Here is a 115,058-nt window from a genome sequence, read left to right on the forward strand (position 1 = left end):
CCTTGCCGGTGGTGGCGTCGAACTGACTGCCGTGGCAGGGGCACATCAGTGTCGTGCCCTCCAGCTTGTTGATCGCGCATCCCGCGTGGGTGCAGATGGTGCTGAACGCCTTCAGTGAGCCGTCACCGCCCTTGCTGACGACCACGTTGTGGTCCCGGAACAGCTTGGCGCCGCCCTTGGGGATCTCGCTCTCGGCACCGAGGTCGACCGGTGCCGTCGGGGTCGCGGGCGCCGCGGCACCGCCGCCTTCCGGCCCGCAGGCGGCGAGCCCGAGCCCGGCGACGGGAGTGACGGCCGCCGTCCGCAGGATCGTACGGCGGCGCGCGGAGGGACGGCCTGGCATGGGGACTCCCCTGGTCGGAGGGCTGTGCACGGCCGACGATACCGACCGCGCCCGCTCGGGCGGGCGGCGGGGCGGGCGGTGGAGCGGCCTGGCAGGGCGGGGTGCTGGCCCGGACGGGTACGAGGGGGACGCGTCGAAGAAGGGACGGACAGGGGCGGGTGATGGCGGCGTAAACGCTTGCGCAAGCGTTTACGCGGGTCCGGTGATGCGGTACGGTCCCGGCCACGGGCTGCCGGCAGGCCGCTCGGAGAGGGGACACGATGCCGACCATGGCCGATGTCGCACGGAGCGCCGGGGTCTCCGTGGCGACCGTCTCGCACGTGCTGAACGGCACCCGGCCCGTGCTGCCGCACACCCGCCAGGCGGTGCTCGACGCCGTGGAACAGCTCGGCTACACGCCCAACGGTCTCGCCCGCTCCCTGGTCACCGCACGGACCCGGTCCATCGGGCTCGCGGTGTCCGCCATCAGCAACCCGTACTTCACGGAGATCCTCCAGGGCGTCGAGGCCGGCGCCCTGGAACACGGCTACAGCCTGCTCATCGCCGACCCGCACGACGACCCGGCACACGAGCGCAAGGTGGCCCAGCTCCTGCACGAGCGCCGCGTGGACGGCATGATCGTCGCCGCCTCCGCCCGCCCCCACGACCTGGTCGCCTACCTCACGCGGCACGCCGTACCCACCGTGTTCCTGGACCGCCTGGTCCGCACCGGGCCGGAGACCGCAAGCGGCGACGCGCCACGCTTCGACCAGGTCTGCGCCGACAGCGCCGAACCGACCGCACGGCTCGTCGGGCACCTCGCCGGTCTCGGCCACCGCCGGATCGGCCTGGTCGCGGGCCTGCCCGGACTGAGCACGACCCGGGAACGGATGACCGGCTACCGCCACGGCCTGGCCGCCGCCGGACTCCCCCACGACGAACGGCTCGTGGTACACGGCGACTCCGCCGCGGAGGGCGCGCAACGCGCCACCGCCGCCCTGCTCGCCCTCGCCGTACCGCCCACGGCACTGGTCACGGCCAACAACGCGATGACCATCGGCGCCCTGCGGGCGCTGCGTGAGCTGGGCCTGTCCGTGCCCTCGGACATCGCGCTGTGCTGCTTCGACGACTTCGACTGGGCCGACCTGTTCTCTCCCCGGCTGACGGCGATCGCCCAGCCCGGCAGGGAGCTGGGCGCCCGGTCGGTCCAACTGCTCCTCGACCGCCTGGCCGCGCCCGACCGGCCCGCCCGCACGGTGCGTCTGCCGTGCACGTTCGTCCACCGCACGTCCTGCGGTTGCCCCGCACAGCCCGAGGAAGGAACCGACTCGTGATCGTCGTCGCCGGTGAGGCCCTGATCGACCTGGTACCGCAGGGCGCGGGTGCCCTCGCCGACCTCAAGCCGGCGCTCGGCGGCGGCCCCTACAACACGGCCGTCGCCCTCGGCCGCCTCGGCTCCCCCACCGCTTTCTGCTCCCGTGCCTCGGACGACGCCTTCGGTGAGGCCCTGCTGGACGGGCTGCGCAAGGCCGGGGTGGACGTCTCGGGCGTGCAGCGCGGCAGCGAGCCGACGACGCTGGCGGTCGCGACGGTCGGCACGGACGGCTCGGCCACGTACTCGTTCTACGTCGACGGCACCGCCGACCGTCTGTTCACCGCCCCCGCCGCGCTGCCCGCCGGAACGCGCGCGGTCTCCTTCGGCACCTGTTCGCTCGTCCTGGAACCGGGCGCGAGTGCCTACGAGAGGCTGATGCGGGCCGCGGCCGTCGCAGGCGTGTTCACGGCGCTGGATCCGAACATCCGGGCCGGGCTGATCCCGGACCCGGACGCCTACCGGGCGCGTTTCCGTGGCTGGCTGCCCTCGGTGTCGCTGCTGAAACTGTCCGAGGAGGACGCCCGGTGGCTGGGCGGTACACCACGCGAGTGGCTGGCCGCCGGGCCCGCGGCCGTCGTCATCACCCATGGCGGCGACGGGCTCACCGTGCACACCCGTGACGGCGGGGAGCATTCGGTTCCGGGCGAGAAGGTGACGGTCGTCGACACGATCGGGGCCGGCGACACCGTGAACGCGGCTCTGCTGCACGGCCTGGCCGTGCGTGACGCGCTGTCCCCGCAGGGACTCGCGGGGCTCGGCGCGGCCGGCTGGACCGCGTTGCTGCGGTTCGCGGCCCGCGCGGCGGCGATCACCTGCTCGCGCGCGGGCGCGGAACCGCCGTACGCGTCGGAAATGGGCGAGGTCTAGGCGGTCCGGCGGTCCGGCGGCACACGGGCCGGGAGCGCGGGCGGGCCGGGGGCCGCGATGCTCAGCGGTCCGGCGGCACGGGCAGCCGGTGCATGGTGGGCGGAGCGGGAGTACGGGCAGGCGCCTCGCGGGTGGTCCCGCGGGGCGCCTGCTGGGGTGGCCGGGTGCGGCGGCCGGGTGGCGGCTGTGGTGGCCGCGTGCGTCTCAGGCCTTGCGGGCCCGCGTGGTCTTCTTCGCGGGCGCGGCCTTCTTGCTCGCCGCGCCACCGGCCGCCGTCCTTGCGGTGGCCGTCTTCCGGGCCGTCGACGCGGCTGCCACCGCCTTCTTGGCGGCGGCCCGGCGCGGGGCCTTCACCGCCTTCACCGGCTCCGCGTCGCTGATCCGGTCCGCGCCCAGGATCTCCCGCAGGAACTTGCCGGTGTGGCTGGCCGGGACCCCCGCCACCTGCTCGGGCGTGCCCTCGGCGACGACGAGACCCCCGCCGGCGCCTCCCTCCGGACCCATGTCGACGACCCAGTCGGCGGTCTTGATCACGTCGAGGTTGTGCTCGATGACGATGACCGTGTTGCCCTTGTCGACCAGGCCGGAAAGGACCTTCAGCAGTTTGCTGATGTCCTCGAAGTGGAGTCCGGTCGTCGGCTCGTCCAGGACGTAGACCGTGCGGCCGGTGGAGCGGCGCTGCAGCTCGCTGGCGAGCTTGACGCGCTGTGCCTCACCGCCGGACAGCGTGGTGGCGGACTGGCCGAGCCGGACGTAGCCGAGGCCGACGTCCTTGAGGGTCCTGAGGTGCCGGGCGATCGCCGGAACCGCCTCGAAGAAGTCGGTCGCCTCCTCGATCGGCATGTTCAGCACATCGGCGATGGACTTGCCCTTGTAGTGGACCTCCAGGGTCTCCCGGTTGTAACGGGCGCCGTGGCAGACCTCGCACGGGACGTAGACGTCCGGGAGGAAGTTCATCTCGATCTTGATCGTGCCGTCGCCCGCGCAGTTCTCGCAGCGGCCGCCCTTGACGTTGAAGGAGAAGCGGCCGGGCAGGTACCCGCGGACCTTGGCCTCGGTGGTCTCGGCGAAGAGCTTGCGGATGTGGTCGAAGACACCGGTGTACGTCGCCGGGTTGGACCGCGGGGTGCGGCCGATGGGCGACTGGTCCACGTGCACGACCTTGTCGACGAGGTCGTCGCCGTCGACGCGCGTGTGCCGTCCGGGGACGTTGCGCGCGCCGTTCAGTTCGCGGGCCAGGTGGGTGTAGAGGATGTCGTTGACCAGGGTCGACTTTCCGGAACCGGAGACGCCGGTGACGGCGGTGAAGACGCCCAGCGGGAAGGACACGTCGATGTCCTGGAGGTTGTTCTCCCGGGCGCCGTGCACCGTGAGCTGCCGGGCGGGGTCGAGCGGTCGCCGGATGTCGGGCAGCGGGATCGACTTCTTGCCCGCCAGGTACTGACCGGTCTGCGACTCGGCGTTGGCGAGCAGCTCCTTCAGGGAGCCGCTGTGCACGACCTTGCCGCCGTGCTCGCCCGCACCGGGACCGATGTCCACGATCCAGTCGGCGACCTTGATGGTGTCCTCGTCGTGCTCGACGACGATGAGCGTGTTGCCCATGTCGCGCAGCCGGACCAGGGTCTCGATCAGCCGGTGGTTGTCGCGCTGGTGCAGGCCGATGGAGGGCTCGTCGAGGACGTAGAGGACGCCGACGAGGCCGGAGCCGATCTGGGTGGCCAGGCGGATGCGCTGGGCCTCGCCGCCGGAAAGCGTACCGGCGGCGCGGTTCAGCGACAGGTAGTCCAGGCCGACGTCGACCAGGAAGCGCAGTCGCTCGTTGACCTCCTTCAGGACGCGCTCGGCGATCTTCTTGTCGCGGGCGTCGAGCTTCAGTCCGCGCAGGAAGTCCGCGCAGTCGCTGATCGACATCGCGGAGATCTCGGCGATCGACTTGCCCATGAGCGTGACCGCGAGGACGACCGGCTTGAGGCGCGTGCCGTCACAGGTGGGGCAGGGCACCTCGCGCATGTACCCCTCGAAGCGCTCGCGGCTGGCGTCGCTCTCGGCCTCGCTGTGCCGGCGCTTGACGAAGGGCACAGCGCCCTCGAAGGGAGTGGTGTACACGCGCTCGCGTCCGTACCGGTTGCGGTAGCGGACCTCGATCTGGGTCTTGTGGCCGTACAGCAGGGCCTTCTTGGCGCGCTGCGGCAGCCCGGCGAAGGGGATGTCGGTGCGGAAGCCCAGCGCGTCGGCGAGGGCGCCGATCAGGCGGCCGAAGTAGTCCTTGGTGTGCCCGTGCGACCAGGGGTGGATGGCGCCCTCGTCGAGGGACTTGTCCTCGTCGGGGACGATCAGCTCCGGGTCGACCTCCATGCGCGTGCCGATGCCGGTGCACTCGGGGCAGGCGCCGAAGGGCGAGTTGAAGGAGAAGGAGCGGGGCTCCATCTCCTCGAAGGACAGGTCGTCGTACGGGCAGTACAGGTGCTCGGAGTACATGCGCTCGCGCTCGGGGTCGTCCTCGGGGAGGTCGACGAAGTCGAGCACGACCATGCCGCCGGAGAGGCCGAGCGCGGTCTCCACGGAGTCGGTCAGCCGGCGCTTGGCGGAGTCCTTGACCGTGAGGCGGTCGACGACCACCTCGATGGTGTGCTTCTCCTGCTTCTTCAGCGTGGGCGGGCTGGAGAGCTGGACGGTCTCGCCGTCCACACGCGCGCGGGAGTAGCCCTTGGTCTGGAGGTCGGCGAACAGGTCGACGAACTCGCCCTTGCGTTCGCGCACCAGCGGCGAGAGCACCTGGAAGCGGCTGCCTTCCGGCAGCTCCAGGACCCTGTCGACGATGGCCTGCGGCGACTGCCGGGAGATCGGACGGCCGCACTCGGGGCAGTGCGGCTTGCCGATGCGGGCGAACAGCAGGCGCAGGTAGTCGTAGACCTCGGTGATGGTGCCGACCGTGGAGCGCGGGTTGCGCGAGGTCGACTTCTGGTCGATGGAGACCGCCGGGGAGAGGCCCTCGATGAAGTCGACGTCCGGCTTGTCCATCTGACCGAGGAACTGGCGGGCGTACGAGGAGAGCGACTCCACGTAGCGCCGCTGGCCCTCGGCGAAGATCGTGTCGAAGGCGAGGGAGGACTTGCCCGAACCGGACAGGCCCGTGAAGACGATGAGCGAGTCACGAGGCAGGTCGAGCGACACGTTCTTCAGGTTGTGCTCGCGCGCGCCACGGACGATGAGACGGTCGGCCACGCCGGTCCGCACCTTTCTTGAGAGAAGTGACAGGGGCGGGGCCCCCGTGCTTCTTCAGACTAGGGGGAGCCACTGACAACGCCGGGTGGGATTCCCGGATCCGCCCGGATAGTCAACAATCCCCGGCTCTCCAGCATGCCCGACGCCGCCGACGACGATATCGCACGCGCATTCGATTTTCCGTCGTGGTCGGCCGCCTTCACCCGAAGGTGTGGCGCCGCTAAGGTCGGGCGCATGATGGATCACGCGCGTGACCTGGCGTCTGTACAGGAAGCCACCGAACGACTGCTCAGCGCGGCCGGCAGACTGGACAACGCGGCTGTGACCGACCAGTCACGGCTGCCCGGCTGGACCCGCGGCCATGTCCTCGCCCACCTCTCCCGCAACGCGGACGCGCTCGTCAACGTTCTCGAAGGCCGTCCCATGTACGTCTCCGCCGAGGTGCGGGACGCGGACATCGAGCACGACGCCCCGCGCCGGCTCGACGCGCACCTCGCCGACCTGCGCGAGAGCGCGGCCCGCTTCCGCGCGGCGGGTGAGGCACCGGCCGACTGGTCGCGGACCGTCGAGTTGCGCAACGGGGTCACCGACACCGCCTCCCGGGTGCCGTTCCGCCGCTGGGCGGAGGTCGAACTGCACCACGTCGACCTCGGCATCGGCTACGAGCTGGAGGACCTGCCGCAGGAGTTCACGGAGCGGGAGACCGCTTTCCTCGCCCGGCGGTTCACCGGCCGCTCCGACGTGCCGGCGACCCGGCTGACGGACGGCACGCGCGCGTGGAGCACGGGCCGGGAGCAGGACGAGCCGACGGTCACCGTCACGGGAACCCCGGCGGACCTGCTCGGCTGGCTCGCCGGGCGGCGCGACGGGGCCGCGCTCGCGGTGACGGGCGGCGCCCTGCCGGTACTGCCGCCGCTGTAACGGCCGGCGAACCGTGGCCCGGCCCGGGCGGCCGTGGTGGGCAGGGTGAGCCGCCACGGCTGCTCGCAGGCGTCCGAGCGCTGCCCGCGGTTCGCGGCGGGCGCGGCTGCCTCCGCCTGCGGCGGTCCACCGCCGCTCGCGGCTATAGGCTGACGGCCATGACGTACAGCGGAGAGGTGACGGTCGGCGGCCCGGCGGACGTGCACGAGCTGAAAGACCTGATGATCACCAAGATCGCGGTCGGCCGGATGGACAACAACGCCTATCTGCTGCGTTGCCGGGCCACGGACGAGCAGTTGCTGATCGACGCGGCCAACGACGCGCACACGCTGCTCGGCATGATCGGTGACGACGGCATCGCCTCCGTCGTCACCACCCACCGGCACGCGGACCACTGGCAGGCACTGGCCGACGTGGTGGCGGCCACGCGCGCGCGTACGTACGCGGGGCGGGACGACGCCGAGGGCATCCCCGTGCCGACCGACGTCCTCGTGCAGGACGGGGACACGATCAGCGTGGGGCACGTGCGGCTCACCGCCCGCCACATCGTCGGACACACCCCGGGCTCCATCGCACTGGTCTACGACGACCCGCACGGGCATCCGCACGTGTTCACCGGCGACTGCCTCTTTCCCGGCGGTGTGGGCAACACCTTCAAGAATCCGAAGGCGTTCGCGAGCCTGATCCACGACGTCGAGACGAAGATCTTCGCACCGCTGCCGGACGAGACCTGGGTGTACCCGGGGCACGGCAACGACACCACCCTGGGCGCCGAACGCCCGCACCTGCCCGAATGGCACGCGCGCGGGTGGTGACCCCCGCTTCCGCGAGGGATTCGCACCCCGTGTGAACCCTTCGCCCACACCGGAGGCGCGCGTGCGCTCCCGGAACCGGCCTGCCGGGCGGTCCACTGGGACCAGCCCCGCTCAGGAAGACGGCTCCTGCGCGGCACGGGCCGCCGGTCCTCGTCCCGCCCCGACCGGCGGCCCCGGCACGTCGTCGACGGCACCGGGGGCGCGGGGGGCCGGGCCTTACGCCTGAGCCTCGTCCCCGGCGGCCCCGGCGGCCCCGGCGGCCCCAGCGGCCAGCGTCGCCACCCGCTCCACCGCGAACGCGTAGCCCTGTACTCCGCAGCCGGCGATGACGCCGTCGGCGCGCAGGGAGACATAGGAGTGGTGCCGGAAGGACTCGCGCCGGTGGACGTTGGAGATGTGGATCTCCACGACCGGCATCCCGTCGCAGGCGTTGAGCGCGTCCAGGATCGCCACTGAGGTGTGCGAGTAGGCGGCCGGGTTGATCACGATGCCGCAGTGGTGCGACCGCGCCTCGTGGATCCAGTCGACCAGTTCCCCCTCGTGGTTGGACTGCCGGAAGTCCACCGTGCCGCCGCGCGCGGCCGCCGTCTTCGCGCACAGGGTCTCCACGTCCGCGAGCGTGTCGGAGCCGTAGATCTCCGGCTGCCGTCGGCCGAGCAGGTTCAGGTTGGGGCCGTTGAGGATCATGATCGGGGCGTTGGCCAGAGTGCGGGGCACGGTTCCTCCGGGTCCGTCGGTGCGCGGCGATCGACTGCGACCGCCGCGGCCCCCGGTCTATCACGGGGAACCGGTCGCACGGCCCCGGGCAGGCCCCTCCTGGTCGATGCCCGAACAGGTCCCTAGGGGTTGATGGCCAGCTCCAGGTAGGCCGCGAAGATCACCAGGTGGACGCCGCCCTGGAGCGGTGTGGCCCGGCCCGGCACCACAGTCAGCGAGCTGACCACCACCGTGAGCAGGAGCAGCAGCATGTGGGTGGAGCTGAGACCGAGCACCAGGGGCCCGGAGAGCCATACGGAGGCCAGGGCGACGGCCGGGATGGTCAGGCCGATGCTGGCCATCGCGGAGCCCAGGGCGAGGTTGAGGCTGGTCTGCACCCGGTCGCGGCGGGCGGAGCGGAGGGCGGCGATGGTCTCGGGCAGCAGCACCAGCAATGCGATGATCACGCCGACGACCGCGTGGTGCAGCCCTGCGGACGCCACTCCGGACTCGATGGTCGGCGAGACGCCCTTCGCCAGTCCGACCACGCCGATCAGGGCGAGGCCCAGCAGGCCGAGGCTGGTCCAGGCCATGCGGGCGGTGGGCCGCTCGGCGTGGTCGTCGGCGGTGATCACCTCGCCCTGCCGGGTGATGGGCAGGAAGTAGTCGCGGTGCCGGACCGTCTGGGTGGCCACGAACAGGCCGTACAGGATCAGTGAGGACAGGGCGGCGAAGGTGAGCTGCACGCCGGAGAACTCCGGTCCCGGCTTGCTGGTGGTGAACGTCGGCAGGACCAGGCTGAGGGTGGCCAGGGTGGCCACGGTGGCGAGCGCCGCGCCGGTGCCCTCGGCGTTGAAGACGGCGGTGCCGTGCCGGAGCGAGCCGACGAGCAGGCAGACCCCGACCACGCCGTTGCAGGTGATCATGACGGCTGCGAACACCGTGTCCCTGGCCAGGGTCGCGCTCTTGTCACCGCCGTCCAGCATGAGGGTCACGATGAGCGCGACCTCGATGACGGTGACGGCGATGGCCAGGACCAGGGAGCCGAAGGGTTCGCCGACCCGGTGGGCGACCACCTCGGCGTGGTGCACCGCGGCGAGCACCGCACCGGCGAGCACCACCGTCACCAGCACGACCACGGCTGCGGGCAGGCTCCGTCCCCAGGTGAGGACCAGCAGGACGACCGCGAGCACCGGTACCGCCGTCGTCCACGCCCTGGCGAGTCCCCTGAGCCGCGTGATCATGCTGCGATCGTCGCAGAGGCCCGGTGGGTTCGCATTCCGGTGGGTGGGCGGGGCGGTGGCTCCCGCAGTCCCCGCCCCGTCCGGATGGGGGGTCCCGTGGCCGGTCGCGTGCCGCGAGCCCGTTGCCGTGTGACGGTCAGGCATCGACGCGGTCCTTGTGCTCGGTGTCGCCCTGCCCTTCTCGCACCTCCTCCGTCGCGGCCCGGCCCCTGGTCGCCATCAGGCTGGTGACGGTGGTGATGATCAGGACCGCGCAGATCACGCCGAGGGAGACGGGGATGCTGATCTCCGGGACGTGCACACCGGCCTCGTGCAGTGCGTGCAGCACGAGCTTGACGCCGATGAATCCGAGGATGACCGACAGGCCGTAGGAGAGGTGGACCAGCTTCTTCAGCAGGCCGCCTATCAGGAAGTACAGCTGCCTGAGCCCCATCAGCGCGAAGGCGTTGGCGGTGAAGACGATGTACGGGTCCTGGGTGAGGCCGAAGATCGCGGGGATGGAGTCGAGGGCGAACAGCACGTCGGTGGTGCCGATGGCCAGCATGACGACCAGCATCGGCGTCATCACGCGCTTGCCGTTGTCCCGGATCCACAGCTTGGTGCCGTGGTAGCGGTCGGCCACGCCGAAGCGGCGCTCGGCGGCCTTGAGCAGCTTGTTCTCCTCGAACTCCTCGTCCTCGCCGCCGGATCGGGCCTCCTTGATCAACTTCCAGGCGGTCCAGATGAGGAACGCGCCGAAGAGGAAGAACACCCACGAGAAGCCGGCGAGGATGGCTGCGCCGGCGGCGATGAAGGCGGCCCGCAGTACCAGGGCTATGAGGACGCCGACGAGCAGCACCCGCTGCTGGTACTGCGACGGCACGGCGAACTTCGCCATGATCAGGACGAAGACGAAGAGGTTGTCGACGCTCAGCGACTTCTCGGTGATGAAGCCCGCGAAGAACTCGCCGGCCGGCTGCCCGCCACCGAAGAGGAACAGCCCGAGCCCGAAGAGGCAGGCCAGGGTGATCCAGACGATGGTCCAGACACCGGCTTCCTTGACGGACACGTCATGGGGTTTGCGGCCGATGAAGAAGTCGACCGCGATCAGCGCGGCCAGGCCGACGACGGTCAGGGTCCACAGGGTGATCGAAACTTCCACTGCGCCTCCGCAGGTGCGTCACGGGCAGATGAGTCAGCGTCGTCGCTGCCGGAGGTCTCTTCCACCCGGGACGGGCCGGCGCCCCGGGATCTGGTCCGATCCGTATTGACGGGTACGCCGCAGCAGACAGGGAGTACTCCCCTCCGTACGGAAAACAGTACCCGAATCACCAAGGAAAGGTAAAGCGCATGGCAAAGAAAAGATCAAGATGCCTGCTCAAAGGCTCTTTACCTGTGCTTGACGTATGCCTGCTCGGCGGTCACGTCACCGGTTCCAGTCCCGGCGGGCCGTGGCGACCCGCGTGAGAACCCGCTGGAGCACCTGACTGCCCGGAGGCACCAGCGGTGGCTCGTACGTCCAGGCGTGTCCGACCCACGGGTCCGCGAGATGGTCGTCGGGGACCGGGGTGAGGCGCATCAGCGAACGCCACAGGGGATCGAGCAGCGGACCGTAGGCGGCGGCGTCCTCGCGGTCCGCGACCACCATCAGGTGGACCCCGACCGCCGGGCCCTCGTCCGCGAGATAACGCAGCTGCGTCACGGCCCGGTCGTCGAAACCGTGCGGGAAGTCGTTGACGATCAGCAGTTGTTCCGCCGTGTCGAGGCCCGGCGGGAGCGAGTCGGGGGCGCCGGCCCGCACCGCCATCTGCACCAGGTCGACCCGCTGGGTGAGCTCCCCCAGGACGTCCGTGACGCCCGCGGCGCCGGTCGCGGGCGGCGTGGCGAGCACGCCCGCGCCGACCAGGGGCGCGAGTGTCCCTGCCGCCGTACCCGCCGGGTCGATGACGTGCACACCGAACTCGCCGGCCGGGTAGACGGCGAGCAGCCGGGCCGCGTGCGCCACGGCCGCCTCCATCGCCAGGCGCCGCGCCTCTCCCTCGTCGGTGAGCGCACCGCCGGGCCCGCGGGAGCGGCCGCTGTCGATCCACAGGCCGCGCTCCAGCGGCAGCCGGACCAGCATGGGGATGCGCAGGGAGGGCGCCTCGGGCAGACGCAGGTCGCCGAGGCGTACGGCCATCGGGATCTCCATCGGTACGCGGTACCCGTGCCAGACCGGGTTGTCCCAGCCCGCGTACGCGGTCGGCAGCGCGGGCTCGACCACCTCGGACTCGACGGTGAGCTGGGCGAGGTCGCGGTCGAGGGCGGCCCTGGCCTGGTCGACCAGCTCGGCGTGCCGGACGCGTGCCGTCTCCCGTGCGGCGTCGCCCTGGCCGCCGATGCGGCTGCGCGGGTCGGACAGCGCCTGGTCCAGCTCCTTGTCCCGGCGCGCGTCGGCGAAGTCGACGGCGCTGCGGTAGGCGGCCGCGGTGCGGGCCAGGTCCTCGAACATGCCCCAGACCTGGTTGTAGAGCCGTTCCTCCATGGACCACCCGGTCGCGTCGCCCGCGACGGGCTGCGCCGGCCGTCCCGGTGCGGCCGGGGGCGCGGTGGGCGCCGGTGGAGGCGGGGCCGTCGCCTGCCGGCGGGGGTGGCTGTAGTCGATGGGGCCGCCCGTGGGGGCCGTCGGCCGGGGGTCCGCCGGGGGCTCGTGTGTTGAGCCCCCGCCCGTCCGTGGCGGCGGGGCGCCGTCCGGGGACGGCGACTGCAGGGGGGCGCCGGAGGTATGGCCGCCGCAGGAGGGCGCGGGTGCGGGATCGGTGGCGGCCGGGGAGGCCGCTGGGGCGCCCTGGCCCGCGTCCGCGGCCGGTGCGGTGGTCTGCCGGGAGCGGCTGCCGTCCGCGGTGCGCGGCGGAGGGGCCGCCACCGAGCGGGCCAGGCCCCCGGCCACCGCCTTCTCGACGGTGGCCGCCAGTTGGCGCGCCTGGCCGACTCCCTGGTCGGCGAGGAGTTCGGCGAGGCCACCGGAGTAGCCCTGCCCGACGGCGCGGACCTTCCAGGCGTCCTGCCGGCGGTAGAGCTCCAGGGCGATCACGGCCGTCTCGGCGTCCAGGCCGGTGAGGGTGAAGCTGACGAGTTCGGCGCCGTCCAGGCCGGTGACGGCCGCGAAGGGGGCGGCGACCGCCCCGAACCGCGCCGGTCCCTGGCCGCCGCCGGGCAGGGTGAGAAGCACGTTGACGCGGTGCACCGCCTCCGGCACCGCGTCCAGGTCGACAGCGAGCCGGTGGTCGGCGGCGGCCTGCCGGGAGACCTCCAGGCCGGGCAGCACGGGGGCGCCGGGGTGGGCCACCCCGGCGCCCCCGCGGACCGTGCCGTTCTCGTCGGCGGCGGTGACCAGCGCCACCACCGGCGTTCCGGCCGAGACCCTGATCTCCAGGCGGGTCTCGGAGAGCGGGTGGTTCTGCCCCCGCACCAGCTCGGCCGTCATCGCCTTCTCCCCCTGTGCCGTGCCCCGCTCGTGCCGACGCTCGCCCTGCCGACCTACAGGTGCGGCAGGAGCGCCGGCATCAGGTCCTGGAACGTACGGCCGTTGGCCGGGACGCCGAGGGCCGTCATCGTCCAGCCGGTGCCTGCCCGGTGCACCTTCGCCATGATCTGGGCGGTGTAGTTGCCGCCGCCCGCGAGGGTGTAGCGGGCCAGTTCCTGGCCGTTGGTCTCGTCCACCAGGCGGCAGAAGGCGTTCTGCACTTCCTGGAAGGTCTGGCCCGTGAAGGAGTTCACGGTGAAGATGATCTGGTCGATGTGGACCGGGACGCGCTGCAGGTCGACGAGGATCGCCTCGTCGTCGCCGCCCTGGCCGACGCCGCCGACGAGGTTGTCGCCGGTGTGGCGCACGGAACCGTCGTCGCTCACCAGGTGGCGGAAGAAGACGACGTCGACCGGCTGCTTGTCGGCGAAGAGCACGGCGGAGGCGTCGAGGTCGATCTCGCGCGTACGGGATCCGAACAGGCCGCGGCGGGGAGCCGCCTGCCAGCCGAGACCCATACGGACCGCGCTCAGGCTGCCCCCGTCGTTCTTCTGCAGACTGATGGCCTGACCCTTGGTCAAGTTGACGGTCACGGCTGCTTCCCCTCTCGGACTGCTCCCCTGTTGCCGCGGATTCGCGCGGTTGATCAGAACCCTACGCAGAGACGCTGACATCACCGCACGCCGGTCCGTACTTTGTGTCGGTCTTGCAACACAGCGCGCACGCGGATGCCCCCAGGCGCTCCCTTTGGGCATCCGCCTTCCCTCGGCTCCCTCGGGCGAGCGCGCGCCCCTGGGATCAGGCCAGACCGGCCTCACGCATCTGGCGCAGTTCCTTCTTCATCTCGGAGACCTCGTCGCGCAGCCGGGCCGCCACCTCGAACTGCAGCTCGGCGGCGGCGGCGCGCATCCGGTCGGTCATCTGCTCGATCTGTTCGGCGAGCTGGGCCGCGGGACGGTCGGTGGGCACCGTCTCCTTCGCCTTGCCCTTGGCGGACTTCCCCGCCTTGGCGCCCTTGGCGGCCTGGTCGCCGAGCGCCGGGACGGGGGCCTTGGCGCCCTTGCCGTCCTTGCCCTTGCGATAGCCGGTGCCGAGCAGCTGCTCGGTGTCGACCTCCTCGCGGGCGATCTGCGCGACGATGTCGTTGATCTTCTTGCGCAGCGGCTGGGGGTCGATGCCGTTGGCCTTGTTGTAGGCGATCTGCTTCTCCCGGCGGCGGTTGGTCTCGTCGATGGCCTTCGCCATCGCCGGGGTGATCTTGTCGGCGTACATGTGGACCTGGCCGGAGACGTTGCGCGCCGCGCGGCCGATGGTCTGGATGAGCGAGGTGCCGGAGCGCAGGAACCCCTCCTTGTCGGCGTCGAGGATCGCCACCAGGGAGACCTCGGGCAGGTCCAGGCCCTCGCGCAGCAGGTTGATGCCGACCAGGACGTCGTACTCCCCGGAGCGCAGCTCGCGCAGCAGCTCGATGCGGCGCAGGGTGTCGACGTCGCTGTGCAGGTAGCGCACCTGGATGCCCAGTTCCAGGAAGTAGTCCGTGAGGTCCTCGGCCATCTTCTTGGTGAGCGTGGTGACCAGGACGCGCTCGTCCTTCTCGGTGCGCTTGCGGATCTCGTGCACCAGGTCGTCGATCTGGCCCTCGGTGGGCTTGACGACGACCTCGGGGTCGACGAGGCCGGTGGGGCGGATGATCTGCTCGACCTGGCCGTCCGAGCGCGACAGCTCGTACTGCCCGGGGGTCGCCGACAGGTACACCGTCTGGCCGATGCGTTCCTGGAACTCCTCCCACTTCAGCGGGCGGTTGTCCAGGGCGGAGGGCAGCCGGAAGCCGTGCTCGACCAGGGTCCGCTTGCGGGAGGCGTCGCCCTCGTACATCGCGCCGATCTGGGGCACGGTCACGTGCGACTCGTCGATGACGAGGAGGAAGTCGTCGGGAAAGTAGTCCAGCAGGGTGTTGGGCGGGGTGCCCGGCGCGCGGTCGTCGAAGTGCATCGAGTAGTTCTCCACGCCGGAGCAGGTGCCGATCTGGCGGAGCATCTCGATGTCGTAGGTGGTGCGCATCCGCAGCCGCTGCGCCTCCAGCAGCTTGCCCTGCTTCTCCAGCTCGGCCAGGCGCTCCTTGAGTTCCTCCTCGATGCCCCGGACGGCGCGCTCCATGCGCTCGGGTCCGGCGACGTAGTGCGAGGCGGGGAAGACGTAGAGCTGCTGGTCGTCGCTGATGATCTCGCCGGTGAGCGGGTGCAGGGTGGACAGCGCCTCGATCTCGTCGCCGAACATCTCGATGCGGACGGCCAGCTCCTCGTAGACCGGGAAGATCTCGATGGTGTCGCCGCGGACCCGGAAGGTGCCCCGGGTGAAGGCCATGTCGTTGCGGGTGTACTGGATGTCGACGAAGCGGCGCAGCATCTCGTCGCGGTCCATCTCCTCGCCGACCCTGAGGGGGACCATGCGGTCGACGTACTCCTGGGGCGTGCCGAGGCCGTAGATGCAGGAGACGGAGGCGACCACGACGACGTCGCGGCGGGTGAGCAGCGAGTTGGTCGCGGAGTGCCGCAGCCGCTCCACCTCCTCGTTGATCGAGGAGTCCTTCTCGATGTAGGTGTCCGACTGCGGGACGTAGGCCTCGGGCTGGTAGTAGTCGTAGTACGAGACGAAGTATTCGACGGCGTTGTTGGGGAGCAGCTCGCGGAACTCGTTCGCCAGCTGCGCGGCCAGCGTCTTGTTGGGGGCCATCACGAGCGTCGGCCGCTGGAGCTTCTCGATCATCCAGGCGGTGGTGGCGGACTTGCCGGTGCCGGTGGCGCCGAGCAGGACGACGTCCTTCTCGCCCGCCTCGACGCGCCGGGCTAGCTCGGCGATGGCCTGCGGCTGGTCGCCGCTGGGCTGGTAGGGGCTGACGACCTCGAAGGGCGCCACCGTGCGTTCGATCTGGGAAACGGGCCGCATGCCATCCACCGTACGACCCGCCACTGACAACGGGACGGGATCAGCGGTTCTGCGGGGTGCGCGCGGGGCGCCCGGCCGGGACGCGGCGGGCGTCGGCGGCGGGGTGCCGGACCGTGTGGCCGACGAGTTCGCGGGCCGGGACGCCCGGCTTGTGCTCGACGGGCACCCAGTCCGTCCTGCCCATGATCATCAGCGGATCGCGCATCACGACGATCCCGGCCAGGAGCAGGAAGGCGAGCGGGCCGATCAGCATGGGGGCGAGCAGTGCGGCCGGCGACTCGCCGGGGACCGGGTCGCCACCCGTGCCGTGCAGGTGCACGCTGAGCGCGGCCATGCCGGTGTAGTGCATGCCGCTGACGGCGAGGCCCATGACGAGGCTCGCGCCGACGCTCCAGAGGAATCCCCTGACCCGCCCGGCCGCCCACAGGGCCGCGGTCGCCGCGACGACCGCTATGACGACCGAGGCGGCGACGGTGAGGGTGTTGTACTCGAAGGTGCCGTCGAACTGCATCCCGGCCATGCCCAGGTAGTGCATGGAGGCGACGCCCAGGCCGGTGACCGTGCCTCCGGTGAACAGCGCCGAGCCGGTCGCACCCTTGTAGCCGACGATGAAGATCCCGACGCCCACCATGACGATGGCGAGGGCGAGGCTCGCGTACGTCGTCGGCCTGTCGTAGTGGATCGGCGCCCCGTGGACGGTGAATCCCATCATCGCCACGAAGTGCATGGTCCAGATGCCCGAGCCGATGGCCGCCGAGCCGAGGGCGAGCCAGCCGGGGCGCCAGGAGTGGGCGACGAGCAGGGCGCGAGTGGTGCAGCGCAGGCCGAGCGCCCCGCCCAGGCAGGCCATGAGATAGGCCACCAGGGGGGTGACGATCCCGTAGCTGAATCCGTCGACCGTGCCGTGCATGCGCGGTTGCCCTTCCGCCCTGTTGAGTCCCGGAATGTGGTGAAGTCGCCCCCGCCCCGTGACCGCCCCCGCGGCCAGGGTTGACGCAGAGAGTATGACTCCCGCCGGAATGACCGAACGATTTTCCGGCAAAGAAGCACGACCCTTCCCCAGATGTGCGCCACCGGTGAGCGCGTCTCGGCGGCTCACCCGTCCCTCCCTCGATCGCGTGGCGAGTCGTCGACATCCCCTAGCGGTGACTATCTGCTGCCACTCTTGCACTGTCCGTCATCATGTGATGCGAGGAGTCCGCATGCACGCGCGCGCAGTCGCCGCCGCGACCACCGTCCTGCTGGGAGCCATGGTGTCGTCGCCCACCGCCGAGGTCCTGGCGGCCGGCGGTCATGAGCGGCCGCTGATCGTCGGCCACCGGGGCGCGGCCGCCTACGCCCCGGAGAACACGCTGGCCTCTGTCGACAAGGCGGCCGCGCTCGGTTTCCGCTGGGTGGAGAACGACGTACAGCGCGCCAGGGACGGCGAACTCGTGGTCCTCCACGACGACAGTCTCCGGCGCACCACGAACGTGGAGCAGGTCTTCCCGGGCCGGGCGCCGTGGAAGGTGAAGGACTTCACCGCCGCCGAGATCTCCCGACTGGACGCGGGCAGCTGGTTCTCCCCCGCGTACGCGGGCACGCGTGTGCCGACGCTGAAGCAGTACCTGCGCAGGGTCGAGCAGCGCCACGAGAAGCTGCTCCTGGAGGTCAAGAACCCGGAGCTGTACCCCGGGGTCGAGCGCCAGATCCTGAAGCTGCTCGGCAACGAGGGCTGGCTCGACCGCCGGCATCTGACGGACCGGCTGATCGTGCAGAGCTTCAGCGCCGACAGCGTGCGCACCGTGCACCAGCTGGACCCGGCCGTCACAACCGCCTTCCTCGGCCGGCCCGCGACAGCGGACCTGCGCCGGTTCGCGGGGTTCGCCGACCTGATCAACCCCTCCTGGACCACGCTGACCCCGGAGTACGTGTCCCGCGTCCACGCGGTCCCCGGGCCGCACGGCAGACCGCTGCGGGTGTTCACCTGGACGGTCGACGACGCTCCGCGCGCCCGGACCGTCTCCGGTTACGGCGTCGACGGCATCATCTCCGACAAGCCGGACGTGGTGCGCGCCTCCCTGGACGCCCCCTGAGCCGCTGCCGACCCCTCGCGGAATCCGGCGTCAGGGACGAACGCGCAGGTCGGCGGGCGTTGTCAGTGGCGGGTCGTACGGTGGTCGGCATGGACAACCACGAGCAGGACGAGCGCAGCGGACAGCAGGTCGTGTGGGCCGTGGTCGCCAGCGGCATCGGCCCCCTGCTGCTGGCGGCGACCGGCGATGGCCTGGTCAACGTCGTGTTCCACGCCACGGACGCGGTCCGCGACCGGGCCCTGGCCCGGCTCGCGTCACGTCTGGGCACCGCGCCCGTCGAGGCGCCCTGTTCCCCACTGCTCGCCGAGGCGATACGCCAGCTGGACGCCTACTTCGCGGGCGAGCGGCGGGACTTCGAACTGCCCCTGGACTGGTCCATGCTCTCCGGGAACACCGGCTTCAACGGGCAGGCACTGCGCGCACTGGCGGCGGGTGTGCCGTACGGGACGGTCGTCGGGTACGGCGAGCTGGCCGGGCGGGTCGGCCAGCCCGGCGCGGCCCAGGCGGTGGGCGTCGCGATGGGCTCCAACCCGCTGCCGGTCGTGGTGCCGTGTCACCGGGTCGTCGAGAGAGACGGAGGCATGGGCGGCTTCGGCGGCGGTCTGGAGACCAAGCGTGCGCTGCTCGCGCTGGAGGGCGTGCTGCCCGAGCCGCTGTTCTGAGGCGGCCCGGGCAGGGCCCCGGTGGGCTCAGTCGTAGTGCCTGGCCTCGAAGACGTTGCCGTCCGGGTCACGGAAGTAGAAGCTGCGCGGCGCCTTTCCGCGGGCGCCGTAGGAGTCGTGGGAGATGCCCGACACCGGTACGTCGCCCTCCTCCAGGCGGGTGCGCAGGGCGTCGAAGGCGTCGGCGGGCAGGGACAGGCAGACGTGGTTCACGGGGTGGCCCGCGCTGCCGGCCGCGCCGGGAAGCATGTTCATGCCGGGGATGAGGTCCAGCGGCGCGAGGTCGAAGATCGTCTCCTCGTTGAGGCGTACGGAGGGGAAGGACGCCTCGCCCGCGGTGAACTCCGCGACGCGCAGCGGCTCCAGACCGACCGCCTTCTCGTAGAAGTCGGCCGCCGCGAGCGGATCGCGCACCCAGAGGACGACGTGGTCGAGACGTGTGGTGTTGTCCGTCATGGGTCCCAGGCTGGTGCCGCACGGTTCCGGCCGCAAGGGTTTGACCGGGGCCGGGGCCCGCCAGAGATGAGGGGAGAGCGGCAGACGGGAGGCAGGCACGTGCTGGTGGTGTCCGAAGAGGTACGGGAGGCGCTCGCCGGGCGGCGCCCCGTGGTGGCCCTGGAGTCGACGATCATCGCCCACGGGCTGCCCCGCCCGCGCAATCTCCAGGTGGCGCTGGAGCTGGAGGAGGTGGTGCGGCAGGAGGGGGCCGTACCGGCGACGATCGCCGTGCTGAACGGGCGGCCCCATGTCGGCCTGGACAAGGAACAGCTGGAGCGGGTCGCGAACGAGGAGGGGATGCGCAAGCTGGGCCACCGCGACCTGCCCCTGGCCGTGGCCGCGGGGGCGAGCGGGGCGACCACGGTCTCGGCGACCGCGCTGCTGGCCGCGTTGGCGGGCGTCCGCGTCTTCGCGACGGGTGGTCTCGGCGGTGTGCACCGGCAGTGGACGGTGACGCAGGACGAGTCCGCCGACCTGGGTCTGCTCGCACGCACCCGGATCACCGTCGTGTGCGCCGGGGTGAAGTCGATCCTGGACGTCCCGGCGACGCTGCAGCGCCTGGAGACCCTGGGCGTCTCCGTGGCGGGCTACGGCACCGATCGCTTCCCCGGCTTCTACCTGTCCGACTCGGGACATCCGGTGGACTGGACGCTGCGCACGCCCGAGGAGGTGGCCGAGGTCATGCGGGCGCAGAAAGTGCTGCGGGCGCCCGAGTCCGCGCTGGTCGTCGCCAACCCGGTCCCCCGCGAGGAACAGCTGGACCCCGCGCTGCACGCGCGCGTGCTCGCCGACGCGCTGAGCGCCTGCGAGGAGGAGGGCATCACGGGGCAGGCGGTCACACCGTTCCTGCTCGACTTCCTCGTACGGCACACGGACGGCGCCTCGCTCCGGGCCAACCTCGCGGCCGTGCGCGGCAACGTCCGGCTGGCCGGACGCATCGCCGCCGCCTGGACCCGGGGGTGACGACGGAGCGGGCGGCGACGGCGGACGAGGACACGGAGCGCGGGGCGGGGGGCGGCCTTCGCGAGGGCGGGAGCGGCGCGGGCGGTGCGTTGCTGGTGGCCGGGGACGTGGTGACGGACGTCGTCGCACGGCACCGGGGGCCGCTCGCACCGGGCACCGACACGGCCGCGGCGATCCGGCTGGTGCCGGGCGGCGCGGGGGCGAACGTGGCCTGCTGGGCGGCCCACCAGGGGTGCCCGGAGGTGCGGTTGCTCGGGCGGGTGGGGGCGGACACGGCCGCATGGCACGAGCGGGAGCTGACCGCTTCGGGAGTGCGCCCCCGGCTGGTCGTGGACCCCGACGCGCCGACCGGCGCGGTGGTCTGCCTGGTCGACGAGGCGGCAGCGGCCGAGCGTACGTTCCTCACGGACAGCGGGGCGTCCCTGCGGCTGGAGCCCGGGGACTGGTCGGACCGGCTGCTCGACGGAGTGGCCCGGCTGCACCTGTCGGGCTACCTGCTGTTCTCCGGGGCGGGGCGGGCGTTCGTGGCGGTGGCCGTCGCGGCGGCACGCGCGCGTGGTGTGCCGGTGAGCCTGGACCCGGCCTCGGCGGGTTTCCTCGCCGTGCTGGGCGTGGACCGGTTCCTCGCGCTCGCCGAAGGGGTGGACGTCCTGCTGCCCAGCCGCGACGAGGCGTGCCTGCTGACGGGGCTGCCCGATCCGGCGGACGCCGCGGCCAAGTTGAGCCGGCAGTTCGCGCTGGTGGTGGCCAAGCTCGGCCGGGACGGGGCACTGGTGGCCCGTTCGGGCACCGTGTGCGCCCGCGTGCGGGCCCGGCCCGCGGTGCCTGTCGACACCACGGGCGCCGGCGACGCGTTCACCGGCGCGTTCCTCACTGCGCTGCTCACCGGCGCCGGGGCCGAGACCGCCGCGGCGGACGGCTGCCGCGCGGGAGCGGTGGCGGTGACGCACGTGGGCGGGAGACCTCCGCGGTGCTCCTCCTGAGGCAGTCCTCTTGAGGCGGTGCCCCTGAGGCGGCGTCCTTGAGGCGGTGCGTCAGGGGCACCGTCCCTGAGGCGGCGTCCCTGAGGCCGTCTCCTCAGGGCGGTCCTCTTGCGGCGGTTTCCTCGCGAGGCGCCGGGGCGGGGCCGCGCCCGGGACTACTCCTTGTGTCCCCAGGCCGAGAACATCGGGGCCGTGGCCAGGTCCATGGTGCCGGTGGCCACGTTGGCCAGGTGCCGGTCGATCTCATCGTCGGTGGCCAGCCCGGCGGCGACGAGCCGGCCACGGATCTGCCGGACCGTGGCGGACTCCAGAGCCGCGCAGGCCTCCGAGGCGACCGGGAAGTAGGCGTCGGCCTCGACGTGACGCAGCCCGGCCTCGCGCAGCAGACGCGGGATCGTACGCCCGTACGACAGATCGGCGCCCCGGTCGGCGAGCAGCCGACGGAACCCGCGTCGCAACCGGTTCGCCAGTTCCTCGGCAGGGCTGTGCTCGTCCGGGCAGAGCAGCGGCTGCAACGCGGGGTCGGCATCCTCCAGCAGCAGCCGCCCGCCGGGGCGCAGGGCCGCGACCATGGACCGCAGCGCCTTTGCCCGGTCGGGCACATGGACCAGGACGAGCCTGGCGTGCACCAGGTCGAAGCCCTCTCCCGGCGGTTCCTCGGCTCCGACGTCGTGCACCCGCACCTCGACCGGTCCCCCGCCGGCCGCGGCGAGCCGGGTGGTGTCGATGTCCGTCGCGACGACCCGCCCGGTGGCGCCGACCCGGCCGGCCAGCCAGGAGACGACGGACGTCCCACCCGCCCCGACTTCCCAGCACCGCCACCCGCGGTCCACGCCGAGCGCGTCCAGGTGCCGGAAGGTCGTGGGATCGAAGAGGTGGGCGAAGGCGTCGAACCGCTCCCCCGCCTCGGTCTGCCGGTTGTCGAGGAGATATCCGTCGCCCTGTGTCATACCCCCGATCATGCCGCTGCGCCGCCGGACGCACGGCGGCGACGCCCGACGAGGGGCCGGAGGAGGCCGGAGGTAGCCCGAGGAAGCCGGAGGAAGAGGAAAGGGAACGGGCGAAGCAGGGGGCAGACGACGTCAGCCGTTCCAGGCCGGACGGCGCGGGTCGTCGGCGCGGACCAGCACGTCCGCCGTGGCCGCCGGGTCGCTCTCCGCCTCGTAGCGCTCGAAGGCGGGCAGCGTCCAGTGGTCCGCCTCCGGGGTGCGGCGGCGCAGGGCGGCCGGGGAGAGGAGGACATGGACGCTCAGGTCGAACGGGAACCAGTGCCGCAGCAGCAGGGGGCCGTGCAGCAACAGCAGGCCGCGGGACGGGAGCCGGACACGGGGGCTGCGGGTGGCCCGGTCGGTGCCCGGGTCCCACAGATCGGGCAGGATCCGGCCGTCCCCGCCGGGTTCGAGCGGACCGAAGACCTCGCGCCAGAGGGCGCTCGTGTCCAGCCAGCCGTCGTAGTACGACTCCACGTCCCGGTGGCCGTGTTCGAGCCGGAGGGAGGCCGGGCGGAGGAAACCCTCGGTGCCGACGACCAGGGACGGCCTGCCGCGGACGCGCAGCGTCTCGCCGACGCGTTCGGCCAGGTCGCCCGGGCGGGCGGCGGGGGCGCCGTCGAAGGCGACGCGTGGCCAGGCGCCGCCGTCGCCGGGTTCCAGGGCGAGCATTCGTTCGACCAGGAGGTCGCCGAGCCGTTCCCAGGTGATCGCTTCGAGTCGCACAGGGTCATGATGCGCCAGGCGGACGGGCGGGTGGCCGGGGGCCGGTACGGGAATGAACCTTCCATGCCCCCGCTGCCGCCCGGTCCCTCCCCGTCTTCGTCGCCGGCCCCGCCTCGGCAGGGCCTGGTCGTCGTCCAGCCCGTGCGGAGGAAGCACTGCGCCGCCTGTCGCCGCGGGCCGCTGTCCTTGCTCGTCCTGGAGGACGGACGGCCACGCTGTCTGGACTGCGCCGACCTCGGTCACCTGGTGTTGCTGCCACGCGGTGACACGGCGCTGACCCGCAGGTCGCGCGAGGAGAGCACGCTGTCGGCGGTGGTGGTGCGCTTCGCCCGGCGCCGCGGCCGGTACGAGCGGCAGGGAATCCTCGTGGAGGAGGCGGCTCTCGCCCGGGCCGAGGAGCGGTGTCTGGCGGACGCCGAGGCGCGGCGTCGGCGGCGGGCCAGGGACGCGCGGCGCAGGGCGGCGGAGGACGTGCGGTTCACGGAGGCGTTCGCGGCGGAGATCCGGCGGCTGTTTCCCGGGTGCCCGGCCGACCGTGCCCGGGCCGTCGCTGCGCACGCTTCGGCGCGGGGCAGCGGACGGGTCGGGCGCAGCGCGGCGGGGCGGGCGCTGTCCGAGGGCGCGGTGGTCTGCGCGGTGCGGGCGTCGGTACGGCATCTGGACACGCCGTACGACCTGCTGCTGATGGACAAGGTGGCACGGCCCGAGGCGCGGCGGCGGACGGCGGACGCCGTGGAGTCGGTGCTGTGGGCGTGGCGGGACGAGGAGGCAGGGACGCCGCGCGCGGCCTGAGGGCTGGGCTGCCTCACGACGAGGAGGCGGAGCGGGTCTCCCGGTGGGCAGGCTCGGCCGGGAGCGGCGCTGCGGCCGAGGCCGGTGCTGTCGCGCACTCTGCGCGGGGGGCCGGGGCGACGTATCGTGGCCGGGAGAGTGCCGCCCGTGGCCGGATGAGTGCCGCCCGATCACTAGGGGGACGGCCATGGCCGATCCCAAGGGTTTCATGAACACGCCCCGCCGGGAGTGGCCCCGCAGGCCGGTCCGGGAACGGGTCGGCGACTGGGACGAGGTCTACGTTCCGGGCGCGCTGCTGCCGATCATCGGCCCGCAGGCCGACCGGTGCATGGACTGCGGAGTCCCGTTCTGCCATGACGCCTGCCCGCTGGGCAATCTGATCCCCGAGTGGAACGACCTGGTCGCCCGAGCGGACTGGCGGGCGGCGAGCGACCGGCTGCACGCCACCAACAACTTCCCCGAGTTCACAGGGCGGTTGTGTCCGGCGCCCTGCGAGGCGGGGTGCGTGCTTGCGATCAACCAGCCGGCCGTCACCATCAAGAACGTCGAGTGCGCCATCGCCGACCGCGCCTGGGAGGAAGGTTTCACCCCGCCGCGCCCGCCGGACCGGCTGTCGGGGCGCACCGTGGCGGTGATCGGCTCGGGACCGGCCGGACTCGCCGCGGCCCAGCAACTGACCCGCGCGGGGCACACGGTCGCCGTGTACGAGAAGGACGACCGGCTCGGCGGTCTGATGCGGTACGGCATCCCGGCGTTCAAGATGGAGAAGCGTCATCTGGAGCGCCGGCTGGAGCAGATGCGGGCCGAGGGGACCAGGTTCCGCACGTCCACGGCGGTGGGGCGGGACGTAGGGGCGGCGCGGCTGCGTTCGCGCTACGACGCGGTGGTGATCGCCACGGGAGCCACGGCCTGGCGTGAACTCGACGTACCGGGGCGCGCGTTGACCGGGGTGCAACAGGCGATGGAGTACCTGCCGCTGGCCAACCGGGTGTGCGAGGGTGACCTGGAGGTCTCCCCGATGTCCGCCGCGGGCCGGCATGTGGTCATCGTGGGCGGGGGCGACACGGGCGCCGACTGCCTGGGCACGGCGGTGCGGGAGGGCGCCGCCTCCGTCACCCAGCTGGACATCTACGCCCAGCCCGGCGCGGAGCGCGACGAGGACCGCGAGCCGTGGCCGACGTACCCGAAGGTGTACCGGCTCTCGGCCGCGCACGAGGAGGCCGGGACCCTGCGGACGGCGCCCGCCGCGGACGCCGACGCACGCCTGTTCGCAGCGTCGACGCTCCGCTTCACCGGCGACGAGCAGGGGCACGTGCGTGAGCTGCACCTGTCCGAAGTGGATGAGCGGCGCCGCCCGTTGCCGGGCACCGAGCGGAGCCTGCCCGCCGATCTCGTGCTGCTGGCGCTCGGTTTCTCCGGCCCCGACCGGACGGACGGCCTCATCGACGAGCTGGGGCTCGAACTCGCCCCCCGCGGCACGCTCGTACGGGGCCCCGACTTCGCGACCGATGTCCCCGGTGTGTTCGCGGCCGGGGACGCGGCGCGCGGGCAGTCGCTGATCGTGTGGGCTGTCGCGGAGGGGCGGGCGGTGGCGGCGGCGGTCGACCGCTACCTGACGGGCAGTTCACGGCTGCCCGCGCCTATCGGGCCGTACGACCGTCCGATGGCGGTGTAGGGGGTCGAGGTCGTGGAAGTCGAGGTGGCAGAAGCCGTGGAAGCTGTCGAAGCCGCCGAGGCTGTCAAAGTCGTCGCAGTCTGAAACGATCAAGTTCGTACCAAAATTAATAAGTTGAGCAAGAAAAACAGCGAAGGCCGGTCGGGCGGACGCCGGTCAGGAGAGCAGGAAGTCGGCCTCCCCCGCCTTGGCGCCCTCGATGAAGGCGGTCATCTCGTCGGTGGTGTAGATGAGGGCAGGGCCGTCCGGGTCGGTCGACTGACGCACCGCGATCCGGCCGTCGGCCAGCTTCATCGCCTCCAGGCAGTTGCCTCCGTTGCCGCCGCTCCACGGCTTGTGCCAGCCCTCGCTGCCCAGCTCCCTGGCGGGCATGCCGTTGTAGATCCGCTCGCCGCGGATCCGCCGGCCGCGACGGCTCGACGCGGGCTGGGACGTGATGCGATCCATTCACAGCTCCTTGCGGAGATCCCGGAGGATCTCCTTCGTGCGATGTGCTGTGGCGGCCTGCGCCGCCATGCGGTCCATGACCTCCAGGTGGGTCGCCACCTCGCTGCGCGCGTCCAGGTAGACGGCACCGGTCAGGTACTCGCTGTAGACCATGTCCGGCAGTTCGGGCATGGCGAACCGGAACAGCACGAAGGGCCCGTACGTGCCGGGGTGCGGCCCCGAGGCGAACGAGGCGACCTGCAGCGTCACGTTGGACAGCTTCGTGGCGTCGAGCAATCTGTCGAGCTGGGCACGCATCACCTTCGGACCGCCGACCGGGCGGCGCAGCGCGGTCTCGTCCAGGACGACCCAGAACCGGGGCGCGTCGGGACGGGTGAGCAGGTCCTGGCGTTGCATGCGGAGCGCGACGTGGCGCTCGATGTCCTCGGGGCTGGTCTGGCCTATGGCGCCCGAGGTGAGCACTCCGCGCGCGTAGTCCTCGGTCTGCAGGAGCCCGGGTACGAAGTGGGGCTCGTAGGAGCGGATCAGCGCGGCGGCGCCCTCCAGGCTGACGTACATCGAGAACCAGCCCGGCAGGATGTCGTGGAACCGCTGCCACCAGCCGGGCCGGTTGGCGTCCTCGGCCAGTTGCACGAAGGCCTCGGCCTCGTCGTCCGGGATGCCGTACGCCTTCAACAGCAGTTGCAGGTACGGGATCTTGAGGGCGACCTCGGCCATCTCCATCCTGCGGACGGTGGCGGGGGCAACGCGGAGGATGCGGGCCGCTTCCTCGCGCTTGAGTCCCGCACGTTCCCGCAGGTCGAGCAGGCGCCGGCCGAGCACGACCTGCCCGACGGTCGGCGCGGACCGCGGTTCGCTCACACTCCACCTCCACCTGAGACGCCCAAGGGTGCCGACGGGTCCGCGGGTCGGCGGCGCAACCGCGGAGCCCTGAAGAATCCCGACAGGCCTGCGGCGCCATTCGAAGATTCATTCGAAGACCCGACGGATCCTCGGCCGATCTCAACTGGCGCCGCGCGACATGCTGTTGCGAGCAGTGTGCCACGGCCCCTCACCGCGTCACACAGCACTCTGCATTTTTCATAGTGACACTTGCCAAGTGTTCACGGCGGGGAGATAGTGGCAAGCGTGATTCCGTCCCCGCCCTTAGGAACAGACGCCGCCGCGGGCCTCCTCGCCCCCGGCGCCGCCACGGGAGCGGGCCCCACCGGGGCCGTTGCCGAGCGCCGGTTCCGTTTCGAACTGGCCGCACATCCGGGTTCCCCCGCACAGGCCAGAAGACTGACCAGAGGCCGGCTGACCGGCTGGTCGGTGTGCGAGGACACCTGCGACACCGCGGCTCTGGTCGTCTCCGAGCTGGTCACCAACGCCATCGTGCACACCGCGAGCAACCAGATCGTCTGCGAGCTGCTCGACAGTGACGACCTGGTGCGCATATCCGTGCGTGACGAGGGCTGCGCCCCGGGTGAACCGCACCCGTCGCCGCAGCGACCGGAGGAGGAGCACGGCAGGGGCCTGCTCCTCGTCGAGGCGATGTGTCGCGCCTGGGGCGCGCAGGAACAGGGCCCCGGGCTGGTGGTGTGGGCCGAGCTGCCCCGCGCGGCCGACCCGGCGGACGCGGGCAGCGCCACGCCCGGCACGCAGGGTGTCCCGGAGGCGGGACCCGGCGCGGCCTCGGACCCGTACGGGGTACGGGGCGACCTCGGCTGGGGGGCGCGCCCCAAGCCGGCGCCTGCCCGCCATCCGGGCCGCGAGGACGATCCACGGGCGGCGCGGGAGGCTCAGGCGCCGCACGAGGTCCCCGAGGCGCGACAGGCTCACGCACCCCATCAGGTCCCCGAGGCGCGGGAGGTGCCGGTGCACGACGTGCCGGAGGCGCAGGCGGTACATGAGGTGCACGAGGTGCGGACAGGAGCGCATGCGCCCCGCCTGCCGCAGTCACCTCACCTCCCGCACGTGCCCCACCCCCACAGCCACAGCGGGCACCAGCCGTCGTACGGTCCTCAGGCACCCCATGGTCCGCACGGGCCGCATGCCGCTCAGACACCCCACTCCCCGCACACACCGCAGGGAACCCGACCGCAGGAACCTCATGGAACGGGGGCCGTATGGCTGTGAGCGGCGCTTCCGGCTCCGGTCAGGCACTCGATCTGGACACGCTCGTACGCCTGGGGCGCACGGCGCGCACGACCGGCGCACCCGACGGTCCGAATCGGTCCGGTGCGCCACTGCGGCTGGTCCTCCCCGAGGGCATGACCGTCCCTCTGGGCTGTGACGCGGTGGCGGTGCCCGCCCGTTTCGGTTCCCAGCTGATGCCCCGGCTGCCGCGTGTGGGCTGCGTCTACGCCGACGGGACGCACTGGTGGTGGATCGTGCCGGCGGACTCCGACTACGCGCTGCGCTGGCCCACCCCCGCGCACTACGCGACCGGCGCGGTCCTCCCCGACACCGCCCGTGACCAGCCCCCGGCCCTCATCCACCGGCCGGACGGGCCGGTCCCCTACACGCCGCCGATCCCGCTGTACCTGGCGCTGTGCCGGGTGACGGGCGCGACTCCGGCCTGGTCCCGCCCCGTCAGCGCCTGAGCGCGCGCCGGCGGACGTCCGGAGCCTCCACGCGTGCCGTCCGCGCGACTCCACGTCCCGCGCCCCACAGGCGCGCGGCGCACGCAGCGTGCGCGCCGGACTCGGGGCACGCGCTCCACGGCGCACGCGCGGGCTCAGGCGGTCACGTCACCGCCGCCCTCTGCGCCCCGGACGATCACCAGGAACGTGTCCGTCGCGAGGTCCATCACGACCTCGGCGGGCAGGCCCTCCAGACGTCGCGCATACGCGAACTCCTCCGCCGGCCACGATCCGCGCGGACCACCGGCGGGAAAGCGCTCGAGCACCGTTCGCCCGTTCACCCTGCACCTCCCAGTAAAGCTGTACTCGTAGAGTTAAACGCCAAGCATGGGGCGAACGGCTCGCGCAGTGATGGTACTGAGACGCAGTCGACACGAGTTCAATGCCTGAAGTGCGTCTCACCTCACACTTTCGGCGCAGTCGATCACCTTCCGCGTCACCTCGCGCACCGTTCGTGTTCACCCGTTGGTGTCTTCCTCCACGGTGCCCACCGCGCCACCGAGGACGCGCTGCGCCGCCGCGACGGCCCGGGTCAGCGCCGCGGGCGACGCGGTCAGGCCGCCGAGGATGCCGTCGACGCCGCTCAGACCCGCGCGGGCGACCAGCCCCTTGTCGTTGGTGGTCCACTCCCCGCGCGCGGCCAGCACCGCATGCGCCGTCTGCGTCGCGGCGAGGGCGATGGCACCGGCGGTCTGGACGAGCGAGCCCTTGGCCGCGTGTCCGTCCTTCGCGTAGGCGAGGGTGGCGGCGGCCAGGCCGTACCAGTGTCCGGGCGCGGTCCGGCGCAGCTTCTCCGGGTACGCCGTCGGCTGCCGCACCCGGCCGCGCAGCACCCTGTTGACCGCGAGTTCCGCCACCACGAGGTAGCTCGGGATCCCGGCGAGGTGGAAGAGCAGCGGCTCCACCCTGAACCGGCCCTCCTCGGCCTCGGCCCACTCGTGCTCCACGACGTCCAGGTCGCGGTAGTGGACGTCGACGCGGCGGCCGTCGACGGTCAGCCAGGCGCCGCCGTTGAAGACACCGCCGCCCCAGCCGCCGATCTCGGACACTTCGCCCGGCCAGCCGACCGCCCGCAGGTCGGCGGGGTCGAACCGCCCCCGGTAGTAGACCGCGAGGTCCCAGTCGCTGTCGGGCCGGTGGGTGCCCTGGGCGCGGGAGCCCCCGAGGGCCACGGCCCGGACACCGGGGAGAGCGGCGAGGCGGTCCGCGGTGGTGTCGAGGAAGACCTCGTCCGAATGCTCCATGTGCACCTTGTTCTCCGTTCCCCGTCCTCTATTCCCGGCTCCCGCTTGCTCCCCCGGCGCCCGCTCTTCTCGCGGCCCGGGAAATTCGGATGCGGCCGTATGTCCCGGGCGCGCATCATCGACGGGCCGTCCGTCGTCCACCGGCCGTCAACCGGCCGCCCGAGGAGTCCCGTTGATCCAACGTGTCACAGCCCCCCGCCTCTTTCCGCCGCCCCGGTACTCCCACGCCTCCGTCGTCGAGGCGGGCACCAGGCTGGCCTTCCTCGCCGGGTCCGTGCCCTTGGACGCCGCGGGCGAACTCGTCGGTGCGGGCGACCCGGTGCGCCAGGCCGAGCAGGTGATCACCAATCTCACCGAGCAACTCCGCGAGGTGGGCAGCGACCTGGCGCACGTGCTGGTGACCGAGGTGTACGTCGTCAGCGACGATCCCGCGGTGCTCTCGGCCGTCTGGGACGTCGTCGAGGCCTCCGGACTCAGTACGGGACCCCACTCGTCGACGCTGCTCGGTGTCTCCTGCCTCGGATACACGGGGCAGTTGGTGGAGATCACGGCGACGGCCGTCGTCCCGGAGGCGGACACGGGCGGAAGGCGGGCCCAGGCGCAGGGAGAGGGGGGGCGCGCATGAGCACGACCGACTCCGTGGTGCTCCGCCGGGCCGGGGACCACGATGCCCGGGCCGCCGCCGATGTCTGGCTGCGGTCCTTCGCCGCCGCACTGCCGACGGTCGTCCGCCCGCACTCCGACGACGAGGTGCGGGCGTACTTCCGGGACGTGGTGGTGCCCGCGCAGGAGACCTGGGTGGCCGACGACCGGGGCGGGGCCGGCGTCGTCGGCGTCATGGTGCTCGCCGGCGAGGAGTTGTCCCAGCTCTACCTCGCTCCCGAATGGCTGGGGCGGGGACTGGGCGACCGGTTCGTCGCCCTGGCCAAGGAGCGTGTCCCGCGGGGACTGACGCTGTGGACCTTCCAGGTCAACGAGCCCGCCCACCGCTTCTACGAGCGGCACGGCTTCGTCCCCGCCGAGTACACCGACGGCAGCCGGAACGAGGAACGGGAGCCGGACGTGCGGTACGTCTGGCTCCCGTGAGACCGGTCCGGCACTGTCAGCCACGGGCGCCGTACGCGTCCGTCGCCGCCACCCGCTCGTCGTCGCCGCGCCGCGCCGGTCCCACGGGCGCCGTCGTCGCCCGGTTGCTGTCGCCGACGTCGAGCATGCCGTGGTCGCAGGCTTCGATCTCCGGATGCAGTGGCACCGGCGCACCCTATCGGCCGTGCCGGAGCCCGCTCGCCTCCTTTTCCGCTGCGCGCGGAGGCTCGTGAGCCGCCGTGGTCGGCGCCTCGGTGCCGGGGCCGACGCGGGCGGTGCCGGGGCGGGCGGTCATGTGGTCCCCGGTGCCGGGGCGGTCGGCAGGCCCGCCGCCTGTGCCGCCGTCCGCAGGACGTCCCGAAGCATCTCGGGGGTGAGCCGGCCGGTGAAGGTGTTGCGCTGGCTCACGTGGAAGCAGCCGAAGAGGTCGAGGCCGTCGAGCGGCACGCGGGTGCCGTGGGCGAAGGCGGGACGCGGACGCGGCACCGTCCAGCCCGCCTCGTTGAACGCCGGCAGCGCGGCCTGCCAGCCGAACGCGCCGAGCACCACCACCGCCCGGAGGGTGGGCCGCAGCAGGTGCAGCTCCTGGACCAGCCAGGACCGGCAGGTATCCCGCTCGCCGGGGGTCGGCTTGTTGGCGGGCGGGGCGCAGTGCACCGGCGAGGTGATCCGCACGCCGTACAGTTCGAGGCCGTCGTCGGCGGACACGGCGGTCGGCTGGGAGGCCAGCCCGACGTCGTGCAGTGCCTCGTAGAGGACGTCCCCGGAACGGTCCCCGGTGAACATGCGGCCGGTCCGGTTGCCACCGTGCGCGGCCGGGGCGAGTCCGACGATGAGCAGCCGCGCGTCCGGGGGCCCGAAGCCGGGCACGGGGCGGCCCCAGTACGTCCAGTCGGCGAACGCCGCCCGTTTGGTGCGGGCGACCTCCTCGCGCCAGGCCACCAGGCGCGGGCAGGCCCGGCACCGGGTGATGCGCTGGTCGAGAGCGGCAAGGCTGCTGGTGTCCATGCCTCCACCGTAAATTCCTCCAGGGCCGTGCTTTCGAGAGGCTAAGGTCAGGACCATGGCTTCCGGAGACGACGTGGACCGCGACCAGGGCAGGAGCGGCGAGGACGGTCGGACACGAGGGGACTCCCCGCAGTCGCCCCCGTCCGGAGATTCGAAGACCGGTGCCGCGGGGGATCCGAAGACCGGTGCCGCGGGGGGACCGGAGACCGGTGCCGCCGGGGGTCCGAAGAACACCTCCGCACCGGATCCCAAGATCGCCGCTGCCGTCGCCGCCGCCGAGGCGGCCGGTCCGGCGAACGGCGAGACCGTACGGATCGACAGCTGGATCTGGGCCGTCCGCCTGGTCAAGACCCGCTCCGTCGGCGCGACCGCCTGCCGGGGCGGCCACGTCCGGGTGAACGGTGAGCGGGTCAAGCCCGCGCACTCCGTCCGGATCGGCGACGAGGTGCGGCTGCGCGGCGAGGGCCGGGAGCGGATCGTCGTCGTCACGCGGCTGATCCGCAAGCGGGTCGGCGCGCCCGTGGCCGTCCAGTGCTACGTCGACAACTCCCCACCGCCTCCGCCCCGTGAGGCCGTCGCCCCCGCCGGTGTCCGCGACCGCGGTGCCGGACGCCCGACCAAGCGGGACCGCCGCGAGCTGGAGCGGCTGCGCGACATGGGCGGCCTGGACGGCCCCGCGGGCCGGCCGAGGGGCCGGTGAGCGACCAGCCGGACCCGGCAAAACGACGGACCGGAGCCGGCGGCCGACCGCGGGGCCGGTGAGCGACCAACCCGTGGCCGGTCGGCGACGGTCCGAGGCCGGTGAACGACGGACCGGAGCCGGCGGCCGACCGCGGGGCCGGTGAGCGACCACCCGGTGGCCGGTCGGCGCCCCGCCGAGGCCGGTGAACGACGGACCGGAGCCGGTGCCGGAACCGTGATCGTCCCATCACCGCGCCGGGCCTGAACCGGTCGCCCGGCAGGTGGCGGGCTCAGCCCTGCCGGCGGACCAGGCGCAGAAGCCGCGCGTTCTCGCCGCGTCGGGCCCAGGCTATGAGGAGCAGCGGGACGATCAGGATGACCGGAGTCGCCGCGTTCTGCCCGTGGAAGACGGTCAGCTGGACGACGAACGCGCCCGCCATCAGCGCCCTGAGCGCCACCGCCGCCACCGACTGCAGCGCCGGGATCAGCAGGGCGACTCCACCGGCCAGTTCCAGGGCGCCGATGGTGTACATGCCCGCGCTGCTCCAGCCCATCCGGTCGAACGAGTCCACGGCCGACGGGTGTGCGACGAGCTTGGGAAGGGCGCTCGCGAAGGCGTAGAAGAGCGCGAGCAGCACTTGGACGACGCGCAGGACGACGAGGGCGCGACGGCCACGGGCAGTGGGCGCGGTGCCCGTGGCGAGCGGTGCGCCGGGCGCCGGGGAGACGAGGGGCGCAGCGGGGACGGCGGTGGTCTCGGCCATGGGGGTTTTCCTGCGGGAAGCGAAGCGGTCCGTGGGGTGCTTTCACAGGGGCAGACCGGCCTCCGCGGTGAAACTCATCGCCGCTCGGTCTGCTCCGTTCGCACCGCCCTCACCCAGGTCCCGTCCTCGGTGAGATATGTGTCGGTCCTCAGTCCGGCCTCGCCCAGCGCGCTCTCGAACTCCTCCCTGCTCAGGGGGCGGGACAGGAATGTCTGCGTCCAGGTGGCGTCCGGGAACACGTACTCCGCACGCACCGAATTCACGCCGTCGCCGACCGGCTCGGCCGACAGGATGCGCACGGTGAAACCGCCGGGGTCCACGCGCTCGCGGGGCAGGTCGGTGTGGTAGTCCGCCCCTTCCCGCTGGATGAGTACGCAGCCGCCCTCCGCGACGTGCCGCGCGCAGGTCCGCAGCAGTCCCCGACGTGTCTCGGGGTCGCCGGCGTGCACGAGGAAGGAGGCGAGCATGACGACGTCGAAGGTCTCCCCCAGCTCCAGCTCCTCGATCGGGCTGCATATGGTCCGGGCACCGCGCACCCGCGCCAGCATCTGCGGGGACTCGTCCACCGCCGTCACGGTGAACCCGCGCTCCAGCAGCGGGTGGGTCACACGGCCCGCGCCGCAGCCCAGCTCCAGGATGCGGGCGCCCGCGGGCACCGCGGCGGCGATGATGTCCGGCTCGGCTCCCACGGGCAGCCGCTCGTACAGCTCCACCGCGCAGCCGTCGGGCGTGATCGCGCCCGGTCCTGTTCCCTGATAACCCATACGCGTCTTCGGTTTCATGCCCGGACAACGGCCCGCGCCCGCACGGTCGTTCCCGTCCCCCTTGGGTTCACCCGTCCGAGTGAGCCCCGGCGTCCGGCCACGTGGGCCCCGGGGACACGGACTGCCGAGGGCGCCTTTGGTGAACGCCCCGGCGAAGAGTACGTTGCAAGGAGAAGTGGTGACTGGCGATGCGTACGGGCAGTGAACCGGCGACCGCGCGCAGTGCTCTGCGGGCGCGGTTCTGGCTGTGCCTGTGGGGGCTGGTCTGGGCGATGTTCGGTACGGCCGTTTTCGTGCTGGTCGGGCACCCCGGATGGGCGGCGGCGTGCGGTGTGCTGTGGCTGGTGATCGCCGTCGACTTCACGATCATCGTGCGGCATCTGCGGCAGGGCCCGCACTACCAGCCGGGCCGTGACGTCCCGCCGTACCGGCCCCCCGGCGGGTGGGACCGGTAGCCGCCGGGAGGCCGCCGCCGCGGAAGCGGGGTGCCGGCGCGGTCAGGTCTCGAACTTGGCGTGCTGCAGGTACTCCGGGTTCGGGTCCAGTGCGGCCGCCAGCCGGAAGTGACGCTTGGCCAGGTCGGGACGCCCCTGCCGCTCGTAGGTGCGGGCCAGCGCGAAGTGCGCGAACGCGTTGTCCGGCTCCCGCTCCAGGACGATCGTGAACTCCAGCTCGGCGGGTCTGAGTTGCGCGGCGGTGAAGAAGGCGCGGGCGCGCAGCAGCCGGGCCGCCGTGTTCTCGGGGTGCGCGCCGATGACTTGGTCGAGCAGTTTCACCGCGCCCCGTGGGTCCCGCGCGGCGAGCAGCTGCTCGGCGGCGCGGAAGTCGATGACATGCGTCTCCGGGGTACGTCCGGGGGAACCGCTGGTCTCGGGCACGACAAAGTCCTTCCCTTGCTGGGAGGGTTCAACGCCCCGGCCGGGCAACCGTATTCCTGCGGGTGCCGTGCGCGGGGCGCGGCGCTCGGCTATCCCTGGGTGCCGGTGGGCGCGGCGTGCGCCCTGCGGACCAGTTCCGACCAGACCTCTCGCACTCGCTCCCGGAGCCGTTCCAGGGGGACGTCGTTGTCGATGACGAGGTCGGCGATCGCCAGGCGCTCGTCCCGCGTGGCCTGGGCGGCCATGCGCGCGCGTGCGTCGTCCTCGGTCATGCCGCGCAGCCGGACGAGCCGGTCGAGCTGGGTCCCGGGGCTGGCGTCGACGACGATCACGAGGTCGTACAGCGGGGCCAGGCCGTTCTCCGTGAGGAGGGGGACGTCGTGGACCACCACGGCGTCCTCTGCTGCCGCTTCCTCCAGCCGGCGCGAGCGGGCGCCCACCAGGGGGTGCACGATCGAGTTCAGGACGGCCAGCCGCTCGGGGTCGGCGAAGACGACGGCGCCCAGGCGGGGGCGGTCCAGGCTGCCGTCGGCGGTGAGGATCTCCGGGCCGAAGGCCTCGACCACCGCTGCGAGCCCCGGCGTACCAGGGGCGACCACCTCGCGCGCGATGCGGTCGGCGTCGATCAGCACCGCACCGCACTCCACGAGCAGCCGTGACACCTCGCTCTTACCGGCTCCGATGCCCCCGGTCAGGCCCACCTTCAGCATGAGCGGCAGCTTAGGGCCTCGTTCCGGTGCCGTGTCCGGCGGGCGTCAGTTGTCGCCCTCGCGCTCGGCCAGGAAGCGTTCGAACTCGCGGCCGATCTCGTCGGCCGAGGGGATGTCGACGGGTTCGGCGAGCATGTTGCCCCGGGTCTCGGCGCCCGCGGCGGCGTCGTACTGGTGCTCCAGTCCCTGCACCAGCGAGGTGAGTTCCTCGTCGCCCTCCCGGATCTGCCGGTCGATCTCGGTCTGGGTGCGGTGGGCGTCGTTGCGCAGGGAGTGGGCGACGCCCGGCAGGACCAGGCCGGTGGCGGCCGTGATGGCCTCCAGCACGGTCAGTGCCGCGTCGGGGTACGGGGAGCGGGCGATGTAGTGCGGCACGTGAGCGGCGACGCCCAGGACGTCGTGTCCGGCCTCCATCAGGCGGTACTCCACCAGCGCCTCGGCGCTGCCCGGGACCTGCGCCTCGTCGAAGGGGCTGCGGTGCCCGGGGACGAGGTCGCTGCGGTTGCCGTGCGGGGTCAGACCGACCGGGCGGGTGTGCGGGACGCTCATGGGGATGCCGTGGAAGTTCACCGCCAGGCGCACGCCGAGCCGCTCCACGATCTCCCGCACGGCTGCCGCGAACCGCTCCCACTCCACGTCCGGTTCGGGGCCGGACAGCAGCAGGAACGGCGCGCCCGTGGCGTCCTGGACGAGACGGACCTCGATCGCCGGCTCCTCGTAGTCGGTCCAGCGGTCACGCTTGAAGGTCAGCAACGGACGACGGGCCCGGTAGTCCACGAGCCGGTCGTGGTCGAAGCGCGCCACGAGCTGGTGGGGCAGGGTGTCCAGCAGCCGGTCGACGATCTGGTCGCCGGTCTCCCCCGCGTCGATGTATCCGTCGAAGTGGTAGAGCATGACAAGCCCGGCCGACTCCTGTGCGAGCGCCATGTCGACGACCGCCAGGCCCTTCGGCTCCCATGCGTACAAACCCTGCGGATCAAGCACTGTGACCGCCCCTCCTCGTGTTCGTAGGTTCACAACGAGGAACGGGACGCGGGCATTCCCCGCCTCGCGAGGCTTCTCCGGTTCACAGGAAGCCACCGCCCTGCCTGACGCCCCCGCCCGCCGCTCACGGTGACGGGCACCAGGGGCCTGCCGAACGTCGCGGTGGCACCGTAGGCCCGTGGGGCGCTGCCGCGGACATGACTGCGGCCCGTACCCCCACACGGGGAGTACGGGCCGCGGTCAACGGCTACCGCCTAGCGGTGAGCGATCAGCTCTGGCCACCGGCCAGCTTCTCGCGCAGGGCCGCCAGGGCCTCGTCCGAAGCCAGCGCGCCGGAGGTGTCGCCGCCCTCGGAGGAGTACGAACCGCCACCGGACGCGGCCGGAGCGGCACCCGCGGTGTCGCCACCCTCGGCAGCGGCCTTCTCGTCCGCCTCGCGGGACTTGATGACCTGCGCCTGGTGCTGCTCGAAGCGGGTCTGCGCCTCGGCGTACTGGCGCTCCCACTCCTCGCGCTGCTTCTCGTAGCCCTCGAGCCAGTCGTTGGTCTCGGGGTCGAAGCCCTCGGGGTAGATGTAGTTGCCCTGGTCGTCGTAGGACGCTGCCATGCCGTACAGGGTCGGGTCGAACTCGACCGCCGACGGGTCGGCACCGAAGGACTCGTTGGCCTGCTTCAGCGAGAGGCTGATGCGACGGCGCTCGAGGTCGATGTCGATGACCTTGACGAAGATCTCGTCGTTGACCTGGACGACCTGCTCCGGGATCTCCACGTGGCGCTCGGCCAGCTCGGAGATGTGGACCAGACCCTCGATGCCCTCGTCCACGCGGACGAACGCACCGAACGGCACCAGCTTCGTGACCTTGCCGGGCACGACCTGGCCGATCTGGTGGGTGCGGGCGAACTGCTGCCACGGGTCTTCCTGGGTCGCCTTCAGCGACAGGGAGACACGCTCGCGGTCCATGTCGACGTCGAGGACCTCGACCGTGACCTCCTGGCCGACCTCGACGACCTCGGAGGGGTGGTCGATGTGCTTCCAGGACAGCTCGGAGACGTGAACCAGACCGTCGACGCCACCCAGGTCCACGAAGGCACCGAAGTTGACGATCGAGGAGACCACGCCGGAGCGGACCTGACCCTTCTGGAGGGTCGTGAGGAAGGTCTGGCGGACCTCGGACTGGGTCTGCTCCAGCCAGGCACGGCGGGACAGGACCACGTTGTTGCGGTTCTTGTCCAGCTCGATGATCTTCGCCTCGAGCTCCTTGCCCACGTAGGGCTGGAGGTCGCGGACACGGCGCATCTCGACCAGGGAGGCCGGGAGGAAGCCGCGGAGGCCGATGTCGAGGATGAGACCACCCTTGACGACCTCGATGACGGTACCGGTGACGATGCCGTCCTCTTCCTTGATCTTCTCGATGGTGCCCCAGGCACGCTCGTACTGGGCGCGCTTCTTCGAGAGGATCAGGCGGCCTTCCTTGTCCTCCTTCTGGAGGACCAGGGCCTCGATCTCGTCACCGACGGCGACGACCTCGTTCGGGTCGACGTCGTGCTTGATCGAGAGCTCGCGGCTCGGGATGACACCTTCGGTCTTGTAACCGATGTCGAGCAGGACCTCGTCCCGGTCGACCTTCACGATGACGCCGTCGACGATGTCGCCGTCGTTGAAGTACTTGATCGTCTCGTCGATCGCGGCGAGGAAGGCTTCCTCGTTACCGATGTCGTTGACCGCTACCTGCGGGGTGGTGGCGGTGGTCTCGGTGCTGCTCGTCATGTGGGAAAGGGCTCCGGTACGGACATTGAAGTCGTAGGTACTGCTTACGCCGGGAGCCCGTTTCGCTCTGAAGAAGCCGGACAGCCAAGGAAGCGCCACACAAACCACAGTGGCGCCTCGACAACCGAGGGGACATACAACAGATGCGAGCGCAGCCTGCTCCGTCTGAGGCACGCAGGCCCGCAGCGCAACTTGTAGCATACGGGGGCAGCCGGGCAGGGTCAATGCGCGAAGCCGCACACCCGGGACACAACGCCGCAACTCCGGCGCGAAACGTGTCTCCCGGGGCCCCGCCGGCACCGGGACGCCCGCCGAGGGCGCGCACCGGAGAGGGCTGCACGGAAGAGCCCGCAGACTAGTACGAGGGAGCCGATCATCCAAGAGCCCGAACTGTCCGAGCCCGAGGCCACCCGACGCGCCGCCTCGGTCACCGAGAGCGCCCGCGCCAACCGTGGCTGGTGGGACCGGAACGCGGACGATTACCAGGTCGAACACGGCACGTTCCTCGGCGACGAGCGCTTCGTGTGGTGCCCCGAGGGCCTGGACGAGGTGGAGGCGGAACTCCTCGGTCCGCCGGAGGAGCTGAAGGGCAAGGACGTCCTGGAGATCGGCGCCGGCGCGGCCCAGTGCTCGCGCTGGCTGGCCGGACAGGGCGCGCGCCCGGTGGCACTGGACCTCTCCCACCGCCAGCTCCAGCACGCGCTGCGCATCGGCGGACCCGTCCCCCTCGTGTGCGCCGACGCCGCCGTGCTCCCCTTCGCCGACGGCTCCTTCGACCTGGCCTGCTCGGCGTACGGGGCGCTGCCCTTCGTCGCCGACCCGCGGCTGGTGCTGCGGGAGGTGCGGCGTGTGCTGCGCCCCGGCGGCCGGTTCGTCTTCTCGGTGACGCACCCGATCCGGTGGGCCTTCCCGGACGAGCCCGGCCCGGAGGGGCTGTCGGTGTCCGCCTCCTACTTCGACCGCACGCCGTACGTGGAGCAGGACGAGGACGGCCACGCGGTCTACGTCGAGCACCACCGCACGCTCGGCGACCGGGTCCGGGACATCGCCACGTCGGGCTTCCGCCTGGTGGACCTGGTCGAACCCGAGTGGCCCGACTGGAACACCTCCGAGTGGGGCGGTTGGTCCCCGCTGCGCGGGCACCTGATCCCGGGCACGGCGATCTTCGTCTGCGAGCGCGACTGACCGCGGCCGGCCCGGTCCGCATACGCCCCGCACGCGCGCGTGCGGGGCGTTCGCCCGCCCGTACGACACTGGGGGCGTGATCCGTTACGACGCCCTGGACGCACTGCCCGTACGCACGGCCCTGCCCGCCCTGAACGACGCGCTCGACGGGCCCGGGACCGCGGTGCTGGTGGCCCCGCCCGGCACCGGCAAGACGACGCTGGTCCCGCTCGCCCTGGCCGGACTGCTCGAGCGGGGCCCCGGGCACGGGCCGCCCCGCCGGGTGGTCGTGGCCGAGCCGCGGCGGATCGCGGCGCGCGCGGCGGCACGGCGCATGGCGTGGCTGCTGGGCGAGCGGACCGGCCAGAGCGTCGGCTACACCGTCCGCGGCGAGCGGGTGGTCGGACGGCACACGCGCGTGGAGGTCGTCACCACCGGTGTCCTGCTGCAGCGGTTGCAGCGCGACCAGGAGCTCGCCGGGGTCGACGTGGTCGTCCTCGACGAGTGCCACGAGCGGCATCTGGACGCGGACACGGCGGCGGCGTTCCTGTGCGACGTACGGGCGGCGCTGCGGCCCGAGCTGCGGCTGGTGGCGGCGTCAGCGACCACGGACGCGCAGGGCTGGGCGCGGCTGCTGGGGGATGCGCCGGTGGTCGCGGCGCAGGGCGTCTCGTACCCGGTGGAGGTGGTGTGGGCGCCGCCCGCACGCCCGGTGCGCCCGCCGCACGGCATGCGGGTGGACCCCGCGCTGCTGACGCACGTGGGTTCCGTGGTGCGGCGAGCGCTGGCCGAGCGGGCGGGGGACGTGCTCTGCTTCCTGCCGGGCGCGGGCGAGATCGCGCGGGTCGCGGGCGGGCTCGGCGACCTGGGCGGCGTGGACGTGCTCCAGGTGCACGGGCGGGCCCCGGCGGCCGTGCAGGACGCGGTGCTGGCGCCGGGTCCGCGGCGCCGGGTGGTGCTGGCCACGTCGGTGGCCGAGTCGTCGCTGACGGTGCCCGGGGTCCGGGTGGTGGTCGACGCGGGACTCGCGCGGGAGCCGCGTGTCGACCACGCGCGCGGGCTGGGCGCACTGACGACGGTGCGGGCCTCGCAGGCGGCCGGACGGCAGCGGGCGGGGCGCGCCGGGCGCGAGGCGCCGGGCACGGTGTACCGGTGCTGGACGGAGGCCGAGGACGGGCGTCTGCCGCGTTTCCCCGCGCCGGAGATCAAGCTGGCCGACCTGACGGCGTTCGCCCTCCAGGCGGCCTGCTGGGGCGATCCTGACGCGTCCGGGCTGGCGTTGCTGGATCCGCCGCCGGCCGGCGCGATGGCGGCGGCGCGGGAGGTGCTGATCGCGGTGGGCGCGGTCGATCCGGCCGGGCGTGCCACGCGGCGGGGTGCGCGACTGGCGCGGCTGGGCGTGCCCGTGCGGCTGGGCCGGTCCCTGCTCGACGCGAGGGCCCTGGCCGGGGCGGGCACGGTCGCGGAGGTGGTGGCGCTGCTCAGTGAGGAGGCGCCCCGGGAGTACGGCGACGATCTCGCCGGCGCCCTGCGGCGCGTCCGGCGCGGGGGTGACGCCTACGCCGGGCGGTGGCGTGCGGAGGTGCGGCGGCTGCGCGCCGCCGGGACGGAGGCGGCCCGGGCGGCGGAGGCTGCCCGGAGCGGAGGCCCGGACCGGAGCGGGGAGGCGGGCCTGGCCGGGGACACGGACCGGAGCGGGGAGGCGGCCCCGGCCGAGGACACGGACCGGAGCGGGGAGGCGGCCCCGGCCGAGGACACCGACCGGAGCGGGGACACGGACCGGAGCGGGAACACCGACCGGAGCGGAGACACCGACCGGAGCGGAAACACCGACCGGAGCGGAGACACCGACCGGAGCGGGGACACGGACCGGAGCGGGGATGTGGCGCTCGGCGATGCGGCCGGGGCCGTCCGCGCGCCACGGGGGGCGGGCAGGGCGCGGGCGCACGCCGGAGGCTCCCCGGCACCCGCGTACGCCGGGGAGGACGGCGTCGCCGGGCTCGTCGCCGCCCTGGCCTTCCCCGAGCGGGTCGCCAGGCTCGACGGCGGCTCGTACCTCATGGTCTCCGGTACGCGGGCCGAACTCGCCGAGGGGTCCGCGCTGCGCGGGGTGCCGTGGATCGCCGTCGCCGTCGCCGACCGGCCGCTGGGCAGGGGGCACGCGCGCGTGCAGCTCGCCGCGGCCGTCGACGAGGACGCCGCCCGGCTCGCGGCCGGGGCGCTGCACGAGGAAGGCGAGGAAGTCCGCTGGGCGGACGGGGACGTCGTCGCGCGGCGGGTCGAACGGCTGGGGGCGGTGGAGCTGAGGGCGCGGCCGCTCGCCGACCCGGCGCCCTCCCTCGTACGCGATGCGCTCCTGGAGGGGCTGCGGAAGGAGGGGTTGCGGCTGCTGCGCTGGTCACCGGGTGCCGAAGTCCTGCGGCAGCGCCTGGCGTTCGTGCACCGGTGGCTCGGCGCGCCCTGGCCCGACGTCGGCGACGACGCCCTGCACGCGCGCGTGGAGGAGTGGTTGGAGCCCGAACTGGGCCGTGCCCGCCGCCGTGCCGACCTCGCCCGGATCGACGCCGGGCAGGGACTGGCCCGACTGCTGCCGTGGGCGTCCGGCGAGGCTGCCCGGCTGGACGAACTCGCCCCGGAGCGGCTCACCGTGCCCAGCGGCTCGGCGGTCCGGGTCGACTACACCGATCCCGAGCAGCCCGTACTCGCGGTGAAACTCCAGGAGATGTTCGGGCTCGACGCCTCGCCCGTCGTGGCCGGAGTGCCGGTGCTCGTGCACCTGCTCTCCCCCGCCGGGCGGCCCGTCGCCGTCACCGCCGACCTCGCCTCCTTCTGGCGGGACGGTTACCGGGGCGTCCGCGCGGAGCTGCGCGGGCGGTACCCGAAGCACCCGTGGCCCGAGGACCCGGCGACCGCGGAGCCGACCCGGCACACCAACGCCCGGCTCAGGCTCTGACCGACGCCCGGCTCGCGGCGTCCGGACCGCACCGAGGCGCCCCTCCGCCGAATCGGAGGGGCGCCTCGGTGCGGTGCGGGCGCCGCCGCGTGGACTACGAGGACGCGGACGGGCTCGGCGACGGTTCGGCGGTGGTGTCGGCCGCCGCCACCTTCAGCTCCACGGTCAGCGTCGCGCCGCCGGTGGTGGTGATGCGGAGCAGGAAGGTGCCGGTGGTGTCGTCCGCGTACAGCTTCGGCAGCTTCAGCACTCCCTTGGCGTCCGTCCGGAGATCCTTCAGAGTGCGTACGGGCTTGCCGTCGGCGTCCTTGAAGTAGGGGCCCTTGTCGTTCTCGGTGGGATCGTCGGCGGACTTGATGAGGGTGGCGGTGGCAGCGACCTCGTCGGCGACGGCGCCCTTGTAGGTGGCCTTGACCTCGACCTGCTCGGCGAACTCGCCGCCCGGGGTGCAGACCTGCGGGGTGTCGTCGGTGCGGACGAGCGCGTCGGCGGCGCGTTCGGTGACCGTCGCCTTGTACTGGAGTGCGGAGACCGTGCGTCCGACGACCACGGCGCGGACGGTGAAGTCCCCCGTCTTCTCGCCCGCCTGGAGCACCGGGGCGTGGGCCACGCCCGAGGCGTCGGTGACCACCGTGGCGACCTTCTCGCCCCCGGTGAAGGTGGTGTCCGTGTCACCGGTGATCACGAACCGGACCCTGACCTTGGCGACCGCCTTGCCCGCCTTGGTCTCGGCGCGGGTGCTGATCTTCTCCGCGAAGGCGTCGCCCGCCCGCGCGGTGAGCGGGTCCGTGCCGACGTCCTCCAGGTGGTCCACCGTGTCGGTGGGTGTGGGAGGCGTGGTGGGCCTCGTGGGAGGCGTCCTGGGCGGCTTGGACGGCGGGGACGGCTGGCTGGGGGTACCTCCGGGCTTGCCGGGAGTGCTCGGCTTGGCCGGAGTGCTCGGCGTACCCGGCTTGCTCGGGACACCCGGGGCGCCCGACTTGCCCGAAGTGTCCGGCTTTTGACCGGTCGTCGGGGAGTACGGGGGCCGGGTGGTGGTGGACGGCCCGGGGTGGGTCCCCGTCGTGTCGTCGCTGCGGTGGACCGGCAGCTGACCGGTGCCGTCGGGAACCGAGTGGGTGCCCCTGCGGTAGTACTCCAGCCACGTCAGGACGGTGTTCAGGTACTCCTGCGAGTGGTTGTAGCTGAGGATGGCGCTGTTCAGGTCGGCCTGGTCGGACAGGTCCCAGTCGTTGCGGCACAGGTAGTGGCCGGTGGCGAGGGCGGCGTCGTAGACGTTGTTGGGGTCCTTCTTGCCGTCGCCGTTGCCGTCCCGGCCGGCCCACTCCCAGGTGGAGGGGATGAACTGCATGGGTCCGACCGCGCGGTCGTAGGTGCTGTCGCCGTCGTACAGGCCGTGGTCGGTGTCGCTGATGTTCGCGAAGCCGCTTCCGTTGAGCACGGGGCCGAGGATCGGTGTGAGCGTCGTGCCGTTCGCGTCCACCTGACCGCCGCGCGCCTGACCCGACTCGACCCGGCCGATCGCGGCGAGCAACTGCCAGGGCAGGTTGCAGCCCGGCTTGGAGGCGCGCAGCTCGGCCTCGGCCTTCTTGTAGGCGTCGAGCACGGTCGCGGGTATGCCCGCCTCGGCCGGGGTCTTGGCGGCCGGGTTGCCGGCGGTGGGGGTGCCGGCGGTGGGGGCCGGGTCGGGGCTGTGCAGCGGCGGGAGGTCCGTGTAGTACTGCGTGTCACCGGTGGCGGTGTCGCCGACGGGTGTGTCGGGGACGGACGTCGCACCGGCAGCGGGCTGTCTTCCCTCGTCGCTGACCGTCACGCCGGGAGCCTCGGAAGCGGAGAGTGCCGCGACCGCGACCGCGGCCACGGCCGTGGTCGCCGCTCCCTTGTACAGCCTCCTGCCGAAATGCGCCGCCATGGAGTGAACCCCTCCCGTGAACGCCCGAGCGTCCCTCTGTACTTGCCTGTTCGCCCTGTTGTGACGGTTGACTCGCGGTACTGGTTGCCCTCGTGGAGCTTTCCGGATGCACGACCCAGGTGACCCTACGACAACTTCCTTTGTGCCGGGAGCGGTTCGTGCCCGGTTTCCACCGGTTGGCCGCCTTCGGGCGTACGGGGCTCGGGACTGCGGCTTCTCGCCTCACCTCTCCCCCTCCGTGGCGGGCGGGCTGGTCAGCCGGGCGGCGCGGTCCGGCAACGGGAGTCCGGGAGGTTCCGTTGCCGTTCGGGTGCGGAGGCTCGGTAGCGGCTGAGGCCCGGCGGCGGTGGAGACCCGGCGGTAGCCGAGACTCGGTGGCGGCGGAGGCTCGGCGGTGACGGAGGCTCGGCGGTGACGGAGGCTCGGGGCGGTGCCGCGATGACAGTCACCGGCTTCCTTGTCCGCGCACTGCTACGGGCCCCGCGGCGGCCAAGTGGGGAGACCGAGGGCGAGCGGGGGGCGAGCAGGTTGGAGATGCGCGGGGCGAGGGGGGGAAACTCGGGCGGACAGGTTCGCGACGCGGTCGGCTGGTGAGCGCCATCGGCCCGCGACACGGCTCCCGACTCCCGACTCCCGGCTCCCGGCTCCCGGCTCCCGGCTCCCGGCTCCCGGCTCCCGATTTTGGCTACCGCTACGGCTGCGGTTACGGCTTTCGGCTAGCGGTCGCGGTGGCCGGGCCTCTTGCGGTGGTCCTGACCGTCCTGCCGATCTGTGCGGGGCCGCGGTTCCCGGCACGGGAGACCGCTCGGGTGGCCGGGGACCGTGGTCGCGGCCGCGACGAAGACGGTGACGGTGCGGGCGGGGACCGGATGCGGGAGACGCGCGAGAAAGAGCGCGAGGTAGCCGCGGGTGACGTCGGCCCACAGGGGCCAGGGATGTCGCGCGCCTGGGGTGAGCCGACGGCGGAGGTCTCTCGTGGCGCGCCGGAGGGTGACCGCGAAGTCGGTCGGGATGCGGGCGGTGCTTGCGTCGGCCGCGAGGGCCGGAACCGGCGGGGGCGGCGCGGCGGGGGCCGCGCCGACGGCTGTGTGGGATACCGCCGGCCGGTGGTTGAGCATGCGTATACCCATGCCCAGATCCTGGCGGGCCGGGGTGGCCGCTGCGCCTCTGCGGGGGCCACGTGAGTGATGACCACGCCGTTGCCGCCGGTCCCGGGCCCCCGGGGCCAGACAGGCTCGGACGTCCCGCCCCGGGGCAGGCGGCCCGGGTCACCCCCGTCCGGGAAAGCCCCCGGGCGCCCCGCAGGGAGGCCCCCAGCGTCCTCGTCCAGCGAGACCGGTGCCCGCACCGTCCAGGAGGGCCCCGGGCACCCAGTCACGGAGACCCCGGCCGACCCCCGCCCAGGAAGGGCCCCGGACGCCCCTCAGCCCGACAGAGCCGGCGCGCGGGGGCACCCGGCGGTCAGGAACAGCCGGTGGGCGCCCCGGCCGCGTCGGCCACGTCGGCCTCAGTGTGCCGCCGACTCCCAGTCCGGACCCACGCCCACGGAGACGTCCAGAGGTGCCCTGAGCCGGACCGCGCCGGACATCTCGCGGCGGACGATCTCCTCCGCCGCCGCACGCTCGCCGGGGGCGATCTCCAGGACGATTTCGTCGTGGACCTGGAGCAGCATGCGGGACTTCAGGTCGGCCTCGCGCAGCGCCCGGTCCACGTGGAGCATGGCGATCTTGACGATGTCGGCCGCCGTGCCCTGGATCGGGGCGTTCAGGGCCATCCGCTCCGCCATCTCCCGGCGCTGCCGGTTGTCGCTGTTGAGGTCGGGGAGATAGCGGCGCCGGCCGAACAGGGTTTCGGTGTAGCCGGTCGCCCGCGCTTCGTCCACCACCCGGCGCAGATAGTCCCGCACCCCGCCGAACCGCTCGAAGTAGGCGTCCATCAGGGTACGGGCCTCGGCGGCCTCGATGTTCAGCTGCTGGGAGAGGCCGAAGGCGGACAGGCCGTACGCCAGGCCGTACGACATCGCCTTGATCTTGCGGCGCATCTCCGCGTCGACCGCCGAGCGCTCGACGGCGAAGACCTGCGAGGCCGCCGTGGTGTGCAGGTCCTCGCCGGAGGTGAACGCCTCGATCAGGCCCGCGTCCTCCGAGAGGTGGGCCATGACCCGCAGCTCGATCTGGCTGTAGTCGGCCGTCATCAGCGACTCGAAGCCCTCGCCGACCACGAAGCCGCGGCGGATGGCACGGCCCTCGTCGGTGCGGACGGGGATGTTCTGCAGGTTGGGGTCCGTCGACGACAGGCGGCCGGTCGCGGCGACCGTCTGGTTGAACGTCGTGTGGATACGGCCGTCCGTCGCGATGGTCTTGATCAGGCCCTCGACGGTGACGCGCAGCTTCGCCTGCTCGCGGTGGCGGAGCATGATCACCGGCAGCTCGTTGTCCGTCTGCCCGGCCAGCCAGGCCAGGGCGTCGGCGTCGGTGGTGTAGCCGGTCTTGGTCTTCTTGGTCCTGGGCAGGGCCAGCTCGCCGAAGAGGACCTCCTGGAGCTGCTTGGGCGAGCCGAGGTTGAACTCGTGCCCGGCCGCCGCGTGGGCCTCCTTCACGGCCTGCTGCACCGCTCCGGCGAACGTCTGTTCCATGGCTTCGAGGTGGGCGCGGTCGGCGGCGATGCCGTTGCGCTCCATGCGGGCCAGCAGCGCGGAGGTGGGCAGCTCCATGTCGCGCAGCAGGTCCGCGGCGCCGACCTCCTGGAGCCGGTCCTCGAAGGCCTCCCCCAGGTCGAGGATGGCGCGGGCCTGGATCATCAGGGCCTCGGCCTCGGCGGCGTCGTCCGCGCCGAACGCCAGCTGGCCGTCGGCCGCCGCCGCGGGGGCCAGCTCGCGGTGCAGGTACTCCAGGGAGAGCGCGTCCAGGTCGAAGGAGCGGCGGCCGGGCTTCACCAGGTAGGCGGCGAGCGCGGTGTCCATGGTGACGCCCGCCACGCTCCAGCCGTGCTCGGCGAGGACCCGCATGGCGCCCTTGGCGTTGTGGAAGACCTTGGTCCGGTCGGCGTCGGCCAGCCAGCCGGCGAACGCCTGCTCGTCGGCCTCGTCGAGCTGGGACGGGTCGAACCAGGCGGCGGCTCCGCCGGCGGCGGCAAGCGCTACCTCGGCGACCGACCCCGCGCCCAGCGCCCAGGCGTCGACGGTGGCGACACCCAGGGCCTGCGTGCCGTGCTCGGCGAGCCAGCCGGTCAGCTCGCCGGTGCCGAGCACCGTGCCGTCCAGCTCGACGCCTTCCGCCGCGATCGGGGTGGTCTCGGCCTCCTCGGCACCCGGGTCGACGGCGAAGAGCCGCTCGCGCAGCGACGGGTTACGGATCTCCAGGGTGTCCAGGACCATCGCGACGGCCTTGCGGTCGTACGCGGTCCTGGCGAGGTCGGTGACGGTCTTGGGCAGCTCGACGCTGCGCTCCAGCTCGGTGAGGCGGCGGTTGAGCTTGACGGCCTCCAGGTGGTCGCGCAGATTCTGCCCGGCCTTGCCCTTGACCTCCTCGACACGCTCGACGAGCTGGGCGAACGAACCGAACTGGTTGATCCACTTCGCCGCCGTCTTCTCGCCCACGCCCGGGATGCCCGGCAGGTTGTCCGACGGGTCGCCGCGCAGCGCCGCGAAGTCCGGGTACTGCGCCGGCGTCAGTCCGTACTTCTCGACGACCTTCTCCGGGGTGAACCGGGTCAGCTCGGAGACACCCTTGGTCGGGTAGAGCACCGTGGTGTGCTCCGAGACCAGCTGGAAGGAGTCGCGGTCGCCGGTGACGATCAGGACCTCGAAACCCGCGGCCTCGGCCTGGGTGGCGAGCGTGGCGATGATGTCGTCCGCCTCGAACCCGTCGACGGCGAAGCGGGAGGCGTGCATCGCGTCGAGCAGCTCGCAGATCAGCTGCACCTGGCCCTTGAACTCGTCCGGTGTCTTGGAGCGGTTCGCCTTGTACTCGGTGAACTCCTCCGAGCGCCAGGTCTTGCGGGAGACGTCGAACGCCACGGCGAAGTGCGTGGGCGCCTCGTCACGCAGGGTGTTCGCCAGCATCGACGCGAAGCCGTAGATCGCGTTCGTCGGCTGGCCCGTCGCGGTGGTGAAGTTCTCCGCGGGCAGCGCGAAGAACGCGCGGTAGGCCAGCGAGTGCCCGTCCATGAGCATCAGCCGCGGACGGGTGCCGCCGGGGGTGGTGTCGGTCTTCTTCGATGCTGTTTCTGCCACGACCCCGATCCTGCCACGACCCACTGACAGTCGGCGGACGCGCTCCGCGACGGGGAGGCCGGCGCAGGACATGCCGGAGCGGCGCGGGCCGGCTCGCCCCGCGCCGAGGACGTCGGGTGCGGCGCCGGGCGCGCCGGGGCGGGCGGTACGTCGCCGCAACGGCCGGTACGCCGCCGGAGACGGCCGACCGGACCGGGCGTACATACCCTGCCCCGCCGCCCCGCCGCCCCGGAGAGCCGGAATCAAAAGTCGGAATCGGCACCGGCACCGGCACCAGCACCAGCACCAGCACCAGCACCGGCCGAGGAACGCACGACTCACCCTCGCTCGCACCTCGCCCCAGCCCCCTCTCCCGGCCTTCGTATCCCCGGAATGTCCCCGAGGCATCCCCGGGCGGAAGCGTTGTCACTGCCGCGTGCGAGGATCGGAGGCGTCCGGGATGCGGCCCGCGGCGCCCTGGTCGGGGCGCGGCCGCGGAGTCCGTCCCGGGGAACAGCACTCGCGCAGTCGAAGGAGAGCGTGCGATGGCCACCAAGCCGCCCAAGGGTGATCCGGTCCAGGACGCGCCGCAGGTAGAGGGGCCGAAGCACGCGGCGGCCGGTCTCCCCGCGGTGCGGCACTCCCTGCGCATGGCCCAGCAGCAGATGGGTGTGAAGCGCACCGCGCTGACCCTGCTGCGGGTGAACCAGAAGGACGGCTTCGACTGTCCCGGCTGCGCCTGGCCCGAGCCGGAGCACCGGCACACCGCGGAGTTCTGCGAGAACGGCGCGAAGGCGGTCGCCGAGGAGGCCACCCTGCGCCGGGTCACCCCGGAGTTCTTCGCCGCGCACCCCGTGGCCGACCTGGCGGCCCGCAGCGGGTACTGGCTGGGGCAGCAGGGACGGCTGACCCACCCCATGTACCTGCCGGAGGGCGCCGACCGCTACGAGCCGGTCACCTGGGAGCGGGCCTTCGACATCGTCGCCGAGGAGATCGCCGCCCTCTCCTCCCCCGACGAGGCCGTCTTCTACACCTCGGGCCGCACCAGCAACGAAGCGGCGTTCCTCTACCAGCTGTTCGCCCGGGAGCTGGGCACGAACAACCTGCCCGACTGCTCCAACATGTGCCACGAGTCCTCGGGCTCGGCCCTGTCGGAGACGATCGGCATCGGCAAGGGCAGCGTCCTGCTGGAGGACCTCTACCAGGCCGACCTGATCATCGTGGCCGGCCAGAACCCGGGGACGAACCACCCCCGCATGCTCTCCGCCCTGGAGAAGGCCAAGGCGAACGGCGCGCGGATCATCAGCGTCAATCCGCTGCCCGAGGCAGGCCTGGAGCGGTTCAAGAACCCGCAGACCCCCAAGGGGCTGGCCGCCGGCGCCGCCCTCACCGACCTGTTCCTGCAGATCCGCATCGGCGGCGACCAGGCCCTCTTCCGCCTCCTCAACAAACTGATCCTCGACACCGAGGGCGCCGTGGACGAGCTGTTCGTCCGCGAGCACACCCACGGCTACCAGGAGTTCGCCGCCGCCGCCCGTGCCGCCGACTGGGACGAGACGCTCGCCGCGACCGGCCTCACGCGCGCGGAGATCGACCGCACGCTGGAGATGGTGCTCGCCTCCAGGCGCACCATCGTGTGCTGGGCGATGGGCCTGACCCAGCACAAGCACTCCGTACCGACCATCCGCGAGGTGGTCAACTTCCTGCTGCTGCGCGGCAACATCGGGCGTCCCGGCGCGGGCGTGTGCCCGGTGCGCGGCCACTCCAACGTGCAGGGCGACCGCACGATGGGCATCTTCGAGCGCCCCGCCCCGGCCTTCCTCGACGCACTGGAGAAGGAGTTCGGCTTCGCCCCGCCGCGCGAGCACGGCTACGACGTCGTGCGCGCCATCCGCGCCCTGCGCGACGGCGAGGCGAAGGTGTTCTTCGCGATGGGCGGCAACTTCGTCTCCGCCTCCCCCGACACCGACGTCACCGAGGCGGCCATGCGCAGGGCCCGGCTGACCGTGCACGTGTCGACCAAGCTCAACCGCTCGCACGCCGTCACGGGCGCGCGTGCGCTGATCCTGCCCACCCTCGGCCGCACCGAACGGGACCTCCAGGACGGCGGCGAGCAGTTCGTCACGGTCGAGGACTCCATGGGCATGGTGCACGCCTCCCGCGGCCGGCTTCAGCCCGCCAGCCGGCACCTGCTGTCCGAGCCGGCCATCGTGTGCCGACTGGCCCGCCGGGTGCTGGGCGAGGACAGCGTGGTGCCGTGGGAGGAGTTCGAGAAGGACTACGCCACCGTCCGCGACCGCATCGCCCGCGTGATCCCCGGCTTCGAGGACTTCAACGCACGCGTGGCCGACCCCGGCGGCTTCGCCCTGCCGCACGCCCCCCGCGACGAGCGCCGCTTCCCGACGGCCACCGGCAAGGCCAACTTCACGGCCGCGCCGGTGGAGTTCCCCGAACTGCCCGAGGGCCGGCTGCTGCTGCAGACGCTGCGCTCGCACGACCAGTACAACACCACGATCTACGGCCTCGACGACCGCTACCGGGGCATCAAGAACGGGCGGCGGGTGGTGATGGTCAACCCCGAGGACGCGCGCTCGCTGGGGGTGGCCGACGGGTCGTACGTCGACCTGGTCGGCGAGTGGAAGGACGGCGTGGAGCGGCGGGCGCGCGGCTTCCGGGTGGTGCACTACCCGACCGCGCGCGGGTGCGCGGCCTCGTACTACCCGGAGACCAACGTCCTGGTGCCGCTGGACGCCACCGCGGACACCAGCAACACCCCGGCCAGCAAGTCCGTCGTGGTGCGTCTGGAACAATCGGCGGCCGACTGAGCGTTTGCTCAGCGAAGCAGTGCCGATCGACGACGAACGGAGCCGGGCCCATGGGCGAGCAGCACGACGTGAAGTTCCCGCAGGAGGTCATCGACGAGTACGCCGCCCTCGGCGTCGACCTGCCCGCCCTGTTCTCCGCCGGGCACCTCGGGACCCGCATGGGCGTCCGGATCGTCGAGGCGTCCGCGGAGCGCGTCGTCGCCACCATGCCGGTGGAGGGCAACACCCAGCCGTACGGGCTGCTGCACGGCGGCGCCTCAGCCGTGCTGGCCGAGACCCTGGGGTCCGTCGGCGCCATGCTGCACGGCGGCAGCTCCAAGATCGCGGTCGGCGTCGACCTGAACTGCACCCACCACCGCGGCGTGCGCTCCGGCCTGGTCACCGGCGTGGCCACCCCGCTCCACCGGGGGCGCTCGACGACCACGTACGAGATCGTCATCAGTGACGAGCAGGGGCGGCGGGTGTGCAGCGCACGCCTGACCTGCCTGCTGCGCGAGGTGCGGCCGGCGGACGCCGAACAGGTCCCGGCCGTCCCGGCCTCGAACTGACGCGGGGCGGGGGCGGCCCGGCAGACGGGCCGCCCCCGCTGCCCGTCCCAACCCGTTGCTTTTCCCGCACGCCGGGACATCACGGCGCATCGCGCTACGAGATATCCGTATTCGAGTCTTCCCGGCTGTTCTCACCCCTCACCGAACATCGCTGAATGCGATCTTCCATTTTTTCGCGTAACGCTGCGTCACGTATACGCAATATAGAGGCATGGATTCCGCTTAGCGGGCACCCGCCGGGATGATCTTCCCGGCGCACCCTGCCCCTCCCGCCGCACGGCGCGCGGCACACCCCGCCGACGGCCAACCGGAAGTGCGCATTCTCAGAATGCGGACCACATGGGAATTCCGCCAAACCGGCCGAGAGTGACCCTCCGAGAAGCCCCTCAACCGGAACGGCATAACAAGAAAGTCACAAGCCAGTCCACCACCATGCCCCTGGCCACAACCCAGGCTTAGAGTCACGGCCAGTCACCGCTCCACCGGGAGTTCGGTACCAGCGCGGCATGCGCCACCCCCACCGGGGCAGCCATGCCTGCGGAAAGGACTGATTGTGCGACAGCGTTCCCTGGTGATACTCACCTCCGTCCTCACAACCGGAGCTCTGGCCCTCACCGCATGTGGCTCCCGCGGCAGCGACGACAAAGGCGGCGACAAGGGCGGCACCACGGTCGTCATCGGCGTCGACGCCCCCCTGACCGGACAGAACTCCGCCACCGGCCTCGGCATCCAGTCCGGCGTCGAGATCGCCGTCAAGGACGCCAACGAGAAGAAGCTCGTCCCCGGCGTCACCTTCAAGGTCGTGGCCCTCGACGACAAGGCCCTGCCGCCGACCGGCCAGCAGAACGCCTCCCAGCTGGTCGCCAACAAGGACGTCCTCGGCGTCGTCGGCCCCCTCAACTCCGGTGTCGCCCAGACCATGCAGAAGGTCTTCGCCTCCGCCAACCTCGCCGAGATCTCCCCGTCCAACACGGCGCCCGAGCTGACCCAGGGCAAGAACTGGGTCTCCGGCAACAAGGCCCGCCCGTTCAAGACCTACTTCCGCACCGCCATCACCGACGAGGTGCAGGGCGGCTTCGCCGCCGACTACGTCCTCAAGACCCTCAAGAAGAAGAAGGTCTTCGTCGTCGACGACAAGCAGACCTACGGCGCCGGCCTCGCCGGCATCTTCGGCAAGAAGTTCAAGGAGCAGGGCGGCACCGTCGTCGGCACCGACCACGTCAACGTCGGCGACAAGGACTTCGCCACCCTCGTCACCAAGATCAAGAACAGCGGTGCCGAACTCCTCTACTACGGCGGCCAGTACGACGAGTCGCAGGTCCTGACCAAGCAGCTCAAGGACGCCGGCGCCAAGATCCCGCTCATGGGCGGCGACGGCATGTTCACCCCGACCTACATCCAGACCGCCGGCAAGGCCGCCGAAGGCGACCTCGTCACCTCCGTCGGCGTCCCCGTCGACACCCTGCCCGCCGCCAAGGACTTCATCAACAAGTACAAGTCCGGCGGCTACAAGGGCGACTACGGCACCTACGGCGGCTACTCCTACGACGCCGCCACCGCCCTCATCAAGGCCGTCGGCAACGTCGTGAAGGACGGCAAGGTCCCCTCCGACGCCCGCCAGAAGGTCGTCGACGAGGTCCAGAAGATCGACTTCGAGGGCATCGCCGGCCCGGTCGGCTTCGACCAGTACGGCGACACCAAGAACAAGCAGCTCACCCTGTACCAAGTCACCAACGGTGTGTGGAAGTCCGTCAAGACCGGTACGTACAACGCCGGCTGACGCGACACCAGCACGGACCCAGGGCCGCGCGGCCACGACGACCCGTCACCGCGCGGCCCGACCTCTCTCCCCCGTCACTCTCCGCACCCACATGGAGGCCTTGCGGTGCACACCCTGCCGCAACAGCTGGCCAACGGGCTGATCCTCGGCTCGATGTACGGGCTGATCGCCATCGGCTACACGATGGTGTACGGCATCGTCCAGCTCATCAACTTCGCCCACGGCGAGATCTTCATGACCGGCGGCTTCGGCGCCCTCAGCGTCTATCTCGTCCTGCCCGACGGCACATCCATGTGGATCGCCCTCCCCCTCATGCTGATCGGCGGCGGCCTCGTCGCCGTCCTCATCGCAGTGGGAGCGGAACGATTCGCCTACCGGCCGCTCAGAGGCGCACCACGCCTCGCCCCCCTCATCACCGCCATCGGCCTCTCCCTCGCCCTCCAGCAGGCCGTCTTCAACTGGTACCCGCACGCCGACAACGCCCGCAAATTCCCCCAACTCCCCGGCGGCCCCTTCAACATCACCGACAACCTCAAGATCCAGTCCGGTGAACTCTTCGTCCTCATAGCCGCCCCCCTCTGCATGGCCGCCCTCGCCTTCTTCGTCCGCACCTCCCGCACCGGCCGCGCCATGCAGGCCACCGCCCAGGACCCCGACACCGCCCAACTCATGGGCATCGACACCAACCGCATCATCGTCATCGCCTTCGCCATCGGCGGCTTCTTCGCCGCCGTCGCCGGCATCGCCTGGGGCTTCCGCGTCGGCAGCGTCAACTACGACATGGGCTTCGTCGCCGGCCTCAAAGCCTTCACCGCCGCCGTCCTCGGCGGCATCGGCAACATCTACGGCGCCATGCTCGGCGGCATCGTCCTCGGCCTCGCCGAAGGACTCGCCACCGCCTACATCGCCGACATCCCCGGCATGGACCAGTTCGGCGGCCAGGGCTGGGCCTCCGTCTGGGCCTTCGTCCTCCTCATCCTCGTCCTCCTCTTCAGGCCACAGGGCCTGCTCGGCGAACGCGTCGCGGACAGGGCGTGACCACCATGACCGACACCGACCGCCCCACCCAGGGCACACCCCTCATCCCCCTGCCCGAAAGCGCCGCCCGCCTCCTCACCGCCACCGGCGCCGTCGCCACCATCGCCAGCACCATGCTCGCCTGGACCTGGACCTCCCAGTTCCCCGGTGACCTCACCGTCACCGCCTACCCCGCCGGCCTCCAACTCCTCACCCTCACCGGCGGCATCCTCACCCTCCTGTACGCCCTCACCCTCTGGAACATCCGCGGACTGCGCTGGCTCAACCCCGCCCGCGCCACCGCCCCCGTCTTCCTCACCGCCCTCGCCGCCTTCGCCGTCACCTGGTACACGATCCTCGCCATCGCCATCGAACTCGGCGGCCTCGCCAACCTCGAACCCGGCGGCTACGTCGCCGCCATCGCCTCCCTCCTCCCCGTCATCGGCGCCCTCGCCCTGCCCCGCCCCGGCGACACCTGGAAGTCCTACTTCGCCAAGCCCGACGACATCCCCCCCGCCACCCCCATCCCCGCCTGGGCCGAACGCGTCACCATCACCCTCGCACTCGCCCTCGGCCTCATCGTCTTCACCTACGGCATCAGCACCCCCGACGACGAATACGGCGAAACCTTCAGCGGCTTCGGACTCCTCGTCGTCTTCGCCGCCTGGGCCCTCTTCAGCGCCGGCCTCACCGACCGCTTCTCCGCACTCAACGCCCGCCACAAAGGATTCGCCACCTCCATGGCCTTCCTCGCCGCGGCCGTCTTCCCCTTCACCCAGTCCGAAGACCACAACGCCAACATCGGCGTCAACATCCTCATCTTCGCCACCGTCGCCCTCGGCCTGAACATCGTCGTCGGCCTCACCGGCCTCCTCGACCTCGGCTACGTCGCCTTCCTCGGCGTCGGCGCCTACGCCGCCGCCCTCGTCTCCGGCTCCGAGTACTCCCGCTTCTCCGGCACCCAACTCCCCTTCTGGGCCGCCGTCCTCGTCGGCATGGGCGCCTCCCTCGTCTTCGGCGTCCTCATCGGCGCCCCCACACTCCGACTGCGCGGCGACTACCTCGCCATCGTCACCCTCGGCTTCGGAGAGATCTTCCGCATCGCCGTCAACAACCTCGACGGCTCCTCAGGACCCGACCTCACCAACGGACCCAACGGCATCGCCAACATCCCCGACCTCCAGATCTTCGGGTTCAACTTCGGCGACCCCCACGACATCGGCTCCTTCACCCTCGGCCGATTCGCCAACTACTTCCTGCTCATGCTCATCTTCACGGCCGTCGTCGTCCTCGTCTTCACCCGCGCCGCCGACTCCCGCATCGGCCGCTCCTGGGTCGCCATCCGCGAAGACGAAACCGCCGCCACCGCCATGGGCATCAACGGCTTCCGCGTCAAACTCATCGCCTTCGCCCTCGGCGCCGCCCTCGCCGGCCTCGCCGGCACCGTCAGCGCCCACGTCAGCTACTCCGTCGTCCCCACCCCCTACCAGTTCGCCGGCGCCGCCCCGCCCAACTCCGCCTTCCTCCTCGCCGCCGTCGTCCTCGGCGGCATGGGCACCGTCAGCGGCCCCCTCCTCGGCGCCAGCATGCTCTACCTCATCCCCGAAAAACTCCAGTTCCTCAAGAACTACGAACTCCTCGCCTTCGGCATCGCCCTCGTCCTCCTCATGCGATTCCGACCCGAAGGCATCATCGCCAACCGCCGCCGCCAACTCGAATTCCACGAGACCGGACAACTCGACGTACCCGAACAAAAGACGCTGCCCGAAGACCAGGCCGTCACCAAGGCAGGGGCGTAAGAACGATGACGACACCTGTACTCGAAGCCCGTGACGTCACCATGCGCTTCGGCGGCCTCACCGCCGTACGCTCCGTCGACTTCACCGTCGACAGCGGCGAGATCGTCGGCCTCATCGGACCCAACGGAGCCGGCAAAACCACCTTCTTCAACTGCCTCACCGGCCTCTACGTACCCACCGAAGGAACCGTCACCTACAAAGGAACCGTCCTCCCACCCAAACCCCACCTCGTCACCCAGGCCGGAATCGCCCGCACCTTCCAGAACATCCGGCTCTTCGCCAACATGACCGTCCTGGAAAACGTCCTCATCGGCCGACACACCCGCACCAAAGAAGGCCTCTGGTCCGCACTCCTCCGCGGCCCCGGATTCAAAAAAGCCGAAAAGGCGAGCGAAGAACGAGCCATGGAACTCCTCGAGTTCATCGGCCTCGCCCACAAACGCGACCACCTAGCCCGCAACCTCCCCTACGGCGAACAACGCAAACTCGAAATCGCCCGCGCCCTCGCCAGCGAACCCGGCCTCCTCCTCCTCGACGAGCCCACCGCCGGCATGAACCCCCAGGAAACCCGCACCACCGAAGAACTCGTATTCGCCATCCGCGACCAAGGCATCGCCGTCCTCGTCATCGAGCACGACATGCGGTTCATCTTCAACCTCTGCGACCGCGTCGCCGTCCTCGTCCAAGGCGAAAAACTCATCGAAGGCACCTCCGACGTCGTCCAGGCCGACGAACGCGTCGTCGCCGCCTACCTCGGCGAACCCTTCGAAGGCGCCCCCGGCGAAGCCGAAGCCGCGGAAGTCGAAGCGGCCGAGGCCGAGGCCGCCGAAGCGGCCGGAACAACCGCCGACACACCCCCCACCACGGAAGCGGACGCGAACACGGCGAACAGCACCAAGGGAGAAGCCCAGTGACCGCACTCCTCGAGGTCGAGGACCTCAGGGTCGCCTACGGCAAGATCGAAGCCGTCAAAGGCATCTCCTTCAGCGTCGAAGCAGGCCAGGTCGTCACCCTCATCGGCACCAACGGCGCCGGCAAGACCACCACCCTGCGCACCCTCTCCGGCCTCCTCAAACCCACCGCCGGAAAAATCACCTTCGACGGCAAACCCCTCACCGGCGTCCCCGCACACAAGATCGTCGCCCTCGGACTCGCCCACTCCCCCGAAGGCCGCCACATCTTCCCCCGCCTCAGCATCGCCGAAAACCTCCAGCTCGGCGCCTTCCTCCGCAAAGACAAAGAAGGCATCGAAAAAGACATCCAGCGCGCCTACGACCTCTTCCCCATCCTCGGCGAACGCCGCAAACAAGCCGCCGGCACCCTCTCCGGCGGCGAACAGCAAATGCTCGCCATGGGCCGCGCCCTCATGTCCCAGCCCAAACTCCTCATGCTCGACGAACCCTCCATGGGCCTCTCCCCCATCATGATGCAGAAGATCATGTCCACCATCGTCGAGCTGAAATCCCAGGGCACCACCATCCTCCTCGTCGAACAGAACGCCCAAGCCGCGCTCTCCCTCGCCGACCAAGGACACGTCATGGAAGTCGGCAACATCGTCCTCTCCGGCACCGGACAGGACCTCCTCCACGACGAATCCGTCCGCAAGGCCTACCTCGGCGAGGACTGAACCACCCACCACATGCAACAGAGGCCCGCACCCCCTCAGGGATGCGGGCCTCGCCCTACGTACGCGCCCGGCTACCGGACGCCGGTCAGTCCTGCTCGGACATCCCCGGCTTCCCGCCCTTCGCCGCCTTCTTCTCCGCACTGTCCTGGATGACCGCCTCCGCCACCTGCTGCATCGACATCCGGCGATCCATCGACGTCTTCTGGATCCAGCGGAACGCCGCCGGCTCCGACAACCCGTACTCCGTCTGCAACACAGACTTCGCCCGGTCCACCAGCTTCCGCGTCTCCAACCGCTGCGAGAGGTCCGCGACCTCCTTCTCCAGCTCCTTCAGCTCCGTGAACCGCGACACCGCCATCTCGATCGCCGGAACCACGTCACTCTTACTGAACGGCTTCACCAGATAAGCCATCGCACCAGCGTCCCGCGCCCGCTCCACCAAGTCCCGCTGCGAGAACGCCGTCAGCATCAGCACCGGCGCGATACTCTCCTCGGCGATCTTCTCCGCCGCCGAGATACCGTCCAGCTTCGGCATCTTCACATCGAGGATCACCAGATCGGGCCGGTGCTCACGGGCCAGCTCCACCGCCCGCTCACCGTCCCCGGCCTCACCTACGACGCTGTAGCCCTCCTCCTCCAGCATCTCCTTCAGATCGAGACGGATCAGCGCCTCGTCCTCGGCGATGACGACACGGGTCGTCAGCGGCGGGACGTGCGACTTGTCGTCGTCGGCGGCGTCAACGGGCTGGGGCGACTCGGGGGCGGTCACGGGGGCACTCCTTGTTCCGGGGGAGGCAGATACTGCTCCCAAGAGCGTACCTAGCTGCGGTAAGGTGGTCAGGCAGCGGGTCGGGGGTTACCTTAGATTCGTTGGGCCCCGGTAGCCCAATTGGCAGCAGGCGATGGATTCAAAACCCATACAGTGTCGGTTCGAGTCCGACCCGGGGCACTTTTCCTTGGTTTCCAAGGTCATGCTTCGCAAGCGGATGTCCACGTTCTCGTGAACATCCGCTTTTTGCTGCGTGGCGTCACGATCACACCCCGAGAGTGTTCATATGTACGACCTCGGCACACGCAAGCACGCCCTCGCACTGGTCGCCCAGGGCCGCAGTCTGAACTCCGTCAGCAAGCAGACCGGCGTCTCCCGCGCCGCGATCCGCTCCTGGCACAGCCGTCTCGAGCCACTGCCCCGCATGTCCCGCACGGACCCGGGACCGCCTGCGGACGAGGTGGCGTACGCCTATCTACTGGGCCTCTATCTCGGCGACGGATGTCTCAGTCGACACCCCCGAGCCGGCTACTACCTCCGGATCGCGTGCGCCGATGCTTGGCCCGGGCTTCTGCAGGAGTGCCGGGAAGCGATCACGGCGGTGCGGCCCGGCGTCGGCGTGTACTCAGTGCAGAAACAGGGGTGCACCATGGTCACCAGCTACTCCCGGCACTGGCCCGGCCTCTTCCCGCAGCACGGGCCCGGCAGGAAGCACGAACGCCGCATCACGCTCGAACCCTGGCAGCAGGAGATCGTCGACGCGCACCCCTGGGAGTTCGTCCGGGGCCTCATCCACTCGGACGGCTGCCGTATCACCAACTGGACGACTCGCACGGTCGGCGGCGAACGCAAGCGCTACGAATACCCCCGGTACTTCTTCACCAACCTGTCAGCGGATATTGCCCGGCTCTACACCGACACCCTTGACCGGATCGGCGTCGCTTGGAAGGCCAACGGACACAACATCTCCGTCGCCCGCAAAGCCTCCGTAGCCCTCATGGACGCCCACGTCGGCCCCAAGTACTGACCGCCCCCCTCCCCTACCGGGGCCGGTCGTCCTCGCCGATGTGGTGGACCCGGACCAGGTTCGTCGAGCCCGACACGCCGGGCGGGGAGCCCGCCGTGATGACGACCACGTCGCCCTTCTCGCAGCGGCCGTACTTCAGGAGGAGTTCGTCGACCTGTTCGACCATCGCGTCGGTCGACTCCACGTGCGGGCCCAGGAACGTTTCGACGCCCCAGGTGGCGCTGAGCTGGGAGCGGGTGGCCGGTTCGGGGGTGAAGGCCAGCAGGGGGATGGGTGAGCGGTAGCGGGAGAGGCGGCGGGCGGTGTCGCCCGACTGGGTGAAGGCGACGAGGAACTTCGCGCCGAGGAAGTCACCGATCTCCGCTGCCGCGCGGGCGACGGCGCCGCCCTGGGTGCGGGGTTTGTTGTGGTCGGTGAGAGGCGGCAGCCCCTTGGCGAGGATGTCTTCCTCGGCGGCGGTGATGATCTTGGCCATGGTACGGACGGTGGCGACGGGATGTTTGCCGACGCTGGTCTCGCCGGAGAGCATCACGGCGTCGGTGCCGTCGATGACGGCGTTGGCGACGTCGCTCGCCTCGGCTCGGGTGGGGCGGGAGTGGTCGATCATGGAGTCGAGCATCTGGGTGGCGACGATCACCGGTTTGGCGTTGCGCTTGGCGAGTTTGACGGCGCGCTTCTGGACGATGGGGACCTGTTCGAGGGGCATTTCGACGCCGAGGTCGCCGCGGGCGACCATGATGCCGTCGAAGGCGTCGATGATCTCGCCGACGGCCTCGACCGCCTGTGGTTTCTCGATCTTGGCGATGACGGGGAGGCGGCGGCCTTCGTCGTCCATGATGCGGTGGACGTCGAGGATGTCTCGTCCGCTGCGCACGAACGAGAGTGCGATGACGTCGAAGCCGGTGCGCAGGGCCCAGCGGAGGTCGTCCTCGTCCTTCTTGGAGAGGGCGGGGACGGAGACGGCGACTCCGGGGAGGTTGAGGCCCTTGTGGTCGGAGACGATGCCGCCTTCGGTGACCTCGGTGTGGACGCGGGGGCCGTCGATGGCGGTGACCTGGAGGGCTACCTTGCCGTCGTCGACGAGGATGCGTTCGCCGGGGGTGAGGTCGTCGGCGAGGCCGGCGTGGGTGGTGCCGCACTGGTGGCGGTCGCCTTCGATGCCTTCTTCGACGGTGATGGTGAAGGTGTCGCCGCGTTCGAGGAGTACGGGTCCTTCGCGGAAGCGGCCGAGGCGGATCTTCGGGCCTTGAAGGTCGGCGAGGAGGCCGATGCTGCGGCCGGTTTCGTCGGCGGCCTCGCGGACGTGCCGGTAGCGCTCTTCGTGTTCGGCGTGCTCGCCGTGGCTGAGATTGAAGCGGGCTACGTCCATTCCGGCGTCGACCAGGGCTTTGATCTGGTCGTACGTGTCGGTGGCGGGCCCCAGGGTGCAGACGATCTTCGCTCGGCGCATGGTGTGAGCCTAGGCCTTACCGGTCGGTAGGGGTTTGGTGTGACGTGACTGCTCAACGACCTTTGGATGAAGGGATGTTGACAAGTGTTGAAGTGGGCGGGGTGGTGCTCCTCCGAGCGTTCGGCGGGGGTCCGTGGTGGGCTGTGGTCGGTCGGTCCGGTGGCTGACGTGTTTACAGTTTGGGCGGTTTCATGGTGAATCGCGCGTTGAGTTGCGCATGGACGTACTGGCGCTGGGGTTCGAGGTCGAGGGGGGCTGCCTCGTCGGCGGCGCCGGGGGCCGCCCCGTAGGCGGCTGTCCTGCGGGCGCCTGGGAGGTGCGGCGGGAAGGAGGCGACGCCCTCGGCGCCGATGTCGGCGATCTCGACGAGTGCCGCCAGGCCGGTGCCGAGTGCTTCGGCGTACTCCTTGGCGCGCTGGACGGCGGCGCGGACGGCCTGCTGGCGGGCCTGGCGGTGGGCGGGTGAGTCGGGGCGCAGTGCCCACCAGGGGCCGTCCACTCGGGTGAGGTCCAAGTCGGCCAGTCGGGTGGTGAGTTCGCCGAGGGCGGTGAAGTCGGTGAGTTCGGCGGTGAGGTGGACGGTGCCGTGGTAGGTGCGGATGCGTTCGTTGCGGCCGTGGCGGGTGAGTTCGGGGGTGATGGAGAAGGCGCCGGTTTCCAGGTGTTCGACGGCGGGGCCGTAGGACTTGACGATGTCGAGGGCGGTGGTGTTGCGGCGGGTGAGGTCGTCGAGGGCGGTGCGGCGGTCCTTGCCGCGGGCGGTGACGGTGATGGTGATGCGGGCGATCTCGGGGTCGACTTCGAGGTGGGCTTCGCCGCGGACGGCGATGCGGGGGGCGTCGGGGGTTCCGTAGGGGGCGGCGGGGTGGGGTTCTTCGGGGGTGGGAGAGGTCATGTGTTCCACTGTGTCATTCGCCGGCGGGGGCGGGTGCGGGGTGTCGGTCATCAGATCGCAACCTGCGGGGGCTGTTGCGGTTCGGTATGTCCCGGCCAGAATCTACGCGCGTCCATCTACGCGCGTCGTCGCTCGTTCGCGGGCCGGTCGTACGCAAGCCGTTCCTTCGCAAGGAGAGCCAGACATGGGGTTGAACCGCCGGAAGTTCCTGGAGAAGTCCGCCGCGACGGGGGCGGGGGTGGCGCTGACGGGTGCGGCGGCGGCTCCGGCGGCGCAGGCCGCGACTCCCGCGCACGGCCACGGGCACGGGCCGGACCGGCACGCGAAGCGGTACTCGCTGACCGTGATGGGCACGACGGACCTGCATGGGCACGTGTTCAACTGGGATTATTTCAAGGACGCCCAGTACGCGGACGCGGCGGGCAACGCGCAGGGTCTGGCGCGTATCTCGACGCTGGTGGACCAGGTGCGCGAGGAGAAGGGGCGGCACAACACGCTGCTCATCGACGCGGGTGACACGATCCAGGGCACTCCGCTGACGTATTACTACGCGAAGGTGGACCCGATCACCGCGAAGGGTGGTCCGGTGCACCCGATGGCGCAGGCGATGAACGCGATCGGGTACGACGCGGCGGCGCTGGGCAATCACGAGTTCAACTACGGTATCGAGACGCTGCGGAAGTTCGAGCAGCAGTGCGACTTCCCGTTGCTGGGTGCGAACGCGCTGGACGCGAAGACGCAGCGGCCGGCTTTCGCGCCGTACGTGATGAAGAAGTTCCATGTGCACGGCGCGCCGCCGGTGAAGGTGGCGGTGCTGGGGTTGACCAATCCTGGTATCGCGATCTGGGACAAGGCGTATGTGCAGGGGAAGTTGTCGTTCCCGGGTCTTGAGGAGCAGGCGGCGAAGTGGGTGCCGAAGCTGCGTTCGATGGGGGCGGACGTGGTGATCGTGTCGGCGCACTCGGGTACGTCGGGCCAGTCGTCGTACGGTGACCAGTTGCCGTATGTGGAGGACGCGGCGGCGAACGTGGCGCGGCAGGTGCCGGGTATCGACGCGATCCTGGTGGGGCACGCGCATCTGGAGATTCCGGAGCTGAAGGTCGTCAACGAGGAGTCCGGCAGGACGGTGGTGTTGTCGGAGCCGTTGTGCTTCGCGGAGCGGTTGACGCTGTTCGATATCGAGCTGGTGTTCTCCCGGGGTCGGTGGGAGGTGGAGTCGGTCGCGGCGTCGCTGCGCAACTCGAACACGGTTGCGGACGATCCGAGGATCAGCAAGCTGCTGACCGACGAGCACGAGAAGGTCGTGGGGTACGTGAACCAGGTCGTCGGGCGGGCGACCGAGACCTTGACGACGGTGGAGGCCCGGTACAAGGACGCGCCGATCATCGACCTGATCACGAAGGTGCAGGAGGATGTGGTGAGGACGGCGCTGGCGGGTACGGCGTACGCCGCGCTGCCGGTGATCGCGCAGGCGTCGCCGTTCTCGCGGACCTCGGAGATCCGTGCGGGGGACGTGACGATCCGGGATCTGTCGGGCCTGTACGTGTACGACAACACGTTGGTGGCGAAGCTGATGACGGGGGCCCAGGTGCGGGCGTACCTGGAGTATTCGGCGGGGTACTACGTGCAGACGGCGGCGGGTGCGGCCGTGGACGTGGAGAAGCTGACGAACGCGGGTGGCCGTCCGGACTACAACTACGACTACGTGTCGGGGCTGGCGTATGACATCGACGTCGCGCAGCCGGCCGGTTCGCGGATCAGGAACCTGACGTACGGCGGTGCGGCGCTGGATGACGGGCAGCAGTTCGTGCTGGCGGTGAACAACTACCGTGCGAACGGGGGTGGGGCGTTCCCGCATGTGGCGTCGGCGAAGGAGTTGTGGTCGGAGTCGACGGAGATCCGGACCCGGATCGCGGAGTGGGTGACGGCGAAGGGTGTGCTGGACCCGAAGGACTTCGCGTCGGTGGACTGGAAGCTGACGCGTGAGGGTACGCCGGTGTTCTGACGGTCCGGTGGTGTGGGGCGGCCTCAGGTTCCGTCCGCCAGGGGGATGAGTGTTTTGATCTGGCGTACGGGTGGGATCTGGGGCCGCTGCTGTTGCAGTCCGAAGGTGGTGAAGGCGGTGCGGGTGGGCAGCGGGTAGGTGGTTTTGGCGGTGACGGCGTTGAGGATGGTGGCGCTGCGCCAGGCGGCGAGGCCGAGGTCGGGGGTGCCGACGCCGTGGGTGTGGTGTTCGGCGTTCTGGACGTAGATGTGGCAGCCGGTGGCGGTGACGGCGGGGTCGAGGGCGAGGCGGTAGTGCTCGTCGATGCGGGGACGTTGGCTGTGGTCGCGGTGGATGTGGGGGTCGAGGGCGGCCAGGAGGGGGGTGAGGGGGCGGGGCCGGTGGCCGGTGGCGAGGACGACGGCGTCGGTGGTGAGGCTGCTGCGGGTGCCTTGCTGGGTGTGTTCGAGGTGGAGTTCGATCTTGTTGCCGGCGATGCGGCCGGCGGTGCGGACGCGGACGCCGGGGGTGAGGACGGTGTCGGGCCAGCCGCCGTCGAGGGTGCGGCGGTACAGCTGGTCGTGGATGGCGGCGAGGGTGTCGGCGTCGACGGCTTTGTGGAGTTGCCATTGTGCGGGGACGAGGCGGTCGCGGACGGGTTCGGGCAGGGCGTGGAAGTAGTGGGTGTAGTCGGGGGTGAAGTGTTCCAGGCCGAGCTTGGAGTACTCCATGGGGGCGAAGGCTTCGGTGCGGCCGATCCAGTGGAGTTGTTCGCGGCCGGTGGGGCGGGCGCGGAGCAGGTCGAGGAAGACTTCGGCGCCTGACTGGCCCGAGCCGACGACGGTGACGTGGCCGGCGGCGAGGAGTGCGTCGCGGTGGTCGAGGTAGTCGTTGGCGTGGACGACGAGGGTGCCGGGGGTGCCGGCGAGGGGCCGCAGCGGTTCGGGGACGTGGGGTTCGGTGCCGATGCCGAGGACGATGTTGCGGGTGTAGGTGCGGCCGAGGGCCTCGGCTTCGCCGTCGGTGTCGAGCTGGGTGAAGTCCACTTCGAACAGGGCGTGTTCGGGGTTCCAGCGGACGGCGTCGACCTGGTGGCCGTAGTGGAGGGCGGGGAGGTTGCCGGAGACCCACCGGCAGTAGGCGTCGTATTCGGCGCGCTGGATGTGGAGGTGTTCGGCGAAGTAGAAGGGGAAGAGCCGTTCGCGGGATCTGAGGTAGTTGAGGAAGGTCCAGTGGCTGGTGGGGTCGGCGAGGGTGACGAGGTCGGCGAGGAAGGGGACCTGAACGCGGGCGCCGTCGATGAGCAGGCCGGGGTGCCAGTGGAAGTGGGGGCGCTGTTCGTAGAAGGCGGTGGACAGGCCTGTGAGGGGGTGGGCGAGGGCGGCGAGGGAGAGGTTGAACGGGCCGATGCCGATGCCGACCAGGTCGCGGGGGGTGGAGGGGGTGTGGGGGAGGGTGCTCGGCGAGGTGTGCGGGTGGCTGGTCGGGGGGTGGCTCATCGGGGGGCGGTTCCTTCCACCAGTTCGAGGAGGGCGGCCAGGTCGTCGGGCCGGGTGTGGGGGTTGAGAAGGGTGGCTTTGAGCCAGAGCCGGTCGTCGAGGCGGGCGCGGCCGAGGACGGCCCGGCCGTCGGTGAGCAGGCGGCGGCGTACGGCGGCCACGGCGTCGTCGGTGGCGTGGGCGGGGCGGAAGAGGACCGTGCTGAGGGTGGGGCGGTCGTGGAGTTCGAGGCCTGGGTGGTCGTCGATCAGGTCGGCGAACATGTGCGCGAGGGCGCAGACGTGGTCGACGAGGGCGCCGAGGCCGGTGCGTCCGAGGGTCTTGAGGGTGACGGCGATCTTGAGGATGTCCGGGCGGCGGGTGGTGCGCAGGGAGCGGCCGAGGAGGTCGGGGAGGCCGGCTTCGGTGTCGTCGTCGGCGTTGAGGTAGTCGGCGCGCTGGTGCAGGACGTCGAGGTCGGCGGGGTGGCGGACGGCGAGCAGCCCGGCGGCGACGGGCTGCCAGCCCAGTTTGTGCAGGTCGAGGGTGACGGTGTGGGCGGCTTGCAGGCCGGTGAGGCGGTCGCGGTGGCGGTCGCTGAACAGGAGGGCGCCGCCGTGCGCGGCGTCGATGTGCAGGCGGGCGCCGTGGGCGGCGCAGAGGGCGGCGATCTCGGGGAGCGGGTCGATGAGGCCGGCGTCGGTGGTTCCCGCTGTGGCGGCCACGAGCAGGGGGCTGCGGGGGGCGCCGAGGTCGGTGAGGGCCGCGTGGAGGGCGGCGGGGTCGAGGGTGCCGGAGGGGGCGGGGACGAGGACGGGTTCGGGCAGGCCGAGCAGCCAGGCGGCGCGGGGCAGGGAGTGGTGGGCGTTGGCGCCGCAGATCAGGCGGACGCCGCCGGGGCGGGTCTCGCGGGCGAGGAGGAGGGCGAGGTGGTTGGACTCGGTGCCGCCGGTGGTGACGACGGCGTCGGCCAGCCCCGCCTGCCGGGCGAGGGCGTGGGTGACGAGGCTTTCGAGCGCGGAGGCGGCGGGGGCCTGGTCCCAGGAGTCGAGTGAGGGGTTGAGCGCGCTGACGGCGAGGTCGGCGGCGGTGGCGACGGCGAGGGGCGGGCAGTGCAGGTGGGCGGCGCAGAGCGGGTCGGCGGGGTCGGCGGCGCCTTCGGCGAGGGCGTGCACGAGGACGCGTAGGGCGTCGGGGTCTCCGTGGTCGGGCAGGATCTCGCCGGCGGCGTCGCGGATCCTGGCGGTGACTGCGTCGGGACCGCCCGCGGGCAGCGGCCCGCCGCGAGCACGCCGGCCGCTGTCGAGCGCCGTGAGCACGGTGTCGAGCAACGGCCGCAGGGCGCCGGGGCCTTCGGGGCCGGAGGCGAGCGGGGGCGGTGCGGGCGGGTGCGGAGTACCCATGGACTGTCCTCCGGAGAGCGCGGGGCAGGGCTCCCGGTTTGTCCGTCTGGAGTCCCGGGTGCCCGGAAAGTCCAACGACCGGGACCAGCGAGTGGTATTGCGGAACGGGAAGCTCGCGGGGCCCGGTCGGCGGGCGCTCGACCGGCGCGGACGAGCGCCGGGCCGGCCGGGACCGGGGTGAATCGGGGGGGCCGGGTTCGGGCACCCGGCCGAGCCGTGGGCGCCGGGCGGCGGGTGCGGACACCCGGTCGGCGGGCGCTCGACCGGCGCGGACGAGCGCCGGGCCGGCCGGGACCGGGGTGAATCGGGGGGGGGCCGGGTTCGGGCACCCGGCCGAGCCGTGGGCGCCGGGCGGCGGGTGCGGACACCCGGCCGAGTCGTGACCGCGGGGGCCCGCCCCGGCGCTGCGCGCTGCCGCATGGATGCGCGACCTTCTTCGGCTGCGGGGGCTGCCCGGGGCGGGGCCCGGCGGAGGGCCGCTCACTGCCGTAGGGGGCCCCGGTGGCCGGGCGTCGGGTGGTCCAGGGGGTTGGGCCCTCCCCCGCGACCCGCCCGCGGAGCGGCGGTGGGGGCGGGGGCGGGTGCCCGGCCGATCCGGGGGCGTCGGGCGGTCGCCCCGGCGCCGCGCGCTGCCGCGTGCGTGCGACATGCGGCTGCGGGTGGGCTGCCCAGGGGCCGGTCCCGGCTGCAGAGGTTCAAGCAGCCGGCCCGGGCAGGGCGCAGCGGGAGGGGGGCGTACGGGCCCGGTGGCCGGTCGTTCAGGTCGTACGGGCGCCGAGGGCCGGGCGCCGGGCCGTACTCCGGATGCGGCACGCCTCCCCCGCGACCGGGCCCCGGACATCGCCGCCGGTCAGGTCGCCGTTCCCCGACGGCCGGGCGCCGGTCCTGGCCGGGGGTGGGGCTCGCTCGGCGGACCGGCCGCGTCCCGGCCGGCCGGCGCTGCCCGCTGTCGAACGCGCGTGGCTGTCCCGTCGGGGCGGGCGCGGAGCCCCGCAGGGGCCAGGGCGAGGCTCAGTGGTGGGTCCTCGTAAGGCCGGGTGCTTACCGGCCGCTCCTGTGGGGGTGCGCCCGCCCCGCAGCCGAGTCCAAGGGGGTCGGGCGGTGCGTCTCGGCCGTAAGGCCGGGTGCTTACCCGCCGCTCCTGTGGGGGTGCGCCCGCCCCGCGGCCGAGTCCGGGGGGTGTCGGGCGGTGTGTCTCGGCGGTGGGCGGGTGGCTCGGCTGCGGGGCGGTCCGGGGGTGGTTCAGGGGCGGAAGGCGGATGTGTGGTCCTCGGCCCACTGGGCGAAGGTGCGGGCGGGGGTGCCGGTGACCTTCTCCACGGTGTCGGTGATCTCGGGGGTGGCGCCGACGGAGGCGCGGAAGGCGTTCAGCAGGCCTTGGAGCATGTGCGGGGGTACGTGCGGGAAGAGTTCGGGGCCCGCCTCCTCGGGGGGTACTTCGGTGAAGGTCAGCTCGCGGCCGAGGGCGCGGCCGATCGCGGCGACCTGGTCGGCGTTGCTGATGGCCTCGGGCCCGGAGAGGCGGTGGACGGCACCCTCGTGGCCGTCGTCGAGGAGGGCGCGTTCGGCGACGGCGGCGATGTCGTCCTCGTGGATGGGCGCGCTCATGCCGTCCGCGAAGACTCCGCGGACGGTGTCCCCGGCGCGGATCTGCCCGGCCCACTGGAAGGCGTTGGTGGCGAAGGCGCCCGGGCGCAGGGACGTCCACTCCAGGCCGCTGTCGCGGATCGCCCGTTCGGGGCCGGCGTGCATGACGTGGATGGGGTGGGTCTCGTCGGCGCCCTCGGTGACGATGGCGGAGGAGAGCAGGACGACGTGCCGGACGCCCGCTTTCCGCGCCGCCGCCAGGAACTCGGCGGTCCGGTCGCCGGCCGCCTGGACGTAGAGGAAGAGCTTGGTGGCCCCGGTGAACAGGGCGGCCGGGTCGTCCGGCTGGAACCGGACCACCTCGGCGGTTTCGGGCAGGCCGGCCCGCTGCGGGTCGCGGGTCAGCGCCCGTACGGGCCGGCCGGCGGCGGTGAGGCGTTCGACGAGGGCACGGCCGACGTTGCCGGTGGCGCCGGTGACTACGATCACGGTTTCCTCCGTGGTTCGGGCGGTCCAGGGCGAATCCCGGGCGGTCCCGGGCTGATCGTCCTTCCGGTGTCCGAGCCTAGGGAGGACGATCAGCCCGCGTCATCGTCGTCAGGGACCAGGTGTGTCGTACGTCTCCGGTCGTACGCCCCCAGCGCCTCGGCCTGTGACCGCGCCTGTGACCGCGCCTGTGTCTGTGCCTACGGCTGCGCCTGTTCCTGTGCCTGTGATTCCTGCGGCTCCTGCGCTCGCCTCGTCTCCTGCGTCTCGCGGACGCGCAGTGCCCGGGCCAGGTCGTCGAGCTGGTCGGCGAGCCTGCGGCGCAGGGAGGGGATCGGGTCGCCGTCGCTCAGACAGCTCTCGCCCAGGCGGAGGGTGTCCGCGTCGACGGCGTGCGCGGGGAAGGCCCAGCGGCCGGCGGCGTCGGCGATGGCGGGGCCGCGGCGGGTGGCGACGGCGACGGCTTCCTCGTAGTAGCGCGGTACGTACGCGCGTACGAGGTCGGCCTGTTCGGGCTGCCAGAAGCCCCGGGCGGTGGCCGTGAACAGGTAGTTGGACAGGTCGTCGGAGGCGAACATCGCGTCCCAGGCGGCGCGCTTGGCGTCCGGGTCGGGCAGGGCGGCGCGGCAGCGGGCGGCGCCTTCCCGGCCGCTGGCGGACGGGTCGCGGTCCAGTTCGGCGGCGATGGCGGTCTCGTCGGTGGCGCCGAGGACGGCGAGCCGGGCGAGGATGCGCCAGCGCAGTTCGGGGTCGAGTTCGGGACCGCCGGGGACGGTGCCGTCGGCGAGCCAGGCGGCGATGGTGTCGGGGTGGGCGGCGACGTCGATGAAGTGGCGTACGGCGATGAGGCGCAGCCCGGGGTTGTCACCGTCCTCGGTGCGGCGGATGAGGTCGCGGCACAGGCCGGTGAGGGTGGCGAGCGCGGCGGGCCGCCGGTCGGGGGTGAGGTAGCGGTCGGCGATGTGGACGCGGGCGAAGGCGAGGACGGCTTCGGCGAGGGCGAGGTCGCTCTCGTGGGGCAGGTGGGTGCGCGCGGTGTCCAGGTAGGTGTCGGCGGGGAGTTCGCCGTCGCGGACGGCGTCGCGCAGGGCGTTCCAGACGACGGTGCGGGTCAGCGGGTCGGGCAGCCCGGACAGGCCTTCGCGGACGGCGCGGAAGGACTCGTCGTCGAAGCGGATCTTGGCGTAGGTGAGGTCGCCGTCGTTGAGGACGAGCAGGGCGGGGCGTTTGCCGATGGGGTGGGGGCCGGTGTGCGGGACGTCGAGGGGGAGGCGGGTGCGCAGGGTGAGGCGTCCCTCGTCCGTGAGGTCCTGGTCGTAGAGGCCGACGGCGATGTGGTGGGGGCGGCTGCCGTGGTGGTCGACGGTGAGGGCGCAGGTGCCGTCGGCGGTGGGGGCGACGCGGGGGGTGAGGGTGTCGACGCCGGTGGTGCGCAGCCAGGACTGGGCCCAGGCGTGGACGTCGCGGTCGGTGGCAAAGGCGAGGGAGTCGATGAAGTCGGCGAGGGTGGCGTTGCCGAACCGGTGGCGTTCGAAGTGGGTGTTGATGCCGGCGAGGAAGTCCTTCTCGCCGAGCCAGGCGACGAGCTGGCGCAGGGCGGAGGCGCCCTTGGCGTAGGAGATGCCGTCGAAGTTGAGGAGGGCGGAGGCGGTGTCGTCGACGGCTTCGGGGGCTACGGGGTGGGTGGAGGGGCGCTGGTCGGCGTCGTAGCCCCAGGACTTGCGGGAGAGCCCGAACTCGGTCCAGGTGTCGGTGAAGCGGGTGGCTTCGGCGGTGGTCTGGTAGCCCATGTACTCGGCGAAGGACTCGTTGAGCCAGATGTCGTCCCACCACTTGAGGGTGACGAGGTCGCCGAACCACATGTGGGCCATCTCGTGGGCGATGACCATGGCGCGGGTCTGCCGTTCGGTGTCGGTGACGGCGGAGCGGTAGACGAACTCGTCGCGGAAGGTGACGAGTCCGGGGTTCTCCATGGCGCCCGCGTTGAACTCGGGGACGAAGGCCTGGTCGTAGGAGTCGAAGGGGTAGGGCTCGTCGAACTTCTCGTGGTAGCGGTCGAAGCAGGCGCGGGTGACGTCGAGGATCTCGTCGGCGTCGGCGTCGAGGTGGGGGGCGAGCGAGCGGCGGCAGTGGATGCCGAAGGGCAGGCCGCGGTGTTCGGTGCGCACGGAGTGCCACGGGCCGGCGGCGACGGCGACGAGGTAGGTGGAGATGGGTGGGGTGGTGGCGGCTTTCCACGTGCCGCCGCCGGTGTGTTCGGTGATGCCGTTGGCGAGGACGGTCCAGCCGTCGGGGGCGGTGACGGTGAGGTCGAAGACGGCTTTGAGGTCGGGCTGGTCGAAGGCGGCGAAGACGCGCTGGACGTCTTCCATGAACAGCTGGGTGTAGACGTAGGTCTCGCCGTCGGAGGGGTCGGTGAAGCGGTGCATGCCCTCGCCGGTGCGGGAGTAGCGCATCAGCGCGTCGATGCGCAGCTCGTGTTCGCCGGGGGTGAGGTTCTTCAGGGGCAGGCGGTTGCCGGTGAGCGCGGCGGGGTCGAGGGGCTGTCCGTCGAGGGTGGCGGAGCGCAGTTCGGCGGGCTTGAGCTCGACGAAGGTGTCCGTGCCGTCCTGGCCGGTGCGTACGGTGAACCGGATCTCGGTGCGGGAGTCGAAGGTGTCCTCCCCGCCGGTCAGGTCGAGGCCGACGGTGTAGCGGTGGACGTCGAGGAGCTGGGCACGGGTCTGCGCTTCGTCGCGCGTGAGTACGGACATGCAGGCCATGCTGCCTGATGCCGGGGGCGGGGCACGAGGGGGTTCGGGGGGCGGCTTCGCCGGGATGCGCCGCCCGCGCGCCCGTGGGGTCGGCGCGCGGCGGGGCGCACGGGACTTCGGTCAGTTCGTCGCGGCGGGCTGGTCGCCAGCGGAGTCCTCCGCGATGCGTTCGTGGTGGCGGATCACTTCGGCGATGATGAAGTTGAGGAACTTCTCGGCGAAGGCGGGGTCGAGTTTGGCGTCCTCGGCGAGGCCGCGCAGGCGGGCGATCTGGCGGGCTTCGCGGGCCGGGTCGGCGGGCGGCAGCTGGTGGGCGGCCTTGAGGTGGCCGACCTGCTGGGTGGCCTTGAAACGTTCGGCGAGCATGTGGACGACGGCCGCGTCGATGTTGTCGATGCTGTCGCGCAGCCGTGCGAGTTCCTTGCGGACGGCGGGGTCGACGTCACCGTTGCCGGTGCTGCTGGTGGTCATGGGCGTCAACCCTACGGGGTGTGCGCCGTCGTGATCGGGGGTGTCCGATGGGCGGGCCGGACCCCGCCGGGCCCGCATCCCCGCGCCCCTCATCCCCGCATCCCCGCGCCCCTCTTCCCCGCATCCCCGCGCCCCCTCACCCCTCACCCCTCACCCCTCGCCCCCTCGCCCCCTCGCCCCCTCGCCCCCGGCACGATCCGCCGGGCAGGTCCTAGAGTGGGAAGGGGCTCAGGGCGTCTTTGGGGGTGCGGACGTGGCGGACGGCGGACCGGTCGAGCACGGCTTCCCTCATCTGGAGACGGTGCGTGCCGCGATCACGGCGCTGTACCGGCGGCTGTCGCATGACACGGTCCGCACGTTCGCGACGAGTGTGGCGCCGGTGGACGTGGCGTTCTGCGACAGCGACGACCTGCATCTGGGGGCGCAGCGGGTGGCCCGCGAGATGGTGCGGCACTACGGGCTGCCGGACGCCCGGCTGATCGTCAGCTTCCGGGAGATGACGCATGCGGCGAACGTGGAGCTGACGGCGGGTCCCGAGTACTTCGTCGAGCTGAACGACCGGTTCCGTACGCATCGCCGGGACATCGGGGCGGCGCTGGCGCACGAGGTGATGCACGTCTATCTGCACCGTCTGGACCTGTCCTTCCCGGGGACGCGGGACAACGAGATCCTCACGGACACGGCGGCGACGTATCTGGGCGCGGGCTGGCTGCTGCTGGACGCGTTCCGGGAGGACGGCGCGTCCTCGCAGAAGCTCGGCTATCTCACGCCGGAGGAGTTCGGTTACGTGCTGGCCAAGCGGGCGCTGGTGTTCGGCGAGGATCCCTCGACGTGGTTCACCAGTGCGCAGGCCTACGAGGCGTACGGGAAGGGGATGGCGCGGGCCCGGGGTGACGGGCGGCAGCCGCCGCTGACGGCCGCGGGCTGGGCGGGCCGGCGCCGCTACGCCCGGGACCGGCGGCACGCCCAGGAGTACGGCCGGACGCCGCCGGACCCGCCGGCAGCCGCGTACTCCTTCACGGCGGGCGGTCCGGAGGCGGGCGGTCCTCAGGTGCTGCGGGTGTCGTTCCCGTGCCCGACCTGCCATCAGCGGATCAGGGTGCCGGTGCGGGGCAGGGTGCGGGCGCGGTGCGGGTTGTGCCGGACGGTGCTGGAGTGCGACACCTGAGGTTCCCGGGGGCTCAGGTGACGATGCCCTGGGCGCGGGCCGCCGCCAGCCACAGGGGGAACTCGGCGAGGAGGCTGTCGTACAGCCGCGCGTCGGTCAGGCGCCGCGGGTCGCGGCCGGCGGGGAAGAAGCCCGCGTTGTCGACGACCCTTTTGCCGGGCACGGCCAGTTCGTCGAGCCTGCGCAGGAAGTCGAACTGGTGGCTGCGGGCGTTGCCGAAGCCGATGAACTGCCAGAAGAGCGGGAGTTTCGCGGCCTTGCACAGGTGGCGTTCGGCGGCGGCCTTGCTGGTGGGGGCGCCGTCGGTCTGGAAGATGACCAGGGCCGGGTCGGTGGCGCCGCAGTCGAGGTAGTGGTCGATCACGGCGTCCATGGCGACCTCGTAGTGGGTGCGGCCCATGTGGCCGAGGCCCGCGGCGATGCGCCGGATGCTGCCTTCGTGCTCGTCGAGGGAGATCTCCCTGACGGCGTCGACGCCGGTGGAGAAGAAGATCACGGGGACGCGTCCGTCGTCGTCCAGGTGTGCGGAGAGCGACAGCACCCGGTCGGCGAGCGCCTGCACGCTGCCGTTCTTGTAGTACGGGCTCATGGAGCCGGAGCGGTCGAGTACGAGGTACACGGCGGCCCGCTGTTCGTCGAGCCCGTGCTCGACGAGTGAGGCCCCGGCGCTCTTGTAGAGGCTGACCAGCGCGGGCGCGGTCTCCTCCACCTTGCTCAGACTGATCGCGGCCATGTCGCCGGCTCCTCCCCTGTCGTCCCAGGGTGGGGGACGCGGGGGCGGGGCGGATGGTTTCCGACGGCGGACGGTTTCGGGACATGCGACGGCGCCTGCCCTGTTGTCCGGTCGGGGACGGGCGGGCAGGCGCCGGCACGGGGGGTCTGGGGGGAGGTCCCCCCAGATGACCCGCCCGTACGCCGTTGTACGGGACGTCTTTGGTGGCCGCTGGTCAGACGGTCAGCGCGCGGTCCGTCGGGCGGATCGGGGCCGGCAGGTCGCTGGCCCCGGTCAGGTACCGGTCGGCACCGCGGGCGGCCGAGCGGCCCTCGGCGATCGCCCACACGATGAGCGACTGGCCGCGGCCCGCGTCACCGGCGACGAACACTCCGGGCACGTTGGTCTGGAAGTCGGCGTCGCGGGCGATGTTACCGCGTTCGTCGAGTTCCAGGCCGAACTGCTCGACCAGGCCGTTGGCGCGGTCGGTGCCGGTGAAGCCCATGGCGAGGGTGACCAGCTGGGCCGGGATCTTCCGCTCGGTGCCCGGCTTCTGGTTCAGCTTGCCGTCGGCGAACTCGACCTCGGCCAGGTGCAGCCACTGTACGTTGCCGTCCTCGTCGCCCTCGAAGTGGGTCGTGGAGGCGGCGTAGATCCGCTCGCCGCCCTCCTCGTGGGCCGAGGTGACCTTGTAGAGGACGGGGAAGGTCGGCCAGGGCTGGCCGGTCGGGTGCCGCTCGTCGTTCGGGCGGGGCATGATCTCCAGCTGGGTGACGGAGGCCGCGCCCTGCCGGTGGGCGGTGCCCACGCAGTCGGCGCCGGTGTCGCCGCCGCCGATGACGACGACGTGCTTGCCCGCGGCCGAGATCGGCGCGGTGACGTAGTCGCCCTCCTGCACCTTGTTGGACAGCGGCAGGTACTCCATGGCCTGGTGGATGCCGTCGAGTTCGCGGCCGGGCACGGGCAGGTCACGGGCGGTGGTCGCGCCGGCGGCGATGACGACCGCGTCGTAGCGCTTCCTCAGGTCCGTGGCCAGGATGTCGCGGCCGACCTCGACGCCGGTGCGGAAGCGGGTGCCTTCCGCGCGCATCTGCTCGATGCGGCGGTTGATGTGCCGCTTCTCCATCTTGAACTCGGGGATGCCGTACCGCAGGAGGCCTCCGATGCGGTCCGCGCGCTCGTAGACGGCGACGGTGTGGCCGGCCCGGGTGAGCTGCTGGGCGGCGGCGAGGCCGGCCGGGCCCGAGCCGATGACGGCGACGGTCTTGCCGGACAGGCGCTCGGGGATCTGCGGGGCGACGTCCCCGGTCTCCCACGCCTTGTCGATGATGGAGACCTCGACGTTCTTGATGGTGACCGGCTGCTGGTTGATGCCGAGCACGCACGCCGACTCGCACGGGGCGGGGCACAGGCGGCCGGTGAACTCCGGGAAGTTGTTCGTGGCGTGCAGGCGCTCGGAGGCGGCGGCCCAGTCCTCGCGGTAGGCGTAGTCGTTCCACTCGGGGATGAGGTTCCCGAGCGGACAGCCGTTGTGGCAGAACGGGATGCCGCAGTCCATGCACCGGCTGGCCTGCTTGCTGATGATCGGCAGCAGGGAGCCGGGGACGTAGACCTCGTTCCAGTCCTTGACGCGCTCTTCGACCGGGCGGGAGGTGGCGACCTCGCGGCCGTGGTTCAGAAAGCCCTTCGGGTCAGCCATTGATCGCCGCCTCCATCATCTTCTCGTTGATCTCGGTCTCGGTCAGACCGGCTCGCTCGGCGGCGTCCTTGGCGGCGAGCACTGCCTTGTACGTACGGGGGATGATCTTGCCGAAGCGGGCGGCTGAGGCCGGCCAGTCGGCGAGCAGCTTCCGGGCGACCGTGGAGCCGGTCTCCTCGGCATGGCGGCGCACCACGTCGTGCAGCCACTGCTGGTCCGTCTCGTCCAGTGCCTCGACGGCGTCGAGGTTCCCGGCGTTGACGTGGTCGCGGTCCAGGTCGATGACGTAGGCGATGCCGCCGGACATGCCGGCCGCGAAGTTGCGGCCGATCTCGCCGAGGACGACCGCGTGGCCGCCGGTCATGTACTCGCAGCCGTGGTCGCCCACGCCCTCGGAGACGACCAGGGCGCCGGAGTTGCGGACGCAGAACCGTTCGCCGGTGCGGCCGCGCAGGAACATCTCGCCGCCGGTGGCGCCGTAGGCGAGGGTGTTGCCCGCGATGACGCTGTACTCGGCGAGGTGGTCGGCGGCGCGGTCGGGGCGGACGACGATCCGGCCGCCGGACAGGCCCTTGCCGACGTAGTCGTTGGCATCGCCCTCCAGGCGCAGCGTGATGCCGCGCGGGACGAAGGCGCCGAAGGACTGGCCCGCGGAGCCGGTGAAGGTGATGTCGATGGTGTCGTCGGGCAGGCCCGCGCCGCCGAACTTCTTCGTCACCTCGTGGCCGAGCATGGTGCCGACCGTGCGGTTGATGTTGCGGATGGCGACCTGGGCGCGCACCGGCTGGGCCTCGGTGGCGTCGGGGGCGGCGAGGGCGTCGGCGGCAAGCTTGATCAGCTCGTTGTCGAGCGCCTTCTCCAGGCCGTGGTCCTGGGCGATCACCTGGTGGCGTACGGCCCCTTCGGGCAGCTCGGGCACGTGGAACAGCGGCTCCAGGTCGAGGCCCTGGGCCTTCCAGTGGTCGACGGCGCGGGTGATGTCGAGGATCTCGGCGTGGCCGACGGCCTCCTCGATGGAGCGGAAGCCGAGTTCGGCCAGGAGTTCGCGGACCTCCTCGGCGATGAACCTGAAGAAGTTCACCACGTACTCGGCCTTGCCGGCGAAGCGGTCGCGCAGCACCGGGTTCTGGGTGGCGATGCCGACGGGGCAGGTGTCCAGGTGGCAGACGCGCATCATGACGCAGCCGGAGACGACGAGCGGGGCGGTCGCGAAACCGAACTCCTCGGCGCCGAGCAGCGCGGCGATGACGACGTCGCGGCCGGTCTTGAGCTGGCCGTCGGTCTGTACGACGATCCGGTCGCGCAGGCCGTTGAGCAGCAGGGTCTGCTGGGTCTCGGCCAGGCCCAGTTCCCAGGGTCCGCCCGCGTGCTTGAGGGAGGTCAGCGGGGAGGCGCCCGTGCCGCCGTCGTGGCCGGAGATGAGCACGACGTCCGCGTGGGCCTTGGACACGCCGGCCGCGACCGTGCCGACGCCGACCTCGGAGACCAGCTTCACGTGGATGCGGGCGGCCGGGTTGGCGTTCTTGAGGTCGTGGATCAGCTGGGCGAGGTCCTCGATGGAGTAGATGTCGTGGTGCGGCGGCGGGGAGATCAGGCCGACGCCCGGCGTCGAGTGCCGGGTCCTCGCGACCCACGGGTAGACCTTGTGGCCGGGCAGCTGGCCGCCCTCGCCGGGCTTGGCGCCCTGGGCCATCTTGATCTGGATGTCGTCGGAGTTGACCAGGTATTCGCTGGTCACGCCGAAGCGGCCGGAGGCGACCTGCTTGATCGCGGAGCGGCGCGCCGGGTCGTACAGGCGGTCCGGGTCCTCGCCGCCCTCACCGGTGTTGGACTTGCCGCCCAGCTGGTTCATGGCGATGGCGAGGGTCTCGTGCGCCTCCTTGGAGATGGAGCCGTACGACATGGCGCCGGTGGAGAAGCGCTTGACGATCTCGGAGACCGGCTCGACCTCGTCGACGGGGATCGGCTGCCGGTCGGAGGTGCCGTCCTTGTTCGTCTTCAGGGCGAACAGGCCGCGCAGCGTCATGAGCCGCTCGGACTGCTCGTTCACGCGGTCGGTGTACTTCTTGAAGATGTCGTAGCGGCCCGAGCGCGTGGAGTGCTGGAGGCGGAAGACGGTCTCGGGGTCGAACAGGTGCGGTTCGCCCTCGCGGCGCCACTGGTACTCGCCGCCGATCTCGAGCGCGCGGTGCGCCGGGGCGATGCCGGAGGCCGGGTAGGCCTTGGCGTGGCGGGCGGCGACCTCCTGGGCGACGACGTCGAGGCCGACGCCGCCGATCTTGGTGGTGGTGCCGTCGAAGTACTTCTCCACGAAGGCGTCGTCCAGGCCGACGGCCTCGAAGACCTGGGCGCCGCGGTAGGAGGCGACGGTGGAGATGCCCATCTTGGACATGACCTTCAGGACGCCCTTGCCGAGGGCGTAGATGAGGTTGCGGATGGCCTTCTCGGCCTCGATGCCCGGCAGGAAGGTACCCGCGCGGACGAGGTCCTCGACGGACTCCATCGCCAGGTACGGGTTGACGGCGGCGGCGCCGTAGCCGATGAGCAGGGCGACGTGGTGGACCTCGCGGACGTCGCCGGCCTCGACCAGCAGGCCCACGTGGGTGCGCTGCTTGGTGCGGATGAGGTGGTGGTGGACGGCCGCGGTGAGCAGCAGCGAGGGGATCGGCGCGTGCTCGGCGTCGGAGTGGCGGTCCGAGAGGACGATCAGGCGGGCGCCGTTGTCGATGGCGGCGTCGGCCTCGGCGCAGATCTCGTCGATCCGTGCGGCCAGCGCCTGGCCGCCGCCGGAGACCCGGTACAGGCCGGAGAGGGTGGCGGCCTTGAAGCCGGGCATGTCGCCGTCGGCGTTGATGTGGATGAGCTTGGCCAGCTCGTCGTTGTCGATCACCGGGAAGGGCAGGACGACGCTGCGGCAGGAGGCGGCGGTGGGCTCCAGGAGGTTGCCCTGCGGGCCGAGCGAGGAGCGCAGCGAGGTGACCAGTTCCTCGCGGATGGCGTCCAGCGGCGGGTTGGTGACCTGCGCGAACAGCTGGGTGAAGTAGTCGAAGAGCAGGCGCGGGCGCTCGGAGAGGGCCGCGATGGGCGAGTCGGTGCCCATGGAGCCGATCGGCTCGGCGGCGGACTTGGCCATCGGGGCGAGGATGACGCGCAGCTCTTCCTCGGTGTAGCCGAAGGTCTGCTGGCGGCGGGTGACCGAGGCGTGGGTGTGGACGATGTGCTCGCGCTCGGGCAGGTCGCTCAGCTCGATCTCGCCGGCCTCCAGCCATTCGGCGTACGGCTGCTCCTGGGCGAGCGTCCGCTTGATCTCGTCGTCCTCGATGATGCGGTGCTGCGCGGTGTCGACGAGGAACATGCGGCCGGGCTGCAGGCGGCCCTTGCGGACGACCCTGGCGGGGTCGATGTCGAGGACGCCGACCTCGGAGCCGAGGACGACGAGGCCGTCGTCGGTGACCCAGTAGCGGCCGGGGCGCAGGCCGTTGCGGTCGAGGACGGCGCCGACCTGGGTGCCGTCGGTGAAGGTGACGCAGGCCGGGCCGTCCCAGGGCTCCATCATCATGGAGTGGTACTCGTAGAAGGCGCGGCGGGCCGTGTCCTTGATGTTCATGGATTCGTGGTTCTCCCACGCCTCCGGGATCATCATCAGCACGGAGTGCGGCAGCGAACGCCCGCCGAGGTGCAGCAGCTCCAGGACCTCGTCGAAGGAGGCGGAGTCGGAGGCGTCCGGGGTGCAGACGGGGAAGATCCGCTCCAGGTTCCCGTCGCCGCCGAACAGCTGCGAGGCGAGCTGGGACTCGCGGGCGCGCATCCAGTTGCGGTTGCCCTTGACGGTGTTGATCTCGCCGTTGTGGGCGACGAACCGGTAGGGGTGGGCGAGCGGCCAGCTCGGGAAGGTGTTGGTGGAGAACCGGGAGTGCACGAGCGCGATCGCGGACGCGAAGCGGCGGTCGGACAGGTCCGGGAAGAAGGGCTCCAGCTGGCCGGTGGTCAGCATGCCCTTGTAGACGATCGTGCGCGCGGACAGCGAGGGGAAGTAGACGCCGGCCTCGCGTTCGGCGCGCTTGCGCAGCACGAACGCCTTGCGGTCCAGGGCGATGCCCTCGCTCGCGCCGTCGCCGACGAACAGCTGGCGGAAGGCGGGCATGGTGGAGCGGGCGGTGGCGCCGAGGAGGCCGGGGGCGACGGGGACCTCGCGCCAGCCGAGGACGGTGAGGCCCTCCTCGGCGGCGATCGTCTCGATGTGTGAGATCGCGTCGGCGGCGTCGTCCTCGGGCAGGAAGGCGATGCCGACGGCGTAGGAGCCGGCGGCGGGCAGTTCGAATCCGGCCACCTCGCGCAGGAACGCGTCGGGCACCTGGGAGAGGATGCCGGCGCCGTCCCCCGAGTCGGGCTCGGAACCGGTGGCGCCGCGGTGCTCCAGGTTGCGCAGAACCGTGAGCGCCTGCTCGACCAGCGCATGGCTCGCCTCGCCGGTGAGGGTGGCCACGAATCCGACGCCGCAGGCGTCGTGCTCGTTGCGGGGGTCGTACATACCCTGCGCAGCAGGGCGAGCATCCATGAACGACCAGTTCTGGCCATTCGCGGAGTGCTGGGACGGCTGGCGCGGCGTACGCATCGGCTCTCCCGTCGTCGTCATCTGGCATGTGCTGGTGCCGAGGGACGACGTTGGCCCTCTGCGTGAAGTGCGAAATTTGGTGCAGGTTACATGATGGGGCGGATCTCGGGAACCGGATACTCCGTTCCAGCATGCGGACACCGCGGGGTCGGCGGCGGGGTTTCCGCGCCCGGCGGCGGAGGTCTGTCGTGGAGGTCTGTCGTGGGGGCCGGCGCGGGCGGGGATCGTTCGGATCCCTGGTCCTCGGCCGGGCCCGGAAGGCGGGGTGGGCGGCGTCGCCACTCGCCCCAGGGGGTGCACTGCGGGCCTCTTTGCGCACAGTGCTTACGGCTCATGCCCCGCGTTCATGCGGTCGAAACCAGCGAGTAACGGCTACTTATGCGATGCCATGCATAAGTTCCAGCGACGTCATCCTACGGCCGTTCCGAACAGGGTGCCCAGGGCGTACGTCACACCGGCGGCGGCACCACCCAGGACAAGCTGCCGCAAACCGCTGTACCACCAGCTGCGCGCGGTCACCTTGGCCACCACCGCACCGCAGGCGAACAGCCCGAACAGGGCGAGCAGCACGGCCGGCCACAGCACAGCGGCCCCCAGCAGGTAGGGCAGCAGCGGCAGCAGCGCGCCGAGCGCGAACGAGCCGAACGACGACACCGCCGCGACCAGCGGCGACGGCAGGTCGCCGGGGTCGATGCCCAGCTCCTCGCGGGCGTGGATCTCCAGGGCCTGCTCCGGGTCCTCGGACAGCTGGCGGGCCACCTCCCGCGCCAGCTCGGGCTGGACACCCCGCGCCACGTACAGGGCGGCCAGCTCGTCCTCCTCGTCCTGCGGGTGCTTCCTCAGCTCGCGCCGCTCGACGTCCAGCTCAGCCTCGACCAGCTCGCGCTGGGAGGCCACGGACGTGTACTCGCCGGCGGCCATGGAGAAGGCGCCGGCGGCCAGACCGGCCAGGCCGGTGAGGACGATGGCCTCCCGGCTCACCGCGCCGCCGGCGACACCGGTCATCAGGGCGAGGTTGGAGACCAGGCCGTCCATCGCGCCGAAGACCGCCGGGCGCAGCCAGCCACCGTTCACGTCACGGTGCGTGTGGTTGTCGCGGTGCGCCTCGTGCAGCGTCGCTTCGGTGTCGAGGATGGCCACGGGAGTCCCCCAGAGAGCTTAGGCAAGGCTTGCTTTTGGACTGGTTCTACTTTTCGACAACACCGAACCTACGCCGGAAATTTCGCCGCCGCCAGCAAGGAAAGGCTGGGCTAACCTGGGGCTTTACCGTTCTTTGCTCATTCGTGCATGTGCATGCACAGATGTCGTACGGGTGATGCTGGGGCGGTTGAGGCTGCCTGGGGGCCGCGACCGGGGACAGTTCCGCAGAAGGGATCTGCCGGATCTGCTGGGCTCCCCGTGGGGCCGATGGGTTCCGCTCGGGCCCCATGAGGTCCGTTGAGGCCCCAAGACGTCCGTTCGGACCCCATGAGGTCACGTGGACCTGATGGGGTCCGCTTGGACCTGATGGGGTCCGCTTGGACCTGATGGGCACGGGCCCCGCTGGGACCTGCCGAGGTCGGCCGGGACCTGCTGGACCTGCCGGGACTGGGACTGGTGGGGTCGGCCGGGACCTGCTGGGGTCCGCTGGGACCAGCGCCCCGTCGGCGCCCTGGAGAGGAGAGCCCGCGATGGCATCGACCGCCGGCGGCGCGCCCGCCCGCCTCCGTGACCGCGCGCGCGGCGCGCTGCTCGGCCTCGCCGTGGGGGACGCCCTCGGCGCGCCCGCGGAGAACCTGCGGCCCTCCGAGATCCGCGCCCGCTGGGGCCGCGTCACCGGTTACGTCACCGACCGCCCGGCCGGCACCGACGACACCGAGTACGCCCTCTTCTCCGGCCTGCTGCTCGCCCGGCACGGCGCCGCGCTCACCCCCGCCCACGTGGAGGCGGCCTGGCACGAGCACATCGCCACGCGCGCCGAGAGCCCCTTCCGGGGCGCCGGGTTCAGTGAGCGCGGCACCCTGGAGAACCTCCGCCGGGGCCTGACCGCGCCGCTCTCCGCGCAACACCGGCACGCCTGGAGCGACGGGCTCGCCATGCGGGCGGCGCCCTTCGGGGTGTTCGCCGCCGGGCGCCCCGCCGAAGCGGCCCGGCTGGTCGCCGTCGACGGCTCGGTCAGCCATGAGGGCGAGGGCATCCACGGCGGCCGGGCCGTGGCGGCCGGGGTCGCGGCGGCCATGGCTGGCGCACCGCCGGTCGCGGTCGTGGCCGCCGCGCTCGCCGTCGTACCGGACGACTCCTGGACGGCCCGCTCGCTGCGCCGGGCCACGGCAGCCGCCCACCGCGGCGAGCGCGCCGTACGCTCCGCCGTCGTCATCGCCGACTACCCCTGGTCCGACCTGGCCCCCGAGGCGGTCGCCCTCGCCTTCGGCGCGTACGCCGCCGCCGACGGGGGCTTCCGGGAGGCCGTCCTGACCGCCGTCAACATGGGCCGCGACGCCGACACCACGGCCGCGGTCGCGGGCGCCCTGGCCGGCGCGACCCACGGCGTTGCCGCCATCCCTCCGGAGTGGGCGGCGGCCATCGGCCCGGCCCGGGGCAGCTGCCTGCCCTCGGTGGCCGGCCGGCACGTACTGGAGATGGCCGACCTGCTGCTGGCCCGGGCCCGGGCGAGCGGGAAACCGGCCACTCCCCTCCCCTCGACCGCGACCATTCCCGTACGGGCAGACGCGCCCGCTCCCCCGCCCCCCAGCGCACCCATCGCCCTGCCGACGACCACCTCCACCCCCACCCCCACCCCCGCGGCCACTGCCGCGGCAGACACCCCCGCCACCCCCCTCCACCCCACCCCGGCCATGCCCGTACGAGCCGACACACCCACTCCCCCACCCCACAACACACCCACCGCCCTGCCGACGACCACCTCCGCCCACACCCCCGCGATCACCACCGCGACCGGCAGCCCGTGCGCTCCCGTGCGGCCCGTCGCCGCCGGGCGCCCCGGCTTCCCGGTAGCCGGTCAGGCCGGGCCCGCCGACCCGCGTCGACATCCGGGCCCGGTCCTTCCCGGGCCGGCCCCCGCCACTGCCACAGCGGCGGCGGCAGCGGCGGCCACTGCGGTGTGCCCCGACGCCTCCTCCCCCGTAGGCATCGGCGTGCCCGCGCACCCCCGCGGCGAGGCACGGGCGGCCGGGGCGCCCCTGCCCGATCCCGCCGCTCCCGACCCCGGGTCCGCCGCCCGCGTCCTCGCCTCCGACGAGGGCGAGGCCGGGCGGTGAGCGGGCGGCGGCGGGTGGAAGGCCTGTTGCTGGGGCTGGCGGCGGGGGACGCCGCCGGATGGCCGGCCGCGCGGCACCGGGCCGCCCGCCTGCCGGAGTGGACCCGGCGGCTCACCCGCGAGCTGGACACCTTCGCCGAGGAGAACGCGACCACCACGCTGCCCGTCCCCGTCGCCCTGAACCAGTCCCCCGAGCCGCTGCGTCTCGGCCCCTCCGACGACGCGGAGTGGGCGGTGTTCGCGGCCGAGGCGGTCCTGCGGGCCGGCGACGACGACGCGCTCGGCGACCTCAGCCGGGAGCGGCGGGTGCGGGCCGCGATCGACCTCACCTGGAACGCGGTGGCGAGCGAGGTCGCGGCGGCGGCCGAACGCGCCGCCGAGATCGAGTCCGCGGTGCTGCCGCTGCGCGCCCGCATCTCCGTCCGGGCGGGCCTCGGCAACCTCGCCACCGGCCTGCGGCCCCCCGCCACCGGCCACGACAACCCCCACTACTTCGACGACGCCGCCTGCGTACGGGCCTGCGCCCTGGCCGTGGCCCACCCGGGCGATCCCCGGGCCGCCGCCGACCTCGCCGAGTTCGACGCCCGCTACACCCAGGACGGCGACGGCGTGCACGGCGCCCGCGCGATGGCCGCGGCGCTCGCCCTGGCCCTCGCCGGCGCCGGGGTCGAGGCCTGCGTCGCGGCCGCGCTGACCGAACTCCCCGAGGGCACGGAGATCGGCCGCAACGCGCGGCACGCGCTGACGCTGACGGCGGACGGCGAGGACGCGTTCGCGCTGGTGCCGCTGCTGGAGCACCAGATCGTCGACCACGTCTACAGCTACGGCGTCGCCGCCGCCGAGACCGTACCGGTGGCGCTCGCCCTGGCCACGGCGGCGGACGGTCGCATCGCACAGGCGCTGCCCGCCGCCGCCTGCCTGTCCCGGGTCGCCGACTCCGCCCCCGCCCTCACGGGTGCGCTCACCGGCGCCCTGGGCGGCGGCGAGGCGATCCCCCTCTCCTGGCGGGACGCGTGCCGCACCCTGTCCGGCTGCGTCCTGCCCCGCCTCACCGGCACCGACCTCGTGGAACTCGCCGGACTCCTGGAAGCCGCACAACCGGCCCCGCCAGGAGGATGATTCGGGGCATGACGCCCACAGGAGAAGAAACCACCGGCCCGGGTGCGAGTCTGGACGAGCGGATCGCCGGCGCCCTCGTCGGCGCGGCCGTCGGCGACGCCCTCGGCGGCCCCGTCGAGGGCTACTCCCCCGACCAGATCACGGAGCGCCACGGCGGCCGGATCCACGGCGTCGTCGGTCCCTGGCACGGCGACGAGTGGCGCACCGCCCGCCCGATCGCGCCGTACCACAAGGGCGACGGCCACGTCACCGACGACACCCTGATGACGCACGCGCTGGTACGGGTGTACGCGCAGGTCCGCGACCACCTCGACGCCTACGCCGTCGCCGAGCGCCTCGTCCCCGACCTGATGACCGACCCGCGCTGGATCCCGGAGCTGGAGGCGGAGGCGCTGCCGCTGCACCGCGTCTTCCTGGCGGAGAAGTGGCTCGTGGCGCGCCTGCACTACGGGCACGTGGACCCGCGGGAGGCGGGCACCGGCAACATCGTCAACTGCGGTGCCGCGATGTACATGGCCCCGGTCGGCCTCATCAACGCGGCCGATCCGCGGGCCGCGTACGCGGAGGCCCTGGACATCGCGGGCGCCCACCAGTCGTCGTACGGCCGGGAGGCGGCGGGCGTGCTCGCGGCCGGGGTGGCGGCGGCCTGCGCGCCGGGGGCCACGCCCGACTCGGTCGTGACGGCCTGTCTGACCCTGGCGAAGGACGGCACCCGGGCGGCGATCGAGGACGTGTGCGAAGTGGCCCGCGGTCATACGGACTTCGAGTCGGCGCTGGCGCCGCTGCGGGCGGCGGTCGCACCGTACGACACGGTGGGCCCCGACTACCGCAGCCCCTCCCTGGGGGCCCGCCGCCCGTCCCGGCTGCACGCGATCGAGGAACTGCCCGTCGCGCTGGGCATGCTGCTGGTGGCGGGCGGCGACTTCCGGCGGGCCGTCCTCGGCGCGGTGAACTACGGCCGGGACTGCGACTCCATCGCGACGATGGCCGGGGCCCTGGCGGGGGCGCTGGGCTCACCGGTCCCGCGCGAGTGGGCGAAGACGGTGGCGGAGGCCAGCCGTCTCGACCTGTGGGAGCCGGCGCGCACGCTGGCCGCGGTGGCGCGGGAGGTCTTCGAGAAGGACGTACGGCGGCGGCGGGCGCACGAGCGGGCGTTCGTCTCGATGGGAGGTCCGGGATGCTCCGACTGACCTGGGTCCAGCCCGAGGACCTGCTGGGCCACGAGTTGCGCCAGGCGGTGCAGGACGGCCGGGAGCCCGGCGCCATCGCCGCCCGGTGGCGGGCCGCGGGCGGCCCCGAGGCCCCGGCCCGCTCCGGCGCCTCGCCGCAACCGGCCTCGCGCTACCTGCGCCTGCTGGCCGAGGACCTCCTGGACGAACTGGCCGAACTGCCGAGCCGGCTCGCGGAGGCGGAGCCCACCGACCTGGCCTCGATCCGGGCCCTGTGCCCGGACTGGCCGATCCGGGGGCCGGTAACCGGCGACAGTCCGGTCCGGGAGCCCCGAACCGGCGACCGTCCGACCCAGGAGCCCCGAACCGGCGACCGTCCGACCCAGGAGCCCCGGACCGGCGACCGTCCGGCCGCGCCCGGCCCGGACCGCCTCGAAGCCGCCTGGCTGGGCCGGGCCGCGGGCTGCCTGCTGGGCAAACCCGTGGAGAAGATCCCCCTCGACGGCATCCGCAACCTCGCGCGGGCCACCGGGAACTGGCCGCTCACCACCTGGTTCACCGCCCGGGGCGTGCCCGACGACCTGGCCGCGGCCCACCCCTGGAACCGCCGCTCGGCGGCCACCAGCCTGGCCGAGAACATCGACGGCATGCCCGAGGACGACGACCTCGACCACCCCCTGCTGGGCCTGCTCCTTATGCGCCGCCACGGCCGGGGCTTCACCACCGCCGACCTCGCCCGCCTGTGGCTGGACGAACTCCCCGCGGGCCGCACCTTCACCGCCGAACGCGTCGCCTACCGCAACCTCCTGCTCGGCATCGACCCCCCGCGCACCGCCCGCCACCGCAACCCGTTCCGCGAGTGGATCGGCGCCCTCATCCGCGCCGACGTGCACGGCTGGACCAACCCGGGCGACCCGGCCGCCGCCGCCGAGCAGGTGCACCGGGACGCCGTCCTCACCCACACCGCCAACGGCGTCTACGCCGCCATGTTCGCCGCCGCCGTGATCGCCGCCGCGGCGAGCGGCACCCACGACGTGCACGCCTGCCTGGCCACCGGGATGAAGGTCGTGCCGCCCGGCTCCCGGCTCGCCCGCGCGGTCCGGCACGCCGTCCGACTGGCCGCCGCGCACGAGGACTTCGACACGGTCGTGGACGAACTGCACGCCGTCCACGCCGGCCTGCACTGGGTGCACGCCGTCCCGAACACCGCCCTGATCGCCGCCGCCCTCACCCACGCAGACGGCGACTTCACCGGCTCCATCTGCCGGGTCGTCTCCGGCGGGTGGGACACCGACTCCAACGGCGCCACGGCCGGATCCGTCGCCGGTCTCCTCGCCGGCTCGCCCGCGGCGCTCCCCGACCGCTGGACGGCACCGCTCAAGAACCGGCTCGCCACCTCCGTCGGCGACTTCGACGGCGTCGGCTTCGACACCCTGGCCCGGCTCACCCACCAGGAGGCGTCCCGCCCATGACGCCGCACGCGCACGGCCCCGCCCCCGTCCCGCAGCCCTCCGATCCGCAGCCCTCCGATCCACGGGCTTCCGCCCCGCGAGCTTCCGCCCCGGAGGCGTCCGATCCGCAGACCTGCGACCCGCAGGCTCCCGACCCGCACGCACGGGACACGGCACCGCCGCTCGCCGGGCTGCGGGTCCTGGACCTCGCCACCCTCTTCGCCGGGCCGATCGCCGCCATGATGCTCGGCGACTTCGGTGCCGAGGTCATCAAGGTCGAGCACCCGGCCAGGCCAGATCCCGCCCGGGGCCACGGCCCGGCGAAGAACGGCGTCGGCCTGTGGTGGAAGCTCCTCGGCCGCAACAAGCGCGCCATCACCCTGGACCTGTCCCGCCCCGGCGGCCGCGCGACCCTGCTGCGGCTCGCCGCGAGCGCCGACGTGATCGTGGAGAACTTCCGCCCCGGCACGCTGGAGCGGTGGGAGCTGGGCTGGCCGGAACTCTCCGCGGCCAACCCGCGCCTGGTGCTCGCCCGGGTCACCGGCTTCGGCCAGTTCGGCCCGTACGCGTCCCGGCCCGGCTTCGGCACCCTGGCGGAGGCGATGAGCGGCTTCGCGGCGATCACCGGCGAGCCGGACGCCCCGCCGACCCTGCCCCCGTTCGGGCTCGCCGACTCGATCGCGGGCCTGGCCACGGCATACGCCGTGATGACCGCCCTCGCCGCCCGGGAACGCACCGGCGAGGGGCAGATCGTCGACATGGCGATCATCGAGCCCATCCTGACCGTCCTCGGGCCGCAGCCCCTCTGGTACGACCAGCTCGGCTACGTCCAGCCCCGCACCGGCAACCGCACGCAGAACAACGCCCCGCGCAACACCTACCGCACCGCCGACGGCACCTGGCTCGCCGTGTCGGCCTCGGCGCAGTCGGTGGCCGAGCGCGTGCTGCGGCTGGTGGGGCGTGCGGAGCTGATCGACGAGCCGTGGTTCGCGACCGGCGCCGGGCGCGCGGCCCACGCGGACGTCCTCGACGAGGCGGTCGGCGGCTGGATCGCCCGGCACACCCGCACCGAGGTCATGGCCGCCTTCGAGAAGGCCCAGGCGGCCGTCGCCCCGATCCAGGACGTCCGGGACGTGGTGGCCGACCCGCAGTACCAGGCGCTGGGCACGCTCACCACGTTGTACGACCCGGAGCTGGGGCGGATGCGGATGCAGAACGTCCTCTTCCGGCTCTCCGCCACTCCGGGCGCGATCCGCTGGGCCGGCCGCCCGCACGGCGCGGACACCGAGGCGGTGCTGACCGAGCTGGGCCTCACCCCGGAGGAAGTGGCGGCGCTGCGCGCGGAGGGCGCCCTGTGACGGCCACCGCCCCCTTCCCGCTCACCTGGCTCTACGTCCCGGGCGACCGCCCCCACGTCGTGATCAAGGCCCTCGCCTCCGGTGCGGACGTGGTCGTGATCGACCTGGAGGACGCGGTCGCCCCGGACCGCAAGGAGTACGCCCGCGCCGCCACCGCCGAACTCCTGACGGAACCGCCGCCGGTCCCCGTCCATGTGCGCGTCAACGCCCTCGACGGTCCTCTGGTGGCCGCCGACCTTGCGGCCGTGGCCCCCCGGCCGGGCCTCGCCGGACTGCGGCTGCCGAAGGTGACGTCGGCCGAGCAGGTGATCCGGATCGCCGAACTGACGGAGGCCGGGGAGCCACGGCTCCGGCAGGGGGGCGGGTACCGGGGGTACGCGGGCGGCGGGGCCCGGGAACGGTCTGGAACAGTCGGGGACGGTCAGGCCCCGGAGGGCGGCGGGGGCTGCCACTCGGCGGCGGCCGACGAAAGGCACGGCGCCGCCCGTGACTGCCGGTGCGCGGCGGGCGGGGGCCGCGGGGCGGCGGGGTGCTGGTCTGCGGCGGACGGGGGGCGCGGGACGGTGGAGTGCTGGTGTGGGGCGGGCAGGGGGCACGGGGCGGCGGAGTGCCGGTGCGTCGCGGACGAGAGGCCAGGGACGGCAGGGTGCCGGTGCGCGGCGGCTCGCGGGCATGGCCGGGCGGACTGCCGATGCAGGGCGGGCGAGGAGCCGGAGGCGGGGTGCCGGTGTGCGGCGGACCGACGGCGCGCCCCGGCGGACTGCCGGTGTGTGGCGGGTACGGCGGGCGCGGGCGAGGAGCCAGGGGCGGCCGGGTGCGTGTGCGCGGCGGGCCGGGAGCGGAGCTACGCAGGGTGCCCTGGCGCGGCGGGCCGGGAGCGCGGCTCCGCGGGGTGCTCGTGCGCCGTGGACCGGGAGCGCGGCCCGGCGCGGTGCCGTTGTGCCGGGGGCGAGGGGCCGGGAACGACCGCCGGGGTCCTCTCGGTCCTCGAGGGCGACGCGGCCCACGGGACCGGGCCCCCGCTGTACGCCCTGCTGGAGAACGCCCTGGCCGTCGAACAGGCGTACGTCATCGCCTCCGCGCACCCGTCCTTGCGGGGCGTCTCGATCGGCGAGGCCGATCTCCGCGCCGACCTCGGGGTGCGCCAGGACACCGGCCTCGACTGGTGCCGTGCGCGGGTCGTCGTCGCCGCCCGCGCGGCGGGGCTCGCCCCGCCCGCCCAGTCCGTCCACCCCGACATCCGGGACCTGGAGGGCCTGGCGGCCTCGTGCGCGCACGGCCGTGCCCTGGGCTTCCTCGGCCGGGCGGCCATCCATCCCCGGCAACTGCCCATCATCGAACGCGCCTATCTGCCGACCGACCGCGAACTGGAGGAAGCGGAGACGGTCGTCAAGGCGGCCACCATGGACCGGGGTGCGCAGGCCCTGGCCGACGGCCGGTTCATCGACGCGGCGGTGGTCGCGGCGGCACGGCGGACCCTGGCGCTGGCCCGCAGGTACTGACCCCGCGCGCGAGGAGGGCGCCTCCCGGAACGGGGGCGCCCTCCATGCACGTACGACCGCCGGCGGTCAGCCCTTCTTGGCCGAGCCCGCCTCGTCCTTCACACCGGCCGCCTCCGAGGCATCGTCCTCGGCGTCGACAGCGGTGTCGGCATCCTTCGCGTCGGCGGCCTCGGTCGCACTCGCCTTGGTGACGCTCACTTTGGCGTCGCTCGCCTTGGCGTCGCTCGCCCTGCCCGCGGCGGGCGGTTGCGGCGCCGCGTCCGCGGGGGCGGCAGCGGACTTGCCTTCCGACGCCTCCGTCTCCGCCTCTGCCCCGTCCTGCTCGGTCCCCTCACCGACGGCGGGCATGCCCCGCTCGACCTGGACCTCCCGGCCCGGCCGCTTCTTCGACGAGACCCAGATGTAGGCCACCGCGAGCAGGAAGACCACGAGGGCCGTCCAGTCGTTCAGACGCAGGCCGAGGATGTGGTGGGCGTCGTCCACCCGCATGTACTCGATCCAGCCGCGGCCCACGCAGTACGCCGCCACGTACAGGGCGAACGCCCGGCCGTGGCCCAGCTTGAAGCGGCGGTCGGCCCAGATGACCAGGACGCCGACGCCGACGCACCACAGGGACTCGTAGAGGAAGGTCGGGTGGTAGTACCCCGGCACCCGGCCATCCGCCGACGAGGTGATGTGCAGCGCCCAGGGAACGTGCGTCTCCCGCCCGTACAACTCCTGGTTGAACCAGTTGCCCCAGCGGCCGATGGCCTGCGCGAAGGCGATGCCCGGGGCGACCGCGTCCGCGTAGGCGGGCATCGGGACGCCCCGGCGCCGGGCACCGATCCAGGCGCCCAGCGCGCCGAGCGCGATCGCGCCCCAGATGCCGAGGCCGCCCTGCCACACCTTGAAGGCGTCCACCCAGTCACGGCCGTCGCTGAAGTACAGCTCGTAGTCCGTGATCACGTGGTAGAGCCGGCCGCCCACCAGGCCGAACGGCACGGCCCAGACCGCGATGTCGGCCACCGTGCCGGCCCGGCCGCCCCGGGCGACCCAGCGCTTGTTGCCGAGCCAGACGGCGACGAAGACGCCGATGATGATGCAGAACGCGTAGCCGCGCAGCGGAATGGGACCGAGGTACACCACTCCGTGCGACGGGCTGGGAATGTAGGCAAGTTCCATGGCAGGGTCGACGCTACCGCAGCCGGAGCGGGCCCAGGACGAGCATCCCGGATACGGGTCCATAACGGGCCCTCGCCCGGGGGCGGTGACACCCACCGGCACACGCGCCCCTTACCAGCGCCTTACTCATCCCTTGCCCCTCCCCCTCGCCCGTCCCTCATCCCTTGTCGGCCGCTTCCACCAGCTGCTTGAACCTGGCCGGGGTCATCGAACGGTCCTGGATGATGTTCTTGCCGTTCAGCAGGACCGTCGGGGTGCCCGAGAAGCCTGCGGCCTGGAAGGCCTGGTTGGACTTGTCGACCCAGCTGTCGTGCGTACCGTTCTTGACGCAGCTCTGGAAGGCCGGGGTGTCCAGGCCCGGCACCTTGCGGGCCAGCTGGAGCAGCTTGGCGTTGTCCGCGTAGGCGTCGTCCGTCTCCTTGGGCTGGTTGTCGTAGAGCACGTCGTGGTAGGCGGGGAACTTGCCGGCGTCCTGGGCGCAGGCCGCGGCGTTGGCGGCGCGCAGCGACCCGCTGCCGCCGAGGTTGCCGTCGATCAGCCGTGCCAGGTGGTACTCGACCCTGAGCTTGCCGGCGGCGGTCAGCTCGTGGACGGTCGGCCGGTACGCCGCCTCGAAGGCCTGGCAGGCGGGGCAGCGGAAGTCCTCCCAGACGGTGAGCGTCGACCTGGCGCCGTCCTGGCCGACCGGGATCGCGAGACTGTCCTTGCCCTGCGCGCCCGAGGGTGCTGCGACCGGGCCCGCGCTGGTGCTCTTCTTCTTGCCGGAGTTCGCGGCGAGCACGCCGATCACCGTCGCCAGGGCCAGCACGCAGACCACACTGGTGGCCACGATCAGCGTGCGCCGGCGTCGCTCCGAGGCCTTCTGCTTCTCGCGTTCGACCGCCATACGCTGTCGGGCGGTGCGCTTTCCGTCATGGTTCTTCTCGCTCACACCCCCAGAACGAACCGGGGAGGCGCATTGCGCCTCCCCGGTCCCAGGTCCACCCGTTCGGGTGACCGAATATCCCGCTGTGTCCGACTATGCCTGTCGGGCTACGCCTGTCCGCGCACCCCGCGGGCCAGTTCGCCCGCCAGCGTCCGGACGGCCTCGACACCGGCGGCGGCGTCCGGAGCGTCCAGCATCCGCTTGACGAACGCCGAGCCGACGATCACGCCGTCGGCGAAGCCGGCGACCTCGGCGGCCTGGGCCGGGGTGGAGACCCCGAGGCCGACGCAGACGGGCAGGTCGGTGCCGGTGGCGCGGGTGCGTTCCACCAGGTCCTGGGCCTGCGCGCCCACCGACTCGCGGGTGCCGGTGACACCCATCAGCGAAGCCGCGTAGACGAAGCCGGAACCGGCCGCGGTGATCTCGGCCAGCCGCTCGTCCTTGCTGCTGGGCGCCACGACGAAGACGGTCGCCAGGCCGTGCTTCTCGGCGTGCTCGCGCCACAGGGCGGACTCCTGGACCGGCAGGTCGGGCAGGATGCACCCGGCGCCGCCCGCCTCGGCCAGCTCGGCGGTGAACCGCTCGACGCCGTAGCGGTCGATGGGGTTCCAGTAGGTCATGACCAGGACCGGCTTGCCGGTGGCCGCGTGGGCCTCGCGGACGGTGCGCATCACGCCGGCGATCCGGACCCCGCCGCGCAGCGCGATGTCGTCCGCGGTCTGGATGACCGGCCCGTCGAGGACCGGGTCGCTGTGCGGCAGGCCCACCTCGACGACGTCCGCGCCGCCGTCGAAGACGGCCTTGATCGCCTCGATGCCGCCGTCCACGGTGGGGAACCCGGCCGGGAGGTAGGCGATGAGCGCCGAGCGGCCCTCCGCCTTCGCGGCGGCGAGGGTGTCCGACAGAAGCTGGATGGCGCCGCTCACTTGGCGTCCCCCTCGATCTCGGCGGTGTCGGCCGCGTCGGCGGCCACCTCGGCGTCGGTGTCGTACAGGCCGAAGTAGCGGGCGGCGGTGTCCATGTCCTTGTCGCCGCGCCCGGAGAGGTTGACCACGAGCAGCCCGTCCGGGCCCAGCTCGCGGCCGACCTCCAGCGCGCCGGCCAGCGCGTGGGCGCTCTCGATGGCCGGGATGATGCCCTCGGTGCGCGACAGCAGGCGCAGGGCCTGCATGGCCGCGTCGTCGGTGACCGCGCGGTACTCGCCGCGGCCCGAGTCCTTGAGGTAGGAGTGCTCGGGGCCGATGCCCGGGTAGTCCAGGCCGGCCGAGATGGAGTACGGCTCGGTGATCTGGCCCTCGTCGTCCTGGAGGACGTAGGAGCGGGAGCCGTGCAGGACGCCGGGCTCGCCCGCGGTCAGGGTCGCCGCGTGCTCGCCGCTCTCCACGCCGTGCCCGGCGGGTTCGCAGCCGATCAGGCGGACGTCCTCGTCGGGGATGAAGGCGTGGAAGAGGCCGATGGCGTTGGAGCCGCCGCCGACGCAGGCGATCGCGGCGTCGGGCAGCCGTCCGGCGCGCTCCAGGAGCTGCCGGCGGGCCTCGACGCCGATGACCCGGTGGAAGTCGCGCACCATGGCGGGGAACGGGTGGGGGCCCGCGACGGTGCCGAACAGGTAGTGGGTGCGGTCGACGTTGGCGACCCAGTCGCGGAACGCCTCGTTGATGGCGTCCTTGAGGGTGCGGCTGCCGGACTTCACGGCCACGACCTCGGCGCCGAGCATGCGCATCCGGGCGACGTTCAGCGCCTGGCGGCGGGTGTCGATCTCGCCCATGTAGATCGTGCACTCCAGGCCGAACAGGGCGCAGGCGGTGGCCGTGGCCACGCCGTGCTGGCCGGCGCCGGTCTCGGCGATGACGCGGGTCTTGCCCATGCGCTTGGTGAGAAGCGCCTGGCCGAGCACGTTGTTGATCTTGTGGGAGCCGGTGTGGTTCAGGTCCTCGCGCTTGAGGAACACCCGGGCGCCGCCGGCGTGCTCGGCGAAGCGGGGCACCTCGGTCAGGGCGCTGGGCCGACCGGTGTAGTGGACGAGCAGGTCGTCCAGCTCGCGGGCGAAGGCGGGGTCGGCCTTGGCCTTGTCGTACTCGACGGCGACCTCGTCCACGGCGGCGACGAGCGCCTCCGGGATGAACTTGCCGCCGTAGGCGCCGAAGTAGCCCCCGGCGTCGGGGACGTGACCTTCCGGGTCGGGGAAGAAGAAATCGCTGGGCATGCCAGAACCTCACGGTGAGTGCGTGGAAGAACACTGTTCGCCGTGGGGGCGGGGGTTCACTCCCGTGCGCGGTCTACTCCCGGCCGCGGGCCGGATGCGGTCGCTCGCGCAGTTTCCCGCGCCCCTTCAGGGGCGCTGCCATCGCATGCCGTTGACCTGGCCCGGTTCGTCACCGATGACGTAACGCACCCGGCGGCCGTGCACCCGGCGGGCGGGCGCGCGGCAGCCACGGGGCCGGCAGCCGCGCGCCAGGCGGGCGTACCGGTCCGTGGTCGGCACGGTGGTCACAAGCGTCATCGGGGCGATTCTACCGGCTCTGCCGACGGCTCAGCCGCGCCCGTGGCGCAGCGCCGGGTGCGTCCCGGCGGCCACCAGGTCGGCGACGGCGGTCTTCGGATCGCGGCCGGTGACCAGCGACTCGCCGACCAGGACCGCGTCGGCGCCGGCGTTGGCGTAGGCGATCAGGTCGTGCGGGCCGCGGACGCCGGACTCGGCGACCTTGACGATGTGGGCGGGGATCTCCGGGGCGATCTGCTCGAAGGTGTCGCGGTCGACCTCGAGGGTCTTCAGGTTGCGGGCGTTGACGCCGATCACCTTGGCGCCGGCGTCGACCGCGCGTTCGACCTCTTCGTCGTCGTGGACCTCGACGAGCGGGGTGAGGCCGATGGACACGGCACGCTCGATCAGCGACTCCAGGGCCGGCTGGTCGAGGGCGGCGACGATCAGCAGGGCGAGGTCGGCACCGTAGGCGCGGGCCTCCCACAGCTGGTACGACGTGACGATGAAGTCCTTGCGCAGCACCGGGATGTCCACGCGGGCGCGGACGGCCTCCAGGTCGGCGAGCGAGCCGCCGAAGCGCCGCTGCTCGGTCAGGACCGAGATCACGGAGGCGCCGCCGGCCTCGTAGTCGGCGGCGAGTGCGGCCGGGTCGGCGATCGCGGCCAGCGCGCCCTTGGACGGGCTGGAGCGCTTGACCTCGCAGATGACCTTGACGCCGTCGCCGCGCAGGGCGGCCACCCCGTCCTTGGCGGCCGGCGCCTTCGCCGCGCGCTCCTTGAGCTCGTCGAGGCTGACGCGCGCCTGCCGCTCCGAAAGGTCGGCACGGACTCCGTCGATGATCTCGTCGAGCACACTCACGCGAGCGGCCCCCTTCCAGACGGTGGGATGTTCCAGCGGATCGAGCGGCCTCCGGCGGACCGCTTGAGGCGGATCGGGCGGATCTGGCGGATCAAGCGGGCGGAACCGGTGGTCACTGCGATGGTATCCGCAGGAGGGTCGAGGCTTCGCATCCGGCCGACCTCGGTCCCATTACCTGGACAGACACCGGACGATCAAGGGTGGAGCCAGCCGCCGAAGGGCAGGTTCCGGACAACGGCGAAGGCCGCGAACAAGATGCCCAGGGTCCACAGGTGCACGGGGCGCGGCTCGATCCGCAGGGGCCGCCCGTGGATCGAGCGGACCGCCCAGAGGGTCCACAGCACGGCGAAGGCCAGGTAGCCGGCGACGGCCGGCGCGTTGTCCCGCAGGGCCGTGAGCAGGTCGCCGTGGACGAAGGCGTGGGCGCTGCGCAGCCCGCCGCAGCCGGGGCAGTACAGGCCGGTGAAGCGCAGCAGGGGGCAGGCGGGGTAGTGCCCGGGCTGGTTGGGGTCCACCGCCCCGACGTACGCGAACGCTCCGGCGACGGCCGCGAGGACCGCCCCGGGGACGACGAGCCGCCCGAGCAGGGCCCTGGCCCCCGCTTCGGGCCGCGGTCCGTCCTCGGGCGCACACCGGGGCCGGGGAAGGGGCGTCCGCCCCCGCACCACCCGCTGACTGTCGGCGTTCACCCCTGGCATTCTGCCCGCAACGCGGCGCGTGCGCGCGAGGAGCGGTGCCCGCAGCCCACTGCGTGCGGGCGGCACGGCCCGCGGACCGCTCCGTAGGGCCGGTGCGACGCGTGAGGGGCGGCACCGGGCCCGCCCCTCACGCGTCGTGTCGTACGGGTCCGCCGCGGCGGACTCAGCCCTTGGCGCCGGCCGGCGCGCCCTGGGCGGCGACCTGGTGCACCGGGTGCTCGTTCTTCTGGCCCATGCCCATCATGCGCATGATGCCGCCGACGACACCGCCGAGCAGCACGACACCCATGCCGACCCAGAAGCCGACCGGCTGGGCCATCACCATGAAGGCGCCCGAGACCAGGAAACCGATGAAGGCGATGATGACACCGGTCCAGGCGGCCGGGGTGTGACCGTGGCTGCTGCCCGCCATGACTTGCTCCTCGTTGCTTGTACGTTCTGAGCCGGACGCTCGGTTCCATTGTCCCGTACGCGTGCACAGGACGTGAGCGGGGGTGGCTCATCGCGCACCCGCTTCATCACATCGGGAAGGCGGAGTTCGCCGGGCGGCGGTCAGGCCGGGCCGGTGCCCGTCGGGTCCTCACCGCGGTCCAGGGCCTTCCACAGGTCCTCGGGGCGGTCGGGGTCGAGGGGCTTGGGCGCGCGCGGGCGGGGTGCCCCGGAGCGCTCGTAGCGGCCGGACATCGCGGGCCACAGGCGGCCGTAGCACAGGGCCAGCAGCCCGGCGAGCAGGAGGAGCACCCCGCCCGCGGCGGCGACGTAGGGCCAGCCGGTGTGGCTGAGCGAGGCGGCGGTGGCGGCGGTGTCGCCGGAGGCCTGCGCGGCCTTGCCGTCGAGCACCTTGCCGTCGGATCCGCCGGCGAGCGCCGCGGCGACGGTGCCCGCGCCGGAGAGTGCGAGGAGGGCTGCGACCAGCAGCCGGCCGGAGCGGCGCACGGCGAAGACGGCGACGAGGGCGGCCAGGCCCACTATGGCGAGCGCCGCGGGCACGCCCGTGACCTCGCTGCCCTTGGCGGTCAGCGGGAAGGCGCCGCCGGCCACCGACGCGGTGCCCTCCGCCCAGCGCTGCCGGGAGGCCAGCAGCGCGACGGCCGCGCCGAGCGCACCGCACAGCAGGGCGACGGCGAGGCTGCGGCGGCCGGACCGGGCGGGGGCGGCGGCGGCTTCGGGACGGGGGTGAGGTACGGCAGTCACGTACTCCACTATCGCCTGCGGGACGGGCGGACCGTCACCCGGGGTTCCGTGAGATGCACCCCATCCGCCGCCCGCCCGCTCCCCGCAGTCGGCCTACGGGGCCAGCCGGTTGGCGGTGTGCACCGCCCGCAGCACCGCGGCGGCCTTGTTGCGGCACTCGGTGTCCTCGGCCACCGGGTCGGAGTCGGCGACGATGCCCGCGCCCGCCTGGACGTAGGCGGTGCCGTCGCGCAGCAGCGCGGTGCGGATGGCGATGGCGGTGTCGGAGTCGCCTGCGAAGTCGAGGTAGCCGACGCAGCCGCCGTACAACCCGCGCCGGGAGGGCTCCAGTTCGTCGATGATCTGCATCGCGCGGGGCTTCGGCGCGCCGGACAGGGTGCCCGCCGGGAAGCAGGCGGTCAGCACGTCGAAGGCGCTGCGGCCGGCGGTGACCCGGCCGGTGACCGTCGAGACGATGTGCATGACGTGCGAGTACCGCTCGACGGACATGAAGTCGACGACCTCGACGGAGCCCGGCTCGCAGACCCGGCCCAGGTCGTTGCGGCCGAGGTCGACGAGCATCAGGTGCTCGGCGCGCTCCTTGGGGTCGGCGAGGAGTTCGTCGGCGAGGTTCTGGTCCTCCTGCGGGGTGGCGCCGCGGGGCCGGGTGCCGGCGATGGGGTGGACCATGGCCCGCCCGTCCTCGACCTTCACCAGCGCCTCGGGCGAGGAGCCCACGACGTCGAAGCCGTCGAAGCGGAACAGGTACATGTACGGCGACGGGTTGGTGGCCCGCAGCACCCGGTAGACGTCCAGCGCACTCGCCGAGCACGGCGTCTCGAAGCGCTGGGAGGGGACGACCTGGAACGCCTCCCCCGCGCGGATGCGCTCCTTGACGTCCTCGACGGCCGCCCGGAAGTCGGCGCCGCCCCACAGGGCGGTGTACTCGGGCAGTTCGGAGGGCGGGAGGGCGGCCGGGGGCTGGGCGACGGGCCGGGACAGGTCGGCCTCCATCGCGTCGAGCCGGGCGACGGCGTCCGCGTGGGCCTCGTCCACGCCGGTGTCGAGGTCGTTGTGGTTGATCGCGTTGGCGATCAGCAGCACCGTGCCGTCCCAGTGGTCGAGGACGGCGAGGTCGGAGGTGAGCAGCATGGTCAGCTCGGGGAGCTTCAGGTCGTCCCGCTCGCCGGGGCCGATCTTCTCCAGGCGGCGCACGATGTCGTAGCCGAGGTAGCCGACCATGCCGCCGGTGAAGGGCGGCAGGCCCAGGTCGTGGGCGAGGTCGCGGGGGGTGTGCAGGGCCTCGACGGTGGCCCGCAGGGCGGCGAGCGGGTCGCCCTCGACGGGGACGCCGACCGGCGGGGTGCCCAGCCAGTGGGCGCGGCCGTCCTTCTCGGTGAGGGTGGCCGCGCTGCGGACGCCGACGAAGGAGTAGCGAGACCATTGGAACGCGGTGCGGCCGTTCTCGGCGGACTCCAGCAGGAACGTGCCGGGACGCTCGGCGGCGAGTTTGCGGTAGAGCGCGACGGGGGTGTCGCCGTCGGCGAGGAGCTTGCGGGTGACCGGGATGACGCGGCGGTCGCCGGCCAGTTTGCGGAAGGTCTCGAGGTCCATGGCGGCCGACCTTACTGATCCGCGGCGGCGGCGCCGGAGCGGGCGCGGTCGCCGCCGGCGTCCTCGTCCCCGGCCAGGACATCGGCGTCGAAGCAGGTGCGGTCGCCGGTGTGGCAGGCGGCGCCGACCTGGTCGACCTTGACCAGCACGGTGTCGGCGTCGCAGTCGAGCGAGACGGACCTGACCCGTTGGACGTGCCCGGAGGTGTCGCCCTTGACCCAGTACTCCTGGCGGCTGCGCGACCAGTAGGTGCAGCGGCCCGTGGTCAGCGTGCGGTGCAGCGCCTCGTCGTCCATCCAGCCGAGCATGAGCACCTCGCCGGTGTCGTACTGCTGGGCGATGGCGGGGACGAGTCCGTCGGCGTCGCGCTTGAGGCGTGCGGCGATCTCGGGGTCGAGGCTGCTGGGCCGGGGGGTGCCGGGCGTGCTGGTCATGGGTGCCATTGTGCCGCGCGTGGCCGGCGGCCGGGGGCGGCCGTCCAGTGGGCGGACCTGCCGTGGAGTCGTAGGCTGAGGCCATGTCGACCTTTGCCAAGCGTGAACGGCTCCTGCTCGCCGACCTCTTGGAGACCGCCGGCCCGGAGGCGCCCACCCTCTGCGAGGGCTGGCGCACCCGTGACCTCGCCGCGCACGTGGTGGTGCGCGAGCGGCGCCCCGACGCGGCGGGGGGCGCGCTGATCAAGCCGCTGGCGTCCCGGCTGGAGAAGGTCCTGCAGGAGTACGCCGCGAAGCCGTACGAGGAGCTGGTCCAGCTGATCAGGACCGGCCCGCCGCGATTTTCACCCTTCCAGCTCAAGCAGGTCGACGAGGCGGCCAACACCGTCGAGTTCTACGTGCACGCGGAGGACGTCCGCCGGGCCCAGCCGGACTGGTCGCCGCGCGAGCTGGACCCGGTCTTCCAGGAGGCCCTGTGGTCACGGCTGGAGCGGACCGCGCGGCTGCTGGGCCGGGGTATCCCGACGGGCCTGGTACTGCGCCGCCCGAACGGCGAGACGGCCGTCGCCCACCGCGGCACACCCGTGGTCACGGCGACCGGCGAACCCGCGGAGCTGCTGCTGTTCGCCTTCGGCCGGCAGAACGCGGCGCGGGTGGAGCTGGAGGGCGAGCAGGACGCGATCGCGAAGGTGTCGGAGACGAAGCAGCTGGGGTTCTGACCTGGGGACGGGGCCGGGACGGTCGGCCCTCCCGGACGGAAGCAGGTAGGTCAAGCTCCGGGGACGAGTCTGGGGCGGTCGGCCCTCCCGGACGGAAGCAGGTAGGTCAAGCTCCGGGGACGAGTCTGGGGCGGTTCGCCCCAGGGCGGTGGCACGGCCAGTCAGCCCTCGGGCGAGGAACCAGAGACCGCCGGTCCCCGGGCCGGCGGCAGAGGTGCTCGCCCCCCGGCCCGGGAACAGGGGCGGTCGGCCGCCGGGCCGGAGGTATCGGTCCCCGGACCGGAAGCGGGGGCGGTCGACTCCCAGGCCGACGGCCGAGGTGGTCGGCGTGGCGTGGGCCCGAGGGGTCGCGTGGCGCAGGCCCGGGACCCCGGGACGACGGCCCCCCGGAGTCGGGAAGCCAGAGAACCGGCGAGTCAGGAAGTCAGCAAGTCAGGGCGTCAGGGAAGTTCGGCGCGGCGCAGGTCACGGACTCCGAGGACGACGAGTCCCGCGAGCCCGCTCACCGCGGCGCAGCCCGCGAACACGGGCCCGCTGCCCCACAGGGCGACGGCCGCGCCGACCAGCGGGAAGGTGAGCGGCGCGACGCCGAAGCCGACGAGGGTGGAGACCGAGGTCACCCGGCCGATGTAGGCGGCGCCGGCCCTGGCCTGGACCAGCGCTCCGCACAGCGCCCCGGCGAGACCGGCGCTCACACCGATGAGCACGGCCACGCCGGCCGCCGCCGGCACGGACGGCACCTGGGCGAGCGCCGCGACCGCCACGGCGGACAGCAGGTTGGCGACCGCGGTCACCACTGCGGCGCGCGGCACCCGGCCGCGCCAGGTCAGCAGGAGCGAGGCCGCCCCTGCGCCGGTGCCGAAGCCGGCGAGCACCCAGCCCATGCCGGACGACCCCCAGTGGCGCTGCTGGGCGAGCAGGGTGAGCCCGAGGTTCATGGGTCCGACGAAGCCGAGATCGCTGAGGGCGATGGCGAGGACGAGGGGGCGCAGGACGGGGTCCTGCCGGATGTGGCGCAGTCCGTCCCGCAGTTCGCCGAGGACCGCGCGCCTGCCGGCCCGGTCACCGTCGGCCGGCCGGCCGACGCGGACGGTCAGCAGGAGCGGCAGGGACATGCCCACGAGCAGGGCGGCCAGGCCGAACGCGCCCGCCGTGCCGCCGAGGGCGACGCCGATGCCGCCGAGCGGACCGCCGAGGACGTTGGCGAGCCGGGTGGCGAGGCCTCGCATGCCCTGGACCCGGGCGAGCTGGGAGCGGTCGGTGATCCGCGCGGGCAGGGCGCCCGCGGCGGGCAGGAAGACGGCGTCGACGACACCGAAGAGCACGGCGACCGCGCCCAGCGCCCACAGGCCGGGGCTGGTGACGAGGAGCAGGACGGCGGCGGTCAGGACGAGGGCGCTGCGCGCGGCGGTGCTGGAGAGGACGACGCGGCGCGGCCCGTAGCGGTCGGCCACCACTCCCCCGCCCAGCATCAGCAGCGCGCGGGGCAGGGCGCTGGCCGCCGTGACGAGTCCGGCCTGCGCGGGGGTGCCGGACTGGACGGCCGCCCAGGACAGTGCGATGTAGTAGACGTTGTCACCGATCGCGGACGACGCGTATCCGCCGAGCCAGCGCAGGACATTGGGGTCACGGTGGGCCGGTCTGCCGGGTGGATCCGACACGGGCGCGAGCGTGGTGGTCACGGCGGTACGTCCTCTCAGACGCGATGGTCGGACGCCGACCGCCGGGGGCGGGGCCGGACGTCGGGGGCGGGGCAGGAAGCAGAGGTCGAAGGCCGGACGCCGGACGCCGGACGCCGGACGCCGGGGAGGAAAGCAGGGGCAGGAGGCGGAGGCCGGGCGCAAAGTGGTCTGGCACGGGCCGCCGCGACAGGGCCGGACGCCGGGGGCGGAAAACAGGGCTGAGGGCCGAGGCCGTACTCGGGGCGGAGGCCGGACCCGGAGGTCAGGGAACCGCCCGCCGGAACGGGCCCCGCAGAAGAGCCCGGGGCCGGACCGTACGCGGGGATCGAGCGCCGAACACCGGCAGCCCCAGGGCGGGCAGACCCCCTGGGCCGGGCACCGGGCACCGGGCACCGGGCACCGTAGGCCGGATCGGCGCAGAGGCCAGGCGTCAGTCGCCGGGAGCGAACCGGACCGGGCCGGAGGCCAGGCGCCGGAATCCACAACGCGGGCCGGCCGCGGAGGTCACCGCCGGGCACCCCGACGCGGACGGGGCGCAGCGGCGAAGAACCGGCCACCGGAGACCGGGCTCCGCGGGCCGCCCGGGCGTGGGGCCTGGGCCGTTCAGGTGCGGAACGGGAAGGCGTACGTGTGGACGGCGACGTTCTCGCGGCCTCCGGTGTCGCCGGCGGTGACGGCGGCGCGGCCGCGTTCCTCGTACTCGCGGACGAGGTCGTACATGCGCCGGGACAGCTCGGTCAGTTCGTCCGGGGTGAGCTTGAGAAGCCATTCGGCGGAGTCGGACGCCGCGTTCCAGGCGGCGCCCCAGTGGGCGCGCTCGTCGAGGAAGCGGCGGTACATGTCGGCGCGCTGCTCGAAGAACAGACGGCTGGCGGCGGTGTGCGCGGCCGCCTTCTCGGGGGCGTCGGAGAAGTCCTCGTCATGGATGCTGACGCCGTCGGTGGCGGGGCGCCACCAGCGCTCCCTGCCGTCGGTGGTCTGCGGTTCGGCCTCCTCGATGAGGCCGTGCTCGGCCAGCTTGCGCAGGTGGTAGCTGACCAGGGAGACGGCTTCGTCGACCTGTCCGGCGAGCTGCGAGGCGGTCGCCGTACGGGCGATGGTCAATGCCCGGTACAGGTTCATGCGCAGCGGGTGGGCGATCGCCTTCAGCGTGCCCAGGTCCTGGATCCTGCGGTCTCGGTCTCTTTCTCTCTCCGGCATGCCCCCAGACTAGATGCGCAAGGAAAATTGCACAACGGATATTGCGCAAGCAATCTTGCGCAACTTTCCTTGCGGGTCTGCCCGTGAAAAGGCCCCGGCCGCCTGTGCGTGCGCAGCCGGGGCCCTCCTCGGCAGAGGTCACCTCACCGGGTGACCGGCCTCCCGCAGCGTCTCCTTGACCTGACCGATGCGCAGATCGCCGAAGTGGAACACCGAGGCCGCGAGGACCGCGTCCGCGCCCGCCGCGATCGCCGGCGGGAAGTCCGCGAGCCGGCCGGCGCCGCCGGAGGCGATCACGGGGACGGTGACGTGCTTGCGGACGGCCGCGATCATCTCCAGGTCGTAGCCGTCCTTCGTGCCGTCCGCGTCCATGGAGTTCAGCAGGATCTCCCCCGCGCCCAGCTCGGCGGCCCGGTGCGCCCACTCCACCGCGTCGATGCCGGTGCCGCGGCGACCGCCGTGGGTGGTCACCTCGAAGGAACCGGCAGCCGTGCGGCGCGCGTCGACCGACAGGACCAGCACCTGGCGGCCGAAGCGCTCGGCGATCTCCCGGATCAGTTCCGGCCGGGCGATCGCGGCCGTGTTGACGCCCACCTTGTCGGCGCCCGCCCGCAGCAGCCGGTCCACGTCCTCGGCCGTACGGACGCCGCCGCCGACCGTGAGCGGGATGAACACCTGCTCGGCGGTGCGGCGCACCACGTCGTAGGTCGTCTCCCGGTCGCCCGAGGACGCGGTGATGTCCAGGAACGTCAGCTCGTCGGCGCCCTCGGCGTCGTACACCTTGGCCATCTCGACGGGGTCGCCCGCGTCGCGCAGGTTCTGGAAGTTGACGCCCTTGACGACCCGGCCGTTGTCCACGTCCAGGCAGGGGATGACTCGGACCGCCAGGGTCATGAATCGGGCTCCTCTGATTTTCCTCTGAATGCTTCGAGTTCCACCGAGACCAGGACGCGCGGGTCGACGAACCCCTCCACGACGAGCAGGGTCGACACCGGGCGTACCGCGTCGAACAGCTCCTTGTGGGCGCGGCCCACGTCGTCCAGGTCCCGGGCGTGGCTCAGATACATACGGGTCCGGATCACGGACTCCGCGCCGAGCCCGAACTCGCCGATCGCCTCGAGCGCGCTGGTGAAGGCGGTCTTCGCCTGTTCGTACGGGTCGCCCTCCCCGTACAGCACCTCGCCCCGGAAGGCGGTGGTGCCCGCCACCAGGACGCGGTCGCCCGCCGCGACGGCCCGTGCGAATCCGAACGTCTCTTCCCAGGGAACTCCGCTCTGCACGCGCCGTACGGCATCGGACGTCATGACGACACTTCCTCCAGGGCCTCTTCGAGCGTGAACGCCTTCGCGTACAGGGCCTTCCCGACGATGGCGCCCTCGACACCGAGCGGCACGAGGGAGGCGAGCGCGCGCAGGTCGGCGAGCGAGGAGACGCCGCCGGAGGCGACCACCGGGCGGTCGGTCGCCGCGCAGACGTTCTTCAGCAGCTCCAGGTTGGGGCCCTGGAGGGTGCCGTCCTTGGCGATGTCGGTGACGACGTAGCGGGCGCAGCCCTCCTTGTCCAGGCGCGCCAGCGTCTCGTAGAGGTCGCCGCCGTCGCGGGTCCAGCCGCGGCCGCGCAGGGTGGTGCCGCGTACGTCGAGGCCGACGGCGATCTTGTCGCCGTGCTCGGCGATGACCTCGGCGACCCACTCGGGGGTCTCCAGGGCGGCGGTGCCGAGGTTGACGCGGGTGCAGCCGGTGGCGAGCGCGGCGGCGAGGGTGTCGTCGTCGCGGATGCCGCCGGACAGCTCGACCTTGATGTCCATGGCGTGGGCGACCTCGGCGATCAGGGCGCGGTTGTCGCCGGTGCCGAAGGCGGCGTCGAGGTCGACCAGGTGCAGCCACTCGGCGCCCGAGCGCTGCCAGGCGAGGGCGGCCTCCAGCGGGGAGCCGTAGGAGGTCTCGGTCCCGGACTCGCCGTGCACGAGGCGGACGGCCTGGCCGTCGCGGACGTCGACGGCGGGCAGGAGTTCGAGCTTCGAAGCCATCACAGGGTTCCGATCCAGTTGTTCAGCAGCTGCGCTCCGGCGTCGCCGGACTTCTCGGGGTGGAACTGGGTGGCCCACAGGGCACCGTTCTCCACGGCGGCCACGAAGGGCTTGCCGTGGGTGGCCCAGGTGACCTTGGGGGCGTGCATCGCCGGGTTGTGCACCTCCAGTCGCCAGTCCTGGACGGCGTAGGAGTGCACGAAGTAGAAGCGGGCGTCGGCGTCGAGGCCGGCGAACAACTCGGAGCCGGCGGGTGCCTCGACGGTGTTCCAGCCCATGTGCGGGACGACGTCGGCCTCCAGCGGCGCGACCGTGCCGGGCCACTCGTCCAGGCCCTCGGCCTCGACACCGTGCTCGATGCCGCGGGCGAAGAGGATCTGCATGCCGACGCAGATGCCCATGACGGGGCGTCCGCCGGACAGCCTGCGGTCGATGATCCAGTCCCCGCGGGCCTCCTTGAGGCCGCGCATGCAGGCGGCGAAGGCGCCGACGCCGGGTACCAGCAGGCCGTCGGCGTTCATCGCGGCGTCGAAGTCACGGGTGATCTCGACGTCGGCGCCGGTGCGGGCGAGCGCCCGCTCGGCGGAGCGGACGTTGCCGAAGCCGTAGTCGAAGACGACGACCTTCTTGGCGGCGGGGCTGCCCACTTCACACCTCCAGCCGCAGCACGCCCGCGAAGATGCACATCGCGGCGCCGATGGACAGCAGCACGATCAGGCTGGTGGGCATCTTCTGCTTGGCGAAGGAGTAGACGCCGCCGCCCAGGAAGAGGCCGAGGACGATCAGGATGGTGGAGAAGCTGTTCATGGCGGTTACAGGGCGCCCTTCGTGGAGGGCAGGATGCCGGCCGCGCGCGGGTCGCGTTCGCTGGCGTACCGCAGGGCTCGTGCCAGCGCCTTGAACTGGCACTCCACGATGTGGTGGGCGTTGCGCCCGTAGGGCACGTGCACGTGCAGGGCGACCTGGGCCTGGGCGACGAAGGACTCCAGGATGTGCCGGGTCATCGTGGTGTCGTACTCGCCGATCATCGGCGCCATGTTCTCGGGCTCCGTGTGCACGAGGTAGGGGCGGCCGGAGAGGTCGACGGTGACCTGGGCGAGGGACTCGTCCAGCGGGACCGTGCAGTTGCCGAAGCGGTAGATCCCCACCTTGTCGCCGAGCGCCTGCTTGAAGGCGGCGCCGAGCGCGAGGGCGGTGTCCTCGATGGTGTGGTGGGAGTCGATGTGCAGGTCGCCGTCGGTCTTCACGGTCAGGTCGAACAGGCCGTGCCGGCCGAGCTGGTCGAGCATGTGGTCGTAGAAGCCGACGCCGGTGGCGATGTCGGTCTTCCCGGTGCCGTCGAGGTCGATCTCGACCAGGACGGAGGTCTCCTTGGTGGTGCGCTCCACGCGCCCGACGCGGTTCATCCGCTCTGCTCCTGTTCCTTCTTGAGATCGCGCACCGCATCGAGGAACGCGTCGTTCTCGTCCGGGGTGCCGGCGCTGACCCGCAGCCATCCCGGTACGCCGTTGTCGCGGACCAGGACACCCCGGTCGAGGATCCGCTGCCATGCGGTGTGGGAGTCGGCGAACCGCCCGAACTGGACGAAGTTGGCGTCCGACTCGGTGACGTCGTAGCCGATCGCGCGCAGTTCGGTGACCAGCCGGTCCCGCTCGGCCTTCAGCTGCTCGACGTACTTCAGCAGTGTGTCGGTGTGCTCCAGCGCGGCCAGTGCGGTGACCTGGGTGATCGCCGAGAGGTGGTAGGGCAGCCGGACCAGCTGGAGGGCGTCCACGACCGCGGGGTGGGCGGCCAGATAGCCCAGGCGCAGTCCGGCCGCGCCGAACGCCTTGGACATGGTGCGGGAGACGACGAGGTGCGGCCGGCCCGCCAGGTACGGCAGCAGGGAGCGGCCGTGGCTGAACTCGACGTACGCCTCGTCGACGACCACCATGGACGGCTTCGCCGCCTGCGCCGCGTCGTACAGCGCGAGGACCGTTTCGGCCTCGACCGTGTTGCCGGTGGGATTGTTGGGGGTGGTGATGAAGACCACGTCGGGCCGCTGCTCGGCGATCGCCCGCTCGGCGGCGGCCAGGTCGATGGTGAAGTCCTCACGGCGCGGCCCGGAGATCCAGCCGGTGCCCGTGCCGCGCGCGATGAGCGCGTGCATCGAGTACGACGGCTCGAAGCCGATCGCGGTGCGGCCGGGGCCGCCGAAGGCCTGCAGGAGTTGCTGGATGACCTCGTTGGAACCGTTGGCCGCCCAGATGTTCTCGACGGCGAGCGGGTGGCCGCCGGTCCTCGTCAGGTACTTCGCCAGTTCGGTGCGCAGCTCGACCGCGTCCCGGTCCGGGTAGCGGTTGAGGTCGCGGGCCGCCTCCCGTACCCGCTCGGCGATCCGCTCGACGAGCGGTTCGGGCAGCGGGTAGGGGTTCTCGTTCGTGTTCAGCCGTACGGGGACGTCCAACTGGGGGGCGCCGTAGGGGGTCTTGCCGCGCAGCTCGTCCCGTACGGGAAGATCGTCGATCCTCACGTCGCTCACTTGCTCTCGGGTACCTTCCAGCCGAACCTCGCCTTGACCGCCGCACCGTGCGCGGGCAGGTCCTCCGCCTCCGCCAGCGTCACCACGTGGTGGGCGACCTCGGCGAGGGCGTCGCACGTGTAGTCGACGATGTGGATGCCGCGCAGGAAGGACTGCACCGACAGGCCCGAGGAGTGGCAGGCGCAGCCGCCGGTGGGCAGGACGTGGTTGGATCCGGCGGCGTAGTCGCCGAGGGAGACGGGCGCCCAGGGGCCGATGAAGACCGCGCCGGCGTTGCGCACGCGGTCGGCGACGGCGGCGGCGTCGGCCGTCTGGATCTCCAGGTGCTCGGCGCCGTAGGCGTCGACCACCTTCAGGCCCTCCTCCAGGCCGTCGACCAGGACGATGGCGGACTGCCGGCCGGACAGGGCCGGGCGGATGCGGTCCTCGATGTGCTTGGTGGCCGCGACCTGGGGCTCCAGCTCCTTCTCCACGGCGTCCGCGAGGTCGGTGGAGTCGGTGACCAGGACGGCGGCGGCCAGCGGGTCGTGCTCGGCCTGGCTGATCAGGTCGGAGGCGACGTGCACCGGGTCGGCGGTGGCGTCGGCGAGGACCGCGATCTCGGTCGGTCCCGCCTCCGCGTCGATGCCGATGCGGCCGGTGAAGTAGCGCTTGGCGGCGGCGACCCAGATGTTGCCGGGGCCGGTGACCATGTTCGCGGGCGGGCAGGACTCGGTGCCGTAGGCGAACATCGCGACGGCGGTGGCGCCGCCCGCGGCGTACACCTCGTCCACGCCGAGCAGGGCGCAGGCGGCGAGGATCGTCGGGTGCGGCAGGCCGCCGAAGTCGGCCTGGGCCGGGGAGGCGAGCGCGATCGACTCGACGCCGGCCTCCTGGGCGGGTACGACGTTCATGATCACGGAGGACGGGTAGACCGACCGGCCGCCGGGCGCGTACAGCCCGACGCGCTCGACGGGGACCCACTTCTCGGTCACCGAGCCGCCGGGCACGACCTGGGTGGTGTGCGAGGTGCGGCGCTGGGCGCGGTGGACGAGGCGGGCCCGGCGGATGGACTCCTCCAGGGCGGCGCGCACGGCCGGGTCCAGCTGCTCCAGGGCGTCCTCGATCGCCCGGGCCGGAACCCGCACCGATTCCAGTCGTACCCCGTCGAACTTCTCGGCGAAGTCGATCAGTGCCGCGTCGCCGCGATGATGCACGGCCTCGCAGATCGGACGCACCTTCTCCAGGGCGGCCGAGACGTCGAAGTCGGCTCGGGGCAGCAGGTCACGCAGGGCGGGGCCCTCGGGGAGGGCGTCGCCGCGCAGATCGATTCGGGAGATCACGTCTCCAATTCTCTCAGACCGCGCTCGGGCACCGTCCGCCTGTATCAATGGCTGATACAGAACCTGGGAACGCACGGTTCCGGCCTTCTGCCACAAGTCGGAAGATCACCTTCACATTCCGCGTTCAGTCCGTCACACAACGGGCATCACCGGTTGTACAAAACGACCGAACCGGCGAGTAGCTGGGGAAGAAGGGAAGAACCGTGACCGAGGGGACCGGCAGGCACGCCGGGGACCTGCCGGACGACCTGACCGACGTCGAGGCCGGGATGTGGCAGGCCTTCCGCAACGGCAGTGTGTACGACCTGCGCAGCGGGGACGCGGCGGTGGACGACCCGCACGGCCCGCACCCCTGGGGGCCCGAGCGGAGCGTACGCGCGCGCGTGGTCTGCTGGCTGCTGCTGGACGGACCGCCCGCGCTCGCCGGGCGGGTCTCGTCCCTGAAGCTGACCGGGCTGCGGATCACGGGCACGCTCGACCTCGCCGGGGGCACGGTGGTGCCCTACGTGGAGCTGATGGGCTGCCGGTTCGAGAACGAGGTGCTGCTGCCCGAGGCCCGCTTCACCACCGTGCGCCTGGTGGACTGCGCGGTGCCGCGCCTGGAGGCCGCCCGCGTGCACACCGAGGGCGACCTGCACCTGCCGCGCTGCCGCTTCCCGGCGGGCATCCGGCTCACCGACGCGCGGATCGGCACGGACCTGCTGCTCAACCAGGCGAGCGTGCACCACGACCGCGCCGGGCGGTCGATCGCCGCCGACGGGCTGATCGTGGGCCAGGACCTCCAGGCCGAGCTGCTCCGGGCGCACGGCGAGGTCAGCATGCGCGGCGCCAAGGTGGGCGCCTCCGTGAGCCTGCGCGGCGCCCAGGTGACGAGTCCCTACACGCGCTTCGCGCTGAACGCGCCCCAGCTGACCGTCGGCCGCACCCTCTACCTGACCCCGGCCGCCCTCGGCGCCCCGCTGCTGAGCGGGGTGACTCCCGCGCGCGGGACGCGGATCCAGCCGTTCGCGTGCCAGGGCGGGCTGCGGCTGGACGACGGGCGGTTCGGGGAGGCCGTCGACCTGGAGGGGGCCCGGTTCTCCTTCACCGACGAGCAGGCGCTGTCCCTGCGCCGGGTACAGGCCCCGGAGCTGCGCTTCCTCGGGGAGCGTCCGCCGCGCGGCCAGGTGGTGCTGTCCGGCGCGCGGATCGCCACCCTCGTCGACCGGGCGGCCGGCTGGCCCGGGCCCGGCAACCTGCACATGGGCGGCTTCGTCTACGAGAACCTCGTGCCGCGCGGCCCGTTCCCGCTGACCGAGCGCCTGGACTGGGTGGCGGCGGCGACCGCCGAGTACAACCCGGAGCCGTACGAGCGGCTGGCCGCGGTGCTGCGCGAGGCCGGTGAGGACGAGGACGCGCGCGAGGTGCTGCTCGCCAAGCACCGCCGCCGGCGCGAGACCCTGCCGCCCGCGGCCAGGCTGTGGGGGTACGTGCAGGACGGGGCCGTGGCCTACGGGTACCGGCCGGGGAGGGCCGCGCTGTGGATGGCGGTGCTGTGGGCGGCCGGGTCGCTCGCCTTCGCGCACGCCGGTCGTCCCGCGCCCGGCCCCGGCGGCGCCCAGCAGCAGTGGAACCCCGCCCTGTACGCGCTCGACCTGCTGCTCCCGGTCGTCGACTTCGGCCAGGCCAGCCAGTGGCAGCTGGACGGCCTGTGGCAGTGGCTCGCGGCGGCGATGGTCCTGCTGGGCTGGACGCTGGCCACCACGGTGGCGGCGGGGGCGACCCGCCTGCTGCGCCGCAGGTGACCCCGGCGGCGACGGTGCCGCCCGGACATGTGAACGCCGCCCGAACAATTGTTGAACACTCACCTTTTTGCCTGACCTTGACCGGGCGCCGTACAACTTTCCCCGGCTTGCTCCGGCCCTCTGGCGCGCCGCGACCTGCGGACTTTCAATGGTCGACACCATGGCTCTGCTGCCCCCCTTCATCCGCCCCACCCGGATGACCAGAACCCCGGCCCCCGCCACCGGGCCGCCGCCGGCCGGTCTGGCCGCCGACGAAGAGGTGCTCCTCGACGCGCCGGACGACCGGCTGGGCCCGGCCCTGGTCGCCGCCGCGCGGGGCGCCTACGGACCCGCCGCGCACCTGCTGGCCGGCACCCGGGAGCGGGCGCAGTGGGAGGACCGCGACGGCTACACGCGGCGCCTGGCCGCGTTCGCGGGCGCCCGCGGCGAGTGGCTGGACGCCTGGCGCGCCGCCGCGCCCGGCGACCCGGACGCGCTGCTGCTCACCGCCCAGCTCGCCGTGGACCGCGCCTGGCCCTCACCGGCCCGGGCCGAGCTGCTGCGCGGGGCCGGACCGCTCATCACGGCCGCCGCCCGCGCCGACGACCGGGACCCGGTGCCCTGGCGGGTCGCGCTCGACCACGCGCGCGGCAGCCGCGCCGGACACCGCTACTTCGAGGAGCTGTGGGCCGCCGCGGTCCGCCGCGCCCCGCACCACCACGGCTGCCACGTGGCCGCCCTGCGGTACCTGGCCACCGCCTGCTGCGTCCCGCCGGGGAACACAGGGCCCGGCTCGCACAGCCCTGACGCACCACATCACGCACGCGGCGCACACCCGCTCCAACGCACCTCACATGCACCGCAGGGCTCGCATGCACCGCAGGACTCGCATGCACCGCAGGGCTCCCACGCACCGCAGGGTTCCCATGCACCGCAGGGCTCCCACGCACCGCACGGCTCCCATGCACCGCACCGCTCGCAGGGCTCGCACGGGTCGCTTCGGGAGTGCTTCGACTTCGCCGACCGGGCCGCCCAGGACGCCCCCTGTGACGCCCTCGTGCAGGGCTTGCCGGCGCGGGTCGCCTTCGCCTGCCTCGCCGACGGTGGCGGGCCCTGGGTGGAGCGGTCCCGGCTGGAGGCGGCGGCGGACCGGGCGATCGCGCTGTCCGCACTCGTCCCGGCGGCGACGCCCCGGCACGCGGAGCTGCGCAACCTGCTCGCGTACGTCCTGGTGCGCCTGGACCGCCACGAGGACGCGCTCGCCCAGCTGCGTCTGACCGGCCCGTACGCCACCTCCTTCCCCTGGGACCGGTTCTCCGGCGACCCGCTCGGCCTGTTCCTGGAACTGCGCGCCGACGTCCGCTCCGTCCCGCTCACCAGAGCCGCGCGCACCCCCTAAACCGGGCGCGGCGGACGGGCCGGGGCGCGCGGCCATTAGGCTTTTGCGCCGTGACCACCGTCCGGCTTCCCCTCTTCCCCCTGAACTCGGTGCTGTTCCCGGGGCTTGTGCTGCCCCTGAACGTGTTCGAGGAGCGCTACCGCGCGATGCTGCGCGCCCTGCTGAAGACGCCCGAGGACGAACCGCGCCGGTTCGCCGTCGTGGCGATCCGCGACGGCCACGAGGTGGCCCCGAGCGCTCCGGGCATGCCCGATCCGACCGCACTGCCCGAGCGCGGCCCCGCGGCCGGCTTCGGGCCCGACCCCGCCAGGGCGCTCCACGGCGTGGGCTGCGTGGCGGACGCGGCGACGATACGGGAGCGGGCCGACGGGACCTTCGAGGTGCTGGCGACCGGCACCACACGGGTGCGGCTGCTGTCGGTGGACGCCTCCGGGCCGTTCCTCACCGCCGAGCTGGAGGAACTGACCGAGGAACCGGGCGACGAGGCGGGCCCGCTGGCCGAGGGGGTGCTGCGGTCCTTCCGGCAGTACCAGAAGCGGCTGGCCGGCGCGCGGGAGCGGTCACTGGCCACGGGCGCGGAACTGCCGGACGAGCCGAGCGTGGTGTCGTACCTGGTGGCGGCGGCGATGGTGCTGGACATCCCGACCAAGCAGCGGCTGCTCCAGGCGCCGGACACCTCCTCGCGCCTGCGGGACGAGCTGAGGCTCCTTCGCTCGGAGACCGCGATCATCCGTAATCTGCCGTCGTTGCCGTCCGCGGACCTGACGAGCGGCCCCACGAGCTTCAACTGAGGGAACGCGGGGCGACGGGGCGGACAGGGCGAACGGCGAGCACAGGGAGATCGGGGACGTATGGCGAAGAAGGCGAAGAAGCAGCAGCAGTCCGGGGGGACGCCCGCGACCGTGGCCCTGGGCGCGGCGGGCGTGGCCCACACCGTCCACTCCTACGACCACGACCCGGCCCACCCGTCCTACGGCGAGGAGGCGGCCGAGGCGATGGGCGTCTCCCCGGACCGGGTGTTCAAGACGCTGGTCGCGGACGTCGACGGCGCCCTGACGGTGGCCGTCGTGCCGGTGGCGGGCTCCCTCGACCTGAAGGCCCTGGCGTCGGCGGTCGGCGGCAAGCGCGCGGCGATGGCGGACCCGACCCTCGCCGAACGCACCACCGGCTACGTCCGCGGCGGCATCAGCCCGCTGGGCCAGCGCAAGAAGCTCCCCACGGTCCTGGACGCCTCGGCGTCGTCCCACGACACGATCTGCGTCTCGGCGGGCCGCAGGGGCCTGGAGGTCGAACTGTCCCCGGCGGACCTGGCCCGGCTGACGGACGCCGTACTGGCCCCGATCGGCCGGGCCTGAGGGCCCCGGGCCTTTCCCCCCGCCGCTCGCGCCTCCTCCCGAGCACCGCCCACCGGCCCCGCGCGGCTACGCCGGGGAAGGCCCCTCGTGGGATTCCTGGTCGTACGGGTCCGGGTCGCGGGGGCCGAAGAGGGCCGTCAGCGCGAGGTGCACCACCAGGGCGGCCAGCGGCCAGGCCAGCAGCGCGCCCTTGGCGCCCAGCCGGATCGGGGCCGAGAAGGTCTTCCCCTCGCCCACGGCCCTGGCATGCGCGACGACGTCCTGCTGGGGGCCGAGCCACACGCCGAGCCGCCAGGCCAGCAGCGAGCCGAGGAGCCCGCCGACGCACAGGGCCACCACCAGGGGCACTCCCCCGCGCCTGCGCAGCAGGAAGACCACCACCGCGCTCAGCACCCCGAGCCCGAGGGCCAGCAGCGTGAACGTTCCGTCGACGCCGATCGCCTGCTCCCCCTCGGTGTCCTTGAGGTAGACGACCCAGCTGTTCCCGGTGACGTTCCCGACCAGGGGGATGCGCGGCGCCAGCCACAGCCACAGGAGTCCCAGCAGGACACCGCCGAGCGCCACGGCCACCGTGACCACGGCGGCCTCCCGGAGTTCGGTCTTCATCCCGGGGCCGTCCTGTCCGTCCACCGGTCCAGCCGTCCCCGCGCCGTCCGCGGGCGCCTGCCGGGTCTGCTCGGGCGCGCTCTCCACGGGCGGCTGCGCCGGGGGCTGCGCGTCGCCGCCGGGCCGGGCGGGCTCGGAGGGCTGGGCGGGCCGCCGGTTCGGCGGCGTGGGAGGAGTCAACGGAGCGGTCACCCTGTCATCGTGCCAGGTGACTCTGTCAGCCGCGTCACCGGACGGCCGCCCGGCGGTAGGCCCAGGTGGCCACGGCCAGCGAGACCACCCCGACCCCGGCGCAGACCGCCATGTCGATGCCCACCCACGTCCAGTCCGGACGGTCCGCGAAGCTGCGGGCGTAGGCCTCCACGCCGTAGGTGGAGGGCAGCAGGTCGCGGGCGAGCCGGATGACCTCGGGCATCCGCTCCGGCGGCAGCACCCCCAGGAGCAGCGCGGCCGACATGCCCAGCTGCCCCAGCAGCGTGGCCAGTTCCGGCCGGGGTGCGAGCAGCCCGCAGGCGGCGCCCAGGCCGGAGAGCGCCGCTCCCGCGAGCGGGATCACCGCCACGAGCACCCACAGGTTGCCCAGCGGCAGCCCGAACAGCGCGCAGCCGAAGAGCGCGGTCACGAGCGTTCCCGGCACCGTGAAGGAGGCGTACGCCGCCGCCGCGCCCAGCACCACGGCCGCGGGCGGCACCGGCAGCGTCGCGTAGT

Annotated in this window: 98 protein-coding genes, 1 tRNA gene and 4 pseudogenes (2 of these 103 cut by a window edge); 41 read left to right on the plus strand and 62 right to left on the minus strand. The window is 72.5% G+C overall.

Annotated features, from left to right (window positions below; all coding sequences use genetic code 11):
• Positions 1–343 carry the 5' portion of a Rieske (2Fe-2S) protein gene (locus tag AB0G56_RS02960; RefSeq protein ID WP_360962658.1) on the minus strand. It extends 86 nt beyond the left edge of the window, so 343 of the gene's 429 nt are visible here — the first part of the coding sequence; it begins with the start codon at positions 341–343; its stop codon lies beyond the left edge, outside the window.
• Positions 344–603: 260 nt separating this feature from the next.
• On the opposite strand from AB0G56_RS02960, the gene AB0G56_RS02965 reads away from it, so the two are divergent.
• Positions 604–1,656, plus strand: a complete 1,053-nt coding sequence (locus AB0G56_RS02965) for a LacI family DNA-binding transcriptional regulator (RefSeq protein WP_360962661.1) — start codon at positions 604–606, stop codon at positions 1,654–1,656.
• Entirely contained in the window at positions 1,653–2,564 is a 912-nt protein-coding gene (locus tag AB0G56_RS02970) for a carbohydrate kinase (protein WP_360962664.1), read from the plus strand. The genes AB0G56_RS02965 and AB0G56_RS02970 overlap by 4 nt, the downstream gene beginning before the upstream one ends.
• A gap of 204 nt (positions 2,565–2,768) precedes the next feature.
• Here the strand turns inward: AB0G56_RS02970 and uvrA are convergent, their stop codons facing one another.
• A complete protein-coding gene (gene uvrA, locus AB0G56_RS02975) occupies positions 2,769–5,789 on the minus strand; it encodes an excinuclease ABC subunit UvrA (protein WP_360962666.1) in 3,021 nt (1,006 codons plus the stop codon).
• A 234-nt stretch (positions 5,790–6,023) separates the two neighbouring features.
• On the opposite strand from uvrA, the gene AB0G56_RS02980 reads away from it, so the two are divergent.
• Positions 6,024–6,710, plus strand: coding sequence for a maleylpyruvate isomerase family mycothiol-dependent enzyme (locus AB0G56_RS02980; RefSeq protein WP_360962669.1), 687 nt, complete (start codon positions 6,024–6,026; stop codon positions 6,708–6,710).
• Between the two features lie 158 nt (positions 6,711–6,868).
• Positions 6,869–7,525, plus strand: a complete 657-nt coding sequence (locus tag AB0G56_RS02985) for an MBL fold metallo-hydrolase (RefSeq protein ID WP_360962672.1) — start codon at positions 6,869–6,871, stop codon at positions 7,523–7,525.
• A 216-nt stretch (positions 7,526–7,741) separates the two neighbouring features.
• Here AB0G56_RS02985 and aroQ read toward each other — a convergent pair whose 3' ends face one another.
• The 7 genes from aroQ to AB0G56_RS03020 form a co-directional block, all read right to left on the minus strand.
• Positions 7,742–8,242 carry a type II 3-dehydroquinate dehydratase gene (gene aroQ, locus AB0G56_RS02990; protein WP_360962674.1) on the minus strand — a complete coding sequence of 167 codons (501 nt, stop codon included), beginning with the start codon at positions 8,240–8,242 and terminating at the stop codon, positions 7,742–7,744.
• Positions 8,243–8,364: 122 nt separating this feature from the next.
• Positions 8,365–9,465 carry an ionic transporter y4hA gene (locus tag AB0G56_RS02995; protein WP_360962677.1) on the minus strand — a complete coding sequence of 367 codons (1,101 nt, stop codon included), beginning with the start codon at positions 9,463–9,465 and terminating at the stop codon, positions 8,365–8,367.
• Positions 9,466–9,601: 136 nt separating this feature from the next.
• On the minus strand, positions 9,602–10,606 hold the full coding sequence (locus AB0G56_RS03000; RefSeq protein WP_360962680.1) for a TerC family protein: 1,005 nt from the start codon (positions 10,604–10,606) through the stop codon (positions 9,602–9,604).
• 264 nt (positions 10,607–10,870) lie between these two features.
• Positions 10,871–12,910, minus strand: a complete 2,040-nt coding sequence (locus tag AB0G56_RS03005) for a TerD family protein (RefSeq protein WP_360962683.1) — start codon at positions 12,908–12,910, stop codon at positions 10,871–10,873.
• Between the two features lie 53 nt (positions 12,911–12,963).
• Complete coding sequence (locus tag AB0G56_RS03010; protein WP_360962685.1) at positions 12,964–13,542, minus strand: TerD family protein; 579 nt, start codon at positions 13,540–13,542, stop codon at positions 12,964–12,966.
• Positions 13,543–13,747: 205 nt separating this feature from the next.
• A complete protein-coding gene (gene uvrB, locus AB0G56_RS03015) occupies positions 13,748–15,895 on the minus strand; it encodes an excinuclease ABC subunit UvrB (protein WP_360962688.1) in 2,148 nt (715 codons plus the stop codon).
• Positions 15,896–15,935: 40 nt separating this feature from the next.
• A complete protein-coding gene (locus tag AB0G56_RS03020; RefSeq protein ID WP_360962690.1) occupies positions 15,936–16,805 on the minus strand; it encodes an MHYT domain-containing protein in 870 nt (289 codons plus the stop codon).
• Positions 16,806–17,097: 292 nt separating this feature from the next.
• Between AB0G56_RS03020 and AB0G56_RS03025 the strand changes: the two genes are divergently transcribed.
• Positions 17,098–17,970 (plus strand): glycerophosphodiester phosphodiesterase family protein, encoded by an 873-nt coding sequence (locus tag AB0G56_RS03025; RefSeq protein ID WP_360962693.1) that lies wholly within the window; start codon positions 17,098–17,100, stop codon positions 17,968–17,970.
• 89 nt (positions 17,971–18,059) lie between these two features.
• Positions 18,060–18,632, plus strand: coding sequence for a methylated-DNA--[protein]-cysteine S-methyltransferase (locus AB0G56_RS03030; protein ID WP_360962696.1), 573 nt, complete (start codon positions 18,060–18,062; stop codon positions 18,630–18,632).
• 27 nt (positions 18,633–18,659) lie between these two features.
• Here AB0G56_RS03030 and AB0G56_RS03035 read toward each other — a convergent pair whose 3' ends face one another.
• Positions 18,660–19,088 carry a VOC family protein gene (locus AB0G56_RS03035; RefSeq protein WP_360962699.1) on the minus strand — a complete coding sequence of 143 codons (429 nt, stop codon included), beginning with the start codon at positions 19,086–19,088 and terminating at the stop codon, positions 18,660–18,662.
• A 99-nt stretch (positions 19,089–19,187) separates the two neighbouring features.
• Here AB0G56_RS03035 and AB0G56_RS03040 point away from each other — a divergent pair, with 99 nt between their 5' ends.
• Together AB0G56_RS03040 and AB0G56_RS03045 are read left to right on the plus strand one after the other, a co-directional pair.
• The gene (locus tag AB0G56_RS03040) at positions 19,188–20,093 is read left to right on the plus strand and encodes a pseudouridine-5'-phosphate glycosidase (protein ID WP_360962701.1); all 906 of its coding nucleotides are present in this window, start codon (positions 19,188–19,190) and stop codon (positions 20,091–20,093) included.
• A gap of 89 nt (positions 20,094–20,182) precedes the next feature.
• Positions 20,183–21,076, plus strand: a complete 894-nt coding sequence (locus AB0G56_RS03045) for a PfkB family carbohydrate kinase (protein WP_360963291.1) — start codon at positions 20,183–20,185, stop codon at positions 21,074–21,076.
• A 155-nt stretch (positions 21,077–21,231) separates the two neighbouring features.
• On the opposite strand, the gene AB0G56_RS03050 is transcribed toward AB0G56_RS03045, so the two are convergent.
• Both AB0G56_RS03050 and AB0G56_RS03055 read right to left on the minus strand, forming a co-directional pair.
• The gene (locus AB0G56_RS03050) at positions 21,232–22,026 is read right to left on the minus strand and encodes a methyltransferase domain-containing protein (protein ID WP_360962704.1); all 795 of its coding nucleotides are present in this window, start codon (positions 22,024–22,026) and stop codon (positions 21,232–21,234) included.
• 132 nt (positions 22,027–22,158) lie between these two features.
• Positions 22,159–22,791, minus strand: a complete 633-nt coding sequence (locus AB0G56_RS03055; RefSeq protein ID WP_360962706.1) for a uridine kinase — start codon at positions 22,789–22,791, stop codon at positions 22,159–22,161.
• A 63-nt stretch (positions 22,792–22,854) separates the two neighbouring features.
• Between AB0G56_RS03055 and AB0G56_RS03060 the strand changes: the two genes are divergently transcribed.
• Positions 22,855–23,583: a DUF2293 domain-containing protein gene (locus tag AB0G56_RS03060; RefSeq protein ID WP_360962709.1), complete on the plus strand. Its 729-nt coding sequence runs from the start codon at positions 22,855–22,857 to the stop codon at positions 23,581–23,583.
• A 187-nt stretch (positions 23,584–23,770) separates the two neighbouring features.
• Positions 23,771–25,258, plus strand: coding sequence for a glutamate synthase subunit beta (locus tag AB0G56_RS03065; RefSeq protein ID WP_360962712.1), 1,488 nt, complete (start codon positions 23,771–23,773; stop codon positions 25,256–25,258).
• A gap of 156 nt (positions 25,259–25,414) precedes the next feature.
• On the opposite strand, the gene AB0G56_RS03070 is transcribed toward AB0G56_RS03065, so the two are convergent.
• Together AB0G56_RS03070 and AB0G56_RS03075 are read right to left on the minus strand one after the other, a co-directional pair.
• Complete coding sequence (locus AB0G56_RS03070) at positions 25,415–25,705, minus strand: DUF397 domain-containing protein (protein WP_360962714.1); 291 nt, start codon at positions 25,703–25,705, stop codon at positions 25,415–25,417.
• The gene (locus AB0G56_RS03075; RefSeq protein WP_360962717.1) at positions 25,706–26,566 is read right to left on the minus strand and encodes a helix-turn-helix transcriptional regulator; all 861 of its coding nucleotides are present in this window, start codon (positions 26,564–26,566) and stop codon (positions 25,706–25,708) included. It lies immediately after the preceding gene.
• 258 nt (positions 26,567–26,824) lie between these two features.
• Between AB0G56_RS03075 and AB0G56_RS03080 the strand changes: the two are divergent.
• Positions 26,825–27,466: pseudogene (locus AB0G56_RS03080) on the plus strand (ATP-binding protein); the annotation flags it as partial.
• 347 nt (positions 27,467–27,813) lie between these two features.
• Positions 27,814–28,290, plus strand: a complete 477-nt coding sequence (locus tag AB0G56_RS03085) for a hypothetical protein (RefSeq protein WP_360962720.1) — start codon at positions 27,814–27,816, stop codon at positions 28,288–28,290.
• 134 nt (positions 28,291–28,424) lie between these two features.
• On the opposite strand, the gene AB0G56_RS03090 is transcribed toward AB0G56_RS03085, so the two are convergent.
• Together AB0G56_RS03090 and AB0G56_RS03095 are read right to left on the minus strand one after the other, a co-directional pair.
• Positions 28,425–28,610: a hypothetical protein gene (locus AB0G56_RS03090; RefSeq protein ID WP_360962722.1), complete on the minus strand. Its 186-nt coding sequence runs from the start codon at positions 28,608–28,610 to the stop codon at positions 28,425–28,427.
• A 177-nt stretch (positions 28,611–28,787) separates the two neighbouring features.
• A complete protein-coding gene (locus tag AB0G56_RS03095) occupies positions 28,788–29,573 on the minus strand; it encodes a nucleotidyltransferase domain-containing protein (RefSeq protein ID WP_360962725.1) in 786 nt (261 codons plus the stop codon).
• 172 nt (positions 29,574–29,745) lie between these two features.
• Here AB0G56_RS03095 and AB0G56_RS03100 point away from each other — a divergent pair, with 172 nt between their 5' ends.
• Entirely contained in the window at positions 29,746–30,198 is a 453-nt protein-coding gene (locus AB0G56_RS03100) for a RidA family protein (protein WP_360962728.1), read from the plus strand.
• The gene (locus AB0G56_RS03105; protein WP_360962731.1) at positions 30,195–30,659 is read left to right on the plus strand and encodes a GNAT family N-acetyltransferase; all 465 of its coding nucleotides are present in this window, start codon (positions 30,195–30,197) and stop codon (positions 30,657–30,659) included. Before AB0G56_RS03100 ends, AB0G56_RS03105 begins: the two co-directional genes overlap by 4 nt.
• Positions 30,660–30,675: 16 nt before the next feature.
• Here AB0G56_RS03105 and AB0G56_RS03110 read toward each other — a convergent pair whose 3' ends face one another.
• Positions 30,676–30,825 (minus strand): hypothetical protein, encoded by a 150-nt coding sequence (locus AB0G56_RS03110; protein ID WP_360962734.1) that lies wholly within the window; start codon positions 30,823–30,825, stop codon positions 30,676–30,678.
• A gap of 125 nt (positions 30,826–30,950) precedes the next feature.
• Complete coding sequence (locus AB0G56_RS03115) at positions 30,951–31,667, minus strand: uracil-DNA glycosylase (RefSeq protein ID WP_360962737.1); 717 nt, start codon at positions 31,665–31,667, stop codon at positions 30,951–30,953.
• A gap of 55 nt (positions 31,668–31,722) precedes the next feature.
• Here AB0G56_RS03115 and AB0G56_RS03120 point away from each other — a divergent pair, with 55 nt between their 5' ends.
• A complete protein-coding gene (locus AB0G56_RS03120; protein ID WP_360962740.1) occupies positions 31,723–32,367 on the plus strand; it encodes an RNA-binding S4 domain-containing protein in 645 nt (214 codons plus the stop codon).
• Between the two features lie 271 nt (positions 32,368–32,638).
• Here the strand turns inward: AB0G56_RS03120 and AB0G56_RS03125 are convergent, their stop codons facing one another.
• A complete protein-coding gene (locus AB0G56_RS03125; protein ID WP_360962743.1) occupies positions 32,639–33,112 on the minus strand; it encodes a DoxX family protein in 474 nt (157 codons plus the stop codon).
• A gap of 74 nt (positions 33,113–33,186) precedes the next feature.
• Positions 33,187–33,894, minus strand: a complete 708-nt coding sequence (locus tag AB0G56_RS03130; protein WP_360962745.1) for a class I SAM-dependent methyltransferase — start codon at positions 33,892–33,894, stop codon at positions 33,187–33,189.
• Positions 33,895–34,064: 170 nt separating this feature from the next.
• Between AB0G56_RS03130 and AB0G56_RS03135 the strand changes: the two genes are divergently transcribed.
• The gene (locus AB0G56_RS03135) at positions 34,065–34,331 is read left to right on the plus strand and encodes a DUF6343 family protein (protein ID WP_360962747.1); all 267 of its coding nucleotides are present in this window, start codon (positions 34,065–34,067) and stop codon (positions 34,329–34,331) included.
• Between the two features lie 42 nt (positions 34,332–34,373).
• Here the strand turns inward: AB0G56_RS03135 and AB0G56_RS03140 are convergent, their stop codons facing one another.
• The 4 genes from AB0G56_RS03140 to rpsA all read right to left on the minus strand — a co-directional run bounded on the left by AB0G56_RS03140 (position 34,374) and on the right by rpsA (position 38,216).
• Complete coding sequence (locus AB0G56_RS03140; RefSeq protein ID WP_360962750.1) at positions 34,374–34,754, minus strand: tetratricopeptide repeat protein; 381 nt, start codon at positions 34,752–34,754, stop codon at positions 34,374–34,376.
• Positions 34,755–34,843: 89 nt separating this feature from the next.
• Entirely contained in the window at positions 34,844–35,464 is a 621-nt protein-coding gene (coaE, locus tag AB0G56_RS03145; RefSeq protein ID WP_360962753.1) for a dephospho-CoA kinase, read from the minus strand.
• Between the two features lie 45 nt (positions 35,465–35,509).
• The gene (locus tag AB0G56_RS03150; protein ID WP_360962755.1) at positions 35,510–36,448 is read right to left on the minus strand and encodes a PAC2 family protein; all 939 of its coding nucleotides are present in this window, start codon (positions 36,446–36,448) and stop codon (positions 35,510–35,512) included.
• A 268-nt stretch (positions 36,449–36,716) separates the two neighbouring features.
• Positions 36,717–38,216, minus strand: a complete 1,500-nt coding sequence (gene rpsA / locus AB0G56_RS03155; protein WP_360962758.1) for a 30S ribosomal protein S1 — start codon at positions 38,214–38,216, stop codon at positions 36,717–36,719.
• 375 nt (positions 38,217–38,591) lie between these two features.
• On the opposite strand from rpsA, the gene AB0G56_RS03160 reads away from it, so the two are divergent.
• Both AB0G56_RS03160 and AB0G56_RS03165 read left to right on the plus strand, forming a co-directional pair.
• On the plus strand, positions 38,592–39,401 hold the full coding sequence (locus tag AB0G56_RS03160; protein ID WP_360963294.1) for a class I SAM-dependent methyltransferase: 810 nt from the start codon (positions 38,592–38,594) through the stop codon (positions 39,399–39,401).
• A 76-nt stretch (positions 39,402–39,477) separates the two neighbouring features.
• On the plus strand, positions 39,478–42,333 hold the full coding sequence (locus AB0G56_RS03165) for an ATP-dependent helicase C-terminal domain-containing protein (protein ID WP_360962761.1): 2,856 nt from the start codon (positions 39,478–39,480) through the stop codon (positions 42,331–42,333).
• 94 nt (positions 42,334–42,427) lie between these two features.
• On the opposite strand, the gene AB0G56_RS03170 is transcribed toward AB0G56_RS03165, so the two are convergent.
• From AB0G56_RS03170 to polA, 3 genes are all read right to left on the minus strand, one after another.
• A complete protein-coding gene (locus tag AB0G56_RS03170; RefSeq protein WP_360962764.1) occupies positions 42,428–44,245 on the minus strand; it encodes a lytic murein transglycosylase in 1,818 nt (605 codons plus the stop codon).
• Positions 44,246–44,961: 716 nt separating this feature from the next.
• Positions 44,962–45,375 (minus strand): hypothetical protein, encoded by a 414-nt coding sequence (locus AB0G56_RS03175; protein WP_360962767.1) that lies wholly within the window; start codon positions 45,373–45,375, stop codon positions 44,962–44,964.
• A 377-nt stretch (positions 45,376–45,752) separates the two neighbouring features.
• The gene (gene polA / locus AB0G56_RS03180) at positions 45,753–48,479 is read right to left on the minus strand and encodes a DNA polymerase I (protein WP_360962770.1); all 2,727 of its coding nucleotides are present in this window, start codon (positions 48,477–48,479) and stop codon (positions 45,753–45,755) included.
• A gap of 524 nt (positions 48,480–49,003) precedes the next feature.
• Here polA and AB0G56_RS03185 point away from each other — a divergent pair.
• The 7 genes from AB0G56_RS03185 to AB0G56_RS03215 all read left to right on the plus strand — a co-directional run bounded on the left by AB0G56_RS03185 (position 49,004) and on the right by AB0G56_RS03215 (position 58,054).
• Positions 49,004–51,283, plus strand: a complete 2,280-nt coding sequence (locus AB0G56_RS03185; RefSeq protein ID WP_360962773.1) for an FdhF/YdeP family oxidoreductase — start codon at positions 49,004–49,006, stop codon at positions 51,281–51,283.
• Positions 51,284–51,333: 50 nt separating this feature from the next.
• Complete coding sequence (locus AB0G56_RS03190) at positions 51,334–51,831, plus strand: hotdog fold thioesterase (RefSeq protein ID WP_360962776.1); 498 nt, start codon at positions 51,334–51,336, stop codon at positions 51,829–51,831.
• A 553-nt stretch (positions 51,832–52,384) separates the two neighbouring features.
• Positions 52,385–53,611 (plus strand): branched-chain amino acid ABC transporter substrate-binding protein, encoded by a 1,227-nt coding sequence (locus tag AB0G56_RS03195; protein WP_360962778.1) that lies wholly within the window; start codon positions 52,385–52,387, stop codon positions 53,609–53,611.
• A gap of 105 nt (positions 53,612–53,716) precedes the next feature.
• The gene (locus AB0G56_RS03200; protein ID WP_360962781.1) at positions 53,717–54,649 is read left to right on the plus strand and encodes a branched-chain amino acid ABC transporter permease; all 933 of its coding nucleotides are present in this window, start codon (positions 53,717–53,719) and stop codon (positions 54,647–54,649) included.
• Between the two features lie 5 nt (positions 54,650–54,654).
• The gene (locus tag AB0G56_RS03205; RefSeq protein WP_360963297.1) at positions 54,655–56,427 is read left to right on the plus strand and encodes a branched-chain amino acid ABC transporter permease; all 1,773 of its coding nucleotides are present in this window, start codon (positions 54,655–54,657) and stop codon (positions 56,425–56,427) included.
• A gap of 5 nt (positions 56,428–56,432) precedes the next feature.
• Positions 56,433–57,341 (plus strand): ABC transporter ATP-binding protein, encoded by a 909-nt coding sequence (locus tag AB0G56_RS03210; RefSeq protein WP_360962784.1) that lies wholly within the window; start codon positions 56,433–56,435, stop codon positions 57,339–57,341.
• Positions 57,338–58,054 carry an ABC transporter ATP-binding protein gene (locus AB0G56_RS03215; RefSeq protein WP_360962787.1) on the plus strand — a complete coding sequence of 239 codons (717 nt, stop codon included), beginning with the start codon at positions 57,338–57,340 and terminating at the stop codon, positions 58,052–58,054. Before AB0G56_RS03210 ends, AB0G56_RS03215 begins: the two co-directional genes overlap by 4 nt.
• Positions 58,055–58,139: 85 nt before the next feature.
• On the opposite strand, the gene AB0G56_RS03220 is transcribed toward AB0G56_RS03215, so the two are convergent.
• The gene (locus AB0G56_RS03220; protein ID WP_360962790.1) at positions 58,140–58,823 is read right to left on the minus strand and encodes a response regulator; all 684 of its coding nucleotides are present in this window, start codon (positions 58,821–58,823) and stop codon (positions 58,140–58,142) included.
• 105 nt (positions 58,824–58,928) lie between these two features.
• Here AB0G56_RS03220 and AB0G56_RS03225 point away from each other — a divergent pair.
• Both AB0G56_RS03225 and AB0G56_RS03230 read left to right on the plus strand, forming a co-directional pair.
• Positions 58,929–59,003 (plus strand) — tRNA-Leu (locus AB0G56_RS03225).
• Positions 59,004–59,109: 106 nt separating this feature from the next.
• The gene (locus AB0G56_RS03230; RefSeq protein ID WP_360962793.1) at positions 59,110–59,850 is read left to right on the plus strand and encodes a helix-turn-helix domain-containing protein; all 741 of its coding nucleotides are present in this window, start codon (positions 59,110–59,112) and stop codon (positions 59,848–59,850) included.
• A gap of 13 nt (positions 59,851–59,863) precedes the next feature.
• Here AB0G56_RS03230 and pyk read toward each other — a convergent pair whose 3' ends face one another.
• Both pyk and AB0G56_RS03240 read right to left on the minus strand, forming a co-directional pair.
• Positions 59,864–61,300, minus strand: a complete 1,437-nt coding sequence (pyk, locus tag AB0G56_RS03235; RefSeq protein WP_360962796.1) for a pyruvate kinase — start codon at positions 61,298–61,300, stop codon at positions 59,864–59,866.
• 172 nt (positions 61,301–61,472) lie between these two features.
• Positions 61,473–62,195, minus strand: a complete 723-nt coding sequence (locus AB0G56_RS03240; protein ID WP_360962799.1) for an SIMPL domain-containing protein — start codon at positions 62,193–62,195, stop codon at positions 61,473–61,475.
• A 184-nt stretch (positions 62,196–62,379) separates the two neighbouring features.
• Between AB0G56_RS03240 and AB0G56_RS03245 the strand changes: the two genes are divergently transcribed.
• Positions 62,380–64,200: a 5'-nucleotidase C-terminal domain-containing protein gene (locus AB0G56_RS03245; RefSeq protein ID WP_360963300.1), complete on the plus strand. Its 1,821-nt coding sequence runs from the start codon at positions 62,380–62,382 to the stop codon at positions 64,198–64,200.
• 23 nt (positions 64,201–64,223) lie between these two features.
• Here the strand turns inward: AB0G56_RS03245 and AB0G56_RS03250 are convergent, their stop codons facing one another.
• The 5 genes from AB0G56_RS03250 to AB0G56_RS03270 form a co-directional block, all read right to left on the minus strand.
• On the minus strand, positions 64,224–65,678 hold the full coding sequence (locus tag AB0G56_RS03250) for a SidA/IucD/PvdA family monooxygenase (RefSeq protein WP_360962802.1): 1,455 nt from the start codon (positions 65,676–65,678) through the stop codon (positions 64,224–64,226).
• On the minus strand, positions 65,675–67,060 hold the full coding sequence (locus AB0G56_RS03255) for an aminotransferase class V-fold PLP-dependent enzyme (protein WP_360962805.1): 1,386 nt from the start codon (positions 67,058–67,060) through the stop codon (positions 65,675–65,677). Before AB0G56_RS03255 ends, AB0G56_RS03250 begins: the two co-directional genes overlap by 4 nt.
• Before the next feature lie 1,242 nt (positions 67,061–68,302).
• Positions 68,303–69,136, minus strand: a complete 834-nt coding sequence (locus AB0G56_RS03260; RefSeq protein ID WP_360962808.1) for an NAD(P)H-binding protein — start codon at positions 69,134–69,136, stop codon at positions 68,303–68,305.
• Positions 69,137–69,333: 197 nt separating this feature from the next.
• Entirely contained in the window at positions 69,334–71,886 is a 2,553-nt protein-coding gene (gene pepN / locus AB0G56_RS03265) for an aminopeptidase N (RefSeq protein WP_360962811.1), read from the minus strand.
• A gap of 120 nt (positions 71,887–72,006) precedes the next feature.
• Positions 72,007–72,357, minus strand: coding sequence for a chorismate mutase (locus AB0G56_RS03270; protein ID WP_360962813.1), 351 nt, complete (start codon positions 72,355–72,357; stop codon positions 72,007–72,009).
• 253 nt (positions 72,358–72,610) lie between these two features.
• On the opposite strand from AB0G56_RS03270, the gene AB0G56_RS03275 reads away from it, so the two are divergent.
• The gene (locus AB0G56_RS03275; RefSeq protein ID WP_360962816.1) at positions 72,611–73,525 is read left to right on the plus strand and encodes a hypothetical protein; all 915 of its coding nucleotides are present in this window, start codon (positions 72,611–72,613) and stop codon (positions 73,523–73,525) included.
• A 13-nt stretch (positions 73,526–73,538) separates the two neighbouring features.
• On the opposite strand, the gene AB0G56_RS03280 is transcribed toward AB0G56_RS03275, so the two are convergent.
• The 4 genes from AB0G56_RS03280 to AB0G56_RS03295 all read right to left on the minus strand — a co-directional run bounded on the left by AB0G56_RS03280 (position 73,539) and on the right by AB0G56_RS03295 (position 81,691).
• Positions 73,539–74,258: a VWA domain-containing protein gene (locus tag AB0G56_RS03280; protein WP_360962819.1), complete on the minus strand. Its 720-nt coding sequence runs from the start codon at positions 74,256–74,258 to the stop codon at positions 73,539–73,541.
• Between the two features lie 214 nt (positions 74,259–74,472).
• Positions 74,473–75,936, minus strand: coding sequence for a glutamate synthase subunit beta (locus AB0G56_RS03285; RefSeq protein WP_360962822.1), 1,464 nt, complete (start codon positions 75,934–75,936; stop codon positions 74,473–74,475).
• Positions 75,929–80,467, minus strand: a complete 4,539-nt coding sequence (gene gltB / locus AB0G56_RS03290; protein ID WP_360963302.1) for a glutamate synthase large subunit — start codon at positions 80,465–80,467, stop codon at positions 75,929–75,931. The genes AB0G56_RS03285 and gltB overlap by 8 nt, the downstream gene beginning before the upstream one ends.
• Before the next feature lie 492 nt (positions 80,468–80,959).
• Positions 80,960–81,691 carry a VIT1/CCC1 transporter family protein gene (locus AB0G56_RS03295; RefSeq protein WP_360962825.1) on the minus strand — a complete coding sequence of 244 codons (732 nt, stop codon included), beginning with the start codon at positions 81,689–81,691 and terminating at the stop codon, positions 80,960–80,962.
• A gap of 530 nt (positions 81,692–82,221) precedes the next feature.
• On the opposite strand from AB0G56_RS03295, the pseudogene AB0G56_RS03300 reads away from it, so the two are divergent.
• The 7 genes and pseudogenes from AB0G56_RS03300 to AB0G56_RS03330 all read left to right on the plus strand — a co-directional run.
• Positions 82,222–83,187 (plus strand): annotated as a pseudogene (locus AB0G56_RS03300) (ADP-ribosylglycohydrolase family protein); the annotation flags it as partial.
• Positions 83,188–83,804: 617 nt separating this feature from the next.
• Positions 83,805–84,926, plus strand: a complete 1,122-nt coding sequence (locus AB0G56_RS03305; RefSeq protein ID WP_360962828.1) for an ADP-ribosylglycohydrolase family protein — start codon at positions 83,805–83,807, stop codon at positions 84,924–84,926.
• Between the two features lie 8 nt (positions 84,927–84,934).
• On the plus strand, positions 84,935–86,116 hold the full coding sequence (locus tag AB0G56_RS03310; RefSeq protein ID WP_360962831.1) for an ADP-ribosylglycohydrolase family protein: 1,182 nt from the start codon (positions 84,935–84,937) through the stop codon (positions 86,114–86,116).
• Positions 86,104–87,567 (plus strand): ADP-ribosylglycohydrolase family protein, encoded by a 1,464-nt coding sequence (locus AB0G56_RS03315; protein ID WP_360962834.1) that lies wholly within the window; start codon positions 86,104–86,106, stop codon positions 87,565–87,567. The genes AB0G56_RS03310 and AB0G56_RS03315 overlap by 13 nt, the downstream gene beginning before the upstream one ends.
• Entirely contained in the window at positions 87,564–88,904 is a 1,341-nt protein-coding gene (locus AB0G56_RS03320; protein ID WP_360962837.1) for a CoA transferase, read from the plus strand. Before AB0G56_RS03315 ends, AB0G56_RS03320 begins: the two co-directional genes overlap by 4 nt.
• A pseudogene (locus AB0G56_RS03325) lies at positions 88,901–89,233 on the plus strand (aldolase/citrate lyase family protein); the annotation flags it as partial. The gene AB0G56_RS03320 and the pseudogene AB0G56_RS03325, both read left to right, overlap by 4 nt.
• A 684-nt stretch (positions 89,234–89,917) precedes the next feature.
• Positions 89,918–90,406 (plus strand): annotated as a pseudogene (locus AB0G56_RS03330) (aldolase/citrate lyase family protein); the annotation flags it as partial.
• A gap of 66 nt (positions 90,407–90,472) precedes the next feature.
• Here the strand turns inward: AB0G56_RS03330 and lgt are convergent.
• The 11 genes from lgt to hisI all read right to left on the minus strand — a co-directional run bounded on the left by lgt (position 90,473) and on the right by hisI (position 99,754).
• Positions 90,473–91,567 carry a prolipoprotein diacylglyceryl transferase gene (lgt, locus tag AB0G56_RS03335; RefSeq protein ID WP_360962840.1) on the minus strand — a complete coding sequence of 365 codons (1,095 nt, stop codon included), beginning with the start codon at positions 91,565–91,567 and terminating at the stop codon, positions 90,473–90,475.
• 157 nt (positions 91,568–91,724) lie between these two features.
• Entirely contained in the window at positions 91,725–92,498 is a 774-nt protein-coding gene (locus AB0G56_RS03340; RefSeq protein WP_360962843.1) for a thioredoxin domain-containing protein, read from the minus strand.
• Positions 92,499–92,599: 101 nt separating this feature from the next.
• Positions 92,600–93,418, minus strand: coding sequence for a tryptophan synthase subunit alpha (trpA, locus tag AB0G56_RS03345; protein WP_360962846.1), 819 nt, complete (start codon positions 93,416–93,418; stop codon positions 92,600–92,602).
• The gene (gene trpB / locus AB0G56_RS03350; protein WP_360962849.1) at positions 93,415–94,698 is read right to left on the minus strand and encodes a tryptophan synthase subunit beta; all 1,284 of its coding nucleotides are present in this window, start codon (positions 94,696–94,698) and stop codon (positions 93,415–93,417) included. Before trpB ends, trpA begins: the two co-directional genes overlap by 4 nt.
• Before the next feature lie 126 nt (positions 94,699–94,824).
• Entirely contained in the window at positions 94,825–94,995 is a 171-nt protein-coding gene (locus AB0G56_RS03355; RefSeq protein WP_360962852.1) for a hypothetical protein, read from the minus strand.
• A 30-nt stretch (positions 94,996–95,025) separates the two neighbouring features.
• Positions 95,026–95,835, minus strand: coding sequence for an indole-3-glycerol phosphate synthase TrpC (trpC, locus tag AB0G56_RS03360; RefSeq protein ID WP_360962855.1), 810 nt, complete (start codon positions 95,833–95,835; stop codon positions 95,026–95,028).
• 194 nt (positions 95,836–96,029) lie between these two features.
• Positions 96,030–96,533, minus strand: coding sequence for a DUF2752 domain-containing protein (locus AB0G56_RS03365; protein WP_360962858.1), 504 nt, complete (start codon positions 96,531–96,533; stop codon positions 96,030–96,032).
• A gap of 163 nt (positions 96,534–96,696) precedes the next feature.
• The gene (locus AB0G56_RS03370) at positions 96,697–96,945 is read right to left on the minus strand and encodes an HGxxPAAW family protein (protein WP_360962861.1); all 249 of its coding nucleotides are present in this window, start codon (positions 96,943–96,945) and stop codon (positions 96,697–96,699) included.
• Between the two features lie 140 nt (positions 96,946–97,085).
• Complete coding sequence (locus AB0G56_RS03375) at positions 97,086–97,736, minus strand: TIGR02234 family membrane protein (RefSeq protein WP_360962864.1); 651 nt, start codon at positions 97,734–97,736, stop codon at positions 97,086–97,088.
• Positions 97,737–97,820: 84 nt separating this feature from the next.
• Complete coding sequence (locus tag AB0G56_RS03380) at positions 97,821–99,320, minus strand: anthranilate synthase component I (RefSeq protein ID WP_360962867.1); 1,500 nt, start codon at positions 99,318–99,320, stop codon at positions 97,821–97,823.
• Between the two features lie 11 nt (positions 99,321–99,331).
• On the minus strand, positions 99,332–99,754 hold the full coding sequence (gene hisI, locus AB0G56_RS03385) for a phosphoribosyl-AMP cyclohydrolase (RefSeq protein WP_360962870.1): 423 nt from the start codon (positions 99,752–99,754) through the stop codon (positions 99,332–99,334).
• Between the two features lie 83 nt (positions 99,755–99,837).
• On the opposite strand from hisI, the gene AB0G56_RS03390 reads away from it, so the two are divergent.
• On the plus strand, positions 99,838–100,473 hold the full coding sequence (locus AB0G56_RS03390; RefSeq protein WP_360962873.1) for a TIGR03085 family metal-binding protein: 636 nt from the start codon (positions 99,838–99,840) through the stop codon (positions 100,471–100,473).
• Positions 100,474–100,913: 440 nt separating this feature from the next.
• Here the strand turns inward: AB0G56_RS03390 and AB0G56_RS03395 are convergent, their stop codons facing one another.
• The 10 genes from AB0G56_RS03395 to hisD all read right to left on the minus strand — a co-directional run bounded on the left by AB0G56_RS03395 (position 100,914) and on the right by hisD (position 109,227).
• A complete protein-coding gene (locus AB0G56_RS03395; RefSeq protein WP_360962876.1) occupies positions 100,914–102,155 on the minus strand; it encodes an MFS transporter in 1,242 nt (413 codons plus the stop codon).
• Positions 102,156–102,758: 603 nt separating this feature from the next.
• Positions 102,759–103,355 carry a helix-turn-helix domain-containing protein gene (locus tag AB0G56_RS03400; RefSeq protein ID WP_360962879.1) on the minus strand — a complete coding sequence of 199 codons (597 nt, stop codon included), beginning with the start codon at positions 103,353–103,355 and terminating at the stop codon, positions 102,759–102,761.
• A gap of 138 nt (positions 103,356–103,493) precedes the next feature.
• Positions 103,494–104,249 (minus strand): imidazole glycerol phosphate synthase subunit HisF, encoded by a 756-nt coding sequence (gene hisF, locus AB0G56_RS03405; protein WP_360962880.1) that lies wholly within the window; start codon positions 104,247–104,249, stop codon positions 103,494–103,496.
• Positions 104,246–104,659, minus strand: coding sequence for a RidA family protein (locus AB0G56_RS03410; protein WP_360962883.1), 414 nt, complete (start codon positions 104,657–104,659; stop codon positions 104,246–104,248). The genes hisF and AB0G56_RS03410 overlap by 4 nt, the downstream gene beginning before the upstream one ends.
• Positions 104,656–105,384 carry a bifunctional 1-(5-phosphoribosyl)-5-((5-phosphoribosylamino)methylideneamino)imidazole-4-carboxamide isomerase/phosphoribosylanthranilate isomerase PriA gene (gene priA / locus AB0G56_RS03415; protein ID WP_360962886.1) on the minus strand — a complete coding sequence of 243 codons (729 nt, stop codon included), beginning with the start codon at positions 105,382–105,384 and terminating at the stop codon, positions 104,656–104,658. Before priA ends, AB0G56_RS03410 begins: the two co-directional genes overlap by 4 nt.
• Positions 105,384–106,031 (minus strand): imidazole glycerol phosphate synthase subunit HisH, encoded by a 648-nt coding sequence (hisH, locus tag AB0G56_RS03420; protein ID WP_360962889.1) that lies wholly within the window; start codon positions 106,029–106,031, stop codon positions 105,384–105,386. Before hisH ends, priA begins: the two co-directional genes overlap by 1 nt.
• 1 nt (position 106,032) lies before the next feature.
• Complete coding sequence (locus tag AB0G56_RS03425) at positions 106,033–106,191, minus strand: hypothetical protein (protein WP_360962891.1); 159 nt, start codon at positions 106,189–106,191, stop codon at positions 106,033–106,035.
• Between the two features lie 5 nt (positions 106,192–106,196).
• Entirely contained in the window at positions 106,197–106,790 is a 594-nt protein-coding gene (gene hisB / locus AB0G56_RS03430; protein ID WP_359066188.1) for an imidazoleglycerol-phosphate dehydratase HisB, read from the minus strand.
• Positions 106,787–107,905: a histidinol-phosphate transaminase gene (locus AB0G56_RS03435; RefSeq protein ID WP_360962894.1), complete on the minus strand. Its 1,119-nt coding sequence runs from the start codon at positions 107,903–107,905 to the stop codon at positions 106,787–106,789. Before AB0G56_RS03435 ends, hisB begins: the two co-directional genes overlap by 4 nt.
• The gene (gene hisD / locus AB0G56_RS03440; RefSeq protein ID WP_360962897.1) at positions 107,902–109,227 is read right to left on the minus strand and encodes a histidinol dehydrogenase; all 1,326 of its coding nucleotides are present in this window, start codon (positions 109,225–109,227) and stop codon (positions 107,902–107,904) included. Before hisD ends, AB0G56_RS03435 begins: the two co-directional genes overlap by 4 nt.
• 203 nt (positions 109,228–109,430) lie before the next feature.
• On the opposite strand from hisD, the gene AB0G56_RS03445 reads away from it, so the two are divergent.
• From AB0G56_RS03445 to ybaK, 4 genes are all read left to right on the plus strand, one after another.
• Positions 109,431–111,011, plus strand: a complete 1,581-nt coding sequence (locus AB0G56_RS03445; protein ID WP_360962900.1) for an oxidoreductase — start codon at positions 109,431–109,433, stop codon at positions 111,009–111,011.
• A gap of 148 nt (positions 111,012–111,159) precedes the next feature.
• Positions 111,160–112,389, plus strand: coding sequence for a hypothetical protein (locus AB0G56_RS03450; RefSeq protein ID WP_360962903.1), 1,230 nt, complete (start codon positions 111,160–111,162; stop codon positions 112,387–112,389).
• Between the two features lie 50 nt (positions 112,390–112,439).
• Positions 112,440–113,180: an LON peptidase substrate-binding domain-containing protein gene (locus AB0G56_RS03455; RefSeq protein WP_360962906.1), complete on the plus strand. Its 741-nt coding sequence runs from the start codon at positions 112,440–112,442 to the stop codon at positions 113,178–113,180.
• Between the two features lie 60 nt (positions 113,181–113,240).
• On the plus strand, positions 113,241–113,744 hold the full coding sequence (ybaK, locus tag AB0G56_RS03460) for a Cys-tRNA(Pro) deacylase (protein WP_360962908.1): 504 nt from the start codon (positions 113,241–113,243) through the stop codon (positions 113,742–113,744).
• A gap of 66 nt (positions 113,745–113,810) precedes the next feature.
• Here the strand turns inward: ybaK and AB0G56_RS03465 are convergent, their stop codons facing one another.
• Positions 113,811–114,542 (minus strand): DUF2567 domain-containing protein, encoded by a 732-nt coding sequence (locus AB0G56_RS03465; RefSeq protein WP_360962911.1) that lies wholly within the window; start codon positions 114,540–114,542, stop codon positions 113,811–113,813.
• Between the two features lie 34 nt (positions 114,543–114,576).
• On the minus strand, positions 114,577–115,058 hold the 3' portion of the coding sequence (locus AB0G56_RS03470; RefSeq protein ID WP_360962914.1) for an ABC transporter permease. 346 nt of this gene lie beyond the right edge of the window; only the last 482 of its 828 coding nucleotides appear in the window; the start codon falls outside the window, past its right edge; its stop codon occupies positions 114,577–114,579.

This window comes from Streptomyces sp. NPDC021356, assembly GCF_040641015.1.
Classification (GTDB): Bacteria; Actinomycetota; Actinomycetes; order Streptomycetales; family Streptomycetaceae; genus Streptomyces.

Coding starts and splice junctions, on each gene's coding strand:
- AB0G56_RS03070 (WP_360962714.1), bottom strand. CDS start 25,705: ATGGATCGCATCACGTCCCAGCCCGCGTCGAGCCGTCGCGGCCGGCGG.
- AB0G56_RS03095 (WP_360962725.1), bottom strand. CDS start 29,573: ATGGAGCATTCGGACGAGGTCTTCCTCGACACCACCGCGGACCGCCTC.
- AB0G56_RS03245 (WP_360963300.1), top strand. CDS start 62,380: ATGGGGTTGAACCGCCGGAAGTTCCTGGAGAAGTCCGCCGCGACGGGG.
- AB0G56_RS03175 (WP_360962767.1), bottom strand. CDS start 45,375: ATGGGTATACGCATGCTCAACCACCGGCCGGCGGTATCCCACACAGCC.
- ybaK (WP_360962908.1), top strand. CDS start 113,241: ATGGCGAAGAAGGCGAAGAAGCAGCAGCAGTCCGGGGGGACGCCCGCG.
- AB0G56_RS03125 (WP_360962743.1), bottom strand. CDS start 33,112: ATGGCCGAGACCACCGCCGTCCCCGCTGCGCCCCTCGTCTCCCCGGCG.
- AB0G56_RS03185 (WP_360962773.1), top strand. CDS start 49,004: ATGGCCACCAAGCCGCCCAAGGGTGATCCGGTCCAGGACGCGCCGCAG.
- AB0G56_RS03135 (WP_360962747.1), top strand. CDS start 34,065: ATGCGTACGGGCAGTGAACCGGCGACCGCGCGCAGTGCTCTGCGGGCG.
- AB0G56_RS02965 (WP_360962661.1), top strand. CDS start 604: ATGCCGACCATGGCCGATGTCGCACGGAGCGCCGGGGTCTCCGTGGCG.
- AB0G56_RS03370 (WP_360962861.1), bottom strand. CDS start 96,945: ATGGCGGGCAGCAGCCACGGTCACACCCCGGCCGCCTGGACCGGTGTC.
- AB0G56_RS03005 (WP_360962683.1), bottom strand. CDS start 12,910: ATGACGGCCGAGCTGGTGCGGGGGCAGAACCACCCGCTCTCCGAGACC.
- AB0G56_RS03065 (WP_360962712.1), top strand. CDS start 23,771: ATGGCCGATCCCAAGGGTTTCATGAACACGCCCCGCCGGGAGTGGCCC.
- priA (WP_360962886.1), bottom strand. CDS start 105,384: ATGGCTTCGAAGCTCGAACTCCTGCCCGCCGTCGACGTCCGCGACGGC.
- hisI (WP_360962870.1), bottom strand. CDS start 99,754: ATGACCAGCACGCCCGGCACCCCCCGGCCCAGCAGCCTCGACCCCGAG.
- rpsA (WP_360962758.1), bottom strand. CDS start 38,216: ATGACGAGCAGCACCGAGACCACCGCCACCACCCCGCAGGTAGCGGTC.
- AB0G56_RS03450 (WP_360962903.1), top strand. CDS start 111,160: ATGGTCGACACCATGGCTCTGCTGCCCCCCTTCATCCGCCCCACCCGG.
- AB0G56_RS03020 (WP_360962690.1), bottom strand. CDS start 16,805: ATGCACGGCACGGTCGACGGATTCAGCTACGGGATCGTCACCCCCCTG.
- AB0G56_RS03130 (WP_360962745.1), bottom strand. CDS start 33,894: ATGAAACCGAAGACGCGTATGGGTTATCAGGGAACAGGACCGGGCGCG.
- AB0G56_RS03365 (WP_360962858.1), bottom strand. CDS start 96,533: ATGCCAGGGGTGAACGCCGACAGTCAGCGGGTGGTGCGGGGGCGGACG.
- AB0G56_RS03060 (WP_360962709.1), top strand. CDS start 22,855: ATGCCCCCGCTGCCGCCCGGTCCCTCCCCGTCTTCGTCGCCGGCCCCG.
- AB0G56_RS02985 (WP_360962672.1), top strand. CDS start 6,869: ATGACGTACAGCGGAGAGGTGACGGTCGGCGGCCCGGCGGACGTGCAC.
- pyk (WP_360962796.1), bottom strand. CDS start 61,300: ATGCGCCGAGCGAAGATCGTCTGCACCCTGGGGCCCGCCACCGACACG.
- AB0G56_RS03315 (WP_360962834.1), top strand. CDS start 86,104: ATGCTCCGACTGACCTGGGTCCAGCCCGAGGACCTGCTGGGCCACGAG.
- AB0G56_RS03085 (WP_360962720.1), top strand. CDS start 27,814: ATGGCTGTGAGCGGCGCTTCCGGCTCCGGTCAGGCACTCGATCTGGAC.
- AB0G56_RS03380 (WP_360962867.1), bottom strand. CDS start 99,320: ATGGACCTCGAGACCTTCCGCAAACTGGCCGGCGACCGCCGCGTCATC.
- AB0G56_RS03170 (WP_360962764.1), bottom strand. CDS start 44,245: ATGGCGGCGCATTTCGGCAGGAGGCTGTACAAGGGAGCGGCGACCACG.
- AB0G56_RS03210 (WP_360962784.1), top strand. CDS start 56,433: ATGACGACACCTGTACTCGAAGCCCGTGACGTCACCATGCGCTTCGGC.
- AB0G56_RS03250 (WP_360962802.1), bottom strand. CDS start 65,678: ATGAGCCACCCCCCGACCAGCCACCCGCACACCTCGCCGAGCACCCTC.
- gltB (WP_360963302.1), bottom strand. CDS start 80,467: ATGTACGACCCCCGCAACGAGCACGACGCCTGCGGCGTCGGATTCGTG.
- AB0G56_RS03120 (WP_360962740.1), top strand. CDS start 31,723: ATGGCTTCCGGAGACGACGTGGACCGCGACCAGGGCAGGAGCGGCGAG.
- AB0G56_RS03400 (WP_360962879.1), bottom strand. CDS start 103,355: ATGCCGGAGAGAGAAAGAGACCGAGACCGCAGGATCCAGGACCTGGGC.
- trpB (WP_360962849.1), bottom strand. CDS start 94,698: ATGCCCAGCGATTTCTTCTTCCCCGACCCGGAAGGTCACGTCCCCGAC.
- pepN (WP_360962811.1), bottom strand. CDS start 71,886: ATGTCCGTACTCACGCGCGACGAAGCGCAGACCCGTGCCCAGCTCCTC.
- AB0G56_RS02980 (WP_360962669.1), top strand. CDS start 6,024: ATGATGGATCACGCGCGTGACCTGGCGTCTGTACAGGAAGCCACCGAA.
- AB0G56_RS03205 (WP_360963297.1), top strand. CDS start 54,655: ATGACCGACACCGACCGCCCCACCCAGGGCACACCCCTCATCCCCCTG.
- coaE (WP_360962753.1), bottom strand. CDS start 35,464: ATGCTGAAGGTGGGCCTGACCGGGGGCATCGGAGCCGGTAAGAGCGAG.
- AB0G56_RS03280 (WP_360962819.1), bottom strand. CDS start 74,258: ATGGCCGCGATCAGTCTGAGCAAGGTGGAGGAGACCGCGCCCGCGCTG.
- AB0G56_RS03285 (WP_360962822.1), bottom strand. CDS start 75,936: ATGGCTGACCCGAAGGGCTTTCTGAACCACGGCCGCGAGGTCGCCACC.
- AB0G56_RS03035 (WP_360962699.1), bottom strand. CDS start 19,088: ATGACGGACAACACCACACGTCTCGACCACGTCGTCCTCTGGGTGCGC.
- AB0G56_RS03255 (WP_360962805.1), bottom strand. CDS start 67,060: ATGGGTACTCCGCACCCGCCCGCACCGCCCCCGCTCGCCTCCGGCCCC.
- AB0G56_RS03390 (WP_360962873.1), top strand. CDS start 99,838: ATGTCGACCTTTGCCAAGCGTGAACGGCTCCTGCTCGCCGACCTCTTG.
- AB0G56_RS03025 (WP_360962693.1), top strand. CDS start 17,098: ATGCACGCGCGCGCAGTCGCCGCCGCGACCACCGTCCTGCTGGGAGCC.
- AB0G56_RS03425 (WP_360962891.1), bottom strand. CDS start 106,191: ATGAACAGCTTCTCCACCATCCTGATCGTCCTCGGCCTCTTCCTGGGC.
- AB0G56_RS03320 (WP_360962837.1), top strand. CDS start 87,564: ATGACGCCGCACGCGCACGGCCCCGCCCCCGTCCCGCAGCCCTCCGAT.
- AB0G56_RS03355 (WP_360962852.1), bottom strand. CDS start 94,995: ATGACGCTTGTGACCACCGTGCCGACCACGGACCGGTACGCCCGCCTG.
- AB0G56_RS03230 (WP_360962793.1), top strand. CDS start 59,110: ATGTACGACCTCGGCACACGCAAGCACGCCCTCGCACTGGTCGCCCAG.
- AB0G56_RS03310 (WP_360962831.1), top strand. CDS start 84,935: ATGACGCCCACAGGAGAAGAAACCACCGGCCCGGGTGCGAGTCTGGAC.
- lgt (WP_360962840.1), bottom strand. CDS start 91,567: ATGGAACTTGCCTACATTCCCAGCCCGTCGCACGGAGTGGTGTACCTC.
- AB0G56_RS03105 (WP_360962731.1), top strand. CDS start 30,195: ATGAGCACGACCGACTCCGTGGTGCTCCGCCGGGCCGGGGACCACGAT.
- AB0G56_RS03270 (WP_360962813.1), bottom strand. CDS start 72,357: ATGACCACCAGCAGCACCGGCAACGGTGACGTCGACCCCGCCGTCCGC.
- AB0G56_RS03240 (WP_360962799.1), bottom strand. CDS start 62,195: ATGACCTCTCCCACCCCCGAAGAACCCCACCCCGCCGCCCCCTACGGA.
- AB0G56_RS03050 (WP_360962704.1), bottom strand. CDS start 22,026: ATGACACAGGGCGACGGATATCTCCTCGACAACCGGCAGACCGAGGCG.
- AB0G56_RS03030 (WP_360962696.1), top strand. CDS start 18,060: ATGGACAACCACGAGCAGGACGAGCGCAGCGGACAGCAGGTCGTGTGG.
- hisF (WP_360962880.1), bottom strand. CDS start 104,249: ATGACCCTGGCGGTCCGAGTCATCCCCTGCCTGGACGTGGACAACGGC.
- uvrB (WP_360962688.1), bottom strand. CDS start 15,895: ATGCGGCCCGTTTCCCAGATCGAACGCACGGTGGCGCCCTTCGAGGTC.
- hisB (WP_359066188.1), bottom strand. CDS start 106,790: ATGAACCGCGTCGGGCGCGTGGAGCGCACCACCAAGGAGACCTCCGTC.
- AB0G56_RS03115 (WP_360962737.1), bottom strand. CDS start 31,667: ATGGACACCAGCAGCCTTGCCGCTCTCGACCAGCGCATCACCCGGTGC.
- AB0G56_RS03410 (WP_360962883.1), bottom strand. CDS start 104,659: ATGACGTCCGATGCCGTACGGCGCGTGCAGAGCGGAGTTCCCTGGGAA.
- AB0G56_RS02995 (WP_360962677.1), bottom strand. CDS start 9,465: ATGATCACGCGGCTCAGGGGACTCGCCAGGGCGTGGACGACGGCGGTA.
- AB0G56_RS03190 (WP_360962776.1), top strand. CDS start 51,334: ATGGGCGAGCAGCACGACGTGAAGTTCCCGCAGGAGGTCATCGACGAG.